The organism is Bacillus sp. FSL W7-1354, from assembly GCF_038002405.1.
Lineage (GTDB): Bacteria > Bacillota > Bacilli > Bacillales > Bacillaceae > Bacillus > Bacillus paralicheniformis.
The window spans coordinates 2,057,983-2,173,325 of sequence record NZ_JBBOCL010000001.1; the positions used below are offsets into that span (position 1 = coordinate 2,057,983).

Genomic DNA, 115,343 nt, shown 5'->3' on the forward strand with positions numbered 1-115,343 from the left:
TAGCTGCGATCATCATGATTGTCCCGTGTTGGACTTTCCCATTACTTCTTACTAGATATCCAAAAATAACTCCTCCTGCACCAAATAAAATTGGAAAAAGCAGTAGTGATATACCGGTACATATCCAGCCTAAAATGATAAATGTTTGAGTACTGTTGCTTGGGTTTTTTGTCATAGTACCAATCCTTTCTGAATGGTTATTTTGAACTATTAATGATTTTATACTAAAAAAAAGAAATATGAAATAGTTTTTTCCAGCGGGCCAGAGGAATGTGACTTGGTTAACATTTATTGAGAGAAGAAATTAGGTACAAAATAAGGTTATAGAGGAGGACGGCTTGTCTATTTATGCGAAACAGCCAAGCAGTGCCTTTCTCTTGCTTCTATTCCCGCAGGCAATTCAAAGCTCAGCAATCTTTGCTGAATTTCGATCATTTTCGCTAGAGAATATTACGATTTATCAGAATGTTAGCAAACAAAAGGCCTATAGTTCTGTTTAAAATCACTGTCAAATGGCAGATTTCTTGTCTGATTTTAACGAACTTTGTAGTTACATTGAAAGGTTTGTCATAAGAACCTATGTATATTTTCCTCTTTTTGGATAGAAAGAAGGGATTTCTAGTTAACTAGACGAATCTTTAGTCTGTTAAAAACTAAGGAGGAAATTTTTCAAATGAAAAAACGGTCTTTATTCTTTACTTTATTGCTTTCTGCAAGTTTAATACCCGGGGCGGCCGGAGTCGCGGAAACGGGCGGTCATGAGCATACTCATGAAACAAAAGGGATTCATAAGGAAGCATTGCCTAAACCTAAGGAAGGTTATAAAGATTTAACAGGCAAAGTTCACATTGAAAAAACAACGAAAACAAAAGTGCTGGATGAGAAAGGAAATGAAACGAGTACGATCACATTTAAAAAGAATGTAAACAACGGTAAATTTTCGACTCAGGCAAGCACGGGCAAGCAAAAGATAAGTGTCCTCGCGGTGGCTGATAAGCAGTACCGGCAGAAACACAAAGACTGGAAAACGAGAATCGTCAACATCGTTGAAGAGGCGGACGAAATGTTTAACCGCGACCACGATATTGATTTTGTCGTGGAAGCTGTTGCCCCATGGAGTTCTTCCGGAAGCAATGCCTCTGACATTCTTGACAACCTGGCGGACAAATTCGAAGGACGGCCTTATAAATTCGTAGCCGGCTTTACAGCCAACGACAATTTTGAAGCGGGCGGCATCGCTTTTCAATACCCTGTTAAACCGGACGGTCCTGCTTTCAGCGTCACGTTCGACCTGGGAACGGAAAATACGGCAAAAGCACAAAGACACGAATTTTCCCATAATTTCGGGGTGGAGCATGATCCGCAAGGAAGCGGCATCCGTTGCATTATGAACTACGATTACGCATACACCGTCGATGTCTGGGATGCGGAACACAACAGCCTGATCGAGAAAAATAAAGTTTGGTATCAATAGTTATAAAAAGGCGTCTCCGCATAAAGCGGAGACGCCTCAGATTGTTGACAAAATCCCAAAACGGCTTTTTGTTTTGGGATTTTGTCATCTTTTCAGCGTGATTGAAAACCTTTGCAGTCTAGGAAGGCCGAGCATCGGAGCGGAGCGAATGTTGGAATTCGTGAGCACCGACGCGCAGACCTGACAACGAATGCGAGGGTTTGTCGACACGCTGAAGCGTCTCCGCATAAAGCGGAGACGCCTTTTTTGTACTGCAGCCGGGCAGCCTCAATTGGGCTGGGAACCGGTTATCCTCTCAATACAGCCTGATACGCATCCTCCAGTGCCTTCAGCACCTGGTCGTGAACTTTTGTCACTTCTTCTTCAGTCAATGTTTGTTCAGGATTCAAATATTGCAGGCTGAAGGCGACAGATTTCTTGCCTTCTTCCATGTGCTCGCCTTCGTAGACGTCAAAGACATGGACTTCTTTGAGCCATTTGCCGCCTGCTGTTTTGATGACGTCCTCAAGCTGACCGGCCGCTGTTTCTTTGTTTACAACAAGCGCGATATCCCGAGTAACAGAAGGATACTTCGGAATTGGTGTATACGTGATCTCCGGTACATCCAATCGAAGGAGCTCGTGCAGGTCCAGTTCAAACACATACGTGTCGCTCAGATCCAGCTCTTTTTCAACTGACGGATGCAGCTGGCCGATGAAGCCGACTAATGAGCCGTTATGCAAAATATTGGCCGTCCGCCCAGGATGAAGCTCTTTTCTTTCAGATTGAGCGAATTCGATGCCTTCGGTGATGCCGAGCTTTTCCAACAGACCCTCGACGATGCCTTTTACGACGAAGAAATCAACCGGCTTTTTCTCGCCCTGCCAGAGGTTTTTATGCCACAGGCCTGTCACGGCTCCGGCGACGTGTTCTTTTTCGACCGGTTTCGTATGTTCTTCGGCTTTCAAGAAAACTGAACCGACCTCATAAAAAGCCGCAGAATCGGACTGCCGTGCCAGGTTGTATGCAACCGAATCAAGCAGATTAGGAAGCAGACTGTGCCTCAGCACGCTTCTTTCCTCGCTCATCGGCAGCGAAAGGATCGTTTTAAACGATTTTTCCAATGCGTAAGCCGTTGCTTTTTTATCGTTTGTTAATGAGTATGTGATCGCCTGGGAAAGGCCTGCTCCTTCCAGAAAGCGTCTTACTTTTCTGCGCTTGTCCTGATAAGGTGTCAGTCCGCCCGCAAAGCCTGTTACTTCCGGCAGTGTCGACGGAATGTTGTCATATCCGTACAGTCTTGCTACCTCTTCGATCAAATCTTCTTCAATCGCAATATCGCCTCTTCTTGACGGAACCGTCACGACCAGTTCCCGTTCAGCGTCTTCAACGGCAAAGCCGAGCCTTTCAAAAATGTTGACCATTTCTTCTTTGCTGATGGACATGCCGAGAACCTTCGTCACTTTATCAACAGAAAGGCGGATGACATTCTCTTTGATATCAAGGTGGTTTTCTTCAACCGTACCTTCTAAGACGGTTCCTCCGGCATACCGACTGATCAAATCTGCCGCGCGTTCTGCAGCGAGGCGCACCCGTGCAGGATCGATGCCTTTTTCAAAGCGGACACTTGATTCGCTGCGAAGACCGAGATCCTTTGATGCTTTGCGAACGGTCTGACCGTTAAAATACGCGGCCTCAAGCAGCACTGTCGCCGTATCTTCGCGGACTTCGGAGTCCGCTCCGCCCATTACGCCTGCGACTGCCTGCGGAAGAGAACCGTTTGTGATGACAAGATGCTCAAGCGTCAATGTTCTTTCTTGTTCATCAAGCGTCGTTATCGTTTCATTTTCGTACGCTTTGCGGATGACGACCTCTTTTGAGCCAAAGCGGTCATAGTCAAACGCGTGCAGCGGCTGACCGTATTCGAGCAGAACAAAGTTCGTAATATCGACGACATTGTTGTGCGGTCTGATGCCGGCATTGATCAGCTTCGTCTGCATCCAAAGCGGCGACGGGCCGATTTTGACGTTTTTAATGATTTTTGCCGCGTACAAAGGATTGGCTTCTGTATCTTCAATTTTGACGGAAATATAGTCCGCCGCTTTTTCGGCGCCTGCCTGATAAGCCGTCTCAGGAAGCTTGACTTCGCGGCCGAGAATCGCAGCCACTTCATAGGCAACGCCGAGCATGTTCATGGCGTCGGCGCGGTTTGGCGTCAGTCCCAGTTCAAGAACCGCATCGTCGAGCGCCAGGCTTTGAAGAGCGTCCGCACCGGTTTCTGCATCGCCCGGGAAGACGAAGATGCCTTCCGCATATTCTTTCGGCACAAGCTTGCCTTGAATGCCAAGCTCCTGCAAAGAGCAGATCATGCCGTTAGACACTTCCCCGCGAAGCTTCGCTTTTTTGATTTTAAAATTGCCGGGCAATACCGCACCAACCGTGGCGACGGCTACTTTTTGCCCTCTGTCCACGTTCGGAGCCCCGCAGATGATCTGGACAGGCTCTTCTTCGCCGATATCGACGAGGCATTTATTCAACTTGTCGGCGTTCGGATGCTGTTCGCGCTCCAGCACATGTCCGATGACAACGCCTTTCATTCCTTCTCCCTTATATTCGATGCCTTCCACTTCAATTCCGCTTCTCGTAATCTTTTCAGCGAGAATCTCGGGAGTCATCCCATCTAAATCCACGTATTCCTGCAGCCATTTATATGAAACAAACATCACGCGTCCTCCTCTTTAAGCCTGTTTAAATTGAGATAAAAATCTGACATCGTTCGTATAGAAATGACGTATGTCGTCAATGCCGTATTTCAGCATCGCGATCCGTTCAACACCCATTCCAAATGCAAATCCCTGATATTGTTTGGAATCGAATCCGGCCATTTCGAGCACGTTCGGATGCACCATTCCGGCGCCGAGAATTTCGATCCAGCCCGTTTGTTTACAAACGGAGCAGCCTTTGCCTCCGCATTTAAAGCAGGAAACATCGACTTCGACAGACGGCTCTGTAAACGGGAAGAAGCTTGGACGCAGTCTGATTTCGCGCTCTTCGCCGAACATCTTTTTCGCGACCGTTTCAAGCGTTCCTTTTAAGTCGCTCATGCTGATATCGCGGTCAACGCAGAGACCTTCAATTTGCATAAACTGATGGGAGTGTGTCGCATCATCGTTGTCGCGGCGGTATACTTTGCCGGGGCAGATGATTTTGACAGGGCCTTTGCCTTTATGCTTTTCCATCGTGCGCGTCTGGACGGGAGACGTCTGCGTTCTCATCAGCGTATCTTCCGTAATATAAAAGCTGTCTTGCATATCGCGGGCCGGATGCTCTTTCGGAAGGTTGAGCGCTTCGAAGTTATAGTAGTCGGTTTCTACTTCAGGACCCTCTTCCACCGAATATCCCATGCTGATAAACAAGTCTTCGATTTCTTCAATAACGATCGTCAGCGGATGCCGCGCTCCTGTTTTTACAGGGCTTCCCGGAAGCGTCACGTCAATCGTCTGTTCTTTCAGCTTCCTTTTCACCTCTTCTTCCTCTAGGCGGGCATTTTTTTCGGCAATCGCCGCGGCGATTTTTTCTCTTACTTCGTTCGCCAAGGCGCCCATTTTCGGCCTTTCTTCAGCGGACAGCTTTCCCATTCCCCGAAGCACTTCCGTGATCGGTCCCTTTTTTCCCAGGTACGCAACGCGGACATCGTTGACTTCTTTTAATGAACCAGCGGCTTCCACTTTTTCAACCGCTTCTTTCTCAAGCCGTTTCAGCTCTTCCTGCATCTTAAAAACTCCTCCTTTTATGTAGCAACCTGTTATTTTAGGCAATAAAAAAAGCCCCTTTCATAATGAAAGGGACGAATCGTGGCCGTGGTACCACCCTTTTTTAAAACAAAGCAAAAAAGCTTTGCTGCTTACTTCATTGGCATAACGGAATGAATCCGGTTCACCTTTACACATCCCTCGAGAGACGCGGTCCCGGTGACAACTCAAGAGGTGAAGCGTTTTTCCGGCCTGCCATAAAAATGCTTGCAGTCTAAGGCATTTTCTCCCTAAATGGCGACATGTGAAAAAACGGAGCCTCTATCACTGTTTTTAAACATATTACATTCATTATAGTGAATTACATGATCCTGTGCAACCGGTTATCCGTGGAGATGATAAAGAAGGACCGCGGCTGCGGCCGCTACATTCAGCGACTCCGCTTTTCCGTAGATCGGAACGTACAGATTTTGGTCGGTCTGTGCGAGGAGAGCCGGATCAACCCCAGATCCTTCGTTTCCGATCAAAAGCGCAAATGACTGCGACGGCTCCGCTTCTCTAAATGGCACGGCATCTTGCAGCGCTGTGCCGTATACCGGGACGCTTTTTCCCTTTAGCTCTTCAATCAGCTCCGAAAGCTCGCGTTTTAAAATCGGAATGTGAAAATGCGAACCTTGAGCCGATCTGAGCGTTTTGGCATTGTAGGGGTCGACAGTGCCTTGTCCGATCACAACGGCATCGATCCCCGCCGCGTCTGCCGTCCGGATGATCGTCCCTAAATTGCCCGGATCTTGCACAGCATCCGCAAGCAGCAGCTTTTCGTATTGAAAAGGTCCGCTTTCAGGCATTCGGCATACAGCGGCGACAGCCTGGGGTGTCTCTGTTTCGGCAATCGCCGAGAAAGCATCGTCGCTCAAAATATAGCGGGCAACAGACTCATCAAGCGCGGCCGGGAAATCCGCTTCGTCTCGGACCATGATTTCTTTCACAACACCCGGTGTCTTCAGCGCTTCCTCAACGAGATGCTCGCCTTCTATTAAGAAAGTATTGGTTTTTGTCCGCTCTTTTTTCGTATGAAGTTTTTTCCAATCCTTCACTTTTTGATTTTTGGCTGATTCAATTCGTTTCAAATCGTTTTGACTCCTTTGTCTCGCAATAGTCACATTATATCTCATCAATGATACATAATAAACCCGAAAGCGAGGCAGAATATAGAAAATCAGATTTGATGAAATGGAGTGAAAAAAGATGGATTTGAATTTGCGCCATGCCGTTATTGCCAATGTATCAGGAAACTCGCAAGAAGAGCTTGAGCACACGATCGTCGATGCGATCCAAAGCGGTGAAGAAAAAATGCTTCCGGGATTAGGTGTGTTGTTCGAGGTCATCTGGCAGCACGCAACTGAATCGGATAAAACTGAAATGCTTGAGACATTGGAACAAGGATTAAAAACGAAATAAACCGGCGCCTGAAACGGCCCCGGTTTATTTTCATCCTGGAATAGAAGGCTCCATCCGCAATGCCGGATCGCGCCAAATCTCCGTCCACTTTTTAATGGCAGCCGCCATGATCACCAGCCCCAGCAGCAGCATAATAATTGATAAAATGCCGTTTAAAACGCTGAAACCGGCAGCTTCCGCATTAAAATAAACGTTTTTGATCATCCAGTATCCCGCATAGTTGACCGTTACGTACAAATAAGCGAGCGGAATGAGACATGTCAGCATATAACGCCGTTTGTCCGCTATTTTTAAAATGACCGTCGCGCCGATAATTAAACCGACGGATGCCATCAGCTGGTTGGATACGCCAAACAGCGCCCAAATCGAGCTGATGTCGCCTGAATACAGCAAATACCCCCACATGAAACAGGCAACGGCGCTCGCTGCGACCGAACCCGGAAGCCAGTCCGTTTTTTTCAGCGGTTTGTACACTTCCCCGAAAAAGTCTTGAATCAAATAACGGGCCACCCTTGTACCGGCATCGATCGCCGTTAAAATAAAGACGGCTTCAAACATGATGACAAATTGAAAAAAGTAAGAGGCCAAATGGCTGAAAAACGGAATATCCGTAAAAATATAAGCCATGCCGACGGCAAGGGTAACAGCTCCGCCTGTTCTTCCTTCAAGATAGAGACCGATTTCGCGGCTGAGTTCAGGCAGGTGGACGACATTCATGCCAAGCGTCCGAAAGACTTCAGGCGAACTGTTGATGGCAAAATAATCGCCCGGCTGCAATGCCGTTGCCGCAATCAGCGCCATGATGCCGACAAGACACTCAACGAGCATCGCCCCAAAGCCGACGAATTTCATGTCGCTCCACTTATCAAGCATTTTCGGCGTCGTGCCTGAACCGACAAACGCATGGAAGCCGGAAATCGCACCGCAGGCGATCGTAATTGAAATAAACGGCCAAACCGGACCAGGCGATACAGGTCCCCCTCCGCCCGTAAACTCGGTAAACGCCGGAAACGGAATCGCCGGATTGACGACGAACACCCCGGCAATCAAAGCGATAAACACCCCGATCTTCATGAAGCTGCTCAAATAATCGCGCGGCGCGAGCAGCAGCCATACAGGGAGCGCAGCTGCAAAAAATGCATAGACAGGAAGTGCGACAGCAAGCGTTTTCGTATCAAGCGTCAAGGCGTCTCCAAGCGGCGTTTCCGCGATGGACGGTCCGATGAAGACACCGGCCATCAGTAAAATAAATCCGCCGGTTGACGCTAATTTTAAGTTGCCTGTCTTTTTATAAAATAAACCGACCCCCATTGCGATCGGAATTGTAATCGCAACGGCGAACGTCCCCCACGGATTGCGTTCAAGCGCATGAAGCACAACCATCGACAGCCCCGCCATCGTGATCGTAATAATAAACAGCATCGCAAGCCCCGTGCAAAATCCCGCAACAGGCCCGAGCTCTTCTTTCGCCACTTCTGAAAGCGACTTTCCCTTCCTCCGCATGGACGCAAATAAAACGACAATATCATGCACGGCTCCCCCGATCACCGCTCCGATCAAGAGCCACAACAGCCCCGGCAAGTAGCCGAACTGCGCCGCCAAGATCGGCCCGACAAGCGGCCCCGCGGCTGCGATGGCCGCAAAGTGGTGGCCGAAAGACACCCATTTGTTCGTCGGCACATAATCTTTGCCGTCTTTCTGGAGATGGGCAGGAGTCGGCTTGTCATCATCAACCTTCAACACTTTCACCATCATAAATGTTCCGTACAAACGATAGGCGATCGCCAAAATACAGATGGAAGCGATCACAATTGTTATTGCATTCATCCAATTCCTCCCCCCTTTGTTTCTTTTTTAACATATCTCATATTTTTTGTAAGCGCAATCATCTTTTTTCGAAAAAAGACACGGCCTCCATCTTCGCTTTTTATGACAGCTTCCTTTTGTTATAGACGAGCACCCGGACCTCTCAGTTTGATTTCATATTCTTATTGACACTTTAGCACGATCGTACTAAAATTGAGCCATGAATACGAAATCACAAAAAAGACGACTGCAAATTATTGAAGACGCTATTCAAGTGCTTGTGGAAGAAGGCTATGCGAATGCCTCGATCGGCAATATCGCAAAAAAGGGGGGAATCAGCAAAGGAGTCGTTACGTATCATTTTCGAAATAAAATGCAGCTTATGAAGGCTGTTGTTGAGTATTGCTACGGACTTGCAGCACCTTATATGGAAAAATTCATGGATGGTTCAGACAGTGCGCCGGCGACACTGCGCGCATACATTGAATCAAATCTCAGATTCATGTATGAACACCGAGCTTACGTGACCGCAATCATTGAGGTGGTATCCAACCTACGAACAGAAACCGGCGAGCTGTTTTACCAGAATGAAGATGAATCAATATATGAGCCATTAGTTGAAATTTTTAAGTGGGGACAGGAAACAGAAGGGAGTTTCAGGCAGTTTTCCCCGCACATTATGGCCAGAACCGTCCGAAGCGTCATCGATTCTCTTGGGACCAAAATCGCAAATCAAGATATATCAGATAAGGAAGACATGATATCAGAAATTGTCGATACGTTCGATTATGCAACAAGAAAAATAACTAAATAGGGGGGCTATCGTGAACACTGGTGAATTTAAAAAATTGGACGGGAAAATTGTTGCCGTACGGAAGCTTGAAGGTGTGATCACTTTATGTGTGTATGCATCCATGATTCTGGCATTGCTATACTTTACTATCACATTCGGCTGGCCAAAATGGATATTGGCTGTCACATTATGTTTAGCTGTTGCCTCGGTACCGTTTGAACTTTATCTTTTGCCGAAGTGGAAATATCACTTGTGGCGATACCGCCTAAGTGAAGTAAGTATTCAAATCCATAAAGGGATCATTTTCAGACGAAAAGTATTAATTCCTATGGGGAAAGTCCAGCATGTCGAAGCAAAACAAGGTCCTATTTTAAAAAAGTACAATTTATATACAGTGACTTTATCAACGGCAGCCGGCAGCCACGACATTCTGGGATTGGCCGAAGGAACAGCCGATTCGATCCGCAAAGAAATTGAAGCCTATGCGAGGTTAAGCGATGAACAAGTCTGACACATTGATCAAACATCGTCTCCATCCGGTTTCCGTCCTTTACTTTATCGCTACAGCGATCAAAGAATCCTTTTCCTTTATTTGGTTATTTCCACTGCTCGTATTATGTATTCATAAACTGGGCGGTGACATTCCCGCTTTCCTCATCAATATCACTTTAGGCTCATGCCTTATCATGTCGTTTTTCGTGATTGGTGTATTAAAATGGCGGTCATTTACCTACCAAATACATGAGAAAGCGATATATGTTGAATCCGGTTTGCTTGTCGTCAAGAAAAGATGGGTGCAGCCGGATCGTATACAATCAATTGATTCTGCGATTCGTGTATATGATCATTTATTTTCCACCCGGACTTTGACAATTGAACTTGCCGGAGGAGAAGAATCCGGCATCACACTCAGCTGCATTTCAAAAGAAGAAGAACAGCGCATTCGGACGGCTTTAAAAGCAGAAACAAAAGACAGGCCGAGCGAACATGCTGAAGACTCCATGTTTCAATTATCTAAAAGTAACCTCATTTTACACAGCCTGCTATCGCCTAAAGTCGGAATTGTGTTTACGCTGTTATTACTGGGATTGCTAAAATATATGGATATATCGAAAGAAGGAGACAGGGACACTTTGTTCACCTCCTTATCTGGCTGGTTCGGCCCCAACTGGATCATGATCACGGTGGTCTTGATGGCTATTCTATCATTCGCGCTTTCGCTATTACTCACATTTGCAAGTGATTTTCAATTCACATTAAGGAAAAATAGCAAAGGAGAAATTGAGATTGAGCAGGGCCTGTTTGAAAAGAAAAAACGAACGATCGGACAAGACCGGATACAGGCCATTCTCATCATTGAGCGTCCGATTCACCGATTCTTGGGGTATGCAGAAATCAAAGCTGTTGTGATTCGCAATCGTTCAAATGAGCAAAGCAGTAAAACCGTCACCCTACTTCCTTTTGTTAAAAAAGAAAAGGCCGAATCCATGCTTGAACCGTTTACCGGTTACCGCAAAGGAGGCCATCTGCACACGCTCACAAAGGAAGCGAAAATTCACTATATGGTTATGCCATTTATAGCCGGCTGTCTTTTTGCCATACCGATATGGCTGTTTGTACCTTCCGACTATCACAATCTGGCTGCAGTTCTGCCGCTCGGATTATTCAGCCTGGGGTGGATAGGGTATCGGATGATTGGCTGGAATCAAAGCAGCCGTTTTTTAACTTTGCAATACGGAATTTTATCCCGGAAAACGGCAATTATGAAACGCGGACGCATTCAATGGGCATCATTGAGCCAAACATTTATGCAAGAGAGAAAAAACTTAGCATCAATTAAGCTGGCCGTTGCCTCAGGAAAAGAAAATATGAAGTTTTCGATCAGCCACATTCCAATAGAGAGTGCAGCAGATCTTTATCAACATGTCCTTAAAACAAAGGAATAATTTTCAAAACCACCCAAAACCCAGTTGACTAATAGGAATAATAAGAATAAAATAGACACATGCTTCATCTGCTGCCTTTTTTAAGGCGTAATTGGCGGGTATCATCGGATATCCGCCTTTTTTCTGTCAGCATAACGGAACAATAAAAAAATGAACGGCCATGACTAGACAGAAAGCGGCGATCCCTCCGATTCGATTGATGTTTGTTTTGACAAGTGAAGCTGAGAGATGGTGAGACAGCGAAAAAAACAATATGGTGCCGATCAAGATGACGCCCGCCTCTAAAAATGAGTGATTGAGAAACCGGGTCCGATCAAGGACCGCCGTGATAAACAGAAGCCAAAGGTATGCTATAAATGCGTACATCAAAAAGCAATATGCAGCCGAAAAAAACGACTTCATCATATCCCCCCTCCTGTTTTATAGTATTCTCCGACATAAATGCGCACACCTTTTCACACCTAAAAAAACCGGCACAGCGGCCGGATTTTTTAGATCATCTTTTTTTCATTCTGATCACATTCCAGGAAAGTTTCGGAAGGTGAGCCGTCAGCCTGCCGTCACATACTTTGGCGTCTCCGCCGCTGTGCGGAACGACGTTGTTGCGGTCTTTTTCATTCGTCGCTTTATGATCTTCGTGTTCCAGAACGATGTGCTCAGAGACACTGTACCCTTCAAAGCTTCTCATATCGGCTTCCATTTCAAGGCCGGCGTCAGTTGCGCGGTTGACGGCAAAAACGGTTAATTCTTCGGCTTCTTCATTGAAAACAGACACAGACTCCAGGTACGGCACATCCGTAAAGTCTTTCGCATCATACTTCGGAGACGATACCGCCGTCTGCAATACCGTTCCTCTGCCGTAGACGGAAGCGTGCATAAACGGATAGAAAATGGTCTGACGCCACGCTTCTCCCCCTTTGTCTGTCATAATCGGCGCGATGACATTGACAAGCTGAGCCAGACAGGCGATTTTCACGCGGTCGGCATGCTTGAGCATCGTAATCAGCATACAGCCGACGAGAAGCGCATCCTCAAAGTTGTAGATGTCTTCAAGAAGGTGCGGTGCTTTCGCCCAGCGTTCAGCTTCTTTGTCTTTTTCATTCGAGTGATACCAGACATTCCACTCATCATATGAAAGGTGAATCGTTTTCTTGCTTTTCTTTTTCGCTTTCATATAGTCGCAGACTGAGATGACCGTTTTGATGAAGTGATCCATATCCAGCGATCTCGCCAAATAGTTTGGAAGGTCATTGTCACGGTTGCCGTAATACGAGTGAAGCGAGATGTACTCGACGTGTTCGTACGTATGGTCAAGCACGGTCGTTTCCCAGTCGATGAATGTCGGCATTCCGCTTCCCGAACTTCCGCAGGCGACGAGCTCGATCGACGGGTCCGTCCATTTCATCACCTTCGCGGCTTCAGCGGCAAGTCTTCCGTATTCGGCTGCAGTTTTATGGCCGATTTGCCATGGACCGTCCATTTCATTGCCGAGGCACCATGTTTTAATTTTATGCGGTTCCTTATATCCGTGGGATTTTCTCAAGTCGCTGTAGTACGATCCTGACGGATGGTTGCAATATTCTACCAGGTTGCGTGCGGCATCAATTCCTCTCGTTCCGAGGTTGACGGCCATATTCACCTCTGCCCCGACAAGCTTTGCCCAATCCATAAATTCGTTCGTACCGATTAAGTTCGGCTCGGTTGTCGCCCACGCCAAATCAAGTCTTGTCGGCCGCTGTTCGACAGGACCGACCCCGTCCTCCCAGTTATAACCCGAGACGAAATTTCCGCCCGGATACCTGATAAACGGAACCTTCAGTTCACTGACCAATTTAATAACGTCTTTCCGAAAGCCAGATTCGTCAGCTTCAGGATGATCGGGCTCATAAATGCCTTCGTAAACGGCTCTGCCGAGATGCTCGATAAAGGATCCGTAAATTCGCTTATCAACCTCTGCCACCTTATATTCCTTGTCAATCGTCATCTTCGCTTTGTGTGCAGTCATGTTAAATCATTCCTTTCAAGATGATATATAGTGGATCAGCCTTTAATTCCGCCCGCCGTCAAACCTGATATAAAGTACTTCTGGAAGAACAGGAAAATGAGAATCACGGGCAGAATCGCCAGCACCGAACCCGAAATCAACATGTCATAATTGTTCCCGTACGGACTGAGCAAAGCGGACAGTCCGATGGGGAGCGTAAACATTTCTTTCGATCGCAAAACGATCAGCGGCCATAAGAAGTTGTTCCAGCTGTTTAAGGATTGAAGAATGATCATCGCTCCAAATGCCGGCTTCATCAAGGGCGCCATGATCCTGAAGTAAATGCCGAACTCTGTGCAGCCGTCCATTCTCGCGGAATCAAGCAAATCTCTCGGCAGGCCGAGCGCATACTGTCTAAAGAAAAACACGGCGACAGGCGAGACGATAAACGGCAGAATCACACCGGCGTATGTGTCGACAATATGAAGAGAAACCGTCATTTTAAATAAAGGCAGCATGAGAATTTCGATCGGCACCATCATGATCAGGAGCACAGCTACAAACAAGAGATTTTTTCCTTTAAAGTCGTAGACGGCAAGCCCGTATCCGACCATTGAAGAAAACAAGAGCGTCAGCACGGTGGATATCACCACGAGGATCAAGCTGTTCGAAAACCATTGAAAATAAATGCTTCCTCCGTTAAACAAGTATGTGTAATTGTCAAGGCTCAGGATTTCAGGGCTCAGCTTTAAATTCAAGCCGAAGCGCAGCAATTCCGAAGATGGTTTGAGCGAGCCGAGCACAAGGCAGAAAAGCGGAAACACAAACAAAAAGCTTAGTATCGCAAACAGCAGAAACAGAGCAACTTTCGCAATGTTGAGGCCTCTGGCAGGACGCATTAATAGCCCTCCTTTTTAAAAGATCCAGACAGCTTTAATGAAATGAGGCTGCAGATGAAAATGATGATCAAGAGCACGATGCCGAGCGCCGAGCCGTAGCCCATGTTGTTGTAGGCAAGCCCCTGCTGATAAATGTATCCGACCATCGTCAGGCCGATGTTGCCCGGAGAGTTGTTTTGCCACAGCACATAGCTTTCTTCAAACATCCGGAAGCCGCCGATGATGCTGATCGTCAGCACGTAGACGCTGACGGGCTTTAAAAACGGAAGCGTAATATGGTAAAACTTCTTGAACGTGCCTGCGCCGTCGATTTCGGCAGCTTCATATAATTCTTTCGGAACGTTCTGCAAGCCCGCCAAAAAGTACAGGACATTGATTCCCATCCATCTCCAGGATGCGAGCATCACCATTAAAAACATGCCGGTATGTTCGTTGTTCAGCCAGTTGTACGGCGAAGCTCCAAACTTAGCCAATATCGAATTCGCCAGCGATGTATCCATTTCTCCAAAAATCAGCCTGAAAATAATCCCCGCCACAATGGTTGACGTCAGAGCCGGGATGAATAAAGCCGATTTGAACACGTTTTTAAACTTTACGAGTTTAGAATCTAAAAAGACTGCCAGAATAAGAGGAACAGGTATTAAAATCAGCAATGTCCAAAAGGTGTATTTTACGGTGTTCAATAGTGCGGTATAAAATGTAGGATTGTTTAATGCTTGATAGTTCTCCGTCCCGATGAAGCGGACTTCCCCGGGGAGAATGCTTTGAAAGCTCATGATGACGACGCTGATAAGCGGATAAAGAAAAAATATGCAGAAGGAGAGTACAAAAGGTGCTGTGAAAATGTAGGGTGCGGCTTTTGCTGAATATAATAATCGTCTGATCTTTCTTTTTCTGCTCACCGGCGGAAACGAATGCACTGTATCTGTTTTAACAGTCTTCAAGTTATCGCCTCGCTTTACAGTAATGAAAGACTATTGCCCTTTCACTTCAGCTGCTGCTTTGTCCAATGCTTCTTTCGGTGTTTTGCTCTTCGTTTTGAGCGCTTCGTACAGGACGTTTCTGTTGACGAGATCAGAAGTCTTCGCATAATCCTCAGTAAGGTAAAGCGGATTGATCTCATCCTTTATGTCAAGAAGCACGGAAAAGATGTGTTGTCCGTTTTGAAAGTATTCTGTATATTGATTTGGTTTTTTCAATTCGTCCGAGTCCCACACATCCCATCTGAGCGGATCGAATCCGAGCACGGTCCACAGCTTGATGTTGCCTTCTTTCGATGCTTTGGCAAATTTCAAGAAATCCTTGGCCAGATCGACCTCTTTCGCCTGTTTTGGAATCACGGTGGCCGTTCCGCCCATTCCCGCTGAACGGTCTCCCCCTTCTTCCCATGCCGGCAACGGTCTGATCGCGATTTTCCCTTTCAAGTCAGGCATATAATCCAAAAAACGACCCATATACCAGATCGGCATTAAGACAGACGCCGCGCCGCCTTGGTTCATAAACCCGTAGTATTCTTCACTGTGATGATTACCTCCGGGCGTTGTGACGGCAATTTTGTCTTTCTCAATTAAAGTCTTTAAAAATTCGAGCGTTTTTACATTTGTCTCATTGTTTAATGTCAAACGCCCCTGCTCATCAAAGTAACCGGATCCCTGCTGGGAAACCAGCGGCAGAAATGAATTCGGATCGGTCGTTTCAATCGTTGTCATCGGCTTTCCGAGAGCTTTGACGACCTTTTTGCCCGCTTCCCTGTAATCTTCCCATGTTTTGATGTCGTCAGGATCAACGCCTGCTTTATTCATCATTTCCATGTTGTAATACATCACGGTTGTTCCAACATGTGTGTCAAGTCCGTAAACCTTGCCGTTTTTGCTGTAGAGCGTCAGCCTCGCTTCAACAAACTTGTCGCGTTCGCCCTCCACAAGCGGCGTTAAATCTGTAAGAGGAATGTCAGAGCCCTTCAAAAAGTTCGAATAGCGCCCCAGCTCAACATCGGCAATATCTGGAACCCCTTTCCCGGCTAAAAGCGAGATTGATAAATTGTCATGCATCTGTCCATACGGATACACCACTGTATTTAATTTGATTTTTCGCTCGGGATACTTTTTGTTCCATTCTTTCACCATCTCAGCATAAAACTGTTCATGAAGGCCGTTGAATGTCCAAAATGTCAGTTCGGTGCCGTCCGCTTGATCAGAGGCTGGACTTGCCTTGCACCCCGATAAAAGCAGACATGCAGCGACCGTGACCATAAAGATAGATGAAAGGAACCTTTTCACATTTTAACCCCTTTCACGCCTGGTCCTTTGCCTAAAAGCCCCGGCAAAAGGCCGTATTGATTGATGATTTTCAGTCCTGTATACCGGTCTCTGAGCTGATGGGCGTATGCGAGCGCTTCTTTCACCAGCTCTTCTTCAACATCGAGTTCTTTGAAAGATACAGGCCCGCCGATACGCCTCATCCACTCTTCCATTTTCTTACCGTCAGGAAGCTTTTCATAAACGGAGCGAATCGCTTGCTCAGCGTGTTGATCACCCAGGCTTGTACCGATAAGAGATCGGTAAATGTCAGTCAGCATGATGGCGCTGCAGCCGACTTTAGCACCGTGGAGCACTTGCCGCTTATGGTTCTCCAACGCTTTCATTTCAAGGTAGTGGGAAAGATGATGCTCGCCGCCGGAAGCCGGCCTTGAATGGTCGAGAACCAGCATGACAAGACCAGAAAGGATCAGTGATTCCATCAATTTCTTAATCCCATCACGCGTCTTGGCAGCGATGTCATCTTTTCGGTCAAGGCATTGATCAAGCGCTTCCCTCGTGAGCCGGCTGGCGGCCGGGCAATACGGCTCATCGGCAAGCAGGCGGGAAATTTCCCAATCAGCAAGCGACGTCTCCTTGCCGAGCATATCGCCAAAACCTGCGGCTATCATGTTCTGCGGCGCTTGACACAAGAGCTCCAAATCGGCAAAAAGCGCGATCGGCGCTGTCGTTTGAACCGTCTGTTTCTTTCCTTTTAAAATCAGCGGTGCGCCGGCTGAAGTAAAACCGTCAACCGACGGAGCCGTAGGAACTGAAATAAACGGGATGCCGCGCTGATAGGCGCAAAACCTGACGATGTCGTGAATCGTGCCCGCTCCGGCTGCAATTAGTACATCCGCATCAATCGGTACACCGATCAATGCACTCACCAATGTTTGCTCATCCGCCGTCACATCGCCCGCTTCATTAGCTTCCAGCAGAACCTGAACCGTTTCAGCCGTTTCTTCAAGAAGAGCCGCAATCCGCTTACCGGCTATCCGTCCGGTCGTTTCATCATAAATGACAGCGGCTTTTTTATAGGAAGCCGATTTCACGAAAGCGGGCAATTCTTGCTCAACAGCTTTGCCGCCGATCGCGATTTTTTCGACTGTAAGCGGATGATGAACGGCTCCGCATTCGCACGCACCCAAAGTGTCTTTCACATAAGAGATCAAATCTTTCATTGACAGCTTCCCTCCTCTATTGGCCGTAATACGCGTCTGCCCCGTGCTTGCGAAAATAGTGCTTATCCTGCAAAGCGCTCTTAATCGGCTCAAGAGACGGATTCAGCATCAGGGAGCGGTACGCCATCTTCGCGACTTCTTCCAAGACGACAGCATTGTGTACGGCCGCCAAGGCGTCTTTCCCCCAGCAAAACGGCCCGTGATTGTTCACGAGAACGCCGGGCATCGCCAGGGGGTCCAGATGCCGGAACGTCTCGGCAATCACTTTTCCTGTATTCAACTCGTATTGACCTCTGATCTCCTCGGGATTCATTTCTCTTGTACACGGAATGTCACCGTGGTAATAGTCGGCATGAGTCGTTCCGAGTGACGGAATATCCTTCCCTGACTGCGCCCAGCTTGTCGCCCACGGAGAATGCGTATGGACGATCCCGCCGATCGACTGAAACTGCCGGTAAAGATAGAGGTGTGTCGGCGTATCGGAAGACGGCTTCAGATCCCCTTCTACAATCTCGCCGTCCATATTCAGAACCACTAAATCTTCGGCTTTCAAATCGCTGTATTTGACACCGCTCGGTTTGATGACGACCAGCTCATTCTCCCGGTCAATACCGCTGACATTTCCCCATGTAAAGGTGACAAGCCGGTATTCTTCAAGTTGCAAATTCGCTTTTAATACTTGTTCTTTCAAAGATTCCAGCACAGTTTTCTCCTCCCTTTAAGCCATCGCTTTACCGGTGTCAGAACTAATGGACTGGATGTTTTTCAATTTTTTAAGGCGTTTCATCACGTTGTTTTGCTTTCCGAAGTACGTGTAAAGCTCCTTGTATTCCGTATAAAGCCTATCGTATAAGGCAACGTTTTCAGGAATTGGTTTGTACGTTTGATCCTTGATCTTGCCCATATGTGCGACTGCTTCTTCGATATGGTCATAACCGCCGTTCACGCTTCCGGCCGCGAGCGCTCCGAATATCGCGGAACCTAAAGCCGGCGCCTGCGGAGATCCGGAAATTTTGATTTCCATGTTGGTGACATCCGCGTAAATCTGCATGATAAACGGATTTTTTTCGGCGATTCCTCCTGCGGCATACAGCTCCTCGATCGGCACGCCGCTTTGTCTAAACGTTTCAATAATGATCCTCGTCCCGTAAGCAGTCGCTTCAACTAATGCACGGTATATCTCTTCAGGCTTAGTGGCAAGCGTCATACCGAGCAGCATGCCTGTCAGATCGGCATCAACGAGTGTTGAACGGTTTCCGTTCCACCAATCCAATGCAAGCAAACCGCTTTCGCCGATTTGGAGACGGTCAGCTTTTTGAGACAGCAGTTCGAAAATGGAAATCCCTTCGGCTTCAGCTTCTTTCATATACGCTTCTGGTACAAAGTGTTGAATCAGCCAATGAAAATGGTCGCCGACGCACGATTGGCCTGCTTCATAGCCGACATAGCCCGGGAGAATCCCGTTTTCAACAACACCGCACATTCCCGGCACCATTCTGACATCTTCACCGAGCAGCATATGGCAGGTAGACGTTCCCATGATCATCAGCATCTTGCCCGGCTCTGTGATGCCGACCGCCGGAACTGACACATGCGCATCAACATTTGCGACAGCGACCGCCGTACCAGCCAGAAGCCCTGTCTTCCCGGCCATTTCTTCAGTCAGTCCGCCCGCTTTTTCACCTACAGAATAAATATCCTCTGTTAATTTTTCGCGAACGATATTTTTCAGCTTCGGATGCAGGCTTGCGAAGAAATCATCAGAAGGATAGCCGCTTTTATTGTTCCAAATCGCTTTATAACCCGCTGTACAATTGTTGCGCTTTCTAGTTCCGCACAGCATATAGACGATCCAGTCGGCCGCTTCCATAATCTCGGCTGCAGCATCATAAATAACAGGCGCTTCTTCCGCGATTTGCATCACTTTTGGAACGAGCCACTCGGAAGAAATTTTCCCGCCGTATGTTTGAAGAAAAGGTTCATTTCTTTCTTCCGCGATTTGATTCAAGCGATTCGCCTGCTCCTGTGCAGCATGGTGCTTCCAAAGCTTGACATAGCTGTGCGGTTCTGACGCATACTCTTCCCTCATGCAAAGAGGAGTGCCGTTCTCGTCAACGGGCAAAATCGTGCAAGCCGTGAAATCGATTCCGATGCCGATGATTTCTTTCGGATCCGCTTTCGACTGCTTTAAAAGGCTCGGAATCGTTTCCTCCAGCACTTCAATGTAATCAGCCGGATGCTGGAGCGCCCAGTCCCGCGGAAGTTTTCGCTTTGAGACGGGAAGCTCCCGGTCTATCACCCCGTGTGTGTACTCTTTGACAGCTGTCGCGATTTCCTCACCTGTCCGGACATCGACGAGAACAGCGCGTCCTGACAATGTTCCAAAGTCAACTCCGATTGTGTAAGGGATAAGCCTTCACCCCCTTAAAACTTGCGAAGCCGATATGCAGCTTCACTCCATTTAAGTTCATTGCGAAGATTTAAAATCGTCGTATCGCGATTGATCAACACCGCTTCAATGCCTGACATTTCGGCCCAATCGAGCATCTGCTCGGCTGTCAGCTGATACGAAAGGCATGTATGGTGCGCACCGCCAGCCAAAATCCACGCTTCAGCCGATGTTCTCAAAGACGGCTGCGGCTTCCAAAGTACGCGCGCCACCGGAAGATTCGGCATATCATGCGGAACCTTCTCAGCTTCCACTTCATTGATGACAAGCCTGAAACGGCCGCCCAAATCGATGAGAGAGACATTGACCGCAGGGCCTGCAATTCCGTCGAACACGAGCCGCGCCGGATCGTCCTTTGCACCCATTGACAGCGGATGGACTTCAATTCTCGGTTTGTGATCGGCAATCGACGGGCACACTTCAAGCATGTGGGAGCCGAGAATCATTTCATTGCCCGGTTCAAAATGGTACGTGTAATCCTCCATAAATGACGTTTCTTTTCCGCCGGCCATCACTTTCATCATCCTGACGAGCGCAGCCGTTTTCCAATCTCCTTCTCCTCCGAAACCGTAGCCTTCGGCCATCAGGCGCTGAACGGCCAAACCTGGAAGCTGCTTCATACCGTGGAGGTCTTCAAAGGTTGTCGTAAAGGCCGTATAGCCCCCATTCGAAAGAAAGCGCTTTAATCCAAGCTCGATCCGCGCCTGCTCTTTAACGGATTCCCTTGCCTCTTCGCCTTCCGGCCACTCATAAAGCTCCTCATATTCGGAGATGAGCTCGTTCAGACTTTGTTCTGATACAGTATTGATCTCTGTGACGAGGTCGCCGATTCCATATCCGTCGACAGACCAGCCAAGCTGAATCTGCGCTTCAATCTTATCTCCTTCTGTTACCGCCACATTGCGCATGTTGTCCCCAAATCGGGCGACTTTGATATGACGGCTCTCAATATATGCGACCGCTGCGCTCATCCATTTGTCGATCGAGTGTTTGACGTCTCTATCTTCCCAATACCCGGCAATGACTTTTCGCGGAATGCCCAATCTCGCTCCGATAAAGCCGTATTCGCGGTCGCCGTGTGCAGACTGATTAATATTCATGAAATCCATGTCGATTCTATCCCACGGAATGTCCCGGTTAAATTGGGTATGAAAATGGAGCAGCGGCTTATTCAGCTCGGACAGGCCCGGAATCCACATTTTCGCCGGTGAAAACGTATGCATCCAGGTAATGATGCCCGCGCACTCCTCGTCCCGGTTCGCCTCTTCAAACAGTTTTCTGACGCCGTCCAGCGAAGTGGCCACCGCTTTGTACTTGACTTGAAACCTTAAATGTCCGTCATTTAATCCGTTGCAGATCATTTTGGAATGCTCTTCCACCTCTTGTACGGCATCTTCTCCATATAAATGCTGGCTGCCTGTCACAAACCAAAATACATGCGTCTTTTTTTGAATCAAATAGCTTCCTCCTCTTCTTTAAGGTTTCTGTGTAAAGATTAGCAAACTATTAAAACGCTTACAAAAAAACATGAATATACCTTATTCTCAAACTTATCGCGACTATATGTACGTACAACTAAACTAAAAAACATATTTGTACGAACAACTTCATTATATCATTTTGAAAAAAACTGTCAATTTAATTTCCAGTGTGTTTTTTATTTTTTTTGACAGATTTCAGAACAAAAAAACCGGGCGGAAAAATCGCCCGTCATCTGTTAATAAGTCGGCCACCCTTGGGAATCCCAGTACAAGTCGTTGATGAGCAGCTTCGATACACCATTGTCCAACGCGTCATAAGCGTGTCTGACAAGGATCGAGTTGTTCAGAACATCCTGATGTCCCGGCCCTTTCCAGCGGTCATTGCCGGAATCCAGGATCGTCCCTCCGCCGTTCATCATATTTTTGCCGCTTTTATCATAATAGGGTCCCGTAATGCTCGTTGAACGGCCGTACGCTATTTTATATGTGCTGTTCACCCCTTTACAGCAGCTGTCAAACGAGACAAATAAGTAATAGTAGCCGTCTTTGTAGGTAATGTTCGGCGCTTCAACCGCTCCGCCGTTATTCGGCCTTGAGGCGATCGAATACAGACTTCCCGCCGGCTTCATCGTGTTTTTATCAAGCCTTGTCAGCTTGATGCCGGTCCAAAAGGAACCGAATGAGAGCCATGGATTCCCGTCTTTGTCAATAACCAGATCAGGGTCAATGGCATTAAACTGATCACCGGATGTCGATCTGATGACCAGCCCGTCATCCCGCCATTGGCCGGATGAAATCCGGTCTGTCGATGCGAGTCCTATCGCTGATGTGTTTGAACCGAAAGACGATACAGAGTAATACAGCCAATACCGGCCGTTATAGTAGCTGATATCCGGCGCCCACTGATGCGGTTCATGATTTGGTACGTACATCTTCCACCAGGACAATGGAGCTGGAAAAATACTCGGGGCAGCACTCCAGTTTCTGCCGTCGGTTGACTTAATGACACGCAGCCCTGTACCGAGCCCGGTTCCAAATGTATACCACGTATTTCCCTCTTTAATGATGGAAGGGTCATGGATGAAATTGTCCCCCCTTTGTGTCCCAAAACGCAGCCTTGCCTGATTTTGGCATCAAAAAAGCCAGCAGCAGTCCGAACATCAATCCTGTCAAAGACATTCTCCGCAACACATTTTTCATTCAAATCACACTCCTGTTCTTGTAAATGAAAAAACAATGCCTCCCTTTCTTTGTCAATTTTTCGAACAATGTTTATATATGTAAACGCTGTCTTTGACATTACAAAAAAAAGCTGACAGCTTATAAAATAAGCCTGTCAGCCACATCTTTCATCAGTCAAACGTAATATTTTGAACCGTCTCTTTATCCAATCGCTTAATCACTTCGGTAATTAATTTTACCGCATGTTCATAGTCATCCCGGTGAAGCATGGCTGCGTGCGTATGGATATACCTTGTCGCGATCGTGATCGACAGAGCAGGCACTCCGTTCGCGGTAAGGTGGATCGAGCCCGAATCTGTTCCTCCGCCTGAGAGGGCGTCAAATTGATACGGAATGCCGGCTTCATCTGCAACATTCGTGACAAAGTCGCGAAGCCCTTTATGGGACACCATTGAAGCGTCATAAAGGATGATCTGCGGGCCTTTTCCCATTTTGCTTGTCGACTCTTTTTCCGTAATACCCGGCGTATCACCCGCGATTCCCACGTCAACACCGAAAGCAATATCAGGCTTGATCGTATGCGCGGCGGTTTTCGCGCCTCTCAGTCCTACTTCTTCCTGTACGGTTCCGACGCCGTAGACGACATTCGGGTGATCCGCTCCTTTCAGGTTTTTCAGCACATCGATCGCGATCGCGCAGCCGATACGGTTGTCCCATGCTTTGGCAAGCAGCATTTTTTCATTATTCATCACCGTAAATTCAAAGTAAGGAACGACCTGGTCTCCCGGAAGAACGCCCCACTCCATCGCTTCCTCTCTGTTCGACGCTCCGATATCGATAAACATATCTTTAATATCCACCGATTTTTTTCTTGCCTCCTGAGACAGGACATGAGGAGGTTTTGAACCGATGATACCGGTGATGTCGCCTTTCTTCGTCACGACCGTCACACGCTGCGCCAGCATGACCTGGCTCCACCAGCCTCCAACCGTCTGAAAGCGGAGATAACCCCTGTCATCGATCCGCGTAACCATAAAACCGACCTCATCAAGATGGCCGGCAATCATAATCTTCGGTCCGTCAGCCTGTCCGGTCTTTTTAGCGATTAAGCTTCCCAGTCTGTCTGTCGTAACCTCGTCGGCAAACGGTTCTATGTACGATTTCATGACTTGTCTGGGTTCTTTTTCATTTGCAGGAATTCCTTTTGCATCTGTTAATTCCTTTAGCATCGTCAATGTTTCATCAAGCTTTGCCATCTCTATACAGCCTCCTTAATTAACCCTCATTTACTATTATACAGAAACATCCCTTTTCAATACGACCAATATTCTGTACAGCTTTTTTGGTTAAAAAATGAAACCTTGCGGGAACTGGTTCGTATATATTGGGATATACTCAAAAGTACGTTCAAGGGAGGTTCTGTTTTAACATGATTGTCATCATATTGAGACTGGCTTTGCTGGCGCTTTTGGTTTACGTCGTGTACAGGGCCGTTCAATTTTTGGGGAGTCCGGACAGAAGGCTGAAATCAGCACAGGCCAAAAAACACTTTTATTTTTTGGACGAACAGAAAAATGCACGCAAAAATCTCAAGCTGACATTTAAAGGCGTGCTTTTCGAAGGAGAAAAACACATTCCTTCAAAAGACCATCCGCTGTTCATCCATACGATTTTTGTATGGACGGAAGCGCCTGAAGAAAAGCTCAGCTCTTTCACGGAAGAAGACTTCGCAGAATTGGAAGAAAACATTAAAGCCCACTATCCCGATTGCAAAATCGACTGGGATTCGAACATTCAAAAGTGGAGAAACAAAAAAGCAGAAGAGCAATAAGCCTCATCTGCTTTTTTAATTCATCATATAAAAATAGGTCAAAACGGCTTGCACGGCCAGCAAAAAAGGAATGCCAAGCCTGAAGGAAAGGTGTTTTGTCTTATGTCTGAACCGCATCATTCCGAACCAGACGCCTGCGGATCCGAAAGCGGCCGCAACGAGCCAGATGCGGCGCTCAGATACCCTCCATTTCCCAGTGACCGCTTTTTGCTTGTCTGCTTTCATTAAGAAAAAGCCGTATCCGTTTATGAGGATCGCGTAAATCCATATGAGAGTCATATTGTTCATTTCTCCTTGTTTCGCGGTCGGGGGCTTGCGGCGGCCGGTCTCACGAACCGTTTCGTTTCACATCCCGCGCGAGTAGCTTCTAACAACAAAAGAAAAAGGCCGGAACCCGGCCTTTTTCAATTATTTATTCAATTGCGCTTTAGCAGCGTCTGCAAGCTGATTGAATGCGTTCAAATCGTTTACAGCAAGGTCAGCAAGCATTTTGCGGTTTACTTCGATACCGGAAAGCTTAAGACCGTGCATCAAACGGCTGTAAGAAAGACCGTTCATGCGTGCTGCAGCATTGATACGAGTGATCCACAGTTTGCGGAAATCGCGTTTTTTCTGACGACGGTCACGGAAAGCGTAGTTTCCTGATTTCATAACCTGCTGGTTAGCTACTTTATATAATGTATGTTTTGAACCAAAATAACCTTTTGCTAATTTGAGAACCTTTTTACGACGTTTGCGTGTAACAGTTCCGCCTTTTACTCTTGGCATTAGATTTCCCTCCTAATTATACCTTTTCCGAATTACTTAATGTTGGCAAGCTGCTGCTTGATGCGTTTGAAATCGCCGGCGCTTACGACTGCGCTTTTGCGAAGCTTGCGCTTTTGTTTTTGAGATTTATTTGCGAACAAGTGACTTGTATATGCATGAGAACGTTTCAGTTTCCCGGAACCTGTCTTTTTAAAACGTTTCGCAGATCCGCGGTGAGTTTTCATTTTTGGCATGGATGTTTCCTCCTTAATTACTTTTCAGTTTTAGGCGCGAGCACCAAGAACATGCTGCGGCCGTCCATTTTCGGCTTCGTTTCAACAGTCGCCACTTCCGCGCAGGCTTCTGAGAAACGGTCCAGCACGCGCTGTCCGATTTCTTTGTGCGTGATCGCACGGCCTTTAAAGCGGATGGACGCTTTCACTTTGTCCCCTTTTTCCAGGAACTTGATGGCGTTGCGAAGCTTTGTATTGAAATCATGTTCTTCAATACCAGGGCTCAGCCGAACTTCTTTTAAGTTAATGATTTTTTGATTTTTGCGTGCTTCCTTTTCCTTCTTCTGCTGCTCGAATCTGTACTTTCCGTAGTCCATGATCCGGCATACAGGCGGTTTTGCATTTGCTGCAACCAACACAAGGTCAAGATTTGCGCGACCCGCAATTTCCAGTGCTTCCTGGCGGGATTTGATCCCAAGCTGATCGCCATTTTGTCCGATCAAACGAACTTCACGCGCACGGATACCCTCATTAACCAATTGATCTTTGCTAATAATGAGCCACCTCCATAGAATCTTTGAATTGATTTCACAACTCATTTTGACCGTTTCTTTGCATTCCACAGGCAAACAAAAAGTGCGGGCATCGAAACACCCACACTGCGAACATTGCATAGAAAAATAAGAAATGTACGTTTAACCTGCCAACTACAAGAATGTGTCAATCAGGTGAGAAGCGGGTGCTTCTGCTTGTTGATATATATTCAATTCATTATCCATCTTACATAAACAAATCCTGCAAGTCAAGATATAAAATTTATCACAACATTTGCTATTATATCAGGACACATTTGAAATAGCAATGCTATTTTTTTATTTTTCTTTCACCGGCTCTATCCGCCGATCATTTGGACACATAACGGAACGACAAACACGGTCACGACGCCGACGACGACAACTGCAATACTCGCCATTGCCGCTTCGACTTCCCCCATTTCAATTCCGACGGCGACGCCGAGGGCATGTCCTGATGTTCCGAGCGCCAACCCTTTGGCGATCGGATGCTGCACTTTGAAGATCTTCAAAAAAAGCGCGCCAAGCGCATAGACGATCACTGCGTTAAAGATGACGGCGAAGGCCGTGATATCTTGAATGCCGCCGATTCCTTTTGATAAAGGAAGCGCAATCGCGGTCGTGGCGGCCTGAGGCAGCATGCTTTTCATGACGGCTCCGTCAAGATGGAGCGCGTTTGCGATCAGATAGACGACAGCAACCGAGCAGACAGAGCCCGCAATAATGGCGCCAAGGATTTGCAGCCAATATTTTTTCAAGCTTTCCACCTGTTTGTATAAAGGAATGGCGAACGCAATCGTGGCGGGCTCCAAAAAGAACTTAATGATGTCTCCGCCGCTCTTGTAGTCCTCATATGAAAAACCGCCGATTTTTAAAAATGCAATCCCAAGAATCATCGCGACAAACAGAGGCGTGAACAAGAAAAAACCATTTGATTTTTTAAATAAAAAAGTGCCGATGCCAAATGCGGCCAGTGAAACGACGATACCGAAATAAGGTGTCATAGCGTTAATAACCTCCTATTGATTCAAGAAGCTGTTTTTTTGGCTGATTCAACCCGGTTGTCCTGACGGTCCTTTTTGCTTGCAGACAGGATGAACTGTGAAAACAAGCCTGTCGCTGCAAGCAGAATGACGGTGGCCAGGAAAATCACGAGGACGATCGGCAGCCCGTATTTCTCCATGACACCGAGCGAGTTCATCACTGATATACCCGACGGAACGAATAAAAAACCGATCAGCGAAGTGAGCGCCGTGCCAAGCGATTCGACTTGTTCCAGCTTCAGCACGTTCGCACACAGCAATGCAAACAACATCACCAAGCCGATGACAGACGGAGGAATCGGGATGGGCAGAATCGCGGCGATTCCGTTTGAAACAAACATAATAACAGCAAAAATAAATGCCTGAGTTAAAAAGCCATATTCTTTTTTCCCCTTCATTTCGTTCACCTCTTTGGCTGTGTTGGGTTCATTATATAAAAAGGCCCCGGCCAAAAAAGCGTTTTCAAAATAACTTGCCGGATACCGCCCTTCAATTGCAGAAACGGGACGCTGAAATGCAAATTATTCTTCCAGCTTTGCACATTCTTCACAATTATTTAAATTCCAGAATGTGCTAATGGAGCAAAACAGATCGTATAGTGGTTAATGAGAAAACGATTGATGAGGAGGCTCTGACTCATGAACCATTCAAGAGGAGGGCGCTTTGTTCCGGCTGGCGAATTCGCATCTTTAGCAAGACGCGGCCTGATGCCTGAAGACGCTTCGATCGCCGCCGGCGCGCCCCGATTTGCAGATTATCCATTCAAGCTTGGAGTGGCTTCAGGTGACCCGCATCCCGACGGGGTTGTCATTTGGACGAGGCTTGCACCCGATCCGCTTGCCGAAGACGGTTTAGGGGGAATGCCCGGCAGAGCCGTCCCTGTTCAGTGGGAAGTAGCCGAAGATGAACATTTCCGCAAAGTGGTGAAGCGCGGGACCGTCTCAGCGCTCGCTGAGCTCGCCCACTCCGTTCATGTTGAAGTGAACGGCTTAAAGCCGGGAAGCTATTATTGGTACCGGTTTAAAGCGGGACGGGAAATCAGCCGGACAGGCCGTACAAAAACAGCGCCTTCCCCGCACGCCGACATCAAGGGAATGTCGTTCGCTCTCGCCTCGTGCCAAGCTTGGTACCACGGATATTTTACAGCTTACCGGCATATGGCCGAAGACCATCCGGACGTTGTTTTTTTCCTCGGAGACTATATTTACGAATATGCCATTAATGCTAAAAATCTTTTCCGCGATGTGACTTTATCTGCTGCCCATAACGCAAAAACCGTCACGCTCAGCCAATACAGACTCAGATATTCTCTTTTTAAGACAGACCCGGACCTCCAGGCCATTCATGCGCTGGCTCCCTGGGTTGTGACGATGGATGACCATGAGGTCGAAAACAATTATGCCGGCATCCATTCCCAATACAACACATCTCCGGACGATTTTCTCCGGCAGCGCGCAGCGGCGTACCAAGCTTTCTACGAAAATATCCCGATCCGCAGCACATCGATTCCAAATGGGCCTGACATGCTGATGTACAGGCGGTTCCGCTATGGAAACCTGGCTGAATTCAATGTTCTGGACACCCGGCAGTACCGCAATAATTTTCCGGCAAATGAGGCCGAACGGCTTGAGCCGTCACGCTCCATACTCGGATTTGACCAGGAGCGCTGGCTTTTTAACGGCTTGAGCCGGTCTGACACGGTGTGGAACTTTTTAGTCCAGCAAGTCGTCCTGGCTCAAATCGACCGCGATACAGGCCCCGGAGTTGAGTACAGCACAGACCAGTGGGACGGTTTTCCCGCTTGCCGCGACAGGCTTTTTTCCGCATACAAGGCATACGGCATCCAAAACCCCGTTGTGCTGACAGGAGATATTCACAGACATGCCGCTGCCGACTTAAAGGAGAACTTCGACGATGCGGGTTCAGCGACAATCGGAACCGAGCTGATCACAACTTCGATATCTTCAGACGCTGACGGCAGCGAGACCGATTCATTGGCGCCGATCTGGCTCGGAAACCCGCATGTCAAACTGTACAATGCGCAGCGCGGCTACGTTCGCTGCCGCTTGACGCCCCGGCAGCTTGAAGCCGACTTTCAGGTTCTTCCTTATATCACACGGCCCGGCGCCCCAGTCTCAACTTATGCCACATTCTCCATAGAAGCGGGACGGCCCGGGCTTCAGCGCTAAAAAACGGCGGTGAATGACGAATTCAGTCTTTCACCGCCGCTGATCATTTTTTACACCATATGCAGCCGTTTTTTCAGCTCTTTCGCGTATGTACGGCTGACAGGAATCGTGGAGCCGTCTTTCATCAGGAGGTTGTATGTCGAATTGAACCAGGGTTTGACTTCTTTAATATGATCCATATTTGCGAGAAAGCTTCTATGCACCCTGATCAACGCCGTCTGTGAAAGCTTTTGTTCGAGAACGACTAATGTATCGTGAACCGTGTATGCCTGATCAAAGGTTTTCACTGTGACGTGTCCGTCTTCTAACCCGGCGTATACGATTTCGTCCGGATCGAGAATGACGATCGCTTCGTCAATGCTGAGAGCCAGCCTGTGACGGCCCGCAAGCTGCTGCCCCTCCTGATGGCCGGGACGCATCCTTTTATATTTTTGAATCGTCTGTCTGATTCGCTCCTCATCAAACGGCTTTGTCAAATAATCGACCGCATCCACTTCAAATGCTTTCAGCGCATATTCATCATAAGCAGTCGCAAAAACGACAGCCGGAGGCGCCGACATTTTTTTCAGCCGCTTCGCAATGTCGAAACCGTTCTCCCCAGACAAATCGATGTCCAAGAAAAGAATATCGGGTTTGTGATCCGCCATTTTGTCAAACGCTTCTTCGATATGTTCAGCTTCATCGACCGCAACCACTTCTTCGGTCTGCTCTAATAAATATCTAAGCTCGTCTCGCGCAAACATTTCATCATCCACGATTAATACCTTGAGCATCTCTGTTCCCCTCTCTTTCGGTTTGAAAAGGAATCTTAAAGGATATCTCTGTTCCTCTATCAGGTTCGCTGGCAAGCTCGAGGGCAGCCTGGTGCCCGAACAAACCGGTAAGCCGCTGATTCACATTGTAAAGCGCCGTCCCGTTCCCTTCTTTTGAAGGTGCGGGCGCCTGTCCCAGCTGTCCAAGCAGCTCGGGATCAATTCCCCTGCCGTTGTCTGACACCTTCATCAAAACACCGTCCTGCTCTCTCACAGCGCATACTTTTACCGTGCATACCTTTTGTTTTCTCGGGAATGCATGGCGAAGCGCGTTTTCAACAAGCAGCTGCAATATAAATGGAGGAATTTCCATGCTTTCAAGACCGTCCTCGATATGAAAATCAATATGATACTTGCCAGGGAACCGGGCCTGCTCCAATGATAAATAGGCTTCCAGGTGGTTCAGCTCTTTTGAGAGCGGAATCATCAGCTGCCTGGCTCCCTGCAGATTGGAACGAAAATAAACGCTCAACTGCAGGAGGAGTTTCCGCGTTTTTTCGGGATCTGTCCTGCACAGAGCAGAAATCGTATGGATGGCATTAAATAAAAAGTGCGGATTGACCTGCGCTTGAAGCGCCTTGATTTCGGCATCTTTCAAAAGCTTGCTTTGCAGCTCAGCCTCACCGAGTTCTAGCTGAGTGGAAAAAAGCATGGCAAGCCCTTCGGCGAGCTCTTCCGTCACACGGTTAAGACCGGATGGATGCTTAAAGTACAGCTTCAGCGTGCCGATTGTTTCGCGGTTGGAGAAGAGCGGCAGTACGATCGCCGCCTGCAGCGGACAGGAACGGTGCGCACACTCGATTTCATCGCGCGACTTCACTTTCATGACCTTTCCGGTTTGAATGACTTTTTTCGATAAACCGGTGATCAGATTTTTCGAAGGAATATGATGATCTGCTCCATCTCCGACATGAGCGAGAATGTTCTCTCTGTCCGTAATCGATACGGCATCCGTCCCCGTCATCCGGTGAATAATGAGAGCGGCGCTTTTGCAGGAATCCTCATTCAGTCCCCGGCGGAAAAAAGGAAGCGTCTGATCCGCTATCGAAAACACCTTATGGGTCTGAACGGCCCGCGCCTGTTCCTCTTTGCGGATAATAGACTGAATGATCGATAGAAAAATAAAGCTGCCCGTCCCGTTGACAATCATCATCGGAATGCCGATCATCTGAACGAGCGCAATAGCCTCAGCCTGCGGTCTTGCAAGTACGAGAATCATCAGCATCTGCAGACCCTCCATACAAATACCCGCCAGAGCGGCTACCCTTGGTGTCACCATCTGATGCCGTTTCCTGAAAAAGCTGCCGATATAACCGGCAATGACGCCAGCCAGCAGTGAAGAAACCGCACAGCTCAAAGCTGTCGTCCCTCCCAGTGAAAAACGGTGAATGCCTGACAATAGCCCGACACCCGCTCCGACAAACGGCCCTCCGATCAGACCGCCGATTTCGACACCGAGAATTCTCGTATTGGCAATCGAGCTTGATGGATCGATCGCAAAAATCCAATCATTGTTCAAAATCTTATGTTCCCGGATTTCAATGCCTGTATAGTTGCTGATGATGCTGAACAGGGAAAAAATGAAGATGAGAACCCCTTTTCCCTTATACCCTTCCGGATGCTGGAGGTGCTGACGGAACACCTTCATATGGGCCAACATAAAGCCCAGGATAACGATGATCCCCACTCTCTCCAGCATCATGATCATGAGTTGAATCATGTACTTCCCCTTGCTTTCTTTCTGTATCGGAATTTGCTCTTATTCTATCATACCTCTTTTTATTCACACTTTGACGCGGCATGCTTTACAAAATAAAAAAGGCAGCAATTGTTTGCTGCCTTTACCTTATTTGCTGCTACCCGTTTTCAAATTAACAATCAGCCACACAACTTGAATAATGAATGGAAATATAAATGCAATCAATAAAACGATAAACGCTATTAATTTAAGCTCAGGCGTTTGAGTAACACCGGCGCCATCAACATCTCTCAGCCACACGAGAGCCGTCCCCATTACAAAAACGGCCATCCAAAATATGTTGCAAATCCACCAAAATATCCATCGTTTTTTCACAAAACCATTCCTTCCATTTCTACACTGTATCTGCTTCTTCTGTCCGCATGTGAGCCCGTTATCACGAACATAAGATGCATCTTAAAAATCCCCTGCATTTCCAAACAATAGAAACCCGTTTCATTCTATCATATTCGAGAAGCTTTCACACTTTGACACTGCATTACATCACATTCTTAAATTCATTTCTTTCACATCCATTTGATCTATTGTAAAATAAATAAGAGAATTCTATAAATTAATGGCAGAGGAGAAGATCATGAAAGCCGTATTTTTTGATTTAGACGATACATTGCTCTGGGATGAAAAAAGCGTCAGCACAGCATTTTCCAAAACGTGTCTTAAAGCTGAAGAAAAATACGGAATCCATGCGGAAGAATTTGAAGCAGCGGTCCGCGAAGCAGCGCGAAAGCTTTACACGTCTTATGAAACATATCCATACACCGTCATGATCGGCATCAACCCATTTGAAGGCCTGTGGTCAAACTTCAGCGAGCCGATCAGCGAAGGCTTTCAAAAACTGAACAAAATTGTTCCTGAATACAGAAAAAACGCATGGACAAACGGATTGAAGGCGTTTGGCATCGACAATCCCGCCTTCGGGGAAGAACTCGGCGAATATTTCGCCGCAGTGCGCCGAAAGAGCCCTTTCGTGTATGAAGAAACATTTGCCGTTTTAGATGAACTGAAAGGAAAAGTAGAGCTTCTTTTGCTGACAAACGGCGATCCGAGCCTGCAGAAAGAAAAGTTGGCAGGCGTACCGGAACTTGCTCCTTATTTTAATGAAATCGTCATTTCCGGTGAATTCGGAAAAGGAAAGCCTGATCCAAGCATTTTTGAACACTGCCTCAACCTCCTCGGCATGACAAAGGATGATGCCGTGATGGTCGGAGACAACTTGAACACCGACATTCTCGGGGCTTCCAGAGCGGGCATTCAAACCGTCTGGGTCAACCGCAAAGGCAAAAAGAATGAAACTGACCTTACACCCGATCACGAAATCAGCCATTTGAGCGAACTGTTCGATATCCTCCGCGGAAAAACAGCCGACAAACTAAGCAAAAAAGCATGACTCCCGAGCGGGAATCATGCTTTTTTCTCGTTTATTTCTTTGCTTCTGCAACGGCTTTTTTAATGAAGTCTGCAAAGGCAACTGTTTCTGATTTTTGCTCTCCGTATTTGCGGACGTTGACGGCTTCGTTTTCAACTTCCTGGTCGCCGACGACAAGCATGTACGGGATTTTTTGCATCTGTGCTTCACGGATTTTATAGCCGATTTTCTCGTCACGGATATCGACTTCAACGCGAAGTCCTTCACGCTGCAGGCGCTCTTGAACTTTTTTGGCGTAGTCAAGATGCACGGACGGCGATACAGGGATGACCTGGAACTGAACAGGGGCAAGCCATGTCGGCAATGCGCCTTTATGCTCCTCAATTAAGAAAGCGACAAACCGTTCCATTGTGGAAACGACACCTCTGTGAATGACGACCGGACGATGAGGTTTTCCGTCTTCTCCGACATATGTCAGATCAAATTTTTCAGGAAGAAGGAAGTCCAGCTGTACAGTTGACAGTGTTTCCTCTTTTCCGATTGCTGTTTTGACCTGAACGTCAAGCTTCGGTCCGTAGAACGCCGCTTCCCCTTCGGCTTCGTAATAATCGTGTCCGATCTCGTCCATCGCTTCCTTCAGCATCGATTGCGCTCTGTTCCACATTTCATCGTCATCGTAATATTTCTCTGTATCTTCAGGGTCGCGGTAAGACAAGCGGAATGAGTACTGCTCAAGGCCAAAGTCTTCATACACTTCCTGAATCAGGCGGACAGTGCGGATGAACTCTTCCTTAATTTGATCGGGACGGACGAAAATGTGCGCGTCATTCAAAGTCATCCCGCGAACACGCTGCAGACCTGAGAGAGCGCCTGACATTTCGTAGCGGTGCATCGTTCCGAGCTCCGCGATCCGGATCGGCAGTTCACGGTAGCTGTGAATGTCGTTTTTATAAATCATCATATGATGCGGACAGTTCATCGGTCGAAGCGTCAATGTTTCATTGTCCATTTCAATCGGAGGGAACATTGTGTCTTGATAATGATCCCAATGCCCTGACGTTTCGTAAAGTTCTTTGCTGCCAAGGACAGGTGTATACACGTGCTCATAGCCGAGCGCAAGCTCTTTGTCAACGATATAGCGCTCGATGACGCGTCTGATGGTTGCACCCTTTGGCAGCCAAAGCGGCAGCCCTTGCCCTACCTTTTGCGAAATCGCAAACAGCTTCAGTTCTTTTCCGAGCTTTCTGTGGTCGCGTTCTTTTGCTTCCTCAAGGAGGCGAAGATGCTCATCAAGCTCCGCTTTTTTGAAGAAAGCCGTACCGTAAATGCGCTGGAGCATCTTGTTGTTGCTGTCTCCGCGCCAGTATGCTCCCGCAAGGCTCAGCAGTTTGAACTCCTTGATTTTTCCTGTCGAAGGAACGTGAACACCGCGGCACAAATCGAAGAATTCGCCCTGCTCATAGATCGATACCGTTTCACCTTCCGGAATCGCATCAAGCAGTTCCAATTTCAAATCATCGCCGATTTCTGCAAACCGGGCTCTGGCTTCCTCACGGCTGACTTCTTTTCTTACGATCGGCAGATTTTCGCCAACGATTTTTTTCATTTCCTTCTCAATCTTCGGAAGGTCTTCCGGAGTCAGCGCTTCTTCCATATCCACATCGTAGTAGAAGCCGTTTTCAATGACCGGACCCACGCCGAGCTTCACGTTTTTATACAGGCGCTTGATCGCCTGGGCCATTAAGTGTGCAGTACTGTGGCGCATGATTTCAAGCGCTTCTTCGCTGCCTTCTGTAATGATTTCGATGGCGCCGTCCTCAAGGATCGGTGCGCGCAGATCGATTTCTTTGCCGTTTAATTTCCCCGCTATTGATTTTTTCTTTAAGCCGGGACTGATTGATGCCGCGATATCTTCTGTTGTCGTCGTTTTTGCAAACTCCTTAACCGCTCCGTCAGGAAATTTGATTTTTACCATATCTGACATCCTAGTCACTCCTTTTTTTTACAAAATAAAAAATCCCCGTCCCCCTATGAAAGGGACGAGGATTAATAAACGGAATTCGTGGTTCCACCCTTTTTCCCGAAAACGCAAAAAACCCGTCGCGCTCTCGGCTTTCGGTTCTGTAACGGGAAGTCCCGTCAGTCATTACTAGACACATTGCCGTTCACAACTGATGTTCAAAGGCGGTAAAAAAATGCTCCTTGGCTTAAGAGACTTTCAGCCGTGGTCTCCCTCTCTGTCAAACCGGTGTTCATCTTTTCATGTCCTTATCGATACATAATATCTTTAAGTTTACATCGTATTATAAATCGTTTTTCACACAAAATCAAGAATGCTCTTCCAAAATGTTTTCTCGCGGATGAAAGGCGTCAAGCGAAAGAATCCGTACGCGCTCCTGAAAAATATTTTGAATGGTCTGAACCATGGCGTGTTCCCGGTCTTCTGTATAGAGGTCTATTTTTTCCGGCGCAATCGATACGAGCGGAGCCAGGAGATGGGAATCAATATACATCGGGTGTTCTCTTACGAACCGCCTGTCTATGTATTTTTTTTGTTCCCGTTCAGAAATATACTTTAATTCCCACAATACAAAATAACCGTCGTGCACAATGCGGACATGGTCAAGCATCGGCTCTTTCGACATGACGTAGTCTCTCAGCGATTGAATGAATGTCTGATATTCCTGTTCCATTTTATACTCGTCAATTGCCGCCTCCACATAAGACCTGAGGCGTTCATAATACCTCCCGAGGCGAAATGTCATAAAGGACCGAATGGAAAAGACGTTTTCCTCAAGACAAATCGTTTGGAGCTCCTGAATGATGTAATGTTCGCGAGGGGTGTCGTCCTTGTTGAGAGGAAGCCCTTCAAGTTCGCCCTCCATAATGCTGTGGGCCAGTTGAAGAATCTGCTGCTGTTCATCCCGGTCCAAAAAGTAATAATCGCCTTCAATAACCGAAAGCATGTATTCGTCTTCTTTGCATTCTGTAAAAAATCTCGTCAGAACCGGCTCAATATAGGCCTGAATACTAACAGAGGAATGGGTCTTTTCAATTCCGATCTTCCCTGGTGCTTCGTGAATCTTGATATGCCGGTTCGCATCCGCATTGCGAAGGAGATGCAAAAACGCGGCTGTATCATAATCATCTTCAAATGTAATTTCAAGCATGTTTGTCCCCCCTAACAACATCTGATACATGTATATGGGGGTGACAAATAAAATAGACGTAAAAAAAGGATGAGCCCTTAATCGAGGAGCGCCTGCACTTTTTTTCTGAACAAAAGAGGCACGGTAATGAATATCAAGTAAATTGCCGCTGCAGCTGCAATTGCTATGATGTCGCCGGTCAAGAGGCTTGACCCGAGCACATTTAAAATAACGGTGCCCGGAATGATGCCCGCAGCCGTCGCCAGGGCAAACGACAGGGGCTTCACTTTTGACACGCCTGCCGCATAGCTAACCGCGTCAAAATGAATCGGCGCGAGCCTCAAGAGCAGAATGCAGAAAAAGCCGTTTTTCCGCAAAAGCGTCCGCAGGCTGTCAAGCTTCAGCGGCATGTGCTGAAGGTTTCCGCCGAGCCTGTATGCAACAGCGAATGACAAAAATGCACCGCCCGCCGCACCGATAAAAGAATACAAAGAGCCAAACAGCGGACCAAATGCGAGGCCCCCGCTGACGGCGAAAACGGAAGCAGGTAGCAGCAAAAACGGCCGGATCATCAATAATCCGATATAGATGAGCGGGGCGAAAATCCCGAAGGATAAGACGCCTTCTCTTATATGAGCGGGGCTCAGATTCAGATATTTCGCATTCAACCATAGTCCGGCCGCCGCGATTACGGCGATAACCGTCCATTTGGCCAATGTTCTTTTTTGCATCTTCTTCATCTCCGTAATTGAAGCTCGGGATCATGTGATTACTGACGCCGGTTTTTCCCGTCCAGCCGGACAGGCGTCGCTAAATACAGCACCCTCTCCATCAGCCTTGCCGCTTTCACCTCTTCTTTTTCGCCCCTTTGCGAATAGGTGAAATGGTGTTTCAGTTCATCAGGGTCAAAGTTGGAAGAGAAAAACGTCGGCAGCTGATGAGACATTCTGTGCTGAAGGATGGCGCCAAGCACCTCATCCCTCACCCAGCTTGACATGGACTCCGCACCGATATCATCGAGCATTAGAATCGGCGTAGACTTGACCATCTCAAGCTTTTCTTCAAGCGACTGATCGTGTATCGCATTTTTCAGTTCCCTGACAAATTCGGGGACATAGACGAGAATGGATGGATGGTCCTTTGCCGCAAGCTCGTTGGCGATGGCGGCCAGCATAAAGGTTTTTCCGACCCCGAACTTCCCGTAGACGTAGATGCCTTTTCCCTTTCCCGTTTCGTTATAGTCATGCAAAAAGCCCGTCACAAGCTGAAGGACCTTTAATCTGCTCGGATCATCTCCGTCAATATCGGCAAACGTAGCATTCAAGAGATCCTGTTGAATATAGATGCTTTTAATCAGCGACCGCTGTCTTTCCCTCTCGTCCGCTGCCTTTTTTTCCGGACACCTGTCATATTGAACATCGATCGTTTTTCCGTTCATCACAAGCTTTGGATGATAACCTTGAATCAGGTTTTTGCACTCTTTCAGACTCGGGCAGTCTTGGCATGCTTTGCTTTGCTGTGTAAATTCATAAAGCTTGTTTAGGCTCCTGTCGATCATTCCTTGATCCACTTCTGACTGGCGGCTGTTTAAAAACTCCTGAACATCCTTGTCAGAGAGCACTTTTTCTTTCATATCTTCAAGGCGTTTTTGAAAATCGGGTCTCGTCGTCACGCCTTGCAAAGCGCGTTTAATCGGCTCCATCATCTTCACCTCACATTAAAGAGCGGAATGGTTTTTCAGTTTTTTTATTTCTTCGAGCAGCTTCTGCTTCTGTTGGTCAAAGCCTTCTCCCGTTACGGAACCGGCCGGCTCTGTTTCGAGCGGTTTGCTGTCGGCTTCGTCACTTTCCCGAAGCCAGTCAGGCAGCTTTTCTTCCCTGATGACTTTCTTGTTCCGGGAAGGCTTTTTCTTCCCTTCCGCCCATTCAAGATATTGGCGGTTTTCTTCTTTCGCAAGCTTCATGGCCTCTCTAACCGTGCGAACGTTTTTTCTGGCCCAGTGAGAAGCTATTTTTTGGGTGTAATTTTTCGAAAGCTTCATATCGGTTTTCAGCATGACATAATAAATCAGAACATTGATGACGCCGGGCTCTAATTTTTGGTCAAGCATTATTTCTTCTATAATTTTCAGATCGGCTTTAGATGGTTCCGCTCCGCCGCCGATATCCTGCAGCAGCTTTTTCGGCGATACCTGCTCAAGCAAAGCAATCAAATTGTCTTCCTTGGCATTCGTTGACGACTGTTGATTCGGCTGTTCGCGGAGATTCATCGGCTGCACTTTGTCGACGAGTTCCGGAAGCGGGCCGCTGCGCTCGATCTGATACCAGTCGCTCGCCGCTTTTCTGAGCGCTTCTGTCGTGATCGTATCGTGCTCATCAACGGCTGACATGACGACGTTTTGCATCTGAAGCGGTTCGATCCCGTAGAGAAAGGCGAGCTTTTTAATCGTTTCCTTCACTTGGTCTGACAGCGCTTTTCTCGGAATAAGCGTGTCGGATAAACCGGCGAGAAACAGTTGAAAGTCAAAGGCGTCGTCTGTGACCGCCGCCGGTTTGCCATTCCCTTCTTTCATCCATTCACGATCTTCGCGAAGCTCCATCGCTTCGATCATATCGTCAGACATCTTCCATTCGCTCGGCTGGACAGATGCAAAAACTTCGTTGAAAGAACGGGTGATATCCCGTACTTCTTCGGGAACAGACGGGTGGGAAAAGTATTCTTTCAGCTGCTGAAACCTCGCTTTTCCGACGCGGTTGTACAAGAAGACATTCAGCATGCCGTCCTGAAAGAACTCATCCGGTCTGAGCGGCGGAATCAATTCATATATAAACAAACGCTCGTCTTCCGTTTCTTTCATATAAGTTTTCAACAGTCCGATTCCCTCAAGCTTTTCCTTCTCTGAGTGAATCGTCTTCAGGTTGGTCTGCATCGCCGCCATCAGCTGTCTGTGAGTCGAGCTTTTCCCCCAGACTCTGTTTTGCTCCAGTTCCCCCCACAGCGTGAGAAACAAGCTGAATGAAAAAGAGCCGATTAGAGGCTGATACAATAGCGTGACAATTTGCCGGTCCAAGTCCTGAAGCAATCCGCAGCTTTTGACAACGTACGGATCGACAGGAAGCAAGTCTTTCCAATAATTACTCATATCTTTTGTCAACCTTCCACTTTGTTTCTTGTCCTCATTTTACACCTTTTTCAGGCCTTCATGTCACACGACCGTGGTTTTATCATGAGAAAAGAGCTGGATTAATTTACAGCTCTTTACCGTTCTTTCTTTATTAAGTCTTTCAGCTCGTCGATAAATACGTTAATATCTTTAAATTGGCGGTATACTGAAGCAAACCGGACGTATGCGACTTCGTCGATTTTCGCAAGCCGGTCCATCACCATTTCTCCGATCATATCGCTTTTCACTTCAGCAACGCCTTGATTTCTAAGCTCTTTTTCAATTTCAAAGCAAATATCCTCAAGTTGCTTTAAGGCGACAGGGCGTTTTTCGCACGCTTTGATCAAACCGCGGAGCATCTTCTCGCGGCTGAATTCTTCCCGGATTCCTTCTTTTTTTACGACGATGAGCGGAATTTCTTCCACTTTTTCAAATGTAGTAAATCGATAGTTGCATGATTCGCATTCGCGTCTTCTGCGAATCGATCTGCCTTCGTCAACGGGACGGGAGTCCAAAACCCTCGTCCCGTTATGCTGACATGCTGGACATTTCATTTTTTCAGCTCCCTATTCAATTGTTTGAATGTACAGATTTCTGCAGCTTTCCGTCCAGTTCGCTGTATAGCGTCGAGACAAGCCCGCGGCTGTAGCCAAAATCGGTCGGCAAAAACGTTTCCGTTGACACATTAAAATCCACCGCTGTATCAAAAGGGCGAATCGACACGACTGTCGCCACCACAAAAGCTTTTCTCGTTTTTTTCACCTCGGCGCTGATTTCTCCTCTTTCTTCCGACACCGATGTCACCTTACAGCCGTCAAGGCCTTCCAGCACTTCCTTTACAGCATTGAGCGCTTCTTTTGACGCCGCTTTATAATAGCGGCTCTTCAGCTTGTCCGAAGGATGGCGGTCAGACGTTTCGGCGTGTGTAGAAAAAAACCGGTGAATGTTTTGAAAAAGACTCATATCCCCTGTCCCCTTTGTCTTTCTTCTCTATATTTTATTAAAAAAATGGTTGATTTCCAAGGGAAAACAAATTAGGGCAAGAGAATGCCGGGGAGAATATGTTTCGGGGATTGTCGCAAGAGGAAAGAAAAAGGAGCGGATTTTAAAAGCGGTGTCCGCTTTTTCATCCAGCTCCTCTATGGGCATTAAAGTGCCTGTGCTTTGGCGTTGGCCTGTTTCACCTGAACAGGTCCCATGCCTCTCGGTATTTCAATGTTCTCTCTTGTTTCTGCTCTTAATTCTTCTGCGATATAATCGGCAGCTACGTTCGGATCTAAATCTCCGCAAGTATAAACATCAATGCTGGCATATCCGTGTTCAGGAAAACTGTGAATGGTCAAGTGAGATTCAGAAATGATCACAACCCCGCTTACACCTTGAGGTGCAAACTTATGAAAGGCTACCTCACGTACCTCAGCACCTGACTTCAGTGCCGCATTTACAAACGTTTTTTCAATAAAATCCATGTCATTCAGCTTATCAAAATCGCATCCCCACAGTTCGGAGATAACGTGACGCCCCATTGTTTCCATAGCATGGACCCCCCTTAACAAGAATTAGAAAAGTGAATTTCCAAGCAACTGAACCGGTCATTTACCACGGGGGAAAGTTAGTCCGGAGAGGTCCTAACCCTTTAAGTAATGCCGAAGCGCTCACGAACTAGAAGTTCACGAAAAATAGTATACTTTGTTTGAATATTTTTTGCAAGGCGGTTTTATCATTTGATGGTTAAGGGGTATTTATTTTTTATCCGTCCATGCTCTTATTTTATACAGCCGAAGGGTGTTTCATTCTTGAAGCCACGTATCTGATTAAATCGACAACCCTGCACGAATATCCCCATTCGTTGTCATACCATGCGAGCACTTTCACCTTTCTGTTCTCAAGCACCATTGTTGAAAGGCTGTCGATCACCGCCGAGTATGGATTCGTATTAAAATCGGATGAGACAAGCGGTTCATCGCATACATCGAGGATCCCGGACATCGAGCCTGCCGCCGCCATTCGGAACGCTTCATTAATATCTTCTGCCGTCGCATCGCTTTTTAAATCAGCCACAAGGTCAACGAGTGACACATTTGAGACGGGAACGCGCAGGGCCAGGCCGTGCATTCTTCCTTTTAAATGTGGCATGACAAGTGACAGCGCTTTCGCGGCGCCTGTCGTTGTCGGAATGATCGAAGAACCGCAGGCGCGCGCCCTTCTCAAGTCTTTGTGCGGATTATCAATATTTTTTTGATCATTTGTAAATGCGTGAACAGTGGTCACCAGGCCGTTTTCAATGCCAAATGCATCATCAAGCACTTTTGCGACAGGAGCGAGACAATTCGTCGTACAGGAAGCGTTTGAAATAATCGTATGACGCTCCGCATCAAATTCGCGTTCATTGACGCCCATCACGATTGTGATGTCTTCATTTTTCCCCGGCGCTGTCAAAATAACTTTTTTCGCGCCGGCTTCAATATGAGCTTCCGCTTTTTCCTTCGCGTTAAATTTCCCCGTCGCTTCTACGACGATGTCGATCCCGTATTGCGCCCACGGAAGAAGTTTAGGGTCCCTCTGATTGGTCAGCATGACCTTTTTACCGTTAACGAACAGGCAATCGTCTCCAGCGTTTACATCAAGCTCATATCGGCCGTGATTTGTGTCATACTTTATTAAATGAGCGAGCGTTTCCGGAGGGTAGCTCGCATTGATCACTGCAATGTCAATCTGTTCATCAAGCATCGCTTTTCTAAACACCATTCTGCCGATCCGGCCGAATCCGTTTATCGCAACTTTCACTTTCATCAAATATGCACCCCTTATTTTATGTCATTCCACATCATGATTTATTCAAAATAAGTATAACACATTATTTTTAATTAGCCATACCATTTGTTTCTTTTACAGCAAATTTACGCGGTTTTTGTGAAACAATGAACAAAGAACTAGAAAAAATCGGCATTAAAGCATATATTTCAAATACATCTTTAGTGCTACAATTTCCAACGGCGCCAAATTTTCACACGACAGAAGGCAGTGTCTTCAAGAAAGGACAACCATGAAACTGACCAAAAACATATATTTTATCATTTCTTTTTTGGCTGCGGCCGGCATTTATTTTTTTATAGGAACAGCAGCCGCTTCCGCGGCGAACGAAGATTATCCGAAACAGATGATCAGGCTGGAAAGCTTATCAGGCATAAACATCACGCCCGCCGGGAATCAAGATAATGCACCGCTAACAGCAAAACAGATGAGCGGGGAAAAAGCAGAAAGATGGAGGCTGGATACGTCTGACGGCAAACAGTTCAAAATCAGAAATATGGATAACGGCAAAATTATCATCCCTTCCCATTACGCGTTGTCAAACAATAATCCCGCTGTAGTCTACTATGACAATTCACGAAAAGAAGAGTTGTGGAATATTATCGGGGCTGACAAAGACGGAAACGGAGACTTTATCACGTATAAAATCGTCAGTGCGCAAAACAACAGCCTTGCCCTGACACTGGACGGCAGCGGAGTGAAGCTTGCCAAATATACAGGCAGCTCCGTCCAAAAGTGGAAGCTTCCAAGCGACGGTCTCGAAGGTTTCGCGGGCTATGCAAAGGAAACGAATGGCAAGCAGAAAACAGGCACAACCGGCGGCCTGCTTGGAAAAGTCGTCTATGTCAACAATCTGGGCGAACTGAAAGCCAATATTGGAGGTTCAACGCCCCGCACCATTGTCGTCTCCAGCAATATCGGCGCTTCAGCCAAAACGGTATTGACGGTGGGTGCCAATAAAACAATCATCGGCTCGTATGAAAAACATAAGCTGAACAACATTTACTTTAAAACAAAAGCGGACTCAGGCAACGTGATTTTCAAAAATCTGATCATTGCACATGATGCATTCATAAATGAAAACAACGACATCCCTGTTTACATTACCGATTCGAGGAATTACTGGATTGACCATGTCACATTCCAGGGCCACAGCTATTCAGCAAACGGTCACGATCTCGACAAGCTCTTATACATCGGCGCTAAAGCCGATTACGTCACACTGTCTCACAGCACATTCACAGACCACAGGTACGGCTTGATTCTCGGCTGGCCTCAAGATGACAAGCAATACCACAGTATATATAATGGATATCCGCGGATGACAATCAGCCACAACCGTTTTGAGAATCTCTATGTCAGGGCGCCCGGGTTGATGCGTTACGGCCATTTTCATGTGAAAAACAATTATATCAACAATTACCATCTAGGCTTCACGATAACGACATTGGCCAAAATTTATTCTGAAGCCAATTACTTCGGTACGGGCAGCGAGAAAGGCATACTTGATGATTACGGAGACGGCTCATTTAAAGATGTCGGGTCATATCCGGCGATAAAAGGACAGAAATCGCCTGAAACAAGCTGGAAACCTTCATCCAACTACAGCTATCGGACGATGAAGGCAGGCAATGCCAAAGCTTTTGCCGAACGGTATGCAGGTGCACAACGCACCGCGCTGTATTATGCGAATTACAGCCAGTTTAAAAACGACTAATAAAAAAGTGAGCGCAATTTCGCGCTCACTTTTCAATATTTGACCATGTATCAAGCAGCTGATGAAGCTGCGCTTCTGTATCTTTCAGACTGCCGCTGTTATCGATCACCGCGTCTGCCTTTTTCTTTTTTTCGTCAAGAGAATGCTGGGCGTGAATTCTGTTCAGCGCCTCGTCTTCAGTGAGCCGGTTTCTTTTCATCAGCCGCTCAAGCTGAAGCTCCATCGGCACCCAGACGACGATCACTTTATCTGTCAAATGTTCAAGCCCGCTTTCATATAAAAGCGGAATATCGAGAACAACAAACCGTTCACCGGCCCGGATGGCTTCGTCGCGCTGTTTGATCATCATTTTTCTCACTTCCGGATGGACGATCGCATTTAACTGCATCCTCTTTTCTTCGTTAGTAAAAACAATTTCTCCAAGTTTTCTCCGGTCGATACCGCCTGTTTCAAGCAGCACGCCTTGACCAAATGTCTCTGCGATTTTCTGATAAGCGGGCATCCCTTGTTCAACGGCCTCTTTCGCGATCACGTCCGCATCGACGACTGTGATGCCGCACTGCTGGAACATTTGCGCGACAGTACTTTTGCCGCTGGCAATCCCTCCGGTCAACCCGATGACCAATGTCAAAGGCCTGCACCTCCTTCTTACAGTTTCCAGATGCCGATCATAATCAGCAATATACCGGGAAGAAAGGTCAGTTTATCCATCCAGTTCCATTTCGATAAAAATCGCCCCGCCTGTATTCCGCAAAATACGAACAATGAGCTCATGATGCCTACCGTAATGCTCATCGGTACAGGGGAAAAGCCGAGCGCAGCCGCGCCGATCCCTGCTCCGAACGCGTCAATAGAGAGGGCGAAACCGAGAAGGAAAGCTTCTATACCGGTAATGATTCCTGATTTATCAATGTCGGCGCTTGTCGGTTTTCTTAAAATGTGTATCACGATTCCGAGCGATTTCAATTCAAGGTTGATGAGCGTTTTTTCAGAGAAGACGAGATCCTGTTCTTTCTCCGGCCTGAAAAACTGATACAGCACCCATGCGCCGATCCCCATTAATATGACGGCCCCGAGCCTTTCTGTTACGACAACGGGCAGGAATTTCGCCAAAAGGGTTCCGATCATCATGGCAATATACATCACGGCACCAGAGCAAAAAGCAATAATCAAAATCGCTTTAAATGGGATTTTCAACTTTCGCAATCCGTAAGTAAATCCGACTGAAAAACTGTCCAAGCTGACGGCAAATGCCAGCAGCAAGAAAGATGCAAACATCATATCAGGCTCTTCCTTTCTGTTGATGCGAGCGGTTAAGTCATGCAGCCTAAAGGCAGCTTTCTAGGCTTCTTATATATATGAAAGAAGAAAACCATCCGTGTGTTGTTTACCCGAAAAAGAAACATCACACCTTAAAGCTTGCTTTTAACAGCTATATGGAGCGTATGCATCGACAGCTTGAACCATGATACGGCTTGCTGTTGTCCCTTTTATGCGATTGTCATTTTTTCTGGCACTTTATGCAAAAATGCGTGCCCCTTCCGCCAACGACTGTTTTTTCAATTGGAGATCCGCACTTTTTACAAGGTTCATCTTTCCGGCCGTAAACGAAAAGTTTGAGCTGGAACATGCCGATTTCACCTTGTGAATTGATGTAAGATCTGACTGTGCTTCCCCCTGCTTCAACAGCTTCCTTTAACGTTTGAACGATCTCTTCATGAAGAAGAACCGTCTGTTTTTTTGTGAGCTTGTTCGCTGTTGTCTCGGGATGGATACCGGCTCTGAATAAAGCCTCGTCGACATAAATATTGCCCAGCCCGACCACTGTCCGCTGATCGAGCAGTGCGGTTTTCACTGAGCGGTTTGTTTTCTTCAGGCGCTCTCTTAAGTAACCGGCTGTAAATTCCTCGCTGAAAGGTTCGGGACCGAGCTGCCTGAGAGGCAGCTCCGTCAGTTCCTCTCCCGGCTTAAACAAATGCATCGTGCCGAACTTTCTGACATCCCGGTAGCGCAACTCGCTTCCGTCCGTGAACCTGAAAATGACGTGCACATGTTTATCAAGAGGTTCATCGTTTTGATGAAGCCCGTACTTTCCTTCCATTCTCAAATGGGAAACCATGACACAATCATCAAGATGAAACAACAGGAATTTTCCCCTTCTTCCGATCGACTGAATCGTCTGACCGGCCAGGAGCCTTGCGAATTCCTCAGGCTCCTCCGGACGTTTTATGATTTTTGTCCATCTGACATCAACCGCATCGATCGTTTTCCCTCTTACAAGCCCGGCAAGAGTGCGCCGGACCGTTTCGACTTCTGGTAATTCCGGCACATCATCACTTCCTTTTCTCTATTTTGCATCGTACCATGAAGGCCCTGAAGCGCAGTCCACTTTCAGCGGAACATCGAGCTCCAATGCATGTTCCATTACTTCCGGAACTAGTTTTTCAAGCACTTTGATTTCATCTTCAGGCGCTTCAAAAATCAATTCGTCATGAACCTGCAGCAGCAGTTTGGCCTGGAGATTTTTTTCTTTCAGCTTGTCCGCCATGTCGATCATCGCTTTTTTAATGATATCTGCTGCGCTTCCCTGGATCGGCGTGTTCATTGCCGTCCGTTCGGCAAAGCTGCGCAGATTGAAATTCCGACTCGTCAATTCCGGTATATACCGCCTCCGGCTTAAAAGAGTCGTCACATAGCCCCTCTGTTTCGCTTCTTGAACGGTTTCTTCCATGTATTCTTTAACTCCCTGGAAGCTGTGGAAATAGCGCTCAATAAACGCGGCCGCTTCCTTTCTTGTAATTCCCAGGTTTTGCGACAAGCCGTAGTCGCTGATTCCGTAGACGATTCCGAAATTGACGGCTTTCGCCTGCCTCCTCATCGCAGGGGTGACTTCTTCTTCTGATACATGAAAAACATCCATCGCCGTTTTCGTGTGAACGTCCATATCGTTCGTGAACGCTTCAATCAAATTTTTATCCTTTGAAATGTGGGCGAGAACCCTCAATTCGATTTGGGAGTAATCCGCAGCGAATATGAGCCAGCCTTTTTGCGAAGGGACAAACGCCTGCCGGATTTTGCGGCCTTCCTCAAGACGGATCGGTATATTTTGCAGATTGGGATCGGTTGAGCTGAGCCTTCCCGTCTGTGTTAAAGCTTGATTAAAGCGGGTATGCACTTTATGGCTGTCTTTTTTGATTACTTTTAAAAGTCCTTCGACGTATGTGGACTGGAGCTTGCCGATCTGTCTGTAGTGCAGAATATCTTCGATAATGACGTGTTTGTCGCGCAGTTTTTCAAGCACATCGGCTGAAGTCGAATAGCCCGTTTTTGTTTTTTTGACGGCAGGCAGCCCGAGTTTTTCAAACAAAATCACACCGAGCTGCTTTGGTGAATTGATATTGAACGTTTCACCTGCTGACTCGTGGATTTTCTTCTCGTATTCCGCTAATTTGGCGGACAGTTCTTCCCCCATTTTTTTCAATCTGTCGACATCGACTTGGACACCGATCGATTCCATCTCACCGAGAATGTGGGCGAGGGGCATTTCGAGCGCTTCAAACAGATCGAGCTGCTCGTTTTTCTCCAATTCATCAAGGAGCTTTTCGCGGAGCAGCGATATCGCCTTCGCTTTTCTGGCTAAATGGTCGGCAAGCTCCTTCTCATCCGGCACCGCCTGTTTCGCGCCTTTTCCGTAGACCGCTTCATCTGCCGCGACAATGTGTAATTGGTGTTCTTTCGCAACGCTTGCAACATCGTCGTAAGAGTGTCCCGGATTGATGATATAGGCCGCAAGGAGAACGTCAAATTCTGCGCCTTTCAGTTCGATGCCCCGCCAGCGCAAAGCGACCGCCGCGCGTTTTGCATCAAACACCCATTTCTTTTTCGACTCGTCTTCGGCCCACTCTTTAAAACGGTCCGACTGAACGGCTGTCTCTTCCGGGATGAAGAAAGCGCCATGTTCGTTGACGATCGAAAAACCGAGGATCGGCGCCTCATGATAATTGTCGCCGAGCTGTTCGACAACGAGTGAAGCCGGTGACGCAAACAAATCATCCGTGATGTCTGTTTTGATCGTGACGTTGATCTCTTCAAACTGTTCTTCTTCTTTTTCTCCCGGCTCTTCGCCAATCCTTTCGAGCAAAGAGTTAAAACCGAGATCTTTAAAAATCTTGACGACCGCTTCCCTGTCAAAACCTTCGTATCCGAGGGAATCGAGGGTGACTTCAAGCGGCGCTTCTGTCGTAATTGTCGCAAGCTCTTTGCTCATCAATGCCTGTTCTTTAAATTCTTCAAGCTTTTCTTTCAGTTTTTTTCCGCTGACTTCGTCTATTGACGACAGCAGCTCCTCTACTGTATGGAACTGTTTCAAAAGCTTGATCGCCGTCTTTTCGCCGACGCCCGGCACACCTGGAATGTTGTCTGATGAGTCTCCCATCAGCCCTTTCATGTCAATGATTTGTTCAGGTGTAAGTCCGTACTTTTCCCGGACATGTTCCGGCGTATAGTATTCAACATCTGTAATGCCCTTTTTCGTGATGGCGACCGTCGTTCCTTCTGTAGCCAGCTGTGTCAGGTCTTTGTCACCTGAAAAAATCTTCACTTCAAATCCGTCTTTTTCCGCTGACTTGGCAAGGGTGCCGATAATATCATCGGCCTCGTAGTTTTCAAGCTCATACCTTGAGATTTGATAGGCGTCGAGGAGCTCGCGGATAAACGGCAGCTGTTCGGACAGCTCGGGCGGCGTTTTTTGTCTGCCGCCTTTATATTCTTTAAACGTTTTATGTCTGAATGTCGTTTTCCCCGCATCAAAAGCAACGAGCATGTGGGTCGGTTTTTCTTCTTCAAGCATCTTCATTAAGATCGTGGTAAAACCGTACACAGCGTTTGTATGTATCCCTTTTTCATTGCTGAGAAGAGGCAGAGCGAAAAACGCGCGGTAAGCCAGGCTGTTTCCGTCAACCAATACTAGTTTTTTTCTTTCAGTCATCTTTATCCTCCTAAGGAGCCGATTCGTCAGCTTCCATTCAACTTCGTGATCATATTTGCTTATTTTATTTTAGCAAAGTTCATTTTGAAAGGAAAATGAGAGTGATTTCGCAGAAAAATAAAAAAAGGGACGCGCTGTTGATCGCGTCCGTCCATATGGCTCCTTGGATGAAGGGGTTCACTAATGATCCTATCAGCCAAGTTTTAACCATATATATAAAAGTTGTTAAGCCTTTGTAAAGTTTGCTAAATGAAGCTACTCGGATGCGCGTTTTAAGCGGACCGTGAATTCGGTGCCTTTTCCCCGCTCGCTTTCGACGTCGATTTCACCGTCGTGGGCTTCGACTAAATGCTTGACGATCGCAAGGCCGAGACCGGTTCCTCCTGAATTTCTGCTCCTGTCTTTATCGATCCGGTAGAAGCGTTCGAATATTCTCGGGATTTCGGACCGCTTGATCCCGATGCCCGTATCCTTCACTTTGACTTGCACTGCATTTTCCAGTACATCAGCCGAAATCGTTACGTTTCCATCTTCAGGCGTATATGTGAGGGCATTGTTCACCAAATTTAAAAAGATCTGCTTTAGTCTGTGCGGATCCCCAGAAGCAACGGCTGGCATCTCCGGCTTTTCCAGGGTCAAGGTGATTCCTTTTTCCTCCGCTTTATTCTTCAAAAGCATCTCAATTTCAGCGAGGATTTCACCAATATTGCAATTTTGAATATTCAAGGTGAAGTTCTGCTGTTCGATTTTCGACAGATCCAACAGGTCCTGGATCAACGTTTGCAGACGGCTGCTCTCTTTTAAGATGATCGATAGAAATTGCAGCAGCGTCTCCCTTTCGTTCATCGCTCCGTCTAAAAGCGTCTCGGTGAACCCTTTGATCGATGTAATCGGCGTTTTCAGCTCGTGTGAGACATTGGCGACAAAGTCCTTCCTCATTTCTTCAAGCTGCTTTCTTTCCGTCATATCATGGAACACGAGAACGATGCCTTTCCACTCATCATTGATGCCGATAATTGGAACTCCGTCGACTTCAAAATACCTTCTTTCAATTTTGATCGGCAGTTTAAACATTTTGCGGACCTTTGTTTCCGTCATAAAAATTTCTTCGATGAGATTAATGATTTCTTCGTGTTCGAGCACTTCGTGATAGAAATGGTAAAGAAGCTGATCGGCTTCTACGTGAAATTGCTTTTGATAAGCGCGGTTCACAAGGTGAATATAACCCTTTCCATCGATTAAGATCAGACCGGAGTCGATATTTTCGATGACGGTTTGCAGACGGTCGCGCTGCATTTCCTGTGCTCTTGTCATGTCCTGCAGGTTCTGCGCCAGCATATTGATGGACTGGCTCAGCATCGTTTCATCTTCGTTGAAAGTTCTTGCTTTATAGTTTCCTTTGGCAAGCTCAATCGCTACTTGTGTCGCAGACTCAATCGGATTCGTATATTGAGAGGTTATTCTCGCCCCAAGCCCGGCGATGATTAAAAAGGCCGTTCCAAGGCTCACGCCGAGGAGAATCCAGATCTTTTGATTGATATCTTGCAATGAATCGACAGGAGTGCTGATCAGAATATATCCATTCACATTCCCGTCTTCTTTCAGCGGCTGCACGTAACGGTAAACGGACTCGTCATCTGGATTGATTCTGAAGCCTCCTCCTTCACCGTTTAAATCCGACTCAAGCGCTTCTTTGATAACGGATTGATCTTCTGCACGGCCCCCAAAATGAAAAAGAACCTGACCTTTTGTATCAACCAGCGATACATGACTGTCCAGTTCACGGCTTGCCTTCTCTAAAATGGCTCCTTGCTCCGAAGACTTCATGTTTTCACGATTTGCCAATGAAGCGACCAAAGCGGCTTCTTTTTCAATATGGCTGCTCAGTTTGGCATCGTATGAGGAGTGAAACAAGTGAACGAGCAGAAAACCGAGTGAAGCAAATACGAGAATCAAAAGCGTCAGCAGGGCAGCTAAAAGCCGGGTCCGGAATTTAATCATTCAGCTTCGGCTCCTCCATTTTGTAGCCAAGACCTCTGATTGTTTTAATGTATTCCGGTTTTTTCGTATTTTTTTCGATCTTATCGCGAAGATGGCTGATATGGACATCGACGATGCGCGTATCGCCCGCGAAGTCGTAGTTCCAGACAGCGTTGAGGAGAAGGTCTCTCGTCAGCACCCTCCCTTTATGCCTTCCCAAATATAAAAGGAGTTCGAATTCCTTAGGCGTTAGCTCGAGGCGTTCGTTTTGAAAGTAAACCTCATAATGTTCTGGCAGTATTTTCAATTCGCCTATGATCAGATCGCCTGCATCCGGTTCTTCCGTCTCCTCCGGATGAACGGACAGCGTCTGTGTTCTTCTTAAAATCGCTTTGACCCTTGCCGTCACCTCTCTCGGGCTGAACGGCTTCGTCATATAGTCATCGGCACCCAGCTCGAGACCGAGCACCTTATCAAATTCATCATCCTTAGCGGTCAGCATCAAAATCGGATACATCAGCTTCTTCTGTCTGAGTTCCTTGCATACTTCAATGCCGTCCATTTTAGGAAGCATCAGATCGAGCACGATCAGATCCGGCTTCTCTTCAATCGCCTTTAATAAGCCGGCCTCTCCGTCCATGGCCGTCACCACATGATAGCCCGACCGTTCAAGGTTATATTTTAGAAGGGTAACAATCGATTCCTCATCATCTACAACTAATATCTTTTTGCTCATGACATGCCTCCAGGCTTCAGATTTCCCCGACATCTCTTTCTCTATCTTTTGTTAAATAAACGTTTTCACTCCTATTTTAACGAAAGCCTATCCGTTCGACAATTTGATTTTTCAGTGTTTTGCATAAAATCTCTCTTTTTCGGCAATAAACCGCTGTTTTAAGCGATGGAATGCTTCCAGAAAAAAGAATGAAAATGTCCGGGCAGATGATTATGATTAGGTATATGCTGACAGCCCGTGTTTATGTCTTGATTTTCATATGGTTTTATGTAAAAAAAGATCGCATTCAAAAACAGGAAGGCTTGTATAAAGCCTTCCTGCTGTTTTCATTATGATAATACTTTCATGACGTTTTTGACTGATTCAACGGATCGATCAAGCTGACTTCTTTCTGTTTCAGTCAGTTCAAGTTCAATGATCTGTTCAAGACCGTTTCCGCCGATAATCGTCGGAACGCCGAGGTAAATGCCTTCATAGCCGTATTCGCCTTCAAGGTAGGCAATAGTCGGCAGCACGCGGCGCTGGTCTTTTAAGATTGCTTCAACCATTTCTGTCAGGGAAGCGGCAGGCGCATAATACGCACTTCCGTTTCCTAACAGGTTGACAATTTCTCCCCCGCCTTTTCTCGTTCTTTCAACAATCGCATCGATCCGGTCTTTCGGAAGAAGCGTTTCAAGCGGAATGCCGCCTGCATAAGAGTAGCGAACGAGCGGAACCATATCGTCCCCGTGTCCGCCCAGTACAAAACCTGTAATGTCTTTGACGGAAAGGTTGAGCTCCTGAGCGACAAACGTTCTGAATCTTGCCGTATCCAAAACTCCCGACTGGCCGATGACCCGCTCTTTCGGGAAGCCCGATTCTTTATAGACGGCGTATGTCATCGCATCCACAGGGTTTGTCAGAACGACGATGATACAATCAGGTGAGTATTTAACAACTTCCTTCGTTACGCTCCTCATGATCTTTTCATTTGTAGCCACGAGGTCGTCCCGGCTCATTCCCGGCTTTCTTGCGATTCCCGCCGTGATGACGACGATATCTGAGCCGGCCGTATCTTCGTAGTTTGCCGTTCCTGTAATATTCGCATCAAATCCTTGGACAGGGCTCGCTTCCAGCATATCGAGCGCTTTCCCTTTTGTAGGGTTTTCAAGCTGCGGAATGTCGACTAGCACGACGTCAGCCAATTCTTTTTGAGCCGTTAAAAACGCAGTTGTTGCACCTGTAAAGCCCGCTCCGATGACAGATACTTTATTTCGCTTCTTTCCCATGTTTTCTACCCCTTTTAATTGTTGTTGTTTTACCCCAAAACAGCCGTTTAAGACATATTTTTGATAAGCTCATCACCGAATTCAGAGCATTTAACTTCAGTCGCGCCGTCCATCAAACGAGCGAAATCGTATGTGACGACTTTGGATGCGATTGTTTTCTCCATAGATTTAATCACAAGGTCGGCAGCTTCATTCCAGCCCAAATGCTCAAGAAGCAGCACGCCGGATAGGATGACTGAAGACGGGTTTACTTTGTCTAGGCCAGCATATTTTGGAGCTGTACCATGTGTCGCTTCAAAGATGGCGTGTCCTGTCTCATAGTTGATGTTTGCTCCAGGAGCGATGCCGATTCCGCCGACTTGGGCAGCAAGCGCATCTGAAATGTAGTCCCCGTTCAGGTTCATTGTCGCCACAACATCAAACTCGGCAGGGCGGGTCAGGATCTGCTGAAGGAAGATGTCAGCGATGCTGTCTTTGATGATGACTTTGCCGGCCGCTTCAGCTTCGCTTTGCGCTTTGTTTGCAGCGTCTTTGCCGTCTTTTTCAGCGATGCGGTCGTATTCGGCCCATGTGAATACTTTATCGCCGAATTCTTTTTCAGCCACTTCATAGCCCCAGTTTTTAAAGGCGCCTTCCGTGAATTTCATGATGTTTCCTTTATGGACGAGCGTTACAGATTTGCGGCCGTGCTCGATTGCATACTCGATCGCAGCTCTGACAAGCCTTGACGTTCCTTCTTCAGAAACCGGCTTGATACCGATGCCTGATGTTTCAGGGAAACGGATTTTGTTAACGCCAAGCTCGTTTTTCAGGAATGAAATCAGCTTTTGAACTTCTTCAGAGCCTTTCGCGTATTCGATGCCGGCATAGATATCTTCAGTATTTTCGCGGAAGATGACCATATCCGTATCTTCAGGGCGCTTAACCGGTGAAGGAACGCCTGTGAAATAGCGGACAGGACGCAGGCATGTAAACAGGTCAAGCTCTTGTCTTAGCGCTACGTTTAATGAGCGGATTCCGCCGCCTACAGGAGTTGTTAAAGGACCTTTAATCGCGATCAGGTATTCGCGGATCGTATCAAGCGTTTCTTCAGGAAGCCATTCGCCTGTTTTGTTGTACGCTTTTTCCCCGGCGTAGACTTCTTTCCAAGTGATTTCCTTTTCGCCGTTATACGCTTTCTCCACAGCCGCTTCAAGAACCCTGGAAGCCGCTCTCCAAATATCAGGACCTGTTCCGTCCCCTTCAATAAACGGGATAACCGGGTTGTTTGGAACGTTTAATACTCCGCCGGAGACTGTAATTTTTTCGCCTTGTGCCACAATAAAACCTCCCATAATATGTAATTCTTCAATATAGAAAAACATTTGTTTCCCCCGTTTGGCGGGGGACAAACATGTTTTTTCATAGATTCATGAAATCGTTGTTTCCTAAGAAAGCCGTTAAGAGGCCGGCCGAACAAAGCTCGAACAGCCTCCTTTCAAACGGTCAGCTTCTGTCTTCAATCGGAATGAACGTCTGCATGTCAGGGCCGGTGTAATCAGCCCGCGGACGAATCAGTCGGTTATTTTCATACTGTTCGAGAATGTGAGCGAGCCAGCCTGATACCCTGCTGATCGCAAAAATCGGCGTGAACAGATCATGGTCGATTCCTAAGCTATGATAAACCGACGCAGAATAAAAGTCTACGTTTGGCGGCAGCTTTTTCTGAGACGTGACGATTTCCTCAGTCCGCTCTGAAATCTCATACCATTTGCTTTCACCCGTTAAATTCGTCAAACGTCTGCTCATTTCCTTCAAATGTTTTGCGCGGGGATCTCCTTGGCGGTATACGCGGTGGCCGAACCCCATGATCTTTTCTTTCTTTTCAAGCTTGGCGTGAATATATGAATCTACGTTTTCAACCTCGCCAATCTCTGAAAGCATTTTCATAACTGCTTCGTTTGCTCCGCCGTGAAGCGGACCTTTCAAGGCCCCGATTGCGGCCGTGATCCCTGAGTAGACGTCTGAAAGTGTCGCGACGCATACTCTGGCTGTGAACGTAGATGCGTTCAGCTCATGATCCGCATGCAGAATCAAGGCTTTGTCAAACGCTTCCACTTCAACAGGTGAAGGTTCTTTTCCATTCAGCATGTAGAGAAAGTTGGCGGCAAAACCGAGTTCCGGATTCGGCTCAATCGGCTCGAGCCCTTTGCGGATTCTTGAAAAAGCAGCGACAAGCGCAGGCATCTTCGCTTGGAGACGCACCGCTTTTCTGTAGTTTGCTTCCGCATCCATTTGATCTGCTTCTTCGTCAAACAGTCCGAGTAAAGAAACGGCTGTCCGAAGAGCTGCCATCGGGTGGACTTTTCCATTCGAGTAGGATTTGAAATGGTCAATCACTTCTTTGGGGATACCGGCATTTTCAGAAAGCTGTTTTTTAAGCTCTGCGAGCTCCTCTTTGTTCGGCAGCTTTAAATGCCAAAGCAGATAAACAACTTCTTCAAAGCTAGCTTTTTCTGTCAAATCATCGATGTTATACCCTACATATGTAAGAGTATCATCAATAATTGAACTTACTGATGATGTAGTGGCGACTACCCCTTCAAGGCCGCGTGTTGCTGTCATACTCATCTCTCCCTTTTTTTAAAAATTTCCCCTTTTAAAATTAAACCAAAACCTAGGAGCAAAAACAACGCATGTTGTATACATCTTCTTCACCCCAAAAAGAAAATGCTTACATTAAATCGTTTTTCAAATAAAACAATCGTGCGTTTCTATATACCGTTCGATACTCCGATATGCTTAATAAAGATTAAGCATATTTATATTATAAACAATAATCTGATAAATTTGTAGGTTTTTGATCAAAAATGCTTTCAAAGCCTTATAAATCAAGGGTTCGTAGTTATTTATTATCAATCGACAGCTTTGTAGAATCATGTATTCTTCTGTATCTATTTGAGGGAGGTTTTGGGAAGGGATTTTTATTAAAAGTGGACAGACGTATTCCTCCAGTTCTTTCATACTAATCGGTTTATGATTTTCACCTATAATAAATTTATAAACAAAAGAAAAAGAGATAAAATCTTTTACTTGTTACTTTACAGCAAATCTCCTTCATCCGTTTTAAAACAAACGGGGGGAGTTTTTATGAATGAAAAGTTATTATCATTATTTTGACTGATGTTCCCTTTTAAAAGAATCAGGTATGATCGGTAAAGAAAACGTTTTCAAAGAAAGGGGAATGCCACATGCCTTATCGTATGAAACGAGTGTTGCTGCTTCTTGTCACTGGATTGTTTTTGAGTTTGTCTGCAGTCACTTCTACTGCCTCGGCTCAAGCAGGCGGATCGTTTTTTGACACTTTTAACAGCTATAACTCCGGTGTATGGCAGAAAGCAAATGGTTATTCGAATGGAGGTGTGTTCAACTGCACTTGGCGTGCAAATAACGTATCAATGACATCATTAGGTGAAATGCGTTTGGGGCTAACAAGTCCATCTTATAACAAGTTTGACTGCGGGGAAAATCGCTCTGTTCAAACATATGGATATGGACTTTATGAAGTCAGAATGAAACCAGCTAAAAACGTAGGGATCGTTTCATCGTTCTTCACTTACACAGGTCCAACGGATGGAACTCCTTGGGATGAGATTGATATCGAATTTTTAGGAAAAGACACAACAAAGGTTCAGTTTAACTACTATACGAATGGTGTAGGAAACCATGAGAAGCTTGTGGATCTCGGATTTGATGCATCCAATGCCTATCATACGTATGCGTTCGATTGGCAGCCAAACTCGATTAAATGGTATGTCGATGGGCAATTAAAACATACCGCGACGAGCCAAATTCCGACTACGCCAGGAAAGATCATGATGAACTTGTGGAATGGTATTGGTGTCGATGACTGGCTCGGTTCCTACAACGGTGTAACACCTCTATACGCTCATTACGACTGGGTGCGTTATACAAAAAAATAATCTCAAAAATGATAAGAGCCTGCAGCCTCAACCTAACCAGGCTCTTATGATTGTAATGAGAAGTTGTTGGCATGATTAGTCTTTTATACAATCTTATCGAGATGATGACAGCCCTCTTCCTGGGTTTGCTTTTTTTGCTTCTTTAGTTCTCTTTCTTTTGTGAAAATGACATCTCATATCCTTCAATTTTTTGATGGTTTCCTCAATTTCTTTCTGTTTTCTATCAATTTTTCTTTTTCGTTCACTAAAATCACTTGCTGCCGTCCGCGCCGCAATCATATCCGACGTCTCAGTTAGCAGAAAAAATAAACTCTCCGGCACTGAACAGAACTCGCAATTCGACAGCCATCATAATAAAGGATGCGATAACTGATGCAAGCGTTTCAGCCCGAAAGAGACGATAGATCATTTTTTCTTTTTATCCAAGCTTACCTGCTGAAGACTCCACAAATAAAAACCCACAAATTCGAAATAAACGGTCATATTTCCCCACACAGGTTTTTGACAAACTGAGCCCTCTTTTATAGAGGGCCTTATTTTTTTGCACCAGCTGACTTCTATTTACAGATTTTTAGGAGTTTTAACTGCGTTATGTATGTTTATTTTTAGTTGCGAACGTTTTTTTTCAAACAAAAAACCCCCTGAAACAGGGGGAGCTGGCCCGCATTTCTAAGATGTAAAATGCTGGACGGCCTGCATGACAAGATAGGCGATCCCGGCACCGATGAGCGGGCCGACGGCAACGCCTTTGAATAAAGCGACCGCTAAAATCGTTCCAAATACAAGAGCGGTGGTGATATGCGGGTCTTCCGCGAGCAATGTGATCCCGTTTTTGGCGATCAATGCTACGAGAATGCCCGCCCCGAGTGCGATCCATGCGTAATATGATTTCATCGCTTCGCCAAGCTGTTTAAAGCCGATCTCTCCAGTGGCAATCGGCACAAGGACCGCTATTGTAATAACGGTAACTCCCCAGTTAATCCCTTTGGATTGGATGGCCGGAAACAGCTTTTGATCGAGGCCGGTCAGCTTGATCAAAAGCAGGACGGATACCGCGATGATCAACGACTGATTTTTCGCGATTAATGCGATGGCCAAAAGCAGGATCAAAAATAAATTAGCTTGAGTAAACATGCTGTATTCAACTCCATTTTTTTATGACCTTTCTCATAATAACAGGACTCAAGAATAAAATGAAATAAGGACATGCTTTCTAATATCAGGAGGATGCAGAATTGAATCAATCCTATCTCACAGCTGCGCTTCGGGCAGTGTATGTGCTGTTTTTGACCGCTGCTTGCGGAGCGGTCGGCTACTACTCTTTTCCGTTAACCTATCCTTTTGTGATTGCGCTTATTCTCGCCATCATGATCAACCCTTTTGTGGAATGGCTCGATAAGCGGACCGGGCTCCCGAGAGGCGTTAATGTCGGCATCGTGCTATGCGGCTTTTTGATCGCCGGAGCCGGCTTTTTGACCCTGGTCGTTGCCGAGATTGTCTCTGGAACGGCTCATTTGGCTAAAATACTCCCCGTCCAGTTTAATAAAGCCGCTCTTTATATCGAATCTTTTTTTACGAATCAAATCATGCCGCTGTATAATCAGCTTGCCGCTTTTTTTGACGGGCTCGAAGCCGCCCAGCAGGAATCGATCATTACACAGGTCCAAAATTTGGGCAGTGAACTCGCATCAGGCACCGCTTTGTTTCTTTCAAAAATTCTTGAGATGGTGCCCCTCTTTTTCGCCTTTCTGCCGAATATGGCGGCCGTGCTGATCTTTTCGCTCCTAGCCACTTTTTTTATCAGCAAAGATTTGCATAAAATACAAAACAAGGCGCGGTCTGTTCTTCCTGATCGGCTGATCTCGGGTGCAGCGGCTGTCTATGCGGAATTGAAAAGAGCGCTGGCAGGCTTTGTGAAGGCCCAGCTTACCCTTGTGGCGATGACGATGGTGCTGGTGTTGATCGGGCTTTCTGTGTTGAAGGTTAATCATGCTGTCGCCATTGCTTTTCTCATCGGGCTGGTCGACCTGCTGCCGTATTTGGGAGCGGGGTCTGTATTTGTGCCGTGGATCGTCTATTTAGCAGCATCCAAGCAGCTGCCGCTTGCGATCGGCCTCGGAGTCCTGTACATCGTCGTGCTCGTCTTCAGGCAGCTGGCCGAACCGAAGATTTTGAGCCGGTCAATCGGACTTCACCCTTTGGGAACATTGATCGCGCTGTTTGCCGGTTTCAAATTGTTTGGCTTTCTCGGATTGATCATGGGCCCCGCCCTTCTCGTTCTCATTCAGGCTCTCTTTACAACAGGTATTTTTAAAGACGTATGGCAGTTTATTAAAGGAAATGAAAAATAAGCGGCAGCCTGCTTTTTCCAATGCGGGCCGCCGCTTATCGGGTTATTTGATGATGTTGATCCGCCTGCCTTCAGACATCCTCTTCAGCTTGCGGGATATGAACGGTTTGAAACGGCTGCGCGTTGCCGGCAGCAGCAGCAGTAAACCGATGATATCCGATAAAAAGCCGGGCAGCAAAAGCAGCATGCCGCCTATGAAAATACAAAGCCCGTCCAAAATCGCATCCCCAGGCATTTTTCCATACTGAAGATCGCGCTGAACTTTGTAGTAAACTTCGATTCCTTGTTTTTTGGCGAGAGCGGCCCCGAGAAATCCCGTCAAGATGATCAGCAAAACGGTCGGCAAGACACCGATCCAATTAGCGGACAAGAGGAACAGACCGATTTCACTCGCTGGAAAAATGACGAGAAATAATAAGAAAAACTTCATTGTCTTCACCTCATAATTCTAATATGGAAGCGAACGGCCGCCCTGTCGCCTGCAAAAAAAGAAGGGAAAGCTTCCCTTCTTCTTCAATAAGCGATTAAAGTACGCTTGCACGTCCTTTGTAAACAGCTCCGCGGGCGGAGTCGACCGTAATGTCTTCTCCCTCTTTGAGAATGGAAGTCGCATTTTCCATTCCGACGATGACAGGGATGCCGAGGCTCAAGCCTACGACTGCTGCGTGGCTGGTTAAACCGCCTTCTTCAGTAATCAGCGCAGCCGCTTTTTCAAGGGACGCCATCATGTCACGATCCGTGCTTTTTGTAACCAAAACGGCGCCATCTTTCATTTTTTTATCCGCTTCTTGTGCATTTTGAGCGATGACCACTTCACCAAACGCGGATTTGCGTCCGATTCCCTGGCCTTTTGCGACCACGTCTCCGACAACATACACTTTCATCAAGTTTGTTGTGCCGGCTTCACCGACAGCTCCGGCCGTGATAACGATCAAGTCGCCGTGGCGTACGATGCCTGTGTCGAGAGATTTTTGCACTGCTTTTTCAAGCATTTCGTCAGTCGAGCTGTGGTTTTGTCCGCTTGTTGCGAAAACACCGAAGACAAGAGACAGCTTTCTTGAAACCGCATCATTTACCGTAACTGCGACAATCGGCGCCTGCGGGCGATATTTGGAAATCATTCTCGCCGTATGACCGCTTTCTGTCGGTGTGACGATGGCATTCACGTCAAGGTTGATTGCCGTATGCGCCACAGACTGGCCGATGGCATCTGTAATTGACATGCTGACTTGCTTGCTCCGTGCAGAAAGGATCTTTTTATGGTTGAGCGCTTCTTCTGAACGGGAAGCGATATTGTGCATCGTCTGAACGGCTTCAACAGGGTAATTTCCCGCAGCAGTTTCACCTGAAAGCATAATCGCGTCAGTTCCGTCAAAGATCGCATTGGCAACGTCGCTCGCTTCCGCGCGTGTCGGACGCGGATTGCGCTGCATGCTGTCGAGCATTTGGGTAGCCGTGATAACAGGCTTGCCAAGCGCATTGCATTTTTTGATCAGTTCTTTTTGAACGAGCGGCACTTCTTCAGCAGGGATTTCAACACCAAGGTCTCCACGTGCGACCATCAGACCGTCTGATACTTCAAGAATGGCATCGATGTTGTCAACGCCTTCCTGGTTTTCGATTTTTGGAATGATTTGAATATCTGCCGCATTGTGCTCTTCAAGAAGTTCGCGGATTTCAAGAACATCCGACGGACGGCGCACAAAAGATGCCGCGATAAAATCAACACCCTGCTCGATACCGAACACAATGTCGTTAGCGTCTTTTTCCGTAATTCCCGGAAGATTGACGCTGACGCCCGGCACATTCACGCCTTTTTTGTTTTTCAGCGTTCCGCTGTTCATTACTTTTGTGACGATTTCACGCTTGTCCTTGTTGACATCTGTGACTTCAAGTCCGATCAGTCCATCGTCAAGCAAAATCGTTGAACCAATTGATACATCGTGAATCAACCCATCATATGTAACTGAGATTTTTTTTGGCGTACCGATGACTTCTTCCATTGACACGATCAGCTGAGAACCCGCTTCCAGTTCGATTGAACCGCCTTCCATTGTGTGCGTGCGGATTTCCGGACCTTTCGTATCAAGAAGGATACCGATATCTTTTCCCAGCTTGCCGGCTGCTTCGCGAATGTTTTTAATTCTTGCGCCGTGCTCTTCGAAATCTCCATGGGAAAAGTTCAAGCGCGCCACGTTCATTCCGGCTTCCATCAGCTGGGTGAGCTTTTCAACAGTTTCGCTGGCCGGCCCAATTGTACAAACTATTTTAGTCTTTCTCATATTGCTTCCTCCTCGGGTTTTACACTAGATTGACAGTTCTTGAGACAAGCGGTACATGCTTTGATCAATTGTATGTTTATGATCGAGTATTTCAATGATATCATGATGCACAAGCTGGTTATTTTGAATTCCGACACAGCGTCCGCCTTTTCCTTCAAGAAGCAGTTCAACCGCAAATGCCCCTAGACGGCTTGCCAATACACGGTCTGCTGCAGTCGGAGAACCGCCGCGCTGGATATGTCCAAGCACCGATACTCTAGTTTCGAGATTTGTGGCTTCTTCAATTCTTTTGCCGAATTCAACGCCGCTTCCGACGCCTTCCGCCACAATGATGATGCTGTGTTTTTTGCCGCGCTCATGCCCTCTTTTCAGCCTCGCAATAATTTCTTCCATATCGTAGTCAGCTTCAGGGATCAAAATGGATTCCGCGCCTCCTGCCAAACCTGACCATAAAGCAATGTCCCCGGCATGGCGGCCCATTACTTCAATCACGTATGTACGTTCGTGGGATGTAGCTGTATCCCTGATTTTATCGATGGCATCGATAACGGTATTTAACGCCGTATCAAATCCGATCGTCAAATCTGTTCCAGGGATGTCATTGTCGATTGTTCCCGGCACTCCGACACAAGGAAAACCGTGTTCTGTCAGCTTTTTCGCTCCCATATAAGAACCGTCTCCGCCAATGACGACTAATCCTTCTATACCATATTTTTTTAAATTCGCTATTCCTTTTTCCCGTCCTTCTACCGTTTTAAACTCAGGACACCTTGCTGTATATAGCTTCGTTCCTCCGCGGTGAATGATATCTCCGACAGAACCGATTTCAAGCTTTTCTATTTTTCCGCTGATTAAACCTGAATACCCGTTGTAAATTCCGTATACTTCTACGTCATGGTAGATCGCTTTCCTGACAACCGCGCGGACCGCCGCGTTCATTCCCGGGGAATCTCCGCCGCTCGTCAATACTCCGATACGTTTCATCTTTTTCACCTCGAAAACATATATAATTTACCTTAACACGTTCATTGCCGCTAAAACAATGAAAAAGGGATGAAAATTTTCCGAAAATCCCTATAAAACCTTACTCATTATACAATTAAACAAAAAGTTTTTAAATAAATTTTAAGCAAACTCTTTGAAAAATCGCGGGTGAAAGACACAATCCTTTCACTTTTCACCTTTATCCATAAAAAATAAACGTGAGCCAAAGGCCTCACGTTTATTTATTTTATCCCAACAAATTGGTTTTCAGTCGAAATTTTTCCAATTGATTTATACTTGTTATATCTTTGTTGAATCAGCTCGTTCTTATCCAGTTTCAGCAAGGATTTAAGCTCGCTTTTCAGCGCTTCATCGATGTAGGCGGCCTGCTGCTCTACATCGCGGTGTGCTCCGCCTCTTACTTCTTTTATAACATGATCTATAATATCCAATTCTTTAAGGTCCGGAGCGGTGATTTTCATTGTTTCTGCCGCTTTTTTCGCGAGTCCTGAATCCTTCCAGAGGATAGCAGCCGCTCCCTCGGGAGAGATCACCGAATAAGTTGAGTTTTCCAGCATCAATAAGCGGTTTGCGACGCCGAGCGCAAGCGCTCCCCCGCTGCCGCCTTCCCCGATGACGATCGAGATGACCGGCACAGAGAGTCCCGCCATTTCAAAAAGATTCTTGGCAATTGCTTCGCTTTGCCCCCGCTCTTCAGCTGCTTTTCCAGGGTATGCTCCTTTTGTATCAATAAAGCAGATGATCGGCCTGTTAAATTTATCGGCCTGCTTCATCAGCCTGAGCGCTTTGCGGTAGCCTTCCGGATGCGGCATTCCGAAGTTGCGGCGGATGTTTTCTTTTGTATCCTTGCCGCGCTGTTGGCCGATCACTGTCACAGGAAGGCCCCGGAACTTGGCAATTCCGCCGACAATCGCTTCATCATCACCGAAATATCGATCTCCGTGGCATTCAAAAAAATCGGTAAAAAGATGTTCGATATAATCGAGCGTTGTCGGACGGTTCGGATGCCTCGCAATCTGGACTCTGTCCCAGGCTTTCAGATTTGTATAAATGTCTTCTTCAAGCCTTTCAAGACGAGCTTCAAGCTTCGTAATTTCAGAGCTTAAATCCATATCGGAATCCTGTGTGAACCTTTTCAATTCGGCGATCTTTTCACGCAGTTCGACCACCGGTTTTTCAAATTCTAATTCTCCAGCCACTCGAGATCACCTCCAGTTTGGTGCATTTTCAAAATGCTGCCGAGCGTTTTTTTCATGTCTGCTCTGTGAACGACGGAATCAAGCTGTCCGTGCTTTAACAGAAATTCCGCAGTCTGAAAATCCTCAGGCAGTTCTTCACGGATGGTTTGTTCGATAATTCTTCTTCCGGCAAAGCCAATCAGCGCGCCTGGCTCGGCAAGGTTGTAATCGCCGAGAGATGCAAAGCTTGCGGATACACCGCCTGTTGTCGGATGTGTCATCACCGAAATGATCAAGCCCTGCTCTTCACTGAACAGCTTTAAAGCGGAGCTTGTTTTAGCCATTTGCATCAAGCTGAGAAGGCCTTCCTGCATTCTCGCACCGCCTGATGCGGTAAAAATAATGAAAGGCACTTTTTCTTCTCTTGCCTTTTCGATCGCCAGCGTAATTTTTTCGCCTACGACAGACCCCATGCTTCCCATTCTGAAAGATGAATCCATCACGGCAACGACTGCCGGAGATCCGTCAACCGTCCCTTTTCCGGTGACAACCGCTTCATTCAGCGATGTTTTTTCCCGGTCTTTTTGCAGTTTCTCAAGGTATCCTGGGAATTCCAGCGGGTTTTCAGACATCATATCCTGATTGAATTCTTCAAAGGAGCCATCGTCCAGCAGGCTTTTTATACGCTGCTTCGCGTTCATTTGAAGATGGTAACCGCAGTTCATGCAGACCCTTAAGTTTTTATCCAGCTCTTTTGTGAGCATGATTTTTTTGCAATCCGGGCATTTTGTCATGATCCCTTCCGGTACATCTTGCTTTGCTGATTCCGCGGGAACGGAAGCGTATTTTTTTTTCTTTTTGCTGAATATATCTTTTAACAAAAGATTACCTCCCTTTTCTGAAGGGTTTTCTTCATGTATGCCTGTCCTGTTTATAGACTAGAACATCACTATACCGAAACTATTGTACTTTTTTTGTCAAACGGTGTCATCCTCAATTCGACATTTTTGACCGGCAAACAGCCGAATCGCACTTGATGCGGTTAGAGACTGACAAATTGATATATCAGCCTTGAGAGCGGATACAAAAGTCTGGAAAAGCGATTTGAAAAAATTTTTTACAGCCCGCATATTCCCTTACAAGTGTCCCCAATAAGAGGAAAAACTGTACATCATATTCGAGAAACAGCGCGTGACGGCTCTTTAGGCCAGAGCAATCACGCGCTGATCACAAAAATGGAGTTTTATTTTCCTTCAATTACTGCAAGCTTTCTTGTCTTTTCAGCGACTTCTTCAGGATCGACATCGATTCGTGCAACACCTGTTTCCATCGCGGCTTTCGCTACCGCTTTGGCAACGGCCGGTGCGACCCTTGGATCGAACGGAGCCGGAATGACATATTCGGGGCTCAGCTCTTCGTCGGAAACGAGTGATGCGATCGCCTCAACCGCGGCGATTTTCATTTCTTCGTTAATATGTGTCGCGCGGACGTCGAGCGCCCCGCGGAAGATGCCGGGGAATGCGAGAACGTTGTTCACTTGGTTAGGGAAGTCAGAGCGTCCCGTTCCAACGACGCTTGCTCCGGCTTCATGCGCTTCAGCAGGCATGATTTCTGGATTTGGATTCGCCATGGCGAAGATGATCGGTTTGTCAGCCATGCTTTCAACCATTTCTTTTGTCAAAGCGCCTTCGACGGAAACTCCGATAAAGACATCGGCGTCTTTGATCACATCTTTGAGCGATCCGTCTATGCGGTTTTTATTCGTATATTTTGCGACTTCATCTTTAACAGCGTTCATGCCGTTCGGACGGCCTTCGTAAATCGCACCTTTCGTGTCGCACATGATGATATCGCGCACGCCGAAATGATAAAGAAGCTTGATAATGGCAATTCCCGCTGCTCCGGCGCCGTTTGCCACGACTTTGACGGAAGACATCGATTTGCCGGACAGCTTAAGCGCATTGACGAGACCGGCTACCGTAACGATTGCAGTACCGTGCTGGTCATCGTGAAACACCGGGATTTTTGTTTCTTTTTTGAGGCGTTCTTCAATGACAAAACAGTTCGGCGCTGCAATGTCTTCAAGATTGACGCCGCCGAATGTCGGCTCAAGCAGCTTGACCGTCTCAACAATTTTGTCGACATCAGATGTATTTAAACAGATTGGGAAAGCGTCCACACCGGCAAAGCTTTTGAAAAGAACCGCTTTTCCTTCCATAACCGGAAGGGCGGCTTCAGGGCCGATATTGCCGAGGCCGAGCACTGCCGTTCCGTCCGAGACGACTGCTACCATGTTTCCCTTCATTGTATAATCGTATACTTTGCTGTTATCATCGTAAATCGCTTTGCAGGGCTCAGCCACACCCGGAGAATATGCAAGGCTTAAATCATCCGCATTGCGAACCTGCACTTTTGATTTTGATTCCAATTTGCCCTGGTTTACTTTGTGCATATGCAGCGCTTTTTCTTTCAATGACATGTTAACAAACACTCCTTCAAGGGAATTTTGCCAAAAACTTTGCTTCGTTTTCTGCTTAAGATTCTTGTAAGAAGAACCCTAGAATCTTAAAAATGATAACACAATTAACCGCTTTTTTGATCAATAATGCTCAAAATACCTGCTATCTGAGCACGACATTTTTCTCACCTACAACGCTTTTCAGTCTGTAGAGGGCAGCGTGGTCAGCCTTGATGTTGTAGCTTTCCGGCAGCTGCATCGTTTGTTTCCGTTTTTCATAATAGACGCAGACCGGCGTTTCCCCTTTGTGTTCAAGCAGGATGCTGCTGATTTTCTTAAAGATATCGTGGGTGTGCTGACTTTCCTCCACTTTAATATAGACGGACGGCTGCTTTTTAGCATGAAGCGATTCGACAAGCGATGCCCCGGCGATGATCAGCTGGCGCTTTTCATTCCTTGTCTCAAGACGTCCTTCTGCAAAAAGCGATACGCCTTCTTCCAGGATCGGGGAAAGCTGTCTGAACTGTTCAGGAAAAACAACCGCTTCGATTTCCCCGCTTTCATCGCTCAGCTCCAGAAAAGCCATCGTCTGTCCCGTTTTTGTACGGATCGTCTTCATCTTCGTCAAAAGTCCGCCCAAAGCCGCCTTTTTACGGCTGGAGGCGAGCAGCTGAATAATCGGCAGCGCACCTGCACGGTCCAGCTTCTTGCGGTGAACGCTCAGCGGATGGTCAGAAAAGTAAATGCCGAGCGTCTCCTTCTCGTGTGCCAGCAGGTCGACGAGCGGCATTTCTTCCGTCTCGGCGTACTTCGGCTTAATTGTCAAGCCTTCATCGAGAAAGAAGCCGAGCTGATCATTGTCTCCTGCAAACAATTCGGCATGCTCCAGCGCGACATCGACAGAAGCGAGCAAAGTGGCCCGGTTTTCACCGAATTCATCCATTGCTCCGGCAAAAATTAAAGCTTCAATCGTTTTCCGGTTCACGCTTTTCACAGAAGTCCTGACACAAAAGTCAAACAAATCTGCGAACGGCTTTTCTTTTCTCGCCCTGTAGATTTCTTTCACAGCCGAAATACCGACGCCTTTAACAGCCCTTAAACTGTAGCGCAGCGCCCCGTTTTCCACGACGAACGGATAGCCGCTCTTATTAATGGAAGGACCTAAAACATGCAGCCCTTTCCCTTTCGCTTCATAGATGTACTGAGCAAGCTTTTCCTCATTTCCGATCGCACTCGTCAAGAGGCCGCACATAAAGTAGAGGGGGTAATGCGCTTTTAAATAAGCGAGCTGGTAGCCGATCATGCTGTATGCAACCGCATGACTCCGGTTAAAACCGTAATTGGCGAATTTTACAATCAGATCGTATACTTCATTAGCCGCTTGTACGGAATACCCTTTTTTCAAGCATCCACTAATAAAATGATTTCTCTCTGTATCGAGAATTTCCTTGTTTTTTTTGCCGACCGCCCTTCGCAAAAGATCGGCTTCTCCAAGCCTGAAACCCGCCATCCGCGATGCGATCATCATGATCTGTTCCTGATAAACGATCACGCCGTATGTATCTTTCAAAATCTCGGCCAAATCCTCGTGCGGATAAGACACGGCAACCCGTCCGTGCTTTCGTTCGATATACAGCGGGATATTTTCCATCGGGCCCGGGCGGTACAAGGCATTGACAGCGACAATGTCTTCAAGGCTTGATGGCTTGAGCCTTTTTAAAACGTTTCTCATGCCGGCTGATTCGAGCTGGAAAATACCTGTCGTATCTCCTTCTGACAGCAGCTTAAACGTCTGTTCATCTTCATAGGGAATCGCCGAAAAATCGATGGTGACCCGCTCGCTTTTTTCGATCAGCGTTTTGATCGATTCAATGAGCGTTAAATTGCGCAAGCCGAGAAAATCCATTTTCAATAGTCCCAAGTCTTCGAGATAGCCCATCGAATATTGCGTTAAATATACACCGTCATGTCCTTCCTGTATCGGTATGATATTCGTCAGCGGCTCCTCGCTCAACACGACGCCCGCCGCATGAATGGACGTATGCCGCGGAAGCCCTTCGATTTTCTGAGCCGTTTTAAATATGTCCTGAAGCTTCTTGGACCCGTTCAGGCGCTTGTCCAGTTCAACAGAAAGAGCTCTCGCCTCTTTCAGCGTCACTCCAGGTTTGGACGGAATCAATTTCGCCAGCTGGTCGGCTTCTTTCGGACTGATGCCCATCACCCTGCCGACGTCCCGGAGCGCCGCTTTTGCGGCCAATGTACCAAACGTGATAATTTGCGCTACGTGCAGTGCCCCGTATTTATTTTTCACGTATTGGATGACTTCATCCCTTCTCGTATCTGGAAAATCGATATCGATATCGGGCATGCTGATGCGCTCCGGATTTAAAAACCGTTCAAACAGCAATTTGTGCTTGATCGGATCGACATCTGTGATAAACAGCGTATAAGCGACGAGAGAGCCGGCCGCCGACCCCCGCCCCGGCCCTGTGATAATGCCGTTGTCGTGGGCGAACTTCATGAAATCCCAGACGATCAAAAAATAGTCGCTGAACGCCATGTCGCGAATCACTTTCAGCTCATACTCAAGCCGTTCGACATACTCCCTCGGAGCGGCATCGAACCGTTTTTTCAGTCCGAGAAAGCAAAGCTCAGCCAAATAATCGTCAGCATTCTTGCCGGAAGGCGCCGGATATTTCGGCAGGCGCGTCTGGCCAAGGCTCAGGTCCACCTGGCACAGATCCGCGATTTTGACTGTATTCTCCAACGCGTCCGGACGATCCCTGTAAATGTCAAGCATTTCAGCGGGCGGCTTGAGCTCAAGATGCAGATCTCCTTTGGCCTTCATGTCTTCGTTCAGCTTCTCGCCCGCTTTAATCGCTTTTAAACACGTATAAGCTGCCGCATCCTCTTTTTCGATGTAGCGTACATCGCCGGTTGCGGCAATCGGAATTCCCGTATGTTCGCTGAGCTCCAGAATGCGTTCAGAAAGAAGCGGGTCGCCCTTGTACGGCTGATACGACAAATAAAAGCTGCCCTCTCCGAAGATCGAAAGACAGCGGAGGGCGGCGTTCTTCGCCTCTTCGATCAGCCCTTCTTTCAACAGCGCTTCAACATGGCTTGTCCCGCCCGTTGTCAGCGCAATGAGCCCTTCATGATAACTTTTGAGCCATTTTTCTTTGATGCCGGTTTTTGATTTCGACTGCAACACGCTGCTGATTTTCAGCAGGTTTTGGTAGCCTTTGTTTGTTTTCGCCAAAAGAACGAGCGGATATGAAAGCTGTTCTTTTTCATCTGTTAAAACTGAGGCTGTAAGCCCGATAATCGGCTTGATGCCGCGTTTTTTGCATGATTTATAAAATTCCACCGCCCCGTACATGACCTCATCATCCGTCAGCGCCATTGCGCTGTAGCCCAGCTCTTTGGCTTTGGCCGTGAGGTCCTCTACGGAAGCGGCGCTGTTTAATAAGCTGTAACCGCTGTGTACTTGCAGGTGAACAAAAGGCATTTCTGTCACCCCTTCCTTTTTCGAGCCGTCTCTTTTCATTATATGATGGGATCGAATGAGAAACAAATGTTCTTTCTTTGATCAACAATCATACTTGTCTTTCTTTATCCATATAGTGTGATAAGGTGAGGTGATCGGAATGGATCCTGAACAGCCCTTTTTTCCAAACTTTATCAGCTGTTATTTTATTGCGCTAGGAGTGCTTCTCGGCGGTTGCTTAATCGGAGGGATCGGCGCCTATCTGTCGGGACAGCCGCCTTTAACGATTATTACAAGCCTCGCAAACCGTCTAAAAATCTGGGCGCTGGTTGCGGCAATCGGCGGCACGTTTGACGCGGTCTACAGCTTTGAAAGGGGCATTATCGAAGGCAATACGAGAGACATCGTAAAACAGCTTCTCCTGATTCTTTCGGCGATGGGAGGAGCGCAGACCGGTTATCTGATCATCAATTGGCTCACACAGGAGCATATTTCCTCATGAGAATCCCTCCTTATTATAAAAAACCGGGTTGGCAGCGTTTTTTTGCGGGAATGATGTGCGGAGCCATCATCAGCTGGGTCGTGTTCCTGTTTACATACGGCACCTTTCAGGAGAAGCAGGTCGTCTTGATAAGAGAACAGAAAGAGCGCATCAATGATTTAAATGACCAGATCACCATTTACCGGGAGGACCTTCATAAGCTGAATGAAGACAATAAAAGAAAACTGCTGATTCAAAGCGTCGACGTCAAGCTGATCAACGGCAAGCAATACAAATTGTCACAGCCCGACATGATGAACTTTGAAGAGCATATCCGGGATAATATTTCCGATGTCATCACAAAGGATATCGAAAGCGTCTACCGGACGAAGGAGCTTTTAAAGCGGACGATTGAAAATAAAGAGTATACGATAAACGATAAAACGTACAAAGCGAAAGTCACCGAACTGACGATTTATACACGGCTTTCCGTTGAAATCAAAATCTCTTTTTCCGAATAAAATTATGGATTTTTTTTTACGATTTACATGCATTCGTCGCTTTTTTCCATATTTTAATTTAAACTGACAGTAAGCGATATGTAAGTTTTTTTAAAAAGGGAGGAAAGCAGAATGTACATTTACAGTTACCATCAGCTGGCAAGAGATAAAGTCAACCGGATCAAGCTGGGCTACTCGGCTTATGCGGAAACCGAAAGTCTCGCGTCCCTTATCAAAAGAGAGTTAAGAGCCCAAAACATCCATGTTTATGAGGATGTAACAGATATCGGATCATGGTTTATACCTGAATAAGCAGCAGCTGTGATGCGTAAAATGATCTGCTTACACTTTGCTGCTTACTTTTTCGCAAAATATAATGCAAACGCTTGCAGTTGAACTGCACAAAAAAAGAGGGACTTCCCCTCTTATTTGTTTTCTTTGCATATGCGCTCCAAGTCAGCGATGACAAGATCGGTGTCTTTCCAGTCATAGATGGAAGCACCGGCTGCGAGCGGATGGCCTCCGCCGTTGTATTTTTTAGCGACTTCATTGACAATCGGTCCCTTTGAACGAAGCCTAACCCTGATCTGGTCGGCTTCCTCCACAAAAAACACCCATGCTTTGATTCCTGAAATATTGCCGAGCGTGCTGACAAGCTGTGAAGCTTCAGACGGCGTAATATTGTATTGATGCAAAATGTCACGGGTGATGAATACCGACGCCACACCGTTTTCGGACAGAGAAACATTCTGGTAAATGTAACCGTTCAGCCGCACAACATTTAATTTCGTCTCATACAATTGATTAAAAAGCGCCTGAGAATTAAAAGGATACTCAATCAGCTCTCCGGCATATTTCAATGTCTTTTTTGTCGTGTTCGGAAATAAGAAGCGCCCTGTATCCCCCACAATGCCGGCATAGATCAGTTCGGCACCCTTTGTCGGAAGCGTCCATCCCGCTTGTTCTTTACCCGCTAAATACAGTTCGTAAATCATCTCGCTCGTCGAGCTCGCATTCGTATCCACCCATAAAAGGTCGCCGTATTGGTCTTCATTCGGATGATGGTCGATTTTGATCAGCTTGTCGCCCATGTTGTAGCGCGAATCGGAAATTCTCGCTTGATTGGCCGTGTCACAGACGATGACAAGTGCATTTTCATACACCGGGTCTTCAATCACATCCGGGGTGTACAAAAAAGCGAGGGAAGGCTCGGGCGTTCCGACCGCGAAAATATTTTTTTCAGGATAGGTTGCCCTCAGGATTTCCGCAAGGCCGCATTGGGATCCGTAGGCATCGGGATCCGGTCTCACATGTCTATGTATAATGATCGTGTCATATAATGATATGGTTCTGATGATTTCTTTTTTCATGACGCGCCCCTTCTTTACTTTGTTTTTAACCATTAAATCATAATCTGTTGTTGGTGGAAAGTGAAAGTTATGACTTTTTATTGTAGAAAGCGAACCCGATTATGTATACAATGGGTTTGTAAAACTTACAATGGAGGATGTCGATTATGCCGTTTTTTGTTTTTTTCATTGTGTTTTCAGCGATAGCTTATGGGTACTTCAAAGTAAGGTATGTGCGCACCAAAAAAGCGATTGAACGGGAATACTATTCGGCCAAGTCAAGCATGAGTCTGGGCCTGTTTATCATGTTCTTCGGCGCCAATCAGCTGCTTTTAAACCGCGGCACGCTTGCTGTCGTCATCGGCGTTATTTTTATGCTGACCGGGCTCGGGAGCATGTGGGCCGGCTACAGAGCCTATAAGCACTATGTCCCTTTGCTTGCGAAAGAAAACGAACGGGAAAACGCATAAGCGAAAAGAGGGACACTGGCCGCGTCCCTTAGCTTCTTTCCATCAGCTGAACCATCATCATCGCTTTGCCGACGAGAGCACCCTGGTGAAAAACTTCTATATCCATTTTTCCGAACTTTCTCCCGGCTTCGAGAATGTTCGGTTTTATTTCAATGACAGACTCCATTTGCACAGGCTTTAAAAAATAAATCGTCATGCTCTCTATCACGAGTTCGCCTTTTTTGTGCGACCGCAAAAAACGGTTTGCAGCTTCGGTCAAAATCGTCGTAAACACGCCGTAGGAAATCGTTCCCAAGTGGTTTGTCATTTGCGGCGTTACTTCGTATTGATAAACCGGATCCGGCTTGTTTTTGTCATTGTCCGATTCTTTGAAACCGCCTGTCACAATGTCATCGAGTTTTTCGCCGACCTGAGGCTGCTTCTGAATCATTTGAAGCGCCTTTAATACGTCCTGCCTGCTGATCATGCCGATCAGCTTTTGCCGCTCGTCAACGACGGGAAGCACTTCGATTCCTTCCCAGACCATCATCTGCGCCGCTGAAGCGACTGACGTTTTGCCGATTACTGTAATCGGGTTTTTCGTCATGACTTTTTCAATCAATACAGAGCGGTCATATCCGGCAACATCTTTTGAAGTTAAAATGCCGTGGATTTTCATCTGCTCGTCAACGATGGGAAAACGTCCATGCCCCGTTTCAAAGTTTTTCTCATACCATCTTTCGAGCTTTTCATGAGGGGATAAGCAGACCGTTTTTTCCAAAGGGGTCAAAATATCCTCGACAAGCACGACCTCTTTTTTGATGAGCTGGTCATAAATCGCCCTGTTGATCATCGCGGCTACAGTAAACGTGTCATAGCTTGTAGAAATGACCGGGAGCTCGAGCCTGTCGGCAAGCTCAATAATCTCCGGCTCCGTATCAAAACCGCCGGTCACCAGCACGGCAGCACCCGCTTCCAAAGCCTGGCGGTGCGCATCGATTCGGTTGCCGACAATCAGCAGGTTGCCCGCCCCGGTATATCTCATCATCGCATCAAGCTTCATCGCTCCGATGACGAATTTGTTGAGCGTTTTATGAAGCCCTGCTTTTCCGCCAAGCACATGGCCGTCAATGACATTGACCACTTCAGCGTATGTCAGTTTTTCAATATTCTCTTTTTTCTTTTGCTCGATCCTGATCGTTCCGACCCTTTCGATCGTGCTGACAAACCCTTTATTCTCGGCTTCTTTTATCGCTCTGTAAGCAGTTCCTTCACTGACTTTCATTTCCTTCGCAATCCGCCTGACGGAGATTTTTTCGCCGACGGACAAAGAATCAATATATTTTAAAATCTGTTCGTGTTTTGTCGCCAATCGTTTCACCTTCATCCTCTGACTGCTAGATATATTTATTATAAATGGTTGTGCAATTGAACCGCAATCCGCCTTCGCAACATCATGTCCGTCTAAGAGCGATCATTCTCCATCAGAAGAAGCGCTTTTTCAAGCCATGAGCAATAGCCGTTTTCCCGCTCCAGCGCCCGGGTCAATACAAGGTAATGGCCGAAATGAGGCGAGCGGAAAGTTATCGATTCACCCGCTTCGCGCTTCAATTCTTCGAGCTTATTTTTTAAAAAAACGGCTTTCTCCTCCCGCTTTTGAAGCTGATCGGCAAAAAGCCTTTTCGCTTCATCACGTTCCATCGAAGAGATAAAATAAGCTTTCAGCATAAATTCATCTTTTACCGTATCGGGGACCGGTTTGAATTCCGTAAGCCATCCGTGAAGTTCACGCTTTCCGGCCTCTGTGATGGAATACATTTTCTTTTCTAATTTTGAGCCTTGGATCACCGTTTCATATTCGATAAATCCTTCATCCGTCAGCTTTTTCAGCTCGGGATAAATCTGACTGTGCTTGGCGCTCCAAAATTGGCCCAATTCGGCTTTAAAGCGGCTTGTCATATCGTAGCCGCTCAAACTCCCGTGATCAAGGAGCCCCAAAATCGCGTATTTCAATACCCTCATAATATCCTCCCAAGAACAATCCGATTCCTATATTATATCATCATTAACATGTTTTGATAGACATATAACCGGTTCAACCGAAAAAAGGACCCGGATTCGGGTCCTCTAAAAACAAGTTTATTTAAATTCGATTGACTCACCGACCTCAAGCACTTTTCCGACGCCGCCGGGAAGGCTGTCCGCAAATGCATGCGGGTCCTGTTCGATGACGGGGAACGTCGAGTAGTGAACCGGTACAACCTGTTTCGCCCTGAGCCATTCTGCGGCCAGTTTGGCATCCTCCGGGCCCATCGTAAAATTATCGCCGATCGGCAGGAAAGCGAGGTCGATATGATTTAATTCACCGATCAGCTTCATATCTGAGAAAAGCCCGGTGTCTCCTGCATGAAAAATCGTCCTTCCTTCCACAGTCAAGAGGATCCCCGCCGGCATGCCGGTATAGACGATCTTTTGGCTGTCTTCTTCCGTATAAGCCGATCCGTGGAAAGCCTGCGTCAGCTTGACTTGGCCAAAATCGAACTGATGGGAGCCGCCGATATGCATCGGATGGACATTCAGGCCTTTCCATCCCAGATAGACCGCGAGTTCATTCGGAGCTACAACGAGCGAATGATTTCGCTTGGCGATTTCGACGGTATCGCCGACATGATCGTTATGACCGTGGGTCAGCAAAATAACATCCGCTTTAACCTCTTCCGGCTTTAAATCGGTTAAAGAATTTCCTGTAATAAACGGATCGAAGATCAATTGATGATTTCCCGTTTCAACTGTTACCACTGAATGACCATGATATGTCACTTTCATCATATCCACCCCTGTTTTTTAATTTCGCACGTCTAAAGAGAATGACGGTTAATCACATTCAAGCCGCCTGTCGCTTCAATGACTGTTCCCGTAATGTAGTCGGAATGTTCATCGCATAGAAAAGTGATGATCCTTGCGATATCTTCACCGGTTCCCGACCTGCCGATCGGCGTTTCCTCATCAAGTGACGCCCTCGCTTCTGAAATCGAAGCCTCTTTCATATCCCCGACGATGTTGCCTGGACAAACCATGTTGGCTGTGATGCCGGAGCCCGCTTCTTCAATGGCGATCGTTTTTGTTAAAGAAGCCAGCCCCACTTTCGCCGCTCCAAAAGCGGAACGATGCAGCCAGCCCGGCGCATGGTCTGCCCCCTGAAATCCGTATGTGATGATGCGGCCGAACCGCTGGCGCCTCATCACCGGAACAACCGCTTTAAACAGATGGAAGACAGAGCTTAAGTTGCCTTCAAGCATGTCATACCATTCATCATCAGTATAATCTGCAAGCTTTTTTCGTTCAAATATGTATGGGCCGGCATTATTGATCAGAAGATCAATTTTTCCAAATCGCTCAAGTGCGGCATTCACCATCCGGAGCAGGTCTTCTTTCTTGGTGACATCTCCCTTTACAAACTGTAAACGGTCAAGGGATGACCGCCATTTTTCTTTGAGGCGGCTGACAGCTTCTTCGTCCTGCCTGTAATTCACCGTCACTGAGTAGCCTTTTTCAAGCAGGGCTTCCGTCACTTTACGCCCCAAACCTTTTGAACCGGCAGTAATTAACGCATGGCGCACATCTTTCCCTCCCAGGCATTGGTTCTCGGTATTCGCAAATGATTGCATGTATCTACCTATACTTTACTACAAAAGCCAGAGTATATCACATGTGGAGCATCGGGAAATTTGCAATCGCCGCTGGACAGAAGAAAGCTGAAGCCCGCTGTTACGGGCTCCAGCTTTCTATTGTTTATCTGCATCAGCTAACGGCTGTGCGTCATCGTGCGCGACAAATCCGCTGAAATAGGCATCAGAGATTTGCTGAACGGTTTCTTTATCGCCGTCGGCATCATACATGTATGCGTGTTTTGACTGATCTTGTTTCATTGCCACACCCCTTTTCGATTCACAAATCTATTTTGCGTATGAAGCCGCACAGTTATGAATCGAATCGGGAAGTGTTAAAAATTGTTCAAACAATGCTTCGCCTTTTGAATGGCTTCTTCCACCTTTTTGAATCCCGTCCCGCCTTCACTCATCCTTTTTTCGACGGCATGGTGCGGGTCGAGCACGATGTAAACGTCTTCTTCAAACAGTTCGCTTGCCTTTTCGAACTCTTCAAACGGCAGGCCGCTGAGATAAATGCCTTTTTCGATACAAGTGTAGACAAGCTTTCCGACGACTTCGTGCGCCTCTCTGAACGGCATGCCCTTTTTCGCCAGATAGTCGGCAAGTTCGGTGGCATTTGAAAAATCCTGCTCCGTTGCTTTTTTCATCATATTTTTGTTCACTGTCATCGTTTTCGTCATGCCGGCAAAAATCTCGAGGCTTCCTTCGACCGTTTTCACAGTATCAAACATACCTTCTTTGTCTTCCTGCAAATCTTTATTGTACGCTAACGGGAGCCCTTTCATAATCGTCAGGAGGCCGATCAGATCACCGTATACGCGTCCGGTTTTCCCGCGAATGAGCTCTGCCATGTCCGGGTTTTTCTTTTGCGGCATCATGCTGCTCCCCGTAGCATAAGTGTCATCAAGCTCAATGAATTTAAATTCCTGTGAACACCAAAGAATGATTTCTTCGGAGAATCTTGACAGATGCATCATCAAAATGCTGCTCGCGCTTAAAAATTCAAGGATGAAATCCCTGTCGCTGACGCCGTCCAAGCTGTTTTCATATATCGAGTCAAACCCGAGCAGACCTGCTGAATATTCACGGTCGATCGGAAATGTCGTTCCGGCGAGCGCCCCGCATCCAAGGGGGGACTTGTTAATCCGCTTGAATGAATCATGATAGCGTTCTTTATCGCGCTCAAGCATCCAGAAGTAAGCGAGCAAATGATGCGCGAACGAGATCGGCTGCGCCCGCTGCAGATGGGTGTATCCCGGCAGTATCGTCTCCACATGTTCTTCCGCTTTTTCGATAAGCACGTGTTGAAAAGCCGTAATCAGCTCGATGATATGCTCTGTGTGCCCTTTTAAATACAGGTGCATATCCGTCGCCACCTGGTCGTTTCGGCTTCTGGCCGTATGAAGCTTTCCGCCGAGCGGCCCGATTTCGTCAATGAGCATTTTTTCAAGGTTGAGGTGAATGTCTTCGTAATCGACTGAAAAATCGAGTTCGTTTTTTTCCGCTTTGTGCAAAAGGGATGTCAGGCCTTCTTTTATTTTGACCGCTTCTGCTTCGGTTAAAATGCCGCATTTTTCAAGCATGGAAGCATGAGCGAGAGACCCTGCGATATCTTCTTTCACGAGCGTTTTGTCAAAGTGGATCGATGCGCCGAACTCATCGACCCATTTTTCCGGTGTTTTTTGGAACCGGCCTCCCCACAGCTTTTTCATGCTTTAATCTGCTCCTTTTTTTGGACGATGCTGTTTACTTTCGTCGGCAGTCCCCACAGCTCGATAAAGCCGACGGCAGCGTGATGATCGAACGCATCGTCTTTTGTATACGTCGCCAGTTTTTCATCATACAGGGAGTATTCGGATTTACGCCCTTCAACGATCGCATGGCCTTTGAACAGCTTGACGCGGACGACGCCCGTGACATGCTTCTGCGTTTCTTTCAGGAAACCGGAAAGCGCGTCTTTAAGCGGAGAAAACCACAGGCCGTTATAGATCACTTCAGCCATTTTTTGTTCGATCAGAGGTTTGAAATGCGCCACTTCTTTTACTAATGTCAAATCTTCAAGCTCTTTGTGCGCCTTAATCAAAGTCATCGCGCCCGGGCATTCGTACACTTCGCGTGATTTGATGCCGACAAGGCGGTTTTCAACATGGTCGATGCGCCCCACTCCATGCGCGCCCGCCAGTTCATTCAGCTTTAAAATCAAGTCTGACAGTGAGTAATGAGCGCCGTCAATGGAAACCGGAATGCCCTCTTCAAAAGCGATTTCGATCACATCGGGGGTATCCGGTGTTTTTTCAAGCGGCTTCGTCAAATCATAAGCCCCTTCAGGAGGCGCCGCCCATGGATCTTCCAGAACTCCGCATTCATTGCTTCTGCCCCACAGGTTCTGGTCAATTGAATACGGGCTGTCAAGATTGATCGGAATCGGAATGCCGTGCTTTTCTGCATACGCGATCTCTTCGTCGCGCGACCATTTCCATTCGCGCACAGGTGCCAGCACCTCTAAATCCGGATTGAGCGATTTAATGGACACCTCGAAGCGCACTTGGTCATTTCCTTTGCCTGTGCAGCCGTGAGCCACGGCTTGGGCGTTCTCTTTTTCAGCCACTTCGACCAGCTTTTTGGCGATCAGCGGTCTGGACAGAGCTGATACAAGCGGGTACTTTCCTTCATAAAGCGTATGGGCCTGGAGGGCGGTCAGTGCAAACTCTTTCGCAAATTCTTCTTTTGCATCGATAACATATGAATTAGAAGCCCCGACTTGAAGCGCTTTTTGCTGAACAAATGCGAGATCCTTTCCCTCCCCGACGTCAAGGCAGCAGGCCACTACATCATATCCCTGTTCCTGCAGCCATTTTATCGCGACAGAAGTATCAAGTCCTCCTGAATATGCTAAAACCACTTTTTTCTTTTGCGTCATTTTGAAAAACTCCTCTCATCTCGGTGCTCTTTTTTGTATAAAAATAAATTTTATTTAATAAAAATACATTTAATATGTATACACTTTAACAAGGAAGTCTGGTTTTTTCAACCTTTTTGTAAAAAAAACTTCATTCATTTTTTATGAATGAAGTTCAGTGCATATTCAGCGTTCAGCCGGAGGGCTTTCCGGCTTTATTTTTTCATATCTTTTCTCAGTTCTCTGATGACATGGGCAAGCTCAGGCACAATCAGCTTTGACATTGCAAGCTTAACCGCCCCGCTTGAACCCGGTGTTGCAAACACGGCTTTGTTTTGAATAACACCCGCTGCAGCTCTTGAAAGGATCGCAGCCGCTCCGATATCCTCTGTATAACTCAGCATGCGGAATATCTCCCCAAATCCCGGAATTTCTTTCGAAAAAAGAGGAACGATCGACTCGATTGTTACATCTCTAGAGGCAATGCCCGTCCCTCCGTTTAATAGGATGGCATCGATCCGGTCATCAAGACAGCCTTCCAGCACAGCTTTTTGAATCATTTCCTTTTCATCCTTTACAATCTCATAGGAAACGATCTCATGACCGTCTTCCGCTAAAAACTCTTTCATAAGCCGGCCGCTTTTATCTGTGTCTTCCGTTCTTGTATCGCTGACAGTAATAACTTTGCAGTTGACGCGGTCCGGCGCTTCTTTTTTATGTTCCTCAACACTCATGGCTAAATAGCCTCCTTTATACAGTCTTTTTTCATTATAAAGGGGAAGATGCATAAAAAAACAGCCTTCCTTGTAAAGAGAAGGCTGTTTTTTTATTTTTAGTGAGCCAGTCTAACGACGTCTCTTGCAATCATCACTTCTTCATTCGTCGGGATGACGAGGACTTTTACAGGTGAATGCGGATAGCTGATAAACGCTTCTTTTCCACGGACGTTATTCAACGCAGGATCCCAATAGACACCCATGAATTCCAAACCATGAAGAACGCGCTCTCTGACTTCAACGCTGTTTTCCCCGATGCCGGCAGTGAAAATGATCGCGTCTACTCCGCTCATTCTCGCTGCATAAGAACCGATGTATTTATGAATTCTGCTTGCGAATACTTCAAGGGCTGTTTCCGCACGTTCATTGCCTTCTTTAGTTGCTTCGACAATATCGCGCAAATCGCTTGAGAATCCGGAAATACCTAAAAGACCGCTCTTTTTATTGAGTGTGTTCAGGACTTCGTCGGCTGTTTGACCCGTTTTTTCCATAATGAACGGGATAAGCGCAGGATCGATGTTTCCTGAACGCGTACCCATCGCCACACCTGCAAGCGGTGTGAAGCCCATTGATGTATCGATTGATTTGCCGCCTTCAACAGCTGCGATGCTCGCGCCGTTTCCAAGGTGGCAGGAAATCAGGCGAAGTTCTTCAATCGGACGGCCGAGCAGCTCTGCCGCGCGTTCAGTCACATATTTATGAGATGTGCCATGGAAACCGTATTTACGGATGCCGAATTTCTCATAGTATTCGTATGGCAGACTGTACAGATAAGATTGTTCCGGCATTGTTTGGTGGAATGCCGTATCAAAAACGGCCACGGCAGGAACATTTGGAAGTACTTCTTTAAACGCTTTAATTCCGACAATATTAGCCGGGTTATGAAGCGGTGCGAGTTCTGAAATCTCCTCGATCTCATGGATCATTTCATCCGTCAATAAAACGGAGTCGCTGAACTTTTCGCCGCCGTGTACGACGCGGTGTCCGATTCCGTCGATTTCATTTAAATCTTTGATAATGCCGAATTTTGTAAGTTTATCCAGCAGCATTTTTACGGCTACGGAGTGGTCCGGGATATCTGTTGTTTCGGTCTTTTTTTCGTCGTTGACGGAAATCGTGAAGATGCCGTTATCCAGCCCGATTCGCTCAACAAGGCCTTTTGTTAGTACTTTTTCGCTGGGCATTTCGAACAGTTGAAATTTCAATGATGAGCTTCCAGCATTGATTGCAATAATTTTGGACATAAAATGACGCTCCTTTTTACCTATAGTCCGGTGACATTATGTTCAACCCGGATCATAAAAAATATGTATAAAATCGTTCTTAGTAAATTCAAAAAATATCTGCCTTTCTCATTTAAACACTCAAAAGAGTGCATTTCAAGTCACGATCCGACATGTTAACGCTTTCACAAAGAAATTATTATTTTCTGAATATAAAAACAGATCAGAGAATATATCTTCTCTGATCTGCTTATCTTTTTTCAGCTTGAAACCAGTTGTCGAGTTTGGCTGTCATTTTCAGCATCGCATCCTGATTGGCGAATGACGGAACTTGTGCAAGCAGAACTTGTTTAGGCGCTTTCGCCTGTTCGCCATGCTTTTGTAAAACCAAAATGCTCTTCGCGTGTGCCTCATCTTTGAAAATCGACAGCGGAAGCTGAAGCACTGCATTAATATACGCATTGTCCTTTAAAAAGGTACGCAGCTTTTCGCTTTGGCTGCTTTCGAACAATTGGTTCGGAATCATAAAAAATAAATAGCCGCCCGGTTTCGTATAGGTCAAGCTTTGTTCAATAAACAAATGGTGTGAAAAAGAATGGCCTTCATCTGCCTTTAATTCGAAAGCGCGCGCGCTTTCGTCATCAGGATAATATCCGACGGGAAGATCGCAAATGACCGCATCGGCAGGCTCCATAAAAATCGGCTGCAGGCTGTCCTGGTTAAAAAGCTCGATTTCCTTTTCCTGCAGGTTTGCCTGGACATAGGCGAGCTTGATCAGAACGTCATCAATCTCTGAGCCGAACGCTTTTCCGGCTTCATCGGCCAGCTGGTTCAAGACGGCAAGCAGCAGGTTTCCAGTGCCGACCGCCGGATCAAACAGCGTCAATTCTTTTTTGGGTCCGATGAATTTGTTCACCAGATATCCGATAAATAAACCGATTGTATCGGGCGTCATCTGCCGGTTCGGATGGGGAATATCTTTCTGGCCTTTCAGGATGGCAAGCTGGAAGGCTTTTCGGATCGCCTCATGGCTGCATTCTGAAAAACGCGCACGGCCGAGCAGATCCTTCACCTTTTGTTCGGCTTTTTCGGAAAGCCCGCGGTCCGCGGACCCTGTAAAGAATGCCTCTCCTGCTTCCGCCAATCCTTCTATGTAAGGGATCTGCAGGTCACGTGCGATGATTTCCGCTCCTTTGTCAAGCCATTCATAAATCGTTTCGACTGGATAGTTTTGCATGATGATGTCTCTCCTTATCAAAAAATCAAAGCCATGAAAAGAGCTCCGGCAAGATGATCACCTGGAGCCCTTTTATGAGTTGAATTTACTTAACGAGTGATTTGGCAGCTTCGATGGCTTTGTCATAGTCCGGGTGGTTTGTCGCTTCGCTGACGTATTCAGTGTAGACGACTTTTCCGTTTTCATCTAACACAAATACGGCGCGGGCAAGCAATCTCAATTCTTTAATGTAAAGCCCGAATGCTTCCCCAAAAGACATTTCCCTATGATCTGACAATGTTTCCACATTTTCAATTCCGTTTGCTCCGCACCAGCGAGCCTGTGCAAACGGCAGATCCGCGCTGATCGTATACACTTTCGCTGAACCGAGGCCTGCGGCTTCTTCGTTAAAGCGGCGGGTCTGCGCGTCACAAACACCTGTATCGATAGACGGAATCACCGAAATAACGGCTGGTTTGCCTTTAATGTCTTGAAGCGTGACTTCCTCAAGCGAATTGGACAAAACAGTGAAATCAGGCGCCTGGTCTCCGACTTTCACTTCTGAACCTACCAGTGTCACCGGGTTTCCTTTAAATGTAATTGAAGCCATCATCATTCCTCCTTCATTTATGTATGACTCTACTATAAAAGAGTTTAGGACAAACTGCAAAGCTTAAGTCCGGCCGAGACAAAAAAAGTTAACTGCTGCAGGAACAGTTAACTTCTGTGGCCGGAAAGCCGAAGCTTTTAAAATGGAGGCGTCTGGTTTTGGCGGTTCATATTTTGCTTTTGCTTATCGTTTTTCTTAAACATATGCTGAATCCGTTCGATCGTTTGCGGGGCTGCGTCTAAAATCTTATCGATGACGTGCGTGTTTTCATCCAAATGCAGGATTTTAACGCCTGATGATCCGACAATCAAAAAAGCAATCGGCGTAATCGATACGCCTCCCCCGCTTCCCCCGCCAAACGGGAGCTTCGATTCTTTTCGTTCACGATCTCCATCGCTCGCTTTGGATTCGGCCGGTTTATTTCCGCCGAACTCGCTTCCGCCAGCCGCAAAACCGAATCCCACTCTGGAGACGGTTAGGATGACGCTGCCGTCAGGTGTTTCTACAGGATCTCCGATAATGGTATTGACATCGATCATTTCCTTTAAATTTTCCATTGCGGTTTTCATCAAACCTTGAATTGGATGTTCAGCCATATTCCATTCCTCCTATACTGATGAATCATTCTTTGTTGAACCTGACAGATTTTTTGGCAGCTTAAATAAGCCGCGCATTTTCCCTTTCCAGTTCATCACGATTCTAAATGCTGCGGTTATAGCATGGCCAACGCGAAAATGGAATATACATGTCAGATGCGTTTTAGAGGAGCGGCTGTTAAAGACTGGAATCACTTCGTATTCCGGCTGGCTGTCAAAGCAAAAAATCTGATGCAAGAGAGCCATCGTGCCGGCTTTCAGAGACCAGGCGCCTCCCGTGACGATTCCGGTTAAAGCGGCATCAGGAAAGCCGAGGACTGAGGTCCATTCGAGCTTCGTGATGTGAATCTGCTTCATAAATCGGCGGATAAGCGGCTGCAGATTGATGACCTGTTCCACCAATTTTTTGATTTGCTTCGTATTATCGAACACTTCCCGATAGCCGACTTTTCTCCTCTTTTTATCGTTTTTTAGAGCCGTATTCGTCTGTTCTTTTACATCAACGGTCATATCCTGCTGATTGATTTTAATCACCGGAATTTCCTTTTTGAAGCGCAGAAGCCCAAAACCTGTTCGAACTTTAAAGGTCAGCCGGTCGTCATCGTCTGTATGAAGATATTCGATCGCGATGCGGATTTTCATCATCATTAACGCTGCCAAAAGAAGGAATACTCCCGCAATCCATATGTAAATCATAATTTCACTTCCTCTTATACTAATCATTATAGGAAGAAATTTGAAAAAATAAACATAGACGGAGCTTATTCCAGGCAGCAAAAAAACCCGGCTGTCTTTCAGCAGCCGGGTTTGATACGCTCAGTCTTTTTTTCGATACAGCTTTTCATGAATAACCGCCGTGTCCGCAAAGAAATCGTGAATCCCCTGTTTCTTTGGCGAAAATGCAGCAACGAGATACGTAATATACAAACTGTTGATATAGCGGCCGATAAGCTCCCTAAACAAGATCACATCCCATGTCAGCCCTTTTTCCGGGGCAAGCGACACGACCTTCAGCCCGAATACCATCTTGCCCAACGTCTGTCTGAAATACTTCGTCATCAGGACGAAATAAGCGAAAAATACTGCCGCCGTTACAAAAGAATAAAGCGAAAAGGTGAAAAAACCTGATTCTTTAGGGAGATTCAGCAGGCTGAAAACAGGTGAAACCGCTAATTTGTTGATGCTGCCGACAACAATCCCGTCGAGCAGAAAGGCAAACAGCCTGATCCAAAAACCGGCATATGCATGCTCTACATGCGGGGCCGATTCTTCCCTGGAAACACCGGCGTCCGGTGATAATTCATTATGATCCTTTCCATCATAAGTCACATCCATTTTTTCGGTCCCCTCCTATTTAGCGTATAAATACATGAGTCTCGGTGCGCCGGATTGAGAAATTGCTTCTTTAATGTTTAAGAAATCGGCTTCGCTTTTAAACATCTTATTTGCAGTCATCGAAAAGAGCGACGCAAGGCCGGCCGATTCTTCATAGCTGACAACAGACGCTCCGGCAAGGTTTTTGTGGTCTTTTTTCATCGCTTTGACCGCATCCTCATAGTAGCCGAGCTCATCAATGAGATGGTTCTGTTTCGCCTGGCGGCCGTCATAAACGCGTCCGTCGGCAATTTTTTTCACGTCATTTTCGGACATGCTGCGTCCGTCGGCTATAACATCGACAAATCCTTCGTACGCGTCATCGACCATTGACTGCATGATTTCTCTTTCTTTTTTCGTCATATCGCGCGTCGGTGACATGATGTCTTTAAACTCACCGCTTTTGATCGTTTCCGTTTTCAATCCAAGCTTTTCTGCAAGCTTGCTGTAGTTAAGGCTTTCCATGATGACCCCTAGTGAACCCGTCAGCGTGTCCGGCGCTGCAAAGATTTTGTCGGCAGGCGTTGAAATGTAATAGCCTCCAGATGCAGCCATCGAGCCCATTGATACGTAAATCGGTTTTTTCGTATCTTTTTTGATCTCTTCAAGCTTCTTATGTATTTCGGCGCTTTCGTATACTCCGCCACCCGGAGAATTGACGCGCAGAATAATGCCCTTTACAGCAGAGTCGTCTTTTGCTTTTTCAAGCATTTGCAAAAACGATCTGTGGTTATAGCCTTCAGAGCTGAACAAGCCAGAAGCGCCGCCATTGTCGGAAATCGTTCCGTTCACTTCAAGCACGGCGATTTTTCTTGAGCTGTTTCCTTCTTCAAGCACCGTTTCTTCCTGGGTGTCATTAAGGCCAAACTGCATCTTTCCGTCATTCCCCATCGTGTCAAATACTGCTAGCAAAAGGCTCACCACCGCAGATAACGCAAAAACGCCCAGCGCGATGACAAGTGCGATCCATCTTTTCGCATTCATTTTGTCTGTTCTCCTCCTTTGAATAAAAAAAGCTGCATGTCTTAGTACGTATATGAAGAGAAAAAGTTCAGTATGATGCCGCTTCATATACAAGAAGTTTTTGGACATGGTAAACTAAGGGTCACAGGTCATTTTAACATACATGTTAGATGGCAGAAAAATCTAAACTTAACAGACAAAGGGGAGAATGATTGTGACAGACCGCCGGAACATTTATTTCTTTTACAAAAAAAGCGAAGAAACCGACGAGCAGTGCAAAAAACTGAAACACCTTGCAGAAGAACACGGATTTCGCGTCGTTCACCACCACAATGAAGCCAATATTATCGCAAGCATCGGCGGCGACGGGACATTTTTGCAGGCGGTTCGAAAGACGAATTTCAGGGATGACTGCCTGTACGTAGGCGTGGCCAAAAAGGGGAAAGCTCATTTGTATGCGGATTTTAATATACATGATACCGATAAAATGATTGAAGCGACAAACTCTGAACAAATCGAGGTCAGAAAATATCCGCTGATCGATGTAACCGTTGACGGGACAAGCTTTCAATGTCTGAATGAGGTATCCATCCGTTCAAGCATTATTAAAACATTTGTGATGGACGTTTATATTGATGATCTTCACTTTGAAACATTCCGCGGGGACGGAATGATCGTGTCCACTCCGACCGGAAGCACCGCGTATAACAAATCGGTTGAAGGGGCCGTCGTTGATCCGCTGCTTCCATGCATACAGGTGACAGAGCTCGCTTCATTGAACAACAACACATACAGAACGCTCGGATCTCCGTTTATTTTAAGTGCGGATCGAAAGCTGACATTAAAAATCGTCCAAGACGGGAACGACTATCCGATCATCGGCCTTGATAACGAAGCCTTCAGTACGATGCATGTAAAAGAAGTCGAAGTCAGCCTCTCAGGCAAGATGATCAAAACCATTAAATTAAAAGACAATTCGTTTTGGGAAAAAGTAAGGCGCACATTTCTATAATTTTGAAAACCTTTTCATCAATAAAGAGCGGGATGTTCTTCCTGCTCTTTTTTGCGGTTGTTTATCACGAAATTTTCATTTCCGCATTCATGCCGGGTAGCAAGCACTTTGGCGGACGAATTTAATATCGACACATCGGATTGCCTCAAAAGTGCTCCTCCTTCCGGTTTTTATATATCGTATTACAAGTTGTATTACGCATCCTTTTTTCTATAAATCAACAGATTAAAAAGAAAAAGGCTGGTGATCGTCTGACCAACAGCCTTTAGCCGATTATTTGCTCCACTTTTTAAAATCCTGATTCAGTCTGATCAAATGAGTTTCCAATGTGCTCAGTTCTTCTTTTGTCCAGTCTTGAAGAACCTCCGTGTATACATGATAGCGAGCCTTTTGCACTTTTTTCAGAGTATCAATGCCCTCTGAAGTCATTTCTACAAGGCTGATCCGGCCGTTGTTGGGATCGGGAAAACGCCTGATGAGCTTTTTCCGTTCCAATGCTGCAACCTGTCTGCTCGCTGTCGAAAGATTCAGCATTAAGGTTTCAGCCAGCGAGTTGATGGCAAGAGGACTTTGCTTATCAAGCTCGCTTAACAGCAGATATTCCGAGCGGTCCAGACTTCCGAACCGCGGACTGTAGGCCGTCGTCAGACGGACTAAAAGCGCGATTTCCTTCTCGATGTTTCGGAGTGAGTCATGCCCCAAAGGATATTCCCCCCCTCTTGTGTGGTTATTCAGCTTTTGTTTTAAGAACGATTTCCCGTTGTCTTAGTTCAAAGCGCTTAATTTTCGCCGATGGCGTTTTCGGCAGTTCTTCGATGAATTCTATCTCCCGGGGGTATTTATAAGGGGCCGTCATGGCTTTTACATGGTTTTGCAATTCCTTTGTCAGTTGTTCATTGCCGCGGGATCGATCCTTTAAGACAACATATGCTTTCACGATCGATCCCCTGATTTCGTCAGGGCTTGCCACAACAGCACATTCTTTGACCTCAGGATGCTTGATCAGTGCATCTTCAACTTCAAACGGGCCGATTGTATATCCTGAACTGATGATCACATCGTCATTGCGGCTTTCAAACCAGAAATAGCCGTCTTCATCCTTTCGCGCCTTATCCCCTGTTATAAAGTAATCTCCTCTTCTTTGGCGGAGCGTTCGTTCTTGATCTTTGTAATATTCTTTAAAGAGTGCCGGCGTGCTTAAGTGGACGGCGATATCGCCCGTTACGCCCTGCGGACAGCTCTTTCCATTCCCGTCTATAATATCAACCAGGTTTCCAGGCGTCGGTTTTCCCATGCTTCCAGGCTTGATTTTCATTCCTTTTAAAATCCCCACCAACAGCGTGCTTTCCGTTTGTCCGTATCCGTCCCGCACATCAATATGAAAATGCTTTTTAAATGTATCAATGACTTCCCTGTTCAACGGCTCCCCGGCCGAAACAGCGCTGTGCAGAGAAGACAGGTCAAAGCGAGACAAATCATTGACTTTCGCAATGAATCGATACTCTGTCGGCGTACAGCATAGCACATTGATTTGATGGCGCTCAATCAGCTGCAAATACGTTTCCGGCGTAAATTTCCCGTGATAGATAAAGCCGGCTGCACCGCTGCCGAGCACTGCTAAAAACGGGCTCCATACCCATTTTTGCCAGCCCGGCCCCGCTGTTGCCCAGACGAGATCCCCTTCTGAAATGTCAAGCCATGCGGAAGCTGTCGTTCTTAAGTGAGCATAAGCCCAGCCGTGTGTATGTACAACTCCTTTTGGCTGACCGGTCGTGCCTGATGTGTAAGATAAAAATGCGATGTCATCGCGAGAGGTATCAGCCGCTTGAAAATCCGCGGCAACGGCCTGATTCATTTCTTCAGGCAGGTTGATCCACCCTTCTCTGCTTTCTCCGACGGCAAATAACGACAGCTCATCTTTTGCTTGAACATCTAGAAAAGCATCAAGAAATGCTGAATATACGACGGCTCCTTTGACGCCGGCATGCTTGATCCTGTAATCCAAGTCTTTCGCCCGGAGCATTTCGGAACATGGGATGACCACCATTCCGGCTTTTAAAATGGCCATGTAGACGGCATACGTCTCCGGGATCCGCGGCATCATCACGATAAGCTTGTCACCTTTTTTCAGTCCAGAACGGGTCAATATGCTGCCGATTTTGTAAGCCCTTTCAATTAATTTTTCATAAGTCCAAGACACTTGACGTCCTGATTCATCTTCCCAGATCAAAGCGGTTTTATCACGGGAAGATTTAAATTTTTCAATTTCATCAACCGCGTTATACTTCTCCGGCGCAATCAAATCTTCTCTTCTCAACCCATCCATCTCCTTGTCTTGTGCCATCTTTTTATTATACATAATCCTTTCATACAATTGTATTCCGAAATGCCTATTTTGCAGAACATAAAAAAGAGTGGGGATTAAACCCCACCCATTATCCATTGCTTTTTAATTTTAATTATTGTTGTGTTCCACCCATTTGCTGTTGAGCGAAAGAAACTAAACGCTTAGTGATTTCTCCTCCAACTGAACCGTTTGCACGAGAAGTAGTTTCTGCTCCAAGGTTAACGCCAAATTCAGAAGCGATTTCGAATTTCATTTGGTCGATAGCTTGAGCAGCACCAGGAACCAATAGTTGGTTAGAACTGCTTTGTCTGTTGTTTTGAGCCATGTGTTCTCACCTCCTTGTGAGTATAGATTGTGTAAAAACACATGACTTCATACAAAGAATGTTTGGTAATTGTATGCAAAAACAGACAAAGGCGTTTGATCTAATATTCCTTTAGAAAAAGTCCGCAAATTGATCTTTCGTTTCCGCTTTGCTGCTCAAAACAATCGTTTCTGTGTTCTCTACAGCTTCGTTGATGAGCGGTTCGAAATCTGTGTAGCTTTCAAAGTGTTCGATTTTTTCTTTTTTCGGACGCGTTTTCGGCGCAGAAGGCGTGAAGATCGTGCAGCAGTCTTCGTACGGACGTATGCTGATATCGTACGTATCGATTTCCTTCGCTTTTTCGATGATTTCCGTCTTATCCATGCCGATTAAAGGGCGCAAAACCGGCGTGCTCGTGACCGCGTTGATGGCATACATGCTTTCGAGCGTCTGGCTTGCCACCTGGCCGAGGCTTTCTCCTGTAAAAACGGCAAGCGCGTTATGTCGTTCGCGCAGTTTGTCGGCGATCTGCAGCATCAGCCTTCTGGTCGCCGTCATGGAATAGTTTTCGGGAATCTGCTTTTGAATGAGCTCTTGGGTTTTCGTAAACGGAACGATATGAAGCTTGATGTCTCCGCCGAAAGCCGTAAGGCGTTTAGTGAGATCAATCACTTTTTGCTTGGCCCGTTCGCTTGTATATGGCGGGCTGAAAAAGTGAACAGCTTCGATCTCAAGCCCGCGCTTCATGGCATAGAACCCGGCAACAGGGCTGTCAATTCCGCCGGATATCATAAGCATCGCTTTTCCTCCGCTTCCGACCGGCAGTCCGCCCGCACCTTTTTCATCCCGGAATGTCAAATACGTAGCATCTTCCCGAATTTCGATCCGCAAATGGATGTCCGGGGAATGAACGTCAACGGTAAGATCATCGGTGTTGCGCAAAATGTGTCCGCCGATTTCGGCATTCATCTCATTTGTATTTAATTCAAACTGCTTGTAAGCCCTTTTCGTCGATACTTTAAAGGTATCTCCGGGCTTGTATTGTTCTTGAACAGACGCGAGCGCCGTCTCTTTAATGCTTTCCAGATCTGTCCGGCATTTCACGGCAAGACTGAACGATTGGATGCCGAAAACGTTTTTCAGACGGGCCATTACGGCTTCCGCGTCTTCTCCGTTTAATACGAGAGTCATCCTGTCACGTGTTGACTCATAACGGACGTTGCGGAAATCGCGCAAGACCATTTTGATATTTCTTTTCAGGCGATCGACAAAAAGCTTTCTGTTCTTTCCTTTTGTTGAAATTTCGCCAAATCTGATTAAAATATAGTCTTCATTCATTGTGTCTCTACCTCATAATTCCTTTTAGTTTGTGTAAACTTTCTTTTAAGGCCGTCATAAACGGGCCGACAATCTCCTGATTGTCCCGGTATGTCATACTGATTCTGATGCTGCTTGCCGCTGCATCTTCACCTTTTCCCATTGCTAAAAGCACCTTGCTCGGCTTATGCTGTTTTGAAGAGCATGCTGATGTCGTCGATACGAAAATACCTCGCTCTTCTAGCATATGCAAAAGGACCTCAGCCTTCAATCCCGGCACGGAAAAATTAATGATATGCGGCGCGCTGTTTTCTTCCGGCGTATTTAATATAACACCTTTTAGCTCTTTTAGCTCCTTGATAAAAGCCAATTTTGCCGCCTTTATTTCTTCTATATAATGGTTATAATCCTGTTTTGACATATTGATCGCTTTTGCAAGCGTAACAGCGCCGGCGGTATTTTCAGTTCCGGCACGCCTGTTGTTCTGCTGTTCTCCTCCGGAAATCAAAGGAAAAAGCGAAATCCGTTCGTTCAGAATGAGCGCTCCTGTTCCTTTTAAGCCGTGAAATTTATGGCCCGATATCGTACAAAGGTCAATGTCCGCCCCGGAGATGTCCAGCGGAACCTTGTTAATGCCTTGAACGTGATCAACATGAAAGTATGCCCTTGTGTTTTCTTTTACGATTTTGCCGATGTCTTCCACAGGCTGGATGACACCTGTTTCATTGTTGACGTGCATGATGCTCACCAGAATCGTGTCTTTGCGGAGCGCTTGTTTCAGATCTTCAAGCGAAACAAATCCGCGGCTGTCGACAGGAAGATATGTAACCTCAAAGCCGAAGGCTGTCTTCAGCTGCTCCAAAGATTCCGTCACAGACGGATGTTCAATGGAGGAAGCAATGATATGTTTTCCTTTTTGCATATGTGCCAAAGCAATGCCTTTCAGCGCCATGTTGTTGGCTTCTGAAGCCCCGGACGTAAACACGATATCATGACTTTTTAGCGAAAGCGCCGTTTTGATCTGTTTCCGCGCTTCTGAAAGCAATTGATCCGCTTCAATGCCGTGGCGGTGCAGTGACGACGGGTTGCCGAAGAAGCGCTGATTTACTTGTTCATAAATTTGTAATAATTCAGGATATGGTTTTGTTGTTGAACTATTATCAAGATAAATCATGATCTACTCCTTTAAAAATGAACGTTCTTTTTCATGACTGTATATGTTATCATATCAACTTGTAATTGAAAATTAAAAATAAATGTTTGACTTCTCTGATTTTTAAAATATAATAGTCTTTGGACTTTTGTCATATTATATCACGAAAATAAATTGACAGAAAATTTAAACAACAAACCAGGAGGTTCTTTTTAATGAAAACTTCACTATCCGCTAAGGAAACGACGGCGATTGGACTTATGCTGTTCGCCCTCTTTTTCGGAGCGGGAAATATGATTTTTCCTCCCCAGCTCGGTCAAGCTGCCGGAGAGAATGTTTGGCCGGCTATCATCGGATTCTTGCTGACAGGCGTCGGTCTTCCGCTGCTCGGCGTCATCGCGGTTGCTCTAAAAGGGAGTGCAAAAGGCCTAGCTGACAAAGCCCATCCGGTCTTCGGCACGATATTAATCGTCAGCATTTATTTGACGATCGGACCTTTGTTTGCTATTCCGAGGACAGGAAATGTTTCATACGTGATAGCGGTGGAGCCGTTTTTAGGGAAACATTCATCAAGTCTTTATCTGTTTATCTTTACCCTGATATTTTTCGGAATCACTTATTTCCTGGCTTTAAACCCAAGCAAGCTTGTTGACCGCATCGGTAAAATTTTAACACCGATATTATTGACTGTAATCGCAATATTAGTCATCAAAGCGTTTATCACCCCGATGGGCAGCATCGGCTCTGTGACAGAGGCCTATCAATCCGCACCTCTGTTTGTCGGATTTTTAGAAGGATATAAAACGATGGATGCGATCGCTTCAATCGTATTTGGAATTGTCGTTATTACCGCGATTAAAGACCGCGGCGTTACAAATCCAAAGTCAATCGCCGCTTCATGCATCAAAGCGGGGATCGTCGCTGCAGTCGGTCTCGGACTCGTTTATGTTTCTCTCGCTTATTTAGGGGCGACAAGTGTTGAAACCGTCGGTTCGCTCAACAACGGCGGCGAAATATTGTCCAAAGCTTCCGCGTATTTATTCGGCTCGCTTGGAAATGCCGTGCTCGGTATCGCGATCTTGTTCGCCTGCCTGACGACGAGCGTCGGACTCGTTTCCTCTTGCGGAGAGTATTTTTCAAAGCTGATTCCGAAGCTCTCTTACAAAGCTGTTGTCATCATCGTGACGCTTTTCAGCCTTGTGATTGCCAATTTCGGACTGACAGAAATCATCTCGTTTTCAGTTCCGATTCTGTCGGCGATTTATCCGCTTGCGATCGTCGTCGTTTTGCTCTCTTTCATTGACAAGCTGTTTGCTGAACGACGCGAAGTCTATATCGGTGCCCTTATCCCGACTGGAATTTTAAGCATCATCGACGGATTAAACGCGGCGAAAATTCCGCTGGGTCCGGTAAACGATATCTTAAAAGCGAACATCCCGCTGTTCAGCATGGGTGTCGGCTGGGTCATTCCGGCTGTTATCGGCGCGGTGATCGGTTACATTGTGACATTTTTCATCGCTTCGCCGAAAGACAAATTAAAGAAAGTCAGCTGATCTTTGAAAAACCGGCTCTGTTTTTAAACAGGGCCGGTTTTTTTATTTTTCATTGCAGCTATAGACAAAAAAACCCGACACGCCTTTTCACGTGCCGGGTTTTTGCTCTATTCAGGCTGCTTCGCGTCCGCTGCAAGCCGGGCAACTGCTCCCGGCGACGCTTTTTCGACCGCTCTGGCGGCAATGTCGTAAGCCTCTTCATACTGATATGCATAAAAACTTTTTTCTGCTTCTTTGAGCTGTTCGGAAAGAATCCGGTCCTGGCTTCTGAAGCGGTTGCCATATTGGATGATGCGTTCGATCAGCAAAACCATTTCAACCAGTTCATCCGTCTTTGTTTTCACTTCTGTGACAAGCTGTTCCGCCTCTTGAAGGCGTTCGTTCACCGCATCCATGTTCAGCGGCAGCTCATTCAGCTGTTCTGTCACTTTCTGCACAGTCGTCTGCGACTGCCGGATCTTTTCGGTTATGGCTTCCGGAATCCCTGGAACATTGCTTTTCTCCAGGCTCCGAGCCGTATCCTTGATCGTCTGCTTTAATTGCTTGAGAAGCTCTCTTGCCTGAAGCTCTTCTTTTCTCAGCATTTGCAGCATGTCCCTGTATTCGTCATGCTCCCGTTGAGCGGCTTCCATCTGCTTTTCGATATCCGCAAGCTCTTCCTTTAACAGCGAGTAGGCGACATGTTTCTGATCAAGCCTTTCTTTCACTTGTTCGAACTGCTTTTCGATCATTTCAAGGCGCTTTTCGTATGACTGCTGTTTCTCCAGTTCTCCGGTTGTCAGTCTGTAGCCTTTCTTGACGAGTTCGGTTTCAGCTTCGGTATCCTTTTTGGAGGCTTCAAGCTTTTCCAATGCAGCGGCAAGCTCAGGCACTTTCTCCAAAATTTCCTGCCCTGCTTCGACTTCATGCTCCAGCTGGTTATACAGCGTCTGGATCGTTTCATCAATCATCTGCACGATTGCGGCGGCTTCTTCTAAATCAAGTTCGTCCAAAAGCGCACCTTCAGCACGCTTCAATTCTTTCAAAAGGTTTTCGAGCTCCTTCTCCACTTGAATATGATCGAGCTTGTACCCTTTATCGATCATTTCCTGATAGCCGGCTTTCAATTTGGCGAGTTCCTGCGGAACGGTCTGCTTGCAGCTTGCAAGCAGTTTCGGCACATCGTCTATGTATGATTGAAGCTCTTCAAGCAAACGGTCTTGGGCGAGCAGCACCTTTCTGGCTTCTATATAATTTCCGCCTTCTGTTTCCTCTTCAAACTGTTTAATGCCTTCCCACACGGTATCGAGGTCGGTTTCAATTTTCTCATAGAGGTCTCCGTACAGGTGACTGTATGCCAAAAGGTTTTTCCGCACTTTTGTATACCGTTCTTTTACCTCTTCGATTTCTTTGCGGTTCTGCTCTTCGCTCGAGACAAGATCGGCGATTTCCTTTAAGATGTCTTCAATGTTGGATTCAGCCGCTGATAAAAGATTCTCAATATGCGCGAGCACCTGTTTCGATTTTTGAAAACGGTATTTGTCGGCGCAATCCTCGGCTTCAAACAGAAGCTCTTCGACTTTGGGCATATGCGAGGTGACGATTTCATCCCATTCCCGGCGCCACCTTTCAAAGAATTCCTCAGTCTGCCCCGTCATTTTCAGATGCTTGATTTTTGACATCTCTTCCACGATCGATCGGTTCATGATTTCGATTTTCCAAGCTTCTAAACGGTCGATCTCTTTATATATATTTTTTCTGAATAAGTAGCCCGTAGCGAATAAGATTAAAAATAACGCCAGTAAGCCAATGACAAACTCCATAATGAGCCCCCTTGCTGTTTATCTGTTCTGTCAGGGTATGTATTTGAAATTGTTATGTAAAAATGAAGTTAAACTATCGTTTTCATTGTTCTTATGATACCATGTAACCAACATTTTTTGAGCAGAATTTTTAATTTTTTTACATCAAAGTGACAACATCTGACTATTTTTTTACGGGGTGACATCATGCTGAAACGAGACGGTCATGTTCATTCTCCCTTTTGTCCGCACGGATCAAAAGACGAATTCAGATATTATATAGAAGAATTATGCAAAAAAGGCTTCCGATCCGTATCCTTTACCGAGCATGCGCCGCTTCCGCCTTCATTCATGGATCCGACCCCGGAGAAAGACAGCGCCATGCCGATCTCCGAGCTGGACCGCTATATTGAACGGCTGACCGAACTGAAGAAAGAGTACAAAGGACAGCTCGACGTTTTAATCGGTCTTGAAGTCGATTATATCCGCACCTTTGAACACGAAACGAAAGCTTTTCTCGATCAATACGGCACGCATCTTGACGACAGCATTCTTTCCGTTCATTTTTTGCCGGCCGGATCATCGCACATCTGCCTTGACTACGATGAAAAAGCGTTTCAGCAGCTGATCGGCTGCTACGGCAGCACAGAACAGGTCTATCTCGCCTATTATGACGAAATTTATTCTTCCATTGTATCACCGCTGGGAGCATTTAAGCCAAAACGAATCGGCCACATTACGCTGGCGAAAAAATTTGTGAAGCTGTTTCCGTATTCGATGTCAGAAAGCGTCAGAAAATCGGTCTCCTCCTGTTTGGATGAAGCCGCAAAGCGCGGATACGAACTTGACTTTAATACGTCCGGCCTCCGCAAGCCTTATGCAGGCGACGTCTATATGGAAGAATGGATGATAAAAGAAGCGGAACAAAAAAACATCCCGCTTGTCTTTGGGTCTGATGCCCACCAAGCAGAGGATGCCGGATTTGGTTACGAACATTTTGAGAGCCGCTTGGCTAAATAACGGCGGCTTGCCGACCTTCTCTGTACAACAGACTGAGAAGCCATGTTTTGACTTCCTTGTAATACGCCTGATAAAAGTACGGCTCGTGCGGCTGTACATACAGCACTTCTGAAATATATTGAGGCTGCAGATAAGGCATCATTAAAAGCGACTTCAGCTGAATCATAAAATGGGAAAGGGGAAAACGGGAAAATTCGTTGTCCTCATTTCCCTTTTCAATGATCAGGTGGAGAATGTACTTTTCTTTTGTTAAATATGTTGACATCACTTCGCGATTCAGTGTGGAATCAATCGTGACTTCGCGATAAACAAACCGAGTTAATTGACGGTGCTCATGCTGATACGATAGAATATCAAAAACCAATTGAAGAAGGCAATCCGTTGCACCTGCATCCGGAAGGCGTTCATAACCCTTTTCAAGGACTCTTAAATAGCCTTCATAAAATCGGGATATCAAATGCTCCATTAAACCGCCTTTTCCATTAAAATAATAGGAGATGTGGGCGACATTGACATTGGCTGCTCGGGCAATTTCGCGGACGGATGTTCCTGAAAAACCTTTTTGGTTGAACAGCTCCACGGCAGATTCGATGATCCTGTCCTTCGTGGTTGAAATAGCGTTTGATCCCATCTTGTTTCACCCCTTCTTACTTAAAACAATTCCACTTCAAGCGGAATTGTTCCTGTAAAAAGTGCTCGACAAATAGCATCACGGCAAGCGTGTTTTTGCCATTTCAAAGAAAAAGCGAGGGAAATTATCATGTTTCATGTCGAAAAAACAGAAGGCAGCAAAGAAAAAAAATACGAGCTTCTCCTCAAACAGATCGATGCGCTGACAGAAGGCGAACCTGATATGATCGCCAATACAGCAAACGCCTCCGCTCTTTTGTATCAATCATTGGAAGACATCAACTGGGCGGGTTTCTATTTTGCCAAAGACGGCGAGCTTGTGCTCGGTCCGTTCCAGGGACTTCCTGCATGCGTAAGAATCCCGTTCGGGAAAGGCGTCTGCGGCACCGCTTATACAAACGGCCGGGTCGAGCGCGTTGAAGATGTGAACGCGTTCCCCGGACACATTGCGTGTGATGCGGCGTCCCAATCCGAAATCGTAGTTCCGCTTGAAGTGGACGGGAACATCATCGGAGTGCTCGATATCGACAGCCCGATTAAAAACCGCTTCGATGAAACAGATGAGTATTATTTGAAAAAGTTCACAGAGATGCTTGGAGAGCGTTTAAGCGAAAAGAGCCGGTAAATCCGGCTCTTTTTTAATGTGTCATAAACCTGTTTTTCCCGTTTCGCTTTGCATTGTACAGCGCGACATCCGCCTCTTTAAAAAGGCAGGTTAAAGATTTCGGACGATCCTGAGACCAATTGGATACCCCGCACGAAATCGTCACCTTTGGATCAGTGCATTCCCTGACAAGCGTAATCAGCCTCTCAGCAAGCATTTCACCGGTGTTCAGCCCTGCTTTCGGCAAGTATACCGCAAGCTCTTCTCCTCCCCACCTTGCTGCGACGTCCTGGTCGCGGATGTTTCGCTGGATCACCCTGGCGACTTGAATGAGAATATCATCGCCTTTCTGATGGCCGTACGTATCGTTAATCTGTTTAAAATCATCGATATCAATCAATACGAGTACGCCGCTCTCATCCGCTTTCATACTGTACCCGATTTTTTCATCGAAATAGCTTCTCGAGTAAAGCTCTGTCAAACGGTCTGTTTGAACAAGATACTTCAGCCGGTCACGCAGCATCAAATTCGACACGGCGAGCGTGGAATGCCTGATCAGCGTCTGAAACAGCTTAAACATTTCAAATGAAAAAGAGCAGACGTTTTTTTTCAATACGATGACAAATCCTTTGTTTTCATTATTCTCCAGCATCGGAACGCCCATTAATGAAGCATAACCTTCATTTCCAAAAAACGAAGAACCGTTTCCGACAAATACCCCGTTTTCCTCTGAAATCTTTTCTTTAACATAGCGGATGTATAGAAGGGCCGCATCCGTCTGAAAAAAACCTGTGCTTCCCGGCAGCAGGGTTTCCTCGTCCAAATGATTTTTATAAAAAAAGCCCACCTCTTCGGCGCCAAATGAACTGATCAGCCTTTCGGACAAACTCTTCATCATATCAGGGAGGCGTTTCGTCCGGTTCAGCTGATGCGATGTTTCATTAATCAGCTCCAAATTTGAAATCATATTCTGCGACTGTTCGTAAAGCCGGGAATTTTCAAATGCTTTCCCTGCCGCATTCGAAATAATGCATATATCCGCTGCCGTATCGGCAGCCCCTGGTCCAAAAGCCTTCAAAACGCCATACGTTCCCTGCCGGCCTTTAATCGGAATGTAAACTTCCGATTCATTTTTGCTCTTCGCCTGTCCTGATAAGTATGCCTCTAAGGCGAAAGAATCGGTCGATTCGCTTTGCACATCTAACTCTATCGCAGGAAGGCTGATGTATTGGTCCTCGTCGTATGACAAGAAAAGACAATATGCCAAAAAAGGAAAAACATCCCTCAAACTTTCAACCATTGTCTTGAGCACCTGCTCCTGATCCATCAGCTCATGCAGCAGCGCCGTCTTTTCATAAATCTTTGTTTTATTGAGCTCCTCATGAAATAATGCATCAAGTTTCAGACAATGCATTAAAAACAGGCGGATGGATTCAGCAAGACGTTCTGGTACTTTATGATTCTTTTGACACAAAAGTTCTATATATTTGCTGTTTTCTTCTATTGTTATAATGATATAATAATCATTAACTCGGCTGATCTGGCCGCTTTGGCCGTTCGCTCCCTGCGGACTTGAAGAAGGACGCAATGTAAGAGATATAAACGAAAAAAATGACTCTGCTGCCGCTTTTAGCCAGGCAACAGAGTCATCGTACGAGACGGCCGGCTTTTTTAAAAGAAATTGGAACAGCTTCTGATGAAAAGACAGATATAGGTCTTCAGTTTGTTTGTTCATGGTCATCACCTTAAAAAAATCCGTTTTATGTATTTTATTTTCCTGATTATATCATAAAAAACAGGACTTTATACTTATTAATGATTCAGGCTCTTTGGGACAGTCCATGAATGGTTGACTTTGCACAGCGGACATTATATAATCTTCTTTGTGTGAAATAATGCAGCCTTTTTGTTCTGCTTCTGTGTTTCATTTTGTTCCTTATCTATTAAGGTGTATCGTGTAACTCTTTGCTGCTGGAGCGAGGATACATGAAAACAAAATGGACATGGCTGAATTGAACAGATGGGTTTTATTTTCACAAAAATAAAACCAAAGGAGGAGTCACATTATGGCTCGCTATACAGGTCCAAGCTGGAAATTATCCCGCCGTTTAGGCATCTCTTTGAGCGGTACGGGTAAAGAATTAGAAAAACGTCCTTACGCACCAGGTCCTCACGGTCCGGGACAGCGTAAAAAACTATCAGAATATGGTTTGCAATTGCAAGAAAAGCAAAAGCTTCGCCATATGTACGGTGTGAACGAACGCCAATTCCGCAACCTTTTTGACAAAGCTGCGAAAATGGCTGGTAAACACGGTGAAAACTTCATGATTCTTCTTGAAGCACGTCTTGACAACATCGTTTACCGTCTTGGCCTAGCGCGCACTCGCCGCCAAGCACGCCAATTGGTAAACCACGGTCACATTCTTGTTGACGGAAGCCGCGTTGACATTCCGTCTTACCAAGTTAAACCTGGCCAAACGATTTCACTTCGTGAAAAATCTCAAAACCTTTCTGCAGTTAAAGAAGCGGTTGAAGTGAACAACTTCGTTCCTGAATACCTGACTTTTGACGCTGAAAAGCTTGAAGGTTCACTAACTCGCCTTCCAGAGCGTTCTGAGCTTCCTGCTGAGATCAACGAAGCATTGATCGTTGAATTCTACTCTCGTTAATAGAAAATGCTCTTTGAAGAGCATTTCTCGAAACCCAAGAAACGTTGTTTTCTTGGGTTTTTTATACCTGCTGCAATACAGTGTTTTAGCTCCTGCTTTTTAGTCTCCGGGGATTTTAAGTTAAAGAAGGTATGAAAAAGTGAAGAAGCTTTTAAAAAGCCAGACCAAGGAGGAAGAAACAAACACATAAAGATCTTTTTAATGTAGAGTTACAGCTCAAAAGAGGAGTAACCGTTAACTGTCAAAAAATAAAGCTCTCCTTTTATAAGAGAGCCTTACTTAACTTATCGAGTCCACTTGCTTGAATACACTGTTTGCATTAATTCTGAATGCTTCCAATTATTATAAAGTTTAACCTTTACCCGGGTAGAGGCAGACTTTTTGGCGATATTCGAAAATGTAACGTTTAGTTTTTTACCATATTCTGCATCACCAGAAGCGGTATCAATCGTTTTCCAAGAGCCACCTGTGTAGCGTTGCAGATATAATTTGCAATATGCTGCAGTACCCCAAGTGCCAACTCTACCTAACTCAACTGTAGCATATACGTTTATATAATTTTCAGATGTATGGATATAAGACTTTGCATCCCCAATACCCGAATGATATGTAAAGCTCGTTGTTTTGCTTACAGCCTCTGCCGTCTTGCCAGTTCCCATAAAAATAAATCCAAATACCATGATACCGACAAAAGCTAATAACGTAATTTTTTTCATAAATGTACCCCTCCATTAAATATAAATATTGTAAAATAAAAGATATATATCCATCCTAAACCATCGAAACTACTATTTCAAGGGTTATATTTTGATTGTCTCCTGTACTATGATGTCCGGCTGATGTGCAGCGATTTTTTCCAGGACACCTTCACACCAAACCGTACCCCCCTTTTACAAACAGCGTTTTCTCTTTTAGTGCTTAAAGACAACGCCGCACACTTCTCCGGCAAATTTAATATCTCTCCTCTCCCATGCTTGCCTTTTGCCTTCTTGAATCGATCAAACACTGTTCTTTTGTTAGAACCTCTATATTTTGAAAACCGGCTTTTCTCACTTCCTCAGCATCTGCTTCATTTCAGACAAACAGTTTAATTTCTATCGGCAACAGATCCTAGATCTTTGGCAGCATCGTCAAAGTGATCTAAATGCAGATAAGGGACGATAACTGCGTCTGTATTCTTGGACGAGTTCGTCGGTTGGCACAGGCAGAGTGACCAAAGTGTGGTTTTGATCTTGTTTTGCTGAATCCGGAAAAGGAGGGCAAATGCCTTTCTCAGCCCAACATCAGAGCTATTAGTAATGTTTTGCCGGTTATACCTTTCCTTTTATTTACGATCAGTTTATACTATGACCGATCATCATTTAAATAGATATAATCAAGTATTTTTAGCGTTTGATTTGAAAAACATCAAGAGGATTTAGGGTAATCTGTAAATATAGGAAAATAATAGAGATGATTCAAGAACAACCGGATAACCATGAAAGAGTGATTGAAGGTATACCATAAGAGGATGAATCAAGTTAAACTCGAGTGTTTTATTCACGCTTTTTTTAATATCTATACAAAAGGCGCTTATCATAACGTCCTGTCATTCAAAACTAGAAAATCAGCGGGGACTCTCGAATGCAAGTTTCCTTCAAATCAACTGTTGGATCAATTTTTACAATTTTAAACCATCATGCAAATTATAAACTGTCGATCGTGACTCATCAAACGGACGTGTGAAGAATTTGCCGTCCGCTTTTTTATAAAAAAAGGGCCCTAAAGACCCTCTACTTCAGCCGCTTTGCTGCATTTTCCGTCTGATTCAATTGATTGTATCCGTCAGCCGACTGCTGCACCTCTTGTTTTCGTTCCGTTTCCAGCTGCTTGTTGTAATCTTCCATAAACTTTTCTTTGGCTGCAATGAACAGGTTCATGCTACATTCCTCCCTCTTCAACGATGGAAATGCTCTACCTATTACATCTATATTTTTGACATTTCCTGAATGAACATACATGAAACATACGGACACAAAAAAACCCTTGCCGTTTGGCAAGAGCTTTTTGATTATTTATAAGTCAGCAGGAAGTATTTCTTTTTACCGCGGCGAATGACGGTAAACTGTCCTTCGATGCGGTCGTCGCCGGTGAGAACTTCCGCAACATCGGTGCGGCGCTCGCCGTTAACGTATACCGCGCCGTTTGTGATATCTTCGCGCGCCTGGCGTTTAGACGGAGACAGCTTTGATTGGACGAGTATCTCAACAAGAGGCAGTTCATCCGCTTTCTCAAGTTCCAGGGAAGGAACACCTTTAAAGCCGACCTTCACTTCTTCAGCAGTCAGCTGTTTAATATCTCCGCTGAAGAGTGCTTTTGAGATGTTGACGGCCTGCTCAAACGCTTCACGGCCGTGTACAAGAACGGTCACTTCTTCGGCGAGGCGCTTTTGCGCTTCGCGTTTTTCAGGCGCCGTCTCTGCTTTTTCAGCGAGATCTTCAATTTCTTCTTTGGACAAGAAAGTGAAGTATTTCAAGTATTTCACGACATCCCTGTCGTCGGTATTGATCCAGAACTGATAAAACTCATATGCCGATGTCTTCTCTTTATCAAGCCAGATCGCGCCGCCTTCCGTTTTTCCGAACTTCGTGCCGTCTGCTTTTGTCACAAGCGGAATCGTCAATCCGAAAGCTTTTGCATTCTCTTCAGATTTGCGGATAAGCTCGAGGCCTGACGTGATATTGCCCCACTGGTCGCTTCCGCCGATCTGCAGCTTGCATTCCTGGTTTCTGTACAAATTCAAGAAATCGAGAGACTGTAGGATCATGTAGCTGAATTCAGTATAAGATATGCCCGTCTCGATTCTGGAACTTACCGTATCTTTGGCAAGCATGTAATTGATTCCGAAGTTTTTGCCGACATCGCGCAGGAAATCAATGACGTTCATTTTGCCGATCCAGTCATAGTTGTTCGCCATAATCGCCGGATTTTTTTCAGCTTCAAAATCCAGGAAACGCGAAAGCTGGTTTTTGATTTTCTGCGACCATTCGCGGACGATTTCTTCATTGTTCAGCGTGCGCTCCGCTTTCTTTCCGCTCGGATCGCCGATCAGGCCCGTCGCTCCGCCTACGAGCGCAATCGGACGATGTCCGGCCAGCTGAAAGCGGCGAAGCATTAATATCGGCAACAGGTGTCCGATATGCAGACTGTCAGCTGTCGGATCAAATCCGGAGTATAAGCTGATTTTTTCTTTATCCAGCAGTTCTCTCAAGCCTGCTTCATCGGTTTGCTGCTGAATCAGTCCCCTGAAGGACAAATCATCAAGTAAGTGTGTCATCATCATTTAGCTCCTTTTTTCCAAAAATAAAACGCCCCTTCGCAAAAACGAAGGGACGATAAAAATCGCGGTACCACCCTGCTTAAAAGAACGCATGGCCGCGCTCTTTTCACTCTCAATGATAACGGAAAAGCTTCCGTTCTTCTGCTACACAAAGCCCGGGAGGCTTTTTTCGCAAAAGCGGTTCGTGAGTGTAATTCAAACCATCCATATGTGCTGATTTTCACCGGCCATCAGCTCTCTAAGACAGGGAAGGATGCGTTTTACTGATCTCAGTCTTCACCTTTTGAATATTCGACTAAATCTTTTTTAACATAATATTTTTGCATTGTCAATGAGACATCAGTCTTCCATCGATGAGAGATCGCCTGCCGGAAGGTTCAGCTCCCAAGCTTTCAGGACGCGTCTCATGATCTTTCCGCTTCTTGTTTTCGGCAGTTTATCCTTGAATTCGATTTCCCTTGGCGCGGCGTGTGCGGCCAAACCTTGTTTCACGAACTGCCTGATTTCTTCTTTTAACGAATCTGACGGTTCATAACCGTCCCTCAAGGCGATAAATGCTTTAATAATTTCACCGCGGACGGGATCCGGTTTGCCGATGACGCCTGCTTCAGCGACAGCTTGATGCTCAACAAGCTTGCTTTCGACTTCAAACGGGCCGACGCGCTCGCCCGATGTCATGATGACATCGTCGATCCTTCCCTGGAACCAGAAGTATCCGTCTTCATCCATGTAGGCGGAATCTCCTGACACATACCAATCCCCCGGCATAAAATAGGAGCTGTATTTTTCAGGATTGTTCCAGATCGAATGCATCATCGACGGCCAGCCTTTTTTAATGGCGAGATTTCCCATTCTGTAAGTAGGCAGTTCATTTCCCTGGTGATCGACGATTGCAGCCTCTACGCCTGGAATCGGCTTGCCCATCGATCCCGGTTTAATTTCCATGCACGGGTAATTGCAGATGAGCTGCGCTCCTGTTTCGGTCATCCACCATGTATCATGAATCCGGTTGCTGAAGACTTTATGCCCCCATCTGATGACTTCAGGATTTAACGGCTCCCCTACGCTTAAAATATGCCGTAATGAGCTCAGATTATATTTGTTTACGAGATCGTCGCCAGCACCCATCAGCATCCGAAAAGCCGTTGGCGCGCTGTACCATACCGTCACTTCCATTTTTTCAATCGTTTCGTACCATGCTTCGGGACTGAATCTGCCGCCTACGACAACATTCGTTGCTCCATTCAGCCACGGACCGAAGATCCCGTAGACCGTTCCGGTAACCCAGCCAGGATCAGCCGTGCACCAATAAATGTCATCATCGTGCAGATCAAGAACCCATTTGGCTGTTTGATAATGCTGAATCATTGCTTTGTGGACGTGGAGAACCCCTTTTGGTGCGCCGGTCGAACCCGATGTATAGTGAAGCAGCATCCCGTCTTCCTGATCCATCCATTCAATCTCAAGATCAGTATCTGCTTCAGCCGCTTTCGCGTAATAATCGATGACAGACCCTTCTTCCTTTACGCCTTCTCCAACGACAATGATTGATTCAAGATCCGGAAGTTCGCCAGCCGGCACCCGTTCAAGCAATTCCGGCGTCGTCACGATAACCTTCGCTCCGCTGTTTAAAAGCCTGTCTTTGACAGCGCCTTCCATAAATGCTTCAAACAACGGCCCGACGATCGCTCCCAATTTGACAGCGCCGAGAAGAATAAAATAAAGCTCGGGTGATCTCGGCATAAAAACAAACACACGGTCTCCCTTTCCCACATTGGCATGCTGCTTTAAGACATTCCCGGCTTTATTCGTTTCATTTTTCATCTCTCTGAAGGTGTACTTTTCTTCGCGGACCGGATCTTTGTAGTAAAATGCCACTTTATTTTTCAAATTTGACTCAGCGTGGCGGTCGATCGCTTCATAAGCTGCATTGATTTTTCCCGTTTTGTGCCATGAAAAATGTTTTTCGGCATCCTTCCAGTCAAATGTCCGGTATGCTTCATCATAGTCTTTCAAGTTGTAGTTTCCCTTTTCTGCTGGCAACGCTTTCAATTCCATGCCCATCCCCCTTTGTTCGCTCATCAAAATATATTATAGTATAGATTTTTTATTTTCTCAATTTTTAAAAAATACTCTTCCATCCTATGAAAACGCTTAATATTTTGGTATGTTATGTATAAAAGACTTCAACTAAGATGTAAGGCGGTGGATACGTGGAGCATCACAAAACTTATCATGCCAAAGAATTGCAGACAGAGAAAGGCTCCGTGCTGATAGAGGGCCCTATCAGTCCCGAAAAACTCGCACAATATGAATTTCACAACGAGCTTACAGCCTTTCGCCCATCTCAAAAACAACATGAAGCATTAATCGAAATCGCAGGGCTTCCCGAAGGACGGATCATCATCGCCCGTTTCCGGCAAACCATTGTCGGCTATGTGACATATGTTTATCCAGACCCGCTTGAAAGATGGTCTGAAGGAAACATGGAAAATTTAATTGAGCTTGGAGCCATCGAAGTCATTCCGGCGTTCAGGGGTCACTCTGTCGGGAAGACGCTGCTTGCGGTCAGCATGATGGATCCGCAGATGGAAAAATATATCATCATCACGACTGAATATTACTGGCATTGGGATCTAAAGGGGACTAATAAAGATGTTTGGGAATACAGAAAGATGATGGAGAAAATGATGAATGCCGGAGGGCTTGTCTGGTTTGCGACAGACGATCCGGAAATCAGCTCCCATCCCGCCAACTGTTTAATGGCCCGCATCGGAAAAGAGGTCAGTCAGGAGTCGATCGAGCGTTTTGACAGACTCAGATTCCACAATCGTTTTATGTATTAAGGGAGCAAAGGGGACCTGAATATGATTGTTGAAAAAATCATGAAACGGGATGTTGTGACACTTTCCAGAACGGATACGATTGAAGAAGCGATCAAACGCATGCGAACATTTCATATTAAACACCTTCCCGTCATCAATGAACGGGGAACGGTCATAGGCATCGTCACGGACAGGGACGTCAAAACAGCAAGTCCGAGTATTTTTGCCCAAAACAGATCTGACGAAGATTTAAAAAAGCCGGTGGAACTGATTATGTCAAAAGAAGTGATCACCGGTCACCCGCTTGATTTTGCCGAAGAAATATCAGCTATTTTTTTCGAACACGAAATCGGCTGCCTCCCGATCGTAAAAAACGGGAAGCTTGTCGGCATTGTGACAAAATCCGATTTGCTGCATACGTTCGTCCAGCTGACAGGAGCCCATTTTCCAGGCTCCCAAATCGAAATCAAAACCGATCATATCGCCCGTAGCCTCGCTGATATCAGCGCCATTTTCAGCAGGCGCCAAATCGCCATATTGAGCGTGCTCGTATATCCCGGTGATGAAGATGATTCGAAAATACTCGTGTTTCGCGTTCAAACAATGAATCCCGCCTCTATCATCAAAGACGTGAAGTCCAAAGGGTATCAGGTTCTTTGGCCGGCTGTTCAAAGGGATTTGCCATGAAGGACAGCGTATTTATTTTTTCTCCCTCTTACCAAACCTATCAATTTCATCAAGATCACCCGTTTAATCAGCTGCGAGTCTATGTAACATACGATCTTTTGAATACGGTCGGCGCATTTGAACCTGGAGAAACGATTGCTCCGCGCATAGCGACAGAAGCCGAGCTCGCCCTTGTTCACACAGGCGATTATATCAAGGCCGTCCAGCTTGCAGGGGCGGGAAAACTCCCGGCAGCCGAAAGCGAAAACTACGGGCTTGGAACAGAAGATACCCCTGTCTTTGCCGGGATGCACGAAGCCGCCTCCCTTTTGGTGGGCGGAACACTGACAGCTGCAGACTATGTCATGACGGGCAAAGCAAGACACGCCCTCAATCTCGGAGGCGGGCTTCACCACGGATTCAGAGGAAGAGCTTCAGGATTTTGCGTCTATAACGACAGTTCAGTTGTGATACAATATTTGCAGAAAAAATATCATGCGAAGGTTTTATATATTGATACGGACGCCCATCACGGCGACGGGGTGCAGTTTACGTTCTATGATGATCCTTCCGTGTGTACCGTCTCGATTCATGAAACCGGCCGCTACCTTTTCCCGGGAACGGGGCAAGTACAGGAAAGAGGTCATGGCGAAGGCTACGGCTACGCTTTTAATATCCCGCTCGATGCCTTCACAGAAGATGAGTCTTTTCTTGAATCCTACCGGACGGCTGTTTCTGAAATAGCCGAGTTTTTCAAACCGGACGTTATTTTGTCGCAAAACGGAGCTGACGCGCATTACTACGATCCGCTGACACACTTGTGCACGACGATGAAGATTTACGAAGAGATTCCAAAGCTCGCTCACGAACTTGCACACACCTATTGCAACGGAAGATGGATCGCTGTCGGCGGAGGCGGGTACGACATTTGGCGCGTCGTACCGAGGGCATGGGCAAGAATCTGGCTTGAAATGAAAGGAATGAAACCTGAGGATAAGATGCCTGAAAAATGGCTGAAAAAGTGGGGGAAGCAGGCATCTGTCCGACTTCCTGCCAGCTGGTCCGACCCGGCAGATTTGTATCCTTCGATTCCAAGAAAATCCGAAATAACGGAAAAAAACGCCCAAACCGTTGCCAAAGCTCTTTATCCGATTCGCTCTGCCAAGCGCGCCACTTAATGCGAAAAATCCCGGCGTACAGAAAAGGCCTTGCTTTTATGCAAGACCTTGCTTTCTTCTCATTTATTTTTTTGCGATGACAATTTCAACGCGCCTGTTTTCCTTCATATGGCTCTCTGTGCGGTTGTCCTTGACCGGTTTTGTATCGGCATAACCGATGGCAAGAAAACGTGAAGAGTCGAGCTTTTCTTTCGACGTAAAGTAGCCGATCACAGTGCTCGCCCTTGCCGCAGAAAGCTCCCAATTGGATGGAAAACGGTAAGTCGAAATCGGGCGGCTGTCCGTATGCCCCTCCACACGGATCGGGTTGGACACTGATTTGAGAAGGACGGCGATTTTATGCAAAAGCGGGTGAGCCTGGTCTTTCAGATCCGCTTTTCCCGAATCAAACAAAACCGCTTCCTGAAGGACGAGGATGATGCCCCGTTCATCACGCTTGGCCGCTATCAAACTTGACAGTTCATTTTTTTCAATATAGTCGTTGATTTTCTTTAATAAATCTTCTTGGCTTTTAGCCGTTTTTTCAGCCTTCTGATCGTCCGCGTTTTCTTTTTTCAGCTCTGCGGCGGATTTGCCGTCGGCCCTGTCTTGAAATGAACCGACTGCTGCTTTAAATTTGTTTAAATCGATTTGCGACATCGAAAACAGTAAAATAAAGAACACGAGGATGAGCGTAATCAAATCCGAAAACGTGATGATCCAGTTTGACGATTTGCGACCCTGCTCGCGCTTTCTTCGTTCATGTCTAAGCTTCATGAGCCCTGTCCTTTTGTTTTATATGATCCGCCCGCTTTTTTGCCCATTCTTCTTTTGAACTGAAAACGACAAGCTGGCTTTCCAGATTTCGCGGATTTCTTCCCGACTGGATGCCGATGATGCCTTCGATCATGACCTGCTTCTTAAAGATTTCATTCTCCGTCTTTTCTTCAAGCTTTGCGGCGATCGGTATAAACAGCATGTTGGCTAAAAGGGATCCGTAAAGCGTCGTCAAAAGGGCGATCGCCATATTCGGACCGAGCGTTTCCGGCTTGTTCAGGTTTTTGAGCATCATGACGAGTCCGACAAGGGTTCCGATCATTCCCCATGCAGGGGCAAATTCCCCCGCTTTTTCAAAGATTCTTCTTCCCTTTCTGTGCCTTTCTTCCATCGCGGCGATTTCCGAGTTCATCACATTGCGGATCGTCTCCTCGTCCCATCCGTCGATGGCAAGAAGCAGACCTTTTTTCAAAAACGGGTCTTTCATTTCATTGATATTGGCGTCCAATGATAAAATTCCTTGTTTGCGCGCCTGTTCAGACAGGCTGACAAAGGTTTTGACCAAGTCGCGTACATCGTCTTCTTCCGAAATAAAGACCTGCTTCAGCACAGCCGGCGCTCTTTTTAAATCTTTCGGGGAAAAGCTGATGAAAACAGCTGCACACAATCCGCCCGTCACGATAAAGAAAGACGTCAAATCGATAAATGAATAAAAACCGGAAAGCCCCGCTCCAGAGACAACGCCGATTACTAAAATGAAAATACCCAAAATCAAACCGACCGGTGTCAGATAATCAAATCGTTTCATTTTTTCATAATCTCTCCAGCTCATGGAAAAGAAAGCAAGCAATTCACGAAAAAAGCTGTGAACACTTGCTTTCTTTCTCGTTTATTTAATCATGATCATTTTGTTGATTGTCTGAGTTCAATGCGATGCGGCAGCTGGACAATATGCTCTTCGACTTCCTCTTTGTTCATCAGCTTTGTCAGAAGTCTCATCGCTACGGCACCGATATCATACGTCGGCTGGACGACAGTCGACAGCTGCGGCCGAACCATTAATGAAAGCCTTGTATTGTCAAAGCCGATCACTTCAAGGTCATCCGGAATAGCCAGTCCTTTATCCTGTGCTGCGTGAATAACGCCGAGTGCCATTTCGTCTGTCGCTGACAGGACGGCCGTCGGTTTTTCATCCAGCTTCATTAGCGCCTCCAGCGCTTCCATTCCTGAATCGTACGTATAATCGCCTTCTGCGACATACTCTTCTTTAAATGTCAGCCCCTTATCCTCAAGCGCTCTTTTAAAGCCTTGAAGTTTTTTCGCTTGATTGACCGGCTCAGTCATAGGTCCTGATACAAACGCAAGGCGCTTATGGCCTTTTTCAATCAGCATGGTAGCCGCATCATAAATCGCCTGTTCATAATCGATCGCAACCGACGGCGTTTCCCCTTTTTCTTCAACAGATGCCGCAAGCACGATCGGAACTGGTGACCGCTTAAACTCCTCCACATGCTCTTCAGTGACATTTCCGCTCATAAAGACGATACCGTCAACTTGTTTTCCCAGCATCGTATTCAAAAGATGAAGTTCTTTGTCCATATTCTGGTCGGAGTTGCTCAAAATAATATTGTACTTGTACATCGTTGCGATATCTTCGATTCCCCTCGCCAGCTCTGAATAAAAAATGCTGGAAATATCGGGAATGATCACGCCGACAGTCGTCGTCTTTTTGCTTGCAAGGCCCCTTGCCACGGCATTTGGACGATAGCCAAGACGCTCGATGGCTTCAAGCACCTTCTTTCTCGTCGTCGGCTTGACGTTCGGATTTCCGTTCACAACCCTGGAAACGGTTGCCATACTTACATTTGCTTCGCGTGCTACATCATATATTGTCACATTACTCATTTTTACCACTCCTTCAACTGGGTACACTTTTCTTTTCCTATAGCATAAACATTTTCATGTAGAGAAATGTCAAAATGTAAAACTTTATGTAAAATAAACAGAACTCAAGTTTACATTATTTTTCATAACCTGCCAAAACAAAAGGGGCTCTCTGAAATTATACACGGTTTTACCTAATATGAAAACGTTCCCTTTATTTTTATAATTAATTTAAATAAGAATAAACAGCTTTTTAATTAAAAATAAGACATTTTTTCGACAATTTTTGATGACAACTAAAAAAAGGACCGCTCGAAAGCGGTCCATAAACGAATCTTATGCTTTTACTTGAACGAGCGGCTTCAGTTCATTTAACCATTTTTCAAATGTCGGGATATCCATTTGCTGAGCAGAGTCGGAAAGCGCGACAGAAGGATCAGGGTGAACTTCGGCCATGACGCCGTCAGCTCCGATCGCAAGCGCTGCTTTTGCTGTCGGAAGCAGCAAGTCGCGGCGTCCGGTAGAATGAGTGACATCCACGAATACAGGAAGGTGAGTTTCCTGCTTCAGGATCGGCACAGCTGAAATATCAAGCGTATTTCTAGTCGCTGTCTCATACGTTCTGATTCCGCGTTCGCAAAGGATGATTTGATCATTGCCCTGTGACATGATGTACTCCGCTGCATTGATGAATTCCTTTAGCGTTGCGGCAAGTCCGCGCTTCAGCAGAACCGGCTTCTTCACTGAACCGGCGGCTTTTAAGAGCTCGAAGTTTTGCATGTTGCGGGCGCCGATTTGGATAACATCAATGTAATCAATGGCTTCTTCAATATGCTGCGGATTCACGATCTCACTGATGACGGCAAGATCATACTCATCAGCAACACGCTTTAAGATTTGCAGGCCTTCAACACCGAGGCCTTGGAAGTCGTACGGGCTTGTACGGGGTTTGAAGGCTCCGCCGCGAAGCAGTTTCAAGCCTTGCTTTTTAGCTGCGGCTGCAACTTCGGCTACTTGCTCATAGCTTTCAACTGCACACGGACCGACGATAAATCTTTGTTCTCCGTCGCCGATCTTTTCGCCTTTCAAATCAACGATCGTATTTTCAGGCTTTTTCTTGCGGGAAACGAGCAGTGCTTTGCTGTGATCGTCTTCCTGAAGCTCAAGTCCAGCTTTGAAAATCTCTTTGAAAATATGCTGGATCGTCGAGTTTTCAAACGGTCCGTCATTATTTTCAATAATTTCGTTCAGCATCGCTCTTTCTCTGACTGGATCGTAGCGGTTGATGCCTTGCGCTTCCTTCGCTTTTCCAATCTCCTGAACGATTCTTCCTCGCTCATTAATCAGCTTTAATATTTGCAAGTTTAATTCATTCGCCTGCTGCCTCAGCAAATCAAGTTCAGTGTTGCTCATGTTATCCATCCTTTCTTTTTAACTTCACCCTCTATGAGAATAAGAATGATTCAATTGATTAGGGTTTATTATAAACAATGTTTCTTAAAATGTCACGAAAAAATTCTTTATTACCAAAACGCTTTTAAGCGATAAAGCATTATATGCAGTTTATCCCTTGCTGTGCGGGTGTTTGTCGGAAGAATAAAAAAAAAGAATCTTGTTTGATTCTTTAACTTGATAACCTGTATATTCTCTGTATTGCGGTTTCGACGCTAAAAACCCTGTCATTCAAGGCAGCCGCCTTATCATCGGCATGTTCGACAATGTTCTCCGTAAATTGTCCGATGTTCTCGATGATCGTTTTCGGGAGCCTCTCCTGTCCTCTTTTCAGTTCATCTATATCTGTTTCAAGCCGATTCAGCCGCTTGTCCATTGCGTTTAAGCGGTTTTCTACTTTGTTTAAGCGCCCGTCTATTTCTTTGAAGCGCTTGTCGATTGCGTTAAAACGCTTATCTACTCCAACGAAGCGTGCGTCCACTTCATCGAAGCGCTTGTCGATCTCAACGAAGCGTGCGTCCACTTCATCGAAGCGCTTGTCGATCTCAACGAAGCGTGCGTCCACTTCATCGAAGCGCTTGTCGATCTCAGCGAAGCGTGCATCCACTTCATCGAAGCGCTTGTCGATCTCAGCGAAGCGTGCATCCACTTCATCGAAGCGCTTGTCGACCTCAACGAAGCGTGCGTCGATTTTGTCTAAGCGCTTGTCGATTCCATCAAGACGCTGATTGATCGGACTCAATTCTTCTTTTAGAACGGATTGAAGCATGTCCTTTAATTCAGTGTTCAACTCATCACCTCCTGTTTTATTAATTATAACGTACAACCATGGATCAAACGATACATTTTCCTAAAAAGGCATTTCCATGAGGCAAAAGCATCATAACAACATAGAAAACGGCCAAAACGCTATACGTCTTGGCCGTTTTTACCTGCGGATTATCTGCTGTTTTCCGCAAGTGCTTGAGCTGTAATTTGCGAATGGGAGGCGTGCCATTTCACGTTCCCGTTTGTAAAAATGAAGGCTTGAGGACTTTCGTGTTTAATTCCGTACTGCTCAGCGATATAGTTTGACAGCGGTCGGCTTTCCTGCACTTTTAAATAATAAGCCGGTATGTCTTCATGCTGATTGGCGAATGATTCAAATTCTTCAAACGCGCGCCTGCTGATCGGGCATGTCACACTATGTTTCAAAAAGATAAATGTATCGTTGTTTTCTGCAAGCTTTTTAAATTCATCCTCTGTTTGAATGAGCTGTTTCGACACGGTGATCTCCCTTTCCTCCATTATTTCTGGACGGTATCCGCTGTTTCCCTTGCTTCATCTTCTATTTCATTTTTGGCTTCTTCAGCCTGTTCTTCGATTTTAGTCGATGCTTCTTCCTTTAGTTCATCAGCTTTTTCAGCACCTTTGTTTCGCAAGTCTTTGACTTTATCCATGATCTGTGAAGACTGGTCGGCAACAAGCTGTGAAATCGAAGATGTCTTCTCTTTGGCGATGCTGACGTACTCAGAACCTCTCTCCCTCGCTTCGCTTGTGAGCTTTCCGGTCTTATCTTTTAAAACGACAGCCTGATTTCCGAGGTCATCGCGAAGCTCTTTCCCTGACTTCGGTGCTAAAAATAAAGCTGCGGCTGCCCCGATGATTCCGCCTACAAACGTGCCGATTAAAAAATCTTTAGTATTCATTCCATCTTTACTCATAAATTATTCCTCCTTCATCTTCTTTTGTTTCCATCTATTCCAAATTTCCAAAGCTGCATTGCTCCAGCTGACAACTTGAGAAATTTTTTCACGGTTTTGCTCTGCGGCTGATGTGACGGACTCTGAAACCTGCTGAATGGAGCTGTTAAACTGCCTGACCGATGTGCCGACTTCCTGAACGGCATCCACGACCGTATTCAGCTTCAAAGATTTTTCCTGAATATCATCAGCGAGCCGGTTCGTCTTATTCAGGAGCTCCGTTGTTTCAGCTGTGATGCCTTTCATTTGTCCTTCAACACCTTCCAGCGTTGCGGCAACATGATTGAGTGTGACTTGAAGCGATTTTAATGTTTTTGATAAATAGATAACCAGAATAAGAAAGCTGACAGCAATGAGTGCGGCGCTTAAATATAGAATAATAATCATCTTATCCTCCTCGAGCTAAGGTCTTACAATTGATGTATACCCAATTGTTTAAATCGTAAACCTTTATATTTACTTTTTCTACACGCACGAGAGAATTCCTTTAACAGAAACTCCCGGCTCCATATGTACAAAAAAGCAGCGGATTGACTCACACTGCCTTTTTCTCATTATGCTAATACATTTTCATATGCTTTTAAATACTTTTGAATGTCACCTGCGCCCATGAAAATTAACACTGCATTTTCATGCTCCTTTAAAATCGATGTGTCATTTTCATCGATCAGCTTCGCCTGCGGGATTTTCTCCTGCAAATCGCCGATCGTCAGCTTTCCTGCATTTTCCCGGGCAGATCCGAATATATCGCAAAGATATACGTAATCGGCTTTCTTGAGGCTTTCGGCAAACTCATTCAGGAACGACTGCGTACGCGTAAATGTATGCGGTTGAAATACTGCGACAATGTCCCGTTCCGGATACTTCTGTCTGGCTGCTTCAATCGTCACCGTGATTTCAGTCGGATGATGGGCATAATCGTCAATCAACACTTGGCTGCCGGCATGTTTTTCGTTAAATCTGCGTTTAACGCCGCCAAAGGTTTGCAATCCTTCTTTAATGATATCGACATCGACCTGTTCATAATGGCAGAGTGCAATAACGGCCAAAGCGTTCAGAACGTTATGGCTGCCGTATGCCGGTATATAGAAGGTATCGTAGAATGTGTTCCTGACGAAAACATCGAACGTTGTGCCCTCGGTATTTTTGATGACATTTCTCGCCTGAAAATCGTTTTCCTCGGCAAAGCCGTAGTATACGACTGGAACGTTCGCATGGATTTTCATCAAATATTCGTCGTCGCCGCATG

General features: G+C 46.2%; 111 protein-coding genes, 4 pseudogenes and 2 other annotated features (2 of these 117 only partly in view). Of the genes and pseudogenes, 24 read left to right on the forward strand and 91 right to left on the reverse strand.

Features of this window, described 5'->3' with window-relative positions:
• A protein-coding gene (locus MKZ04_RS10460) for a hypothetical protein (protein WP_020452508.1) crosses the window boundary here: on the reverse strand, positions 1-175 show its 5' portion. 53 nt of this gene lie to the left of the window's left edge; the window shows 175 of its 228 coding nt (coding positions 1-175); the start codon lies at positions 173-175; its stop codon lies beyond the left edge, outside the window.
• A gap of 498 nt (positions 176-673) precedes the next feature.
• On the opposite strand from MKZ04_RS10460, the gene MKZ04_RS10465 reads away from it, so the two are divergent.
• On the forward strand, positions 674-1,474 hold the full coding sequence (locus MKZ04_RS10465; protein WP_145685909.1) for a zinc-dependent metalloprotease: 801 nt from the start codon (positions 674-676) through the stop codon (positions 1,472-1,474).
• A 287-nt stretch (positions 1,475-1,761) separates the two neighbouring features.
• Here the strand turns inward: MKZ04_RS10465 and pheT are convergent, their stop codons facing one another.
• The 3 genes from pheT to MKZ04_RS10480 all read right to left on the reverse strand — a co-directional run bounded on the left by pheT (position 1,762) and on the right by MKZ04_RS10480 (position 6,335).
• Positions 1,762-4,176, reverse strand: a complete 2,415-nt coding sequence (pheT, locus tag MKZ04_RS10470; RefSeq protein ID WP_026579104.1) for a phenylalanine--tRNA ligase subunit beta — start codon at positions 4,174-4,176, stop codon at positions 1,762-1,764.
• Between the two features lie 15 nt (positions 4,177-4,191).
• Positions 4,192-5,226 (reverse strand): phenylalanine--tRNA ligase subunit alpha, encoded by a 1,035-nt coding sequence (gene pheS, locus MKZ04_RS10475; protein WP_003184229.1) that lies wholly within the window; start codon positions 5,224-5,226, stop codon positions 4,192-4,194.
• Between the two features lie 362 nt (positions 5,227-5,588).
• Positions 5,589-6,335, reverse strand: coding sequence for a TrmH family RNA methyltransferase (locus tag MKZ04_RS10480; protein WP_035338208.1), 747 nt, complete (start codon positions 6,333-6,335; stop codon positions 5,589-5,591).
• Between the two features lie 118 nt (positions 6,336-6,453).
• Here MKZ04_RS10480 and sspI point away from each other — a divergent pair, with 118 nt between their 5' ends.
• Positions 6,454-6,666, forward strand: coding sequence for a small acid-soluble spore protein SspI (sspI, locus tag MKZ04_RS10485; RefSeq protein ID WP_023855460.1), 213 nt, complete (start codon positions 6,454-6,456; stop codon positions 6,664-6,666).
• Between the two features lie 30 nt (positions 6,667-6,696).
• Here sspI and cstA read toward each other — a convergent pair whose 3' ends face one another.
• Positions 6,697-8,493: a carbon starvation protein CstA gene (gene cstA, locus MKZ04_RS10490; RefSeq protein ID WP_341045854.1), complete on the reverse strand. Its 1,797-nt coding sequence runs from the start codon at positions 8,491-8,493 to the stop codon at positions 6,697-6,699.
• A 199-nt stretch (positions 8,494-8,692) separates the two neighbouring features.
• On the opposite strand from cstA, the gene MKZ04_RS10495 reads away from it, so the two are divergent.
• Genes MKZ04_RS10495 through MKZ04_RS10505 form a run of 3 tightly spaced genes read left to right on the forward strand, consistent with a single transcriptional unit; the run spans position 8,693 to position 11,211 of the window.
• On the forward strand, positions 8,693-9,286 hold the full coding sequence (locus MKZ04_RS10495; RefSeq protein WP_035338206.1) for a TetR/AcrR family transcriptional regulator: 594 nt from the start codon (positions 8,693-8,695) through the stop codon (positions 9,284-9,286).
• Between the two features lie 10 nt (positions 9,287-9,296).
• Positions 9,297-9,776: a PH domain-containing protein gene (locus tag MKZ04_RS10500; RefSeq protein ID WP_020452515.1), complete on the forward strand. Its 480-nt coding sequence runs from the start codon at positions 9,297-9,299 to the stop codon at positions 9,774-9,776.
• On the forward strand, positions 9,763-11,211 hold the full coding sequence (locus MKZ04_RS10505) for a PH domain-containing protein (protein WP_106070646.1): 1,449 nt from the start codon (positions 9,763-9,765) through the stop codon (positions 11,209-11,211). Before MKZ04_RS10500 ends, MKZ04_RS10505 begins: the two co-directional genes overlap by 14 nt.
• Positions 11,212-11,337: 126 nt before the next feature.
• Here MKZ04_RS10505 and MKZ04_RS10510 read toward each other — a convergent pair whose 3' ends face one another.
• From MKZ04_RS10510 to MKZ04_RS10560, 11 genes and pseudogenes are all read right to left on the reverse strand, one after another.
• Complete coding sequence (locus MKZ04_RS10510) at positions 11,338-11,613, reverse strand: hypothetical protein (RefSeq protein ID WP_031304793.1); 276 nt, start codon at positions 11,611-11,613, stop codon at positions 11,338-11,340.
• A 94-nt stretch (positions 11,614-11,707) separates the two neighbouring features.
• The gene (gene arfA / locus MKZ04_RS10515; RefSeq protein ID WP_105980089.1) at positions 11,708-13,216 is read right to left on the reverse strand and encodes an arabinosylfuranosidase ArfA; all 1,509 of its coding nucleotides are present in this window, start codon (positions 13,214-13,216) and stop codon (positions 11,708-11,710) included.
• 35 nt (positions 13,217-13,251) lie between these two features.
• Positions 13,252-14,094 (reverse strand): carbohydrate ABC transporter permease, encoded by an 843-nt coding sequence (locus tag MKZ04_RS10520; protein ID WP_020452519.1) that lies wholly within the window; start codon positions 14,092-14,094, stop codon positions 13,252-13,254.
• Positions 14,094-15,038 carry a carbohydrate ABC transporter permease gene (locus MKZ04_RS10525; protein WP_023855466.1) on the reverse strand — a complete coding sequence of 315 codons (945 nt, stop codon included), beginning with the start codon at positions 15,036-15,038 and terminating at the stop codon, positions 14,094-14,096. Before MKZ04_RS10525 ends, MKZ04_RS10520 begins: the two co-directional genes overlap by 1 nt.
• Positions 15,039-15,068: 30 nt before the next feature.
• Positions 15,069-16,346: an ABC transporter substrate-binding protein gene (locus MKZ04_RS10530; RefSeq protein WP_341047124.1), complete on the reverse strand. Its 1,278-nt coding sequence runs from the start codon at positions 16,344-16,346 to the stop codon at positions 15,069-15,071.
• Between the two features lie 23 nt (positions 16,347-16,369).
• Positions 16,370-17,575, reverse strand: a complete 1,206-nt coding sequence (locus MKZ04_RS10535; protein WP_035338200.1) for a sn-glycerol-1-phosphate dehydrogenase — start codon at positions 17,573-17,575, stop codon at positions 16,370-16,372.
• Between the two features lie 16 nt (positions 17,576-17,591).
• Positions 17,592-18,278 (reverse strand): L-ribulose-5-phosphate 4-epimerase, encoded by a 687-nt coding sequence (araD, locus tag MKZ04_RS10540; protein ID WP_020452523.1) that lies wholly within the window; start codon positions 18,276-18,278, stop codon positions 17,592-17,594.
• 15 nt (positions 18,279-18,293) lie between these two features.
• Complete coding sequence (araB, locus tag MKZ04_RS10545) at positions 18,294-19,985, reverse strand: ribulokinase (RefSeq protein WP_023855470.1); 1,692 nt, start codon at positions 19,983-19,985, stop codon at positions 18,294-18,296.
• 14 nt (positions 19,986-19,999) lie between these two features.
• The gene (gene araA, locus MKZ04_RS10550) at positions 20,000-21,481 is read right to left on the reverse strand and encodes an L-arabinose isomerase (protein ID WP_023855471.1); all 1,482 of its coding nucleotides are present in this window, start codon (positions 21,479-21,481) and stop codon (positions 20,000-20,002) included.
• 260 nt (positions 21,482-21,741) lie between these two features.
• Positions 21,742-22,705: pseudogene (locus MKZ04_RS10555) on the reverse strand (glycoside hydrolase family 43 protein).
• A gap of 152 nt (positions 22,706-22,857) precedes the next feature.
• Entirely contained in the window at positions 22,858-23,943 is a 1,086-nt protein-coding gene (locus MKZ04_RS10560) for a M42 family metallopeptidase (RefSeq protein ID WP_020452527.1), read from the reverse strand.
• 173 nt (positions 23,944-24,116) lie between these two features.
• Here MKZ04_RS10560 and MKZ04_RS10565 point away from each other — a divergent pair, with 173 nt between their 5' ends.
• Positions 24,117-24,518: a hypothetical protein gene (locus tag MKZ04_RS10565; RefSeq protein ID WP_023855473.1), complete on the forward strand. Its 402-nt coding sequence runs from the start codon at positions 24,117-24,119 to the stop codon at positions 24,516-24,518.
• Positions 24,519-24,533: 15 nt separating this feature from the next.
• On the opposite strand, the gene MKZ04_RS10570 is transcribed toward MKZ04_RS10565, so the two are convergent.
• The 6 genes from MKZ04_RS10570 to lrgA form a co-directional block, all read right to left on the reverse strand.
• On the reverse strand, positions 24,534-24,797 hold the full coding sequence (locus tag MKZ04_RS10570) for a DUF1294 domain-containing protein (protein ID WP_020452529.1): 264 nt from the start codon (positions 24,795-24,797) through the stop codon (positions 24,534-24,536).
• Positions 24,798-24,926: 129 nt separating this feature from the next.
• Complete coding sequence (gene rplT / locus MKZ04_RS10575; protein WP_003184266.1) at positions 24,927-25,286, reverse strand: 50S ribosomal protein L20; 360 nt, start codon at positions 25,284-25,286, stop codon at positions 24,927-24,929.
• Positions 25,287-25,318: 32 nt separating this feature from the next.
• Complete coding sequence (gene rpmI, locus MKZ04_RS10580) at positions 25,319-25,519, reverse strand: 50S ribosomal protein L35 (RefSeq protein WP_003184267.1); 201 nt, start codon at positions 25,517-25,519, stop codon at positions 25,319-25,321.
• Positions 25,520-25,536: 17 nt separating this feature from the next.
• Entirely contained in the window at positions 25,537-26,055 is a 519-nt protein-coding gene (gene infC, locus MKZ04_RS10585) for a translation initiation factor IF-3 (RefSeq protein WP_116523372.1), read from the reverse strand.
• Between the two features lie 67 nt (positions 26,056-26,122).
• Positions 26,123-26,255: a sequence feature (ribosomal protein L20 leader region), on the reverse strand.
• 135 nt (positions 26,256-26,390) lie between these two features.
• A complete protein-coding gene (lrgB, locus tag MKZ04_RS10590) occupies positions 26,391-27,074 on the reverse strand; it encodes an antiholin-like protein LrgB (RefSeq protein ID WP_075212766.1) in 684 nt (227 codons plus the stop codon).
• Positions 27,075-27,097: 23 nt separating this feature from the next.
• The gene (lrgA, locus tag MKZ04_RS10595) at positions 27,098-27,511 is read right to left on the reverse strand and encodes an antiholin-like murein hydrolase modulator LrgA (protein ID WP_075212767.1); all 414 of its coding nucleotides are present in this window, start codon (positions 27,509-27,511) and stop codon (positions 27,098-27,100) included.
• Positions 27,512-27,751: 240 nt separating this feature from the next.
• On the opposite strand from lrgA, the gene MKZ04_RS10600 reads away from it, so the two are divergent.
• Positions 27,752-29,302 carry an alkaline phosphatase D family protein gene (locus MKZ04_RS10600; RefSeq protein ID WP_026579093.1) on the forward strand — a complete coding sequence of 517 codons (1,551 nt, stop codon included), beginning with the start codon at positions 27,752-27,754 and terminating at the stop codon, positions 29,300-29,302.
• 50 nt (positions 29,303-29,352) lie between these two features.
• Here MKZ04_RS10600 and MKZ04_RS10605 read toward each other — a convergent pair whose 3' ends face one another.
• The 3 genes from MKZ04_RS10605 to MKZ04_RS10615 all read right to left on the reverse strand — a co-directional run bounded on the left by MKZ04_RS10605 (position 29,353) and on the right by MKZ04_RS10615 (position 32,188).
• A complete protein-coding gene (locus MKZ04_RS10605; RefSeq protein WP_020452534.1) occupies positions 29,353-30,075 on the reverse strand; it encodes a LytR/AlgR family response regulator transcription factor in 723 nt (240 codons plus the stop codon).
• Entirely contained in the window at positions 30,050-31,834 is a 1,785-nt protein-coding gene (locus MKZ04_RS10610) for a sensor histidine kinase (protein ID WP_026579091.1), read from the reverse strand. Before MKZ04_RS10610 ends, MKZ04_RS10605 begins: the two co-directional genes overlap by 26 nt.
• A gap of 126 nt (positions 31,835-31,960) precedes the next feature.
• Positions 31,961-32,188, reverse strand: a complete 228-nt coding sequence (locus MKZ04_RS10615) for a DUF3923 family protein (RefSeq protein ID WP_020452536.1) — start codon at positions 32,186-32,188, stop codon at positions 31,961-31,963.
• A 259-nt stretch (positions 32,189-32,447) separates the two neighbouring features.
• On the opposite strand from MKZ04_RS10615, the gene MKZ04_RS10620 reads away from it, so the two are divergent.
• A complete protein-coding gene (locus MKZ04_RS10620) occupies positions 32,448-33,260 on the forward strand; it encodes an HAD family hydrolase (protein WP_096748269.1) in 813 nt (270 codons plus the stop codon).
• 31 nt (positions 33,261-33,291) lie between these two features.
• On the opposite strand, the gene thrS is transcribed toward MKZ04_RS10620, so the two are convergent.
• The 9 genes from thrS to MKZ04_RS10665 all read right to left on the reverse strand — a co-directional run bounded on the left by thrS (position 33,292) and on the right by MKZ04_RS10665 (position 42,344).
• Positions 33,292-35,223, reverse strand: a complete 1,932-nt coding sequence (gene thrS, locus MKZ04_RS10625) for a threonine--tRNA ligase (protein ID WP_020452538.1) — start codon at positions 35,221-35,223, stop codon at positions 33,292-33,294.
• Positions 35,224-35,566: 343 nt separating this feature from the next.
• Complete coding sequence (ytxC, locus tag MKZ04_RS10630) at positions 35,567-36,409, reverse strand: putative sporulation protein YtxC (RefSeq protein WP_020452539.1); 843 nt, start codon at positions 36,407-36,409, stop codon at positions 35,567-35,569.
• 77 nt (positions 36,410-36,486) lie between these two features.
• The gene (locus MKZ04_RS10635) at positions 36,487-37,119 is read right to left on the reverse strand and encodes a TVP38/TMEM64 family protein (protein ID WP_023855476.1); all 633 of its coding nucleotides are present in this window, start codon (positions 37,117-37,119) and stop codon (positions 36,487-36,489) included.
• Between the two features lie 38 nt (positions 37,120-37,157).
• Positions 37,158-38,090, reverse strand: a complete 933-nt coding sequence (dnaI, locus tag MKZ04_RS10640) for a primosomal protein DnaI (RefSeq protein ID WP_020452541.1) — start codon at positions 38,088-38,090, stop codon at positions 37,158-37,160.
• Positions 38,091-38,105: 15 nt separating this feature from the next.
• A complete protein-coding gene (locus tag MKZ04_RS10645; protein WP_341045866.1) occupies positions 38,106-39,530 on the reverse strand; it encodes a replication initiation and membrane attachment family protein in 1,425 nt (474 codons plus the stop codon).
• 116 nt (positions 39,531-39,646) lie between these two features.
• Positions 39,647-40,105 (reverse strand): transcriptional regulator NrdR, encoded by a 459-nt coding sequence (gene nrdR / locus MKZ04_RS10650; protein ID WP_020452543.1) that lies wholly within the window; start codon positions 40,103-40,105, stop codon positions 39,647-39,649.
• Positions 40,106-40,121: 16 nt separating this feature from the next.
• Positions 40,122-40,514: a hypothetical protein gene (locus MKZ04_RS10655; RefSeq protein WP_020452544.1), complete on the reverse strand. Its 393-nt coding sequence runs from the start codon at positions 40,512-40,514 to the stop codon at positions 40,122-40,124.
• Positions 40,515-40,699: 185 nt separating this feature from the next.
• Positions 40,700-41,086: an adenosylmethionine decarboxylase gene (gene speD / locus MKZ04_RS10660; protein WP_020452545.1), complete on the reverse strand. Its 387-nt coding sequence runs from the start codon at positions 41,084-41,086 to the stop codon at positions 40,700-40,702.
• A 235-nt stretch (positions 41,087-41,321) separates the two neighbouring features.
• Entirely contained in the window at positions 41,322-42,344 is a 1,023-nt protein-coding gene (locus MKZ04_RS10665) for a glyceraldehyde-3-phosphate dehydrogenase (RefSeq protein WP_020452546.1), read from the reverse strand.
• 517 nt (positions 42,345-42,861) lie between these two features.
• Between MKZ04_RS10665 and MKZ04_RS10670 the strand changes: the two genes are divergently transcribed.
• Positions 42,862-44,082: a pectate lyase family protein gene (locus MKZ04_RS10670; protein WP_341047126.1), complete on the forward strand. Its 1,221-nt coding sequence runs from the start codon at positions 42,862-42,864 to the stop codon at positions 44,080-44,082.
• Positions 44,083-44,107: 25 nt separating this feature from the next.
• Here the strand turns inward: MKZ04_RS10670 and coaE are convergent, their stop codons facing one another.
• From coaE to citZ, 9 genes are all read right to left on the reverse strand, one after another.
• Positions 44,108-44,713 (reverse strand): dephospho-CoA kinase, encoded by a 606-nt coding sequence (gene coaE, locus MKZ04_RS10675; protein ID WP_020452548.1) that lies wholly within the window; start codon positions 44,711-44,713, stop codon positions 44,108-44,110.
• A gap of 17 nt (positions 44,714-44,730) precedes the next feature.
• Positions 44,731-45,363 (reverse strand): sporulation membrane protein YtaF, encoded by a 633-nt coding sequence (gene ytaF, locus MKZ04_RS10680; protein WP_009329359.1) that lies wholly within the window; start codon positions 45,361-45,363, stop codon positions 44,731-44,733.
• A gap of 220 nt (positions 45,364-45,583) precedes the next feature.
• A complete protein-coding gene (gene mutM, locus MKZ04_RS10685; protein ID WP_023855481.1) occupies positions 45,584-46,411 on the reverse strand; it encodes a DNA-formamidopyrimidine glycosylase in 828 nt (275 codons plus the stop codon).
• A gap of 18 nt (positions 46,412-46,429) precedes the next feature.
• The gene (gene polA / locus MKZ04_RS10690) at positions 46,430-49,069 is read right to left on the reverse strand and encodes a DNA polymerase I (protein ID WP_020452550.1); all 2,640 of its coding nucleotides are present in this window, start codon (positions 49,067-49,069) and stop codon (positions 46,430-46,432) included.
• Between the two features lie 255 nt (positions 49,070-49,324).
• Entirely contained in the window at positions 49,325-51,070 is a 1,746-nt protein-coding gene (gene pnpS, locus MKZ04_RS10695) for a two-component system histidine kinase PnpS (RefSeq protein WP_020452551.1), read from the reverse strand.
• Positions 51,063-51,785 carry a response regulator transcription factor gene (locus MKZ04_RS10700; protein ID WP_096748271.1) on the reverse strand — a complete coding sequence of 241 codons (723 nt, stop codon included), beginning with the start codon at positions 51,783-51,785 and terminating at the stop codon, positions 51,063-51,065. The genes pnpS and MKZ04_RS10700 overlap by 8 nt, the downstream gene beginning before the upstream one ends.
• A 329-nt stretch (positions 51,786-52,114) precedes the next feature.
• Positions 52,115-53,053, reverse strand: a complete 939-nt coding sequence (mdh, locus tag MKZ04_RS10705; RefSeq protein WP_020452553.1) for a malate dehydrogenase — start codon at positions 53,051-53,053, stop codon at positions 52,115-52,117.
• Between the two features lie 47 nt (positions 53,054-53,100).
• Positions 53,101-54,372 (reverse strand): NADP-dependent isocitrate dehydrogenase, encoded by a 1,272-nt coding sequence (icd, locus tag MKZ04_RS10710; RefSeq protein WP_144499094.1) that lies wholly within the window; start codon positions 54,370-54,372, stop codon positions 53,101-53,103.
• Between the two features lie 166 nt (positions 54,373-54,538).
• Complete coding sequence (citZ, locus tag MKZ04_RS10715; RefSeq protein ID WP_020452555.1) at positions 54,539-55,657, reverse strand: citrate synthase; 1,119 nt, start codon at positions 55,655-55,657, stop codon at positions 54,539-54,541.
• A 626-nt stretch (positions 55,658-56,283) separates the two neighbouring features.
• On the opposite strand from citZ, the gene bglS reads away from it, so the two are divergent.
• Entirely contained in the window at positions 56,284-57,015 is a 732-nt protein-coding gene (gene bglS, locus MKZ04_RS10720) for a beta-glucanase (protein ID WP_197407188.1), read from the forward strand.
• A gap of 255 nt (positions 57,016-57,270) precedes the next feature.
• On the opposite strand, the pseudogene MKZ04_RS10725 reads toward bglS, so the two are convergent.
• Both MKZ04_RS10725 and MKZ04_RS10730 read right to left on the reverse strand, forming a co-directional pair.
• Positions 57,271-57,418, reverse strand: a pseudogene (locus MKZ04_RS10725) (transporter); the annotation flags it as partial.
• Between the two features lie 266 nt (positions 57,419-57,684).
• The gene (locus MKZ04_RS10730; protein WP_020452557.1) at positions 57,685-58,149 is read right to left on the reverse strand and encodes a DUF441 domain-containing protein; all 465 of its coding nucleotides are present in this window, start codon (positions 58,147-58,149) and stop codon (positions 57,685-57,687) included.
• 101 nt (positions 58,150-58,250) lie between these two features.
• On the opposite strand from MKZ04_RS10730, the gene ytvI reads away from it, so the two are divergent.
• Positions 58,251-59,366 (forward strand): sporulation integral membrane protein YtvI, encoded by a 1,116-nt coding sequence (gene ytvI / locus MKZ04_RS10735; RefSeq protein ID WP_020452558.1) that lies wholly within the window; start codon positions 58,251-58,253, stop codon positions 59,364-59,366.
• A gap of 42 nt (positions 59,367-59,408) precedes the next feature.
• Here ytvI and MKZ04_RS10740 read toward each other — a convergent pair whose 3' ends face one another.
• The 7 genes from MKZ04_RS10740 to dnaE form a co-directional block, all read right to left on the reverse strand.
• A complete protein-coding gene (locus MKZ04_RS10740) occupies positions 59,409-59,795 on the reverse strand; it encodes an FxsA family protein (RefSeq protein WP_020452559.1) in 387 nt (128 codons plus the stop codon).
• A 94-nt stretch (positions 59,796-59,889) separates the two neighbouring features.
• Positions 59,890-61,647, reverse strand: coding sequence for a pyruvate kinase (gene pyk / locus MKZ04_RS10745; RefSeq protein WP_128823544.1), 1,758 nt, complete (start codon positions 61,645-61,647; stop codon positions 59,890-59,892).
• A 24-nt stretch (positions 61,648-61,671) separates the two neighbouring features.
• On the reverse strand, positions 61,672-62,631 hold the full coding sequence (gene pfkA / locus MKZ04_RS10750; protein WP_020452561.1) for a 6-phosphofructokinase: 960 nt from the start codon (positions 62,629-62,631) through the stop codon (positions 61,672-61,674).
• 242 nt (positions 62,632-62,873) lie between these two features.
• Positions 62,874-63,851, reverse strand: coding sequence for an acetyl-CoA carboxylase carboxyl transferase subunit alpha (accA, locus tag MKZ04_RS10755; RefSeq protein ID WP_023855491.1), 978 nt, complete (start codon positions 63,849-63,851; stop codon positions 62,874-62,876).
• The gene (accD, locus tag MKZ04_RS10760; RefSeq protein ID WP_020452563.1) at positions 63,836-64,711 is read right to left on the reverse strand and encodes an acetyl-CoA carboxylase, carboxyltransferase subunit beta; all 876 of its coding nucleotides are present in this window, start codon (positions 64,709-64,711) and stop codon (positions 63,836-63,838) included. Before accD ends, accA begins: the two co-directional genes overlap by 16 nt.
• Positions 64,712-65,073: 362 nt before the next feature.
• Positions 65,074-66,309, reverse strand: coding sequence for an NAD(P)-dependent malic enzyme (locus MKZ04_RS10765; protein WP_020452564.1), 1,236 nt, complete (start codon positions 66,307-66,309; stop codon positions 65,074-65,076).
• Positions 66,310-66,451: 142 nt separating this feature from the next.
• Positions 66,452-69,796 (reverse strand): DNA polymerase III subunit alpha, encoded by a 3,345-nt coding sequence (gene dnaE / locus MKZ04_RS10770; protein ID WP_145623958.1) that lies wholly within the window; start codon positions 69,794-69,796, stop codon positions 66,452-66,454.
• A 139-nt stretch (positions 69,797-69,935) separates the two neighbouring features.
• Here dnaE and MKZ04_RS10775 point away from each other — a divergent pair, with 139 nt between their 5' ends.
• The 3 genes from MKZ04_RS10775 to MKZ04_RS10785 all read left to right on the forward strand — a co-directional run bounded on the left by MKZ04_RS10775 (position 69,936) and on the right by MKZ04_RS10785 (position 71,068).
• Positions 69,936-70,277 carry a YtrH family sporulation protein gene (locus tag MKZ04_RS10775; RefSeq protein ID WP_003184343.1) on the forward strand — a complete coding sequence of 114 codons (342 nt, stop codon included), beginning with the start codon at positions 69,936-69,938 and terminating at the stop codon, positions 70,275-70,277.
• Positions 70,274-70,777: a sporulation membrane protein YtrI gene (gene ytrI, locus MKZ04_RS10780; RefSeq protein WP_026579084.1), complete on the forward strand. Its 504-nt coding sequence runs from the start codon at positions 70,274-70,276 to the stop codon at positions 70,775-70,777. Before MKZ04_RS10775 ends, ytrI begins: the two co-directional genes overlap by 4 nt.
• A 111-nt stretch (positions 70,778-70,888) precedes the next feature.
• Positions 70,889-71,068, forward strand: a complete 180-nt coding sequence (locus MKZ04_RS10785; protein ID WP_020452567.1) for a hypothetical protein — start codon at positions 70,889-70,891, stop codon at positions 71,066-71,068.
• 113 nt (positions 71,069-71,181) lie between these two features.
• Here MKZ04_RS10785 and MKZ04_RS10790 read toward each other — a convergent pair whose 3' ends face one another.
• The gene (locus tag MKZ04_RS10790) at positions 71,182-72,126 is read right to left on the reverse strand and encodes a DHH family phosphoesterase (protein WP_023855493.1); all 945 of its coding nucleotides are present in this window, start codon (positions 72,124-72,126) and stop codon (positions 71,182-71,184) included.
• 146 nt (positions 72,127-72,272) lie between these two features.
• Here MKZ04_RS10790 and MKZ04_RS10795 point away from each other — a divergent pair, with 146 nt between their 5' ends.
• Positions 72,273-72,575 (forward strand): YtpI family protein, encoded by a 303-nt coding sequence (locus MKZ04_RS10795; protein WP_020452569.1) that lies wholly within the window; start codon positions 72,273-72,275, stop codon positions 72,573-72,575.
• Positions 72,576-72,603: 28 nt separating this feature from the next.
• Here the strand turns inward: MKZ04_RS10795 and MKZ04_RS10800 are convergent, their stop codons facing one another.
• The 15 genes from MKZ04_RS10800 to sppA form a co-directional block, all read right to left on the reverse strand.
• A complete protein-coding gene (locus MKZ04_RS10800; protein WP_020452570.1) occupies positions 72,604-73,926 on the reverse strand; it encodes a CBS domain-containing protein in 1,323 nt (440 codons plus the stop codon).
• A 92-nt stretch (positions 73,927-74,018) separates the two neighbouring features.
• Positions 74,019-74,576: a PadR family transcriptional regulator gene (locus tag MKZ04_RS10805; protein WP_020452571.1), complete on the reverse strand. Its 558-nt coding sequence runs from the start codon at positions 74,574-74,576 to the stop codon at positions 74,019-74,021.
• 117 nt (positions 74,577-74,693) lie between these two features.
• Positions 74,694-75,380, reverse strand: a complete 687-nt coding sequence (locus tag MKZ04_RS10810; protein ID WP_020452572.1) for a metal-dependent hydrolase — start codon at positions 75,378-75,380, stop codon at positions 74,694-74,696.
• 32 nt (positions 75,381-75,412) lie between these two features.
• The gene (locus tag MKZ04_RS10815; RefSeq protein WP_023855495.1) at positions 75,413-76,174 is read right to left on the reverse strand and encodes an SDR family oxidoreductase; all 762 of its coding nucleotides are present in this window, start codon (positions 76,172-76,174) and stop codon (positions 75,413-75,415) included.
• Positions 76,175-76,339: 165 nt separating this feature from the next.
• Positions 76,340-76,483, reverse strand: coding sequence for a hypothetical protein (locus tag MKZ04_RS10820; RefSeq protein WP_020452574.1), 144 nt, complete (start codon positions 76,481-76,483; stop codon positions 76,340-76,342).
• 74 nt (positions 76,484-76,557) lie between these two features.
• Positions 76,558-77,937: an argininosuccinate lyase gene (argH, locus tag MKZ04_RS10825; RefSeq protein WP_020452575.1), complete on the reverse strand. Its 1,380-nt coding sequence runs from the start codon at positions 77,935-77,937 to the stop codon at positions 76,558-76,560.
• A complete protein-coding gene (locus MKZ04_RS10830) occupies positions 77,934-79,145 on the reverse strand; it encodes an argininosuccinate synthase (protein WP_020452576.1) in 1,212 nt (403 codons plus the stop codon). Before MKZ04_RS10830 ends, argH begins: the two co-directional genes overlap by 4 nt.
• A 194-nt stretch (positions 79,146-79,339) precedes the next feature.
• Complete coding sequence (locus tag MKZ04_RS10835) at positions 79,340-79,858, reverse strand: MogA/MoaB family molybdenum cofactor biosynthesis protein (protein WP_023855497.1); 519 nt, start codon at positions 79,856-79,858, stop codon at positions 79,340-79,342.
• A gap of 98 nt (positions 79,859-79,956) precedes the next feature.
• The gene (locus MKZ04_RS10840; protein ID WP_020452578.1) at positions 79,957-81,144 is read right to left on the reverse strand and encodes an acetate kinase; all 1,188 of its coding nucleotides are present in this window, start codon (positions 81,142-81,144) and stop codon (positions 79,957-79,959) included.
• 229 nt (positions 81,145-81,373) lie between these two features.
• Positions 81,374-82,360, reverse strand: a complete 987-nt coding sequence (locus MKZ04_RS10845) for a class I SAM-dependent methyltransferase (protein WP_023855498.1) — start codon at positions 82,358-82,360, stop codon at positions 81,374-81,376.
• A gap of 85 nt (positions 82,361-82,445) precedes the next feature.
• The gene (gene tpx, locus MKZ04_RS10850) at positions 82,446-82,949 is read right to left on the reverse strand and encodes a thiol peroxidase (protein WP_341045880.1); all 504 of its coding nucleotides are present in this window, start codon (positions 82,947-82,949) and stop codon (positions 82,446-82,448) included.
• Between the two features lie 137 nt (positions 82,950-83,086).
• A complete protein-coding gene (ytfJ, locus tag MKZ04_RS10855; protein WP_020452581.1) occupies positions 83,087-83,545 on the reverse strand; it encodes a GerW family sporulation protein in 459 nt (152 codons plus the stop codon).
• A 12-nt stretch (positions 83,546-83,557) separates the two neighbouring features.
• Positions 83,558-84,241, reverse strand: a complete 684-nt coding sequence (locus MKZ04_RS10860) for a DUF2953 domain-containing protein (protein WP_341045881.1) — start codon at positions 84,239-84,241, stop codon at positions 83,558-83,560.
• Positions 84,242-84,361: 120 nt separating this feature from the next.
• Positions 84,362-84,880, reverse strand: a complete 519-nt coding sequence (locus tag MKZ04_RS10865; RefSeq protein ID WP_105981144.1) for an RDD family protein — start codon at positions 84,878-84,880, stop codon at positions 84,362-84,364.
• Between the two features lie 15 nt (positions 84,881-84,895).
• The gene (gene sppA / locus MKZ04_RS10870; RefSeq protein WP_020452584.1) at positions 84,896-85,903 is read right to left on the reverse strand and encodes a signal peptide peptidase SppA; all 1,008 of its coding nucleotides are present in this window, start codon (positions 85,901-85,903) and stop codon (positions 84,896-84,898) included.
• A 193-nt stretch (positions 85,904-86,096) separates the two neighbouring features.
• On the opposite strand from sppA, the gene MKZ04_RS10875 reads away from it, so the two are divergent.
• Positions 86,097-86,894 (forward strand): NAD kinase, encoded by a 798-nt coding sequence (locus MKZ04_RS10875; RefSeq protein ID WP_020452585.1) that lies wholly within the window; start codon positions 86,097-86,099, stop codon positions 86,892-86,894.
• Between the two features lie 17 nt (positions 86,895-86,911).
• Here MKZ04_RS10875 and MKZ04_RS10880 read toward each other — a convergent pair whose 3' ends face one another.
• From MKZ04_RS10880 to MKZ04_RS10905, 6 genes are all read right to left on the reverse strand, one after another.
• Positions 86,912-87,043 carry a hypothetical protein gene (locus MKZ04_RS10880; RefSeq protein ID WP_023855500.1) on the reverse strand — a complete coding sequence of 44 codons (132 nt, stop codon included), beginning with the start codon at positions 87,041-87,043 and terminating at the stop codon, positions 86,912-86,914.
• A 124-nt stretch (positions 87,044-87,167) separates the two neighbouring features.
• Positions 87,168-87,596, reverse strand: a complete 429-nt coding sequence (locus MKZ04_RS10885; protein WP_020452586.1) for a MarR family winged helix-turn-helix transcriptional regulator — start codon at positions 87,594-87,596, stop codon at positions 87,168-87,170.
• Between the two features lie 25 nt (positions 87,597-87,621).
• Positions 87,622-89,220: an acyl-CoA synthetase MbcS gene (gene mbcS / locus MKZ04_RS10890; protein ID WP_033155109.1), complete on the reverse strand. Its 1,599-nt coding sequence runs from the start codon at positions 89,218-89,220 to the stop codon at positions 87,622-87,624.
• A gap of 133 nt (positions 89,221-89,353) precedes the next feature.
• Complete coding sequence (locus tag MKZ04_RS10895; RefSeq protein WP_003184396.1) at positions 89,354-89,566, reverse strand: alpha/beta-type small acid-soluble spore protein; 213 nt, start codon at positions 89,564-89,566, stop codon at positions 89,354-89,356.
• 111 nt (positions 89,567-89,677) lie between these two features.
• The gene (gene thiI / locus MKZ04_RS10900; protein WP_023855502.1) at positions 89,678-90,883 is read right to left on the reverse strand and encodes a tRNA uracil 4-sulfurtransferase ThiI; all 1,206 of its coding nucleotides are present in this window, start codon (positions 90,881-90,883) and stop codon (positions 89,678-89,680) included.
• A gap of 7 nt (positions 90,884-90,890) precedes the next feature.
• A complete protein-coding gene (locus MKZ04_RS10905) occupies positions 90,891-92,036 on the reverse strand; it encodes a cysteine desulfurase family protein (RefSeq protein ID WP_020452589.1) in 1,146 nt (381 codons plus the stop codon).
• 194 nt (positions 92,037-92,230) lie between these two features.
• Between MKZ04_RS10905 and brnQ the strand changes: the two genes are divergently transcribed.
• The gene (gene brnQ / locus MKZ04_RS10910) at positions 92,231-93,568 is read left to right on the forward strand and encodes a branched-chain amino acid transport system II carrier protein (RefSeq protein WP_020452590.1); all 1,338 of its coding nucleotides are present in this window, start codon (positions 92,231-92,233) and stop codon (positions 93,566-93,568) included.
• A gap of 107 nt (positions 93,569-93,675) precedes the next feature.
• Here the strand turns inward: brnQ and ezrA are convergent, their stop codons facing one another.
• A complete protein-coding gene (gene ezrA / locus MKZ04_RS10915; RefSeq protein WP_043054430.1) occupies positions 93,676-95,370 on the reverse strand; it encodes a septation ring formation regulator EzrA in 1,695 nt (564 codons plus the stop codon).
• A gap of 186 nt (positions 95,371-95,556) precedes the next feature.
• Between ezrA and hisJ the strand changes: the two genes are divergently transcribed.
• Positions 95,557-96,369, forward strand: coding sequence for a histidinol-phosphatase HisJ (gene hisJ, locus MKZ04_RS10920; RefSeq protein ID WP_043054431.1), 813 nt, complete (start codon positions 95,557-95,559; stop codon positions 96,367-96,369).
• On the opposite strand, the gene refZ is transcribed toward hisJ, so the two are convergent.
• Positions 96,362-97,000: a forespore capture DNA-binding protein RefZ gene (refZ, locus tag MKZ04_RS10925; RefSeq protein WP_020452593.1), complete on the reverse strand. Its 639-nt coding sequence runs from the start codon at positions 96,998-97,000 to the stop codon at positions 96,362-96,364. The two genes, hisJ and refZ, sit on opposite strands and share 8 nt — an antisense overlap.
• Before the next feature lie 129 nt (positions 97,001-97,129).
• Here refZ and MKZ04_RS10930 point away from each other — a divergent pair, with 129 nt between their 5' ends.
• Positions 97,130-97,624 (forward strand): GAF domain-containing protein, encoded by a 495-nt coding sequence (locus MKZ04_RS10930; RefSeq protein ID WP_020452594.1) that lies wholly within the window; start codon positions 97,130-97,132, stop codon positions 97,622-97,624.
• 13 nt (positions 97,625-97,637) lie between these two features.
• On the opposite strand, the gene MKZ04_RS10935 is transcribed toward MKZ04_RS10930, so the two are convergent.
• On the reverse strand, positions 97,638-99,338 hold the full coding sequence (locus tag MKZ04_RS10935; RefSeq protein WP_043054432.1) for a sensor domain-containing diguanylate cyclase: 1,701 nt from the start codon (positions 99,336-99,338) through the stop codon (positions 97,638-97,640).
• Positions 99,339-99,669: 331 nt separating this feature from the next.
• Between MKZ04_RS10935 and rpsD the strand changes: the two genes are divergently transcribed.
• Entirely contained in the window at positions 99,670-100,272 is a 603-nt protein-coding gene (gene rpsD / locus MKZ04_RS10940; RefSeq protein ID WP_020452596.1) for a 30S ribosomal protein S4, read from the forward strand.
• A 284-nt stretch (positions 100,273-100,556) separates the two neighbouring features.
• Here the strand turns inward: rpsD and MKZ04_RS10945 are convergent, their stop codons facing one another.
• Both MKZ04_RS10945 and MKZ04_RS10950 read right to left on the reverse strand, forming a co-directional pair.
• The gene (locus MKZ04_RS10945; protein ID WP_020452597.1) at positions 100,557-100,988 is read right to left on the reverse strand and encodes a hypothetical protein; all 432 of its coding nucleotides are present in this window, start codon (positions 100,986-100,988) and stop codon (positions 100,557-100,559) included.
• A gap of 105 nt (positions 100,989-101,093) precedes the next feature.
• Positions 101,094-101,607: pseudogene (locus MKZ04_RS10950) on the reverse strand (MBL fold metallo-hydrolase); the annotation flags it as partial.
• Positions 101,608-101,887: 280 nt separating this feature from the next.
• Between MKZ04_RS10950 and MKZ04_RS21820 the strand changes: the two are divergent.
• Positions 101,888-101,997 (forward strand): annotated as a pseudogene (locus MKZ04_RS21820) (Lrp/AsnC family transcriptional regulator); the annotation flags it as partial.
• Positions 101,998-102,044: 47 nt separating this feature from the next.
• On the opposite strand, the gene MKZ04_RS10955 reads toward MKZ04_RS21820, so the two are convergent.
• From MKZ04_RS10955 to acsA, 3 genes are all read right to left on the reverse strand, one after another.
• Positions 102,045-102,191 carry a hypothetical protein gene (locus tag MKZ04_RS10955; protein WP_165688280.1) on the reverse strand — a complete coding sequence of 49 codons (147 nt, stop codon included), beginning with the start codon at positions 102,189-102,191 and terminating at the stop codon, positions 102,045-102,047.
• A gap of 131 nt (positions 102,192-102,322) precedes the next feature.
• Complete coding sequence (gene tyrS, locus MKZ04_RS10960; protein ID WP_328067150.1) at positions 102,323-103,588, reverse strand: tyrosine--tRNA ligase; 1,266 nt, start codon at positions 103,586-103,588, stop codon at positions 102,323-102,325.
• 48 nt (positions 103,589-103,636) lie between these two features.
• Positions 103,637-103,877, reverse strand: a binding site (T-box leader).
• Positions 103,878-103,930: 53 nt separating this feature from the next.
• Positions 103,931-105,649: an acetate--CoA ligase gene (acsA, locus tag MKZ04_RS10965; protein ID WP_341045888.1), complete on the reverse strand. Its 1,719-nt coding sequence runs from the start codon at positions 105,647-105,649 to the stop codon at positions 103,931-103,933.
• Between the two features lie 155 nt (positions 105,650-105,804).
• On the opposite strand from acsA, the gene MKZ04_RS10970 reads away from it, so the two are divergent.
• From MKZ04_RS10970 to MKZ04_RS10980, 3 genes are read left to right on the forward strand one after another with little or no spacing between them, the layout of a single operon-like run.
• Complete coding sequence (locus MKZ04_RS10970; protein WP_026579068.1) at positions 105,805-106,437, forward strand: GNAT family N-acetyltransferase; 633 nt, start codon at positions 105,805-105,807, stop codon at positions 106,435-106,437.
• Between the two features lie 21 nt (positions 106,438-106,458).
• Positions 106,459-107,103: an acetoin utilization AcuB family protein gene (locus tag MKZ04_RS10975; protein ID WP_020452601.1), complete on the forward strand. Its 645-nt coding sequence runs from the start codon at positions 106,459-106,461 to the stop codon at positions 107,101-107,103.
• Complete coding sequence (locus tag MKZ04_RS10980; RefSeq protein ID WP_341045890.1) at positions 107,100-108,260, forward strand: acetoin utilization protein AcuC; 1,161 nt, start codon at positions 107,100-107,102, stop codon at positions 108,258-108,260. The genes MKZ04_RS10975 and MKZ04_RS10980 overlap by 4 nt, the downstream gene beginning before the upstream one ends.
• A 63-nt stretch (positions 108,261-108,323) precedes the next feature.
• On the opposite strand, the gene motS is transcribed toward MKZ04_RS10980, so the two are convergent.
• The 9 genes from motS to murC form a co-directional block, all read right to left on the reverse strand.
• On the reverse strand, positions 108,324-109,016 hold the full coding sequence (motS, locus tag MKZ04_RS10985) for a flagellar motor protein MotS (RefSeq protein ID WP_020452603.1): 693 nt from the start codon (positions 109,014-109,016) through the stop codon (positions 108,324-108,326).
• Entirely contained in the window at positions 109,006-109,824 is an 819-nt protein-coding gene (gene motP, locus MKZ04_RS10990) for a flagellar motor protein MotP (protein WP_020452604.1), read from the reverse strand. The genes motS and motP overlap by 11 nt, the downstream gene beginning before the upstream one ends.
• Before the next feature lie 95 nt (positions 109,825-109,919).
• Complete coding sequence (gene ccpA / locus MKZ04_RS10995; RefSeq protein ID WP_020452605.1) at positions 109,920-110,921, reverse strand: catabolite control protein A; 1,002 nt, start codon at positions 110,919-110,921, stop codon at positions 109,920-109,922.
• Between the two features lie 315 nt (positions 110,922-111,236).
• Positions 111,237-112,313, reverse strand: a complete 1,077-nt coding sequence (locus MKZ04_RS11000) for a bifunctional 3-deoxy-7-phosphoheptulonate synthase/chorismate mutase (RefSeq protein WP_003184447.1) — start codon at positions 112,311-112,313, stop codon at positions 111,237-111,239.
• Positions 112,314-112,524: 211 nt separating this feature from the next.
• Positions 112,525-113,142: a hypothetical protein gene (locus MKZ04_RS11005; protein WP_026579065.1), complete on the reverse strand. Its 618-nt coding sequence runs from the start codon at positions 113,140-113,142 to the stop codon at positions 112,525-112,527.
• A 149-nt stretch (positions 113,143-113,291) separates the two neighbouring features.
• Positions 113,292-113,618 carry a bacillithiol system redox-active protein YtxJ gene (ytxJ, locus tag MKZ04_RS11010; protein ID WP_020452607.1) on the reverse strand — a complete coding sequence of 109 codons (327 nt, stop codon included), beginning with the start codon at positions 113,616-113,618 and terminating at the stop codon, positions 113,292-113,294.
• 20 nt (positions 113,619-113,638) lie between these two features.
• Complete coding sequence (locus MKZ04_RS11015) at positions 113,639-114,055, reverse strand: YtxH domain-containing protein (RefSeq protein ID WP_020452608.1); 417 nt, start codon at positions 114,053-114,055, stop codon at positions 113,639-113,641.
• 3 nt (positions 114,056-114,058) lie between these two features.
• Positions 114,059-114,481, reverse strand: coding sequence for a DUF948 domain-containing protein (locus tag MKZ04_RS11020; protein WP_020452609.1), 423 nt, complete (start codon positions 114,479-114,481; stop codon positions 114,059-114,061).
• 167 nt (positions 114,482-114,648) lie between these two features.
• Positions 114,649-115,343, reverse strand: partial view of a UDP-N-acetylmuramate--L-alanine ligase gene (gene murC, locus MKZ04_RS11025; protein WP_023855512.1) — the 3' portion only. 604 nt of this gene lie beyond the right edge of the window; only the last 695 of its 1,299 coding nucleotides appear in the window; the start codon falls outside the window, past its right edge — the gene reads right to left on this strand; the stop codon is at positions 114,649-114,651.

What these genes read in the sequence shown, in the direction of transcription:
- MKZ04_RS10465 (WP_145685909.1), top strand. Translation starts at nt 674, where the DNA reads ATGAAAAAACGGTCTTTATTCTTTACTTTATTGCTTTCTGCAAGTTTA.
- pheT (WP_026579104.1), bottom strand. Translation starts at nt 4,176, where the DNA reads ATGTTTGTTTCATATAAATGGCTGCAGGAATACGTGGATTTAGATGGG.
- pheS (WP_003184229.1), bottom strand. Translation starts at nt 5,226, where the DNA reads ATGCAGGAAGAGCTGAAACGGCTTGAGAAAGAAGCGGTTGAAAAAGTG.
- sspI (WP_023855460.1), top strand. Translation starts at nt 6,454, where the DNA reads ATGGATTTGAATTTGCGCCATGCCGTTATTGCCAATGTATCAGGAAAC.
- cstA (WP_341045854.1), bottom strand. Translation starts at nt 8,493, where the DNA reads ATGAATGCAATAACAATTGTGATCGCTTCCATCTGTATTTTGGCGATC.
- MKZ04_RS10495 (WP_035338206.1), top strand. Translation starts at nt 8,693, where the DNA reads ATGAATACGAAATCACAAAAAAGACGACTGCAAATTATTGAAGACGCT.
- MKZ04_RS10505 (WP_106070646.1), top strand. Translation starts at nt 9,763, where the DNA reads ATGAACAAGTCTGACACATTGATCAAACATCGTCTCCATCCGGTTTCC.
- MKZ04_RS10510 (WP_031304793.1), bottom strand. Translation starts at nt 11,613, where the DNA reads ATGAAGTCGTTTTTTTCGGCTGCATATTGCTTTTTGATGTACGCATTT.
- arfA (WP_105980089.1), bottom strand. Translation starts at nt 13,216, where the DNA reads ATGACTGCACACAAAGCGAAGATGACGATTGACAAGGAATATAAGGTG.
- MKZ04_RS10520 (WP_020452519.1), bottom strand. Translation starts at nt 14,094, where the DNA reads ATGCGTCCTGCCAGAGGCCTCAACATTGCGAAAGTTGCTCTGTTTCTG.
- MKZ04_RS10530 (WP_341047124.1), bottom strand. Translation starts at nt 16,346, where the DNA reads ATGGTCACGGTCGCTGCATGTCTGCTTTTATCGGGGTGCAAGGCAAGT.
- MKZ04_RS10535 (WP_035338200.1), bottom strand. Translation starts at nt 17,575, where the DNA reads ATGAAAGATTTGATCTCTTATGTGAAAGACACTTTGGGTGCGTGCGAA.
- MKZ04_RS10560 (WP_020452527.1), bottom strand. Translation starts at nt 23,943, where the DNA reads ATGGCAAAGCTTGATGAAACATTGACGATGCTAAAGGAATTAACAGAT.
- MKZ04_RS10565 (WP_023855473.1), top strand. Translation starts at nt 24,117, where the DNA reads ATGATTGTCATCATATTGAGACTGGCTTTGCTGGCGCTTTTGGTTTAC.
- MKZ04_RS10570 (WP_020452529.1), bottom strand. Translation starts at nt 24,797, where the DNA reads ATGACTCTCATATGGATTTACGCGATCCTCATAAACGGATACGGCTTT.
- rplT (WP_003184266.1), bottom strand. Translation starts at nt 25,286, where the DNA reads ATGCCAAGAGTAAAAGGCGGAACTGTTACACGCAAACGTCGTAAAAAG.
- rpmI (WP_003184267.1), bottom strand. Translation starts at nt 25,519, where the DNA reads ATGCCAAAAATGAAAACTCACCGCGGATCTGCGAAACGTTTTAAAAAG.
- lrgB (WP_075212766.1), bottom strand. Translation starts at nt 27,074, where the DNA reads ATGACACCTTATTTCGGTATCGTCGTTTCACTGGCCGCATTTGGCATC.
- lrgA (WP_075212767.1), bottom strand. Translation starts at nt 27,511, where the DNA reads ATGAAGGGGAAAAAAGAATATGGCTTTTTAACTCAGGCATTTATTTTT.
- MKZ04_RS10600 (WP_026579093.1), top strand. Translation starts at nt 27,752, where the DNA reads ATGAACCATTCAAGAGGAGGGCGCTTTGTTCCGGCTGGCGAATTCGCA.
- MKZ04_RS10605 (WP_020452534.1), bottom strand. Translation starts at nt 30,075, where the DNA reads ATGCTCAAGGTATTAATCGTGGATGATGAAATGTTTGCGCGAGACGAG.
- MKZ04_RS10610 (WP_026579091.1), bottom strand. Translation starts at nt 31,834, where the DNA reads ATGATTCAACTCATGATCATGATGCTGGAGAGAGTGGGGATCATCGTT.
- MKZ04_RS10620 (WP_096748269.1), top strand. Translation starts at nt 32,448, where the DNA reads ATGAAAGCCGTATTTTTTGATTTAGACGATACATTGCTCTGGGATGAA.
- thrS (WP_020452538.1), bottom strand. Translation starts at nt 35,223, where the DNA reads ATGTCAGATATGGTAAAAATCAAATTTCCTGACGGAGCGGTTAAGGAG.
- ytxC (WP_020452539.1), bottom strand. Translation starts at nt 36,409, where the DNA reads ATGCTTGAAATTACATTTGAAGATGATTATGATACAGCCGCGTTTTTG.
- MKZ04_RS10635 (WP_023855476.1), bottom strand. Translation starts at nt 37,119, where the DNA reads ATGCAAAAAAGAACATTGGCCAAATGGACGGTTATCGCCGTAATCGCG.
- dnaI (WP_020452541.1), bottom strand. Translation starts at nt 38,090, where the DNA reads ATGGAGCCGATTAAACGCGCTTTGCAAGGCGTGACGACGAGACCCGAT.
- MKZ04_RS10645 (WP_341045866.1), bottom strand. Translation starts at nt 39,530, where the DNA reads ATGAGTAATTATTGGAAAGACTTGCTTCCTGTCGATCCGTACGTTGTC.
- nrdR (WP_020452543.1), bottom strand. Translation starts at nt 40,105, where the DNA reads ATGAAATGTCCAGCATGTCAGCATAACGGGACGAGGGTTTTGGACTCC.
- MKZ04_RS10655 (WP_020452544.1), bottom strand. Translation starts at nt 40,514, where the DNA reads ATGAGTCTTTTTCAAAACATTCACCGGTTTTTTTCTACACACGCCGAA.
- speD (WP_020452545.1), bottom strand. Translation starts at nt 41,086, where the DNA reads ATGGAAACAATGGGGCGTCACGTTATCTCCGAACTGTGGGGATGCGAT.
- MKZ04_RS10665 (WP_020452546.1), bottom strand. Translation starts at nt 42,344, where the DNA reads ATGAAAGTGAAAGTTGCGATAAACGGATTCGGCCGGATCGGCAGAATG.
- MKZ04_RS10670 (WP_341047126.1), top strand. Translation starts at nt 42,862, where the DNA reads ATGGATAACGGCAAAATTATCATCCCTTCCCATTACGCGTTGTCAAAC.
- ytaF (WP_009329359.1), bottom strand. Translation starts at nt 45,363, where the DNA reads ATGATGTTTGCATCTTTCTTGCTGCTGGCATTTGCCGTCAGCTTGGAC.
- polA (WP_020452550.1), bottom strand. Translation starts at nt 49,069, where the DNA reads ATGACTGAAAGAAAAAAACTAGTATTGGTTGACGGAAACAGCCTGGCT.
- pnpS (WP_020452551.1), bottom strand. Translation starts at nt 51,070, where the DNA reads ATGATTAAATTCCGGACCCGGCTTTTAGCTGCCCTGCTGACGCTTTTG.
- MKZ04_RS10700 (WP_096748271.1), bottom strand. Translation starts at nt 51,785, where the DNA reads ATGAGCAAAAAGATATTAGTTGTAGATGATGAGGAATCGATTGTTACC.
- mdh (WP_020452553.1), bottom strand. Translation starts at nt 53,053, where the DNA reads ATGGGAAAGAAGCGAAATAAAGTATCTGTCATCGGAGCGGGCTTTACA.
- citZ (WP_020452555.1), bottom strand. Translation starts at nt 55,657, where the DNA reads ATGACAGCAACACGCGGCCTTGAAGGGGTAGTCGCCACTACATCATCA.
- bglS (WP_197407188.1), top strand. Translation starts at nt 56,284, where the DNA reads ATGCCTTATCGTATGAAACGAGTGTTGCTGCTTCTTGTCACTGGATTG.
- MKZ04_RS10730 (WP_020452557.1), bottom strand. Translation starts at nt 58,149, where the DNA reads ATGTTTACTCAAGCTAATTTATTTTTGATCCTGCTTTTGGCCATCGCA.
- MKZ04_RS10740 (WP_020452559.1), bottom strand. Translation starts at nt 59,795, where the DNA reads ATGAAGTTTTTCTTATTATTTCTCGTCATTTTTCCAGCGAGTGAAATC.
- pyk (WP_128823544.1), bottom strand. Translation starts at nt 61,647, where the DNA reads ATGAGAAAGACTAAAATAGTTTGTACAATTGGGCCGGCCAGCGAAACT.
- pfkA (WP_020452561.1), bottom strand. Translation starts at nt 62,631, where the DNA reads ATGAAACGTATCGGAGTATTGACGAGCGGCGGAGATTCCCCGGGAATG.
- MKZ04_RS10765 (WP_020452564.1), bottom strand. Translation starts at nt 66,309, where the DNA reads ATGTCATTGAAAGAAAAAGCGCTGCATATGCACAAAGTAAACCAGGGC.
- dnaE (WP_145623958.1), bottom strand. Translation starts at nt 69,796, where the DNA reads ATGCCTTTTGTTCACCTGCAAGTACACAGCGGTTACAGCTTATTAAAC.
- MKZ04_RS10775 (WP_003184343.1), top strand. Translation starts at nt 69,936, where the DNA reads ATGGATCCTGAACAGCCCTTTTTTCCAAACTTTATCAGCTGTTATTTT.
- ytrI (WP_026579084.1), top strand. Translation starts at nt 70,274, where the DNA reads ATGAGAATCCCTCCTTATTATAAAAAACCGGGTTGGCAGCGTTTTTTT.
- MKZ04_RS10785 (WP_020452567.1), top strand. Translation starts at nt 70,889, where the DNA reads ATGTACATTTACAGTTACCATCAGCTGGCAAGAGATAAAGTCAACCGG.
- MKZ04_RS10790 (WP_023855493.1), bottom strand. Translation starts at nt 72,126, where the DNA reads ATGAAAAAAGAAATCATCAGAACCATATCATTATATGACACGATCATT.
- MKZ04_RS10795 (WP_020452569.1), top strand. Translation starts at nt 72,273, where the DNA reads ATGCCGTTTTTTGTTTTTTTCATTGTGTTTTCAGCGATAGCTTATGGG.
- MKZ04_RS10805 (WP_020452571.1), bottom strand. Translation starts at nt 74,576, where the DNA reads ATGAGGGTATTGAAATACGCGATTTTGGGGCTCCTTGATCACGGGAGT.
- MKZ04_RS10810 (WP_020452572.1), bottom strand. Translation starts at nt 75,380, where the DNA reads ATGAAAGTGACATATCATGGTCATTCAGTGGTAACAGTTGAAACGGGA.
- MKZ04_RS10820 (WP_020452574.1), bottom strand. Translation starts at nt 76,483, where the DNA reads ATGAAACAAGATCAGTCAAAACACGCATACATGTATGATGCCGACGGC.
- argH (WP_020452575.1), bottom strand. Translation starts at nt 77,937, where the DNA reads ATGAAAAAGCTGTGGGGAGGCCGGTTCCAAAAAACACCGGAAAAATGG.
- MKZ04_RS10830 (WP_020452576.1), bottom strand. Translation starts at nt 79,145, where the DNA reads ATGACGCAAAAGAAAAAAGTGGTTTTAGCATATTCAGGAGGACTTGAT.
- MKZ04_RS10835 (WP_023855497.1), bottom strand. Translation starts at nt 79,858, where the DNA reads ATGAGTGTTGAGGAACATAAAAAAGAAGCGCCGGACCGCGTCAACTGC.
- MKZ04_RS10840 (WP_020452578.1), bottom strand. Translation starts at nt 81,144, where the DNA reads ATGTCCAAAATTATTGCAATCAATGCTGGAAGCTCATCATTGAAATTT.
- MKZ04_RS10845 (WP_023855498.1), bottom strand. Translation starts at nt 82,360, where the DNA reads ATGCAAAACTATCCAGTCGAAACGATTTATGAATGGCTTGACAAAGGA.
- tpx (WP_341045880.1), bottom strand. Translation starts at nt 82,949, where the DNA reads ATGGCTTCAATTACATTTAAAGGAAACCCGGTGACACTGGTAGGTTCA.
- ytfJ (WP_020452581.1), bottom strand. Translation starts at nt 83,545, where the DNA reads ATGGCTGAACATCCAATTCAAGGTTTGATGAAAACCGCAATGGAAAAT.
- MKZ04_RS10860 (WP_341045881.1), bottom strand. Translation starts at nt 84,241, where the DNA reads ATGATTTACATATGGATTGCGGGAGTATTCCTTCTTTTGGCAGCGTTA.
- MKZ04_RS10865 (WP_105981144.1), bottom strand. Translation starts at nt 84,880, where the DNA reads ATGGATGTGACTTATGATGGAAAGGATCATAATGAATTATCACCGGAC.
- sppA (WP_020452584.1), bottom strand. Translation starts at nt 85,903, where the DNA reads ATGAATGCGAAAAGATGGATCGCACTTGTCATCGCGCTGGGCGTTTTT.
- mbcS (WP_033155109.1), bottom strand. Translation starts at nt 89,220, where the DNA reads ATGGATGGGTTGAGAAGAGAAGATTTGATTGCGCCGGAGAAGTATAAC.
- MKZ04_RS10895 (WP_003184396.1), bottom strand. Translation starts at nt 89,566, where the DNA reads ATGGCTCAAAACAACAGACAAAGCAGTTCTAACCAACTATTGGTTCCT.
- thiI (WP_023855502.1), bottom strand. Translation starts at nt 90,883, where the DNA reads ATGAATGAAGACTATATTTTAATCAGATTTGGCGAAATTTCAACAAAA.
- MKZ04_RS10905 (WP_020452589.1), bottom strand. Translation starts at nt 92,036, where the DNA reads ATGATTTATCTTGATAATAGTTCAACAACAAAACCATATCCTGAATTA.
- brnQ (WP_020452590.1), top strand. Translation starts at nt 92,231, where the DNA reads ATGAAAACTTCACTATCCGCTAAGGAAACGACGGCGATTGGACTTATG.
- ezrA (WP_043054430.1), bottom strand. Translation starts at nt 95,370, where the DNA reads ATGGAGTTTGTCATTGGCTTACTGGCGTTATTTTTAATCTTATTCGCT.
- hisJ (WP_043054431.1), top strand. Translation starts at nt 95,557, where the DNA reads ATGCTGAAACGAGACGGTCATGTTCATTCTCCCTTTTGTCCGCACGGA.
- refZ (WP_020452593.1), bottom strand. Translation starts at nt 97,000, where the DNA reads ATGGGATCAAACGCTATTTCAACCACGAAGGACAGGATCATCGAATCT.
- MKZ04_RS10930 (WP_020452594.1), top strand. Translation starts at nt 97,130, where the DNA reads ATGTTTCATGTCGAAAAAACAGAAGGCAGCAAAGAAAAAAAATACGAG.
- MKZ04_RS10935 (WP_043054432.1), bottom strand. Translation starts at nt 99,338, where the DNA reads ATGAACAAACAAACTGAAGACCTATATCTGTCTTTTCATCAGAAGCTG.
- rpsD (WP_020452596.1), top strand. Translation starts at nt 99,670, where the DNA reads ATGGCTCGCTATACAGGTCCAAGCTGGAAATTATCCCGCCGTTTAGGC.
- MKZ04_RS10945 (WP_020452597.1), bottom strand. Translation starts at nt 100,988, where the DNA reads ATGAAAAAAATTACGTTATTAGCTTTTGTCGGTATCATGGTATTTGGA.
- MKZ04_RS10955 (WP_165688280.1), bottom strand. Translation starts at nt 102,191, where the DNA reads ATGAACCTGTTCATTGCAGCCAAAGAAAAGTTTATGGAAGATTACAAC.
- tyrS (WP_328067150.1), bottom strand. Translation starts at nt 103,588, where the DNA reads ATGACACACTTACTTGATGATTTGTCCTTCAGGGGACTGATTCAGCAG.
- acsA (WP_341045888.1), bottom strand. Translation starts at nt 105,649, where the DNA reads ATGGAATTGAAAGCGTTGCCAGCAGAAAAGGGAAACTACAACTTGAAA.
- MKZ04_RS10975 (WP_020452601.1), top strand. Translation starts at nt 106,459, where the DNA reads ATGATTGTTGAAAAAATCATGAAACGGGATGTTGTGACACTTTCCAGA.
- MKZ04_RS10980 (WP_341045890.1), top strand. Translation starts at nt 107,100, where the DNA reads ATGAAGGACAGCGTATTTATTTTTTCTCCCTCTTACCAAACCTATCAA.
- motS (WP_020452603.1), bottom strand. Translation starts at nt 109,016, where the DNA reads ATGAAGCTTAGACATGAACGAAGAAAGCGCGAGCAGGGTCGCAAATCG.
- motP (WP_020452604.1), bottom strand. Translation starts at nt 109,824, where the DNA reads ATGAAACGATTTGATTATCTGACACCGGTCGGTTTGATTTTGGGTATT.
- ccpA (WP_020452605.1), bottom strand. Translation starts at nt 110,921, where the DNA reads ATGAGTAATGTGACAATATATGATGTAGCACGCGAAGCAAATGTAAGT.
- MKZ04_RS11000 (WP_003184447.1), bottom strand. Translation starts at nt 112,313, where the DNA reads ATGAGCAACACTGAACTTGATTTGCTGAGGCAGCAGGCGAATGAATTA.
- MKZ04_RS11015 (WP_020452608.1), bottom strand. Translation starts at nt 114,055, where the DNA reads ATGAGTAAAGATGGAATGAATACTAAAGATTTTTTAATCGGCACGTTT.
- MKZ04_RS11020 (WP_020452609.1), bottom strand. Translation starts at nt 114,481, where the DNA reads ATGATTATTATTCTATATTTAAGCGCCGCACTCATTGCTGTCAGCTTT.